This window comes from Pseudomonas sp. TUM25319 (genome assembly GCF_056388475.1).
In genome coordinates this window covers 3,665,542-3,780,884 of record NZ_CM150751.1, presented here as the reverse complement: position 1 = coordinate 3,780,884, position 115,343 = coordinate 3,665,542, and the positions used below count along the sequence as shown (strand labels likewise).

The 115,343-nt window shown below is 64.3% G+C and carries 97 protein-coding genes (1 of these 97 running past the window's edge); 36 read left to right on the top strand and 61 right to left on the bottom strand.

The window, feature by feature from the left end; all coding sequences use genetic code 11:
- The 5 genes in view from AC05QJ_RS17605 to AC05QJ_RS17585 are tightly spaced (at most 53 nt apart) and all read right to left on the bottom strand, a layout consistent with a single transcriptional unit that may run on beyond the window.
- Positions 1–700: the 5' portion of a lipid-transfer protein gene (locus AC05QJ_RS17605; RefSeq protein WP_476742573.1), read on the bottom strand. It extends 476 nt beyond the left edge of the window; only the first 700 of its 1,176 coding nucleotides appear in the window; its start codon is at positions 698–700; its stop codon lies off the left edge, out of view.
- 17 nt (positions 701–717) lie between these two features.
- Positions 718–1,137: a MaoC family dehydratase gene (locus AC05QJ_RS17600; RefSeq protein ID WP_476742572.1), complete on the bottom strand. Its 420-nt coding sequence runs from the start codon at positions 1,135–1,137 to the stop codon at positions 718–720.
- Positions 1,109–2,236 (bottom strand): acyl-CoA dehydrogenase family protein, encoded by a 1,128-nt coding sequence (locus AC05QJ_RS17595; protein ID WP_476742571.1) that lies wholly within the window; start codon positions 2,234–2,236, stop codon positions 1,109–1,111. The genes AC05QJ_RS17600 and AC05QJ_RS17595 overlap by 29 nt, the downstream gene beginning before the upstream one ends.
- Before the next feature lie 6 nt (positions 2,237–2,242).
- Positions 2,243–3,217: a bifunctional MaoC family dehydratase N-terminal/OB-fold nucleic acid binding domain-containing protein gene (locus AC05QJ_RS17590; protein ID WP_476742570.1), complete on the bottom strand. Its 975-nt coding sequence runs from the start codon at positions 3,215–3,217 to the stop codon at positions 2,243–2,245.
- A 53-nt stretch (positions 3,218–3,270) separates the two neighbouring features.
- Positions 3,271–4,056, bottom strand: a complete 786-nt coding sequence (locus AC05QJ_RS17585) for an SDR family oxidoreductase (RefSeq protein ID WP_476742569.1) — start codon at positions 4,054–4,056, stop codon at positions 3,271–3,273.
- Positions 4,057–4,198: 142 nt separating this feature from the next.
- On the opposite strand from AC05QJ_RS17585, the gene AC05QJ_RS17580 reads away from it, so the two are divergent.
- Positions 4,199–4,984, top strand: a complete 786-nt coding sequence (locus AC05QJ_RS17580) for an enoyl-CoA hydratase (RefSeq protein ID WP_476742568.1) — start codon at positions 4,199–4,201, stop codon at positions 4,982–4,984.
- 160 nt (positions 4,985–5,144) lie between these two features.
- Here the strand turns inward: AC05QJ_RS17580 and AC05QJ_RS17575 are convergent, their stop codons facing one another.
- The 6 genes from AC05QJ_RS17575 to AC05QJ_RS17550 all read right to left on the bottom strand — a co-directional run bounded on the left by AC05QJ_RS17575 (position 5,145) and on the right by AC05QJ_RS17550 (position 14,197).
- Positions 5,145–5,921 carry an SDR family oxidoreductase gene (locus AC05QJ_RS17575; RefSeq protein ID WP_476742567.1) on the bottom strand — a complete coding sequence of 259 codons (777 nt, stop codon included), beginning with the start codon at positions 5,919–5,921 and terminating at the stop codon, positions 5,145–5,147.
- A complete protein-coding gene (locus AC05QJ_RS17570) occupies positions 5,918–7,600 on the bottom strand; it encodes an FAD-binding protein (RefSeq protein WP_476742566.1) in 1,683 nt (560 codons plus the stop codon). Before AC05QJ_RS17570 ends, AC05QJ_RS17575 begins: the two co-directional genes overlap by 4 nt.
- A complete protein-coding gene (locus AC05QJ_RS17565) occupies positions 7,597–9,309 on the bottom strand; it encodes an FAD-dependent oxidoreductase (RefSeq protein ID WP_476742565.1) in 1,713 nt (570 codons plus the stop codon). Before AC05QJ_RS17565 ends, AC05QJ_RS17570 begins: the two co-directional genes overlap by 4 nt.
- A 167-nt stretch (positions 9,310–9,476) precedes the next feature.
- The gene (locus AC05QJ_RS17560; RefSeq protein ID WP_476742564.1) at positions 9,477–11,015 is read right to left on the bottom strand and encodes an amidase; all 1,539 of its coding nucleotides are present in this window, start codon (positions 11,013–11,015) and stop codon (positions 9,477–9,479) included.
- 74 nt (positions 11,016–11,089) lie between these two features.
- Positions 11,090–12,742, bottom strand: a complete 1,653-nt coding sequence (locus AC05QJ_RS17555) for a methyl-accepting chemotaxis protein (RefSeq protein WP_476742563.1) — start codon at positions 12,740–12,742, stop codon at positions 11,090–11,092.
- A gap of 18 nt (positions 12,743–12,760) precedes the next feature.
- On the bottom strand, positions 12,761–14,197 hold the full coding sequence (locus tag AC05QJ_RS17550; RefSeq protein ID WP_476742562.1) for a coniferyl aldehyde dehydrogenase: 1,437 nt from the start codon (positions 14,195–14,197) through the stop codon (positions 12,761–12,763).
- A 193-nt stretch (positions 14,198–14,390) separates the two neighbouring features.
- Here AC05QJ_RS17550 and AC05QJ_RS17545 point away from each other — a divergent pair, with 193 nt between their 5' ends.
- Together AC05QJ_RS17545 and AC05QJ_RS17540 are read left to right on the top strand one after the other, a co-directional pair.
- Positions 14,391–15,374 carry a flavin reductase gene (locus tag AC05QJ_RS17545; RefSeq protein ID WP_476742561.1) on the top strand — a complete coding sequence of 328 codons (984 nt, stop codon included), beginning with the start codon at positions 14,391–14,393 and terminating at the stop codon, positions 15,372–15,374.
- A gap of 17 nt (positions 15,375–15,391) precedes the next feature.
- Positions 15,392–16,672: a spinster family MFS transporter gene (locus AC05QJ_RS17540; protein ID WP_476747957.1), complete on the top strand. Its 1,281-nt coding sequence runs from the start codon at positions 15,392–15,394 to the stop codon at positions 16,670–16,672.
- A 24-nt stretch (positions 16,673–16,696) separates the two neighbouring features.
- Here AC05QJ_RS17540 and AC05QJ_RS17535 read toward each other — a convergent pair whose 3' ends face one another.
- Positions 16,697–17,440 carry an enoyl-CoA hydratase gene (locus AC05QJ_RS17535; RefSeq protein WP_476742560.1) on the bottom strand — a complete coding sequence of 248 codons (744 nt, stop codon included), beginning with the start codon at positions 17,438–17,440 and terminating at the stop codon, positions 16,697–16,699.
- A 263-nt stretch (positions 17,441–17,703) separates the two neighbouring features.
- Here AC05QJ_RS17535 and AC05QJ_RS17530 point away from each other — a divergent pair, with 263 nt between their 5' ends.
- From AC05QJ_RS17530 to AC05QJ_RS17515, 4 genes are read left to right on the top strand one after another with little or no spacing between them, the layout of a single operon-like run.
- Positions 17,704–18,858, top strand: a complete 1,155-nt coding sequence (locus AC05QJ_RS17530) for a KamA family radical SAM protein (RefSeq protein WP_476742559.1) — start codon at positions 17,704–17,706, stop codon at positions 18,856–18,858.
- An 18-nt stretch (positions 18,859–18,876) separates the two neighbouring features.
- Entirely contained in the window at positions 18,877–20,211 is a 1,335-nt protein-coding gene (locus AC05QJ_RS17525) for an ATP-grasp domain-containing protein (RefSeq protein ID WP_476742558.1), read from the top strand.
- Between the two features lie 9 nt (positions 20,212–20,220).
- On the top strand, positions 20,221–20,943 hold the full coding sequence (locus AC05QJ_RS17520; RefSeq protein ID WP_476742557.1) for a 2OG-Fe dioxygenase family protein: 723 nt from the start codon (positions 20,221–20,223) through the stop codon (positions 20,941–20,943).
- Positions 20,940–22,184 carry an MFS transporter gene (locus AC05QJ_RS17515; protein ID WP_476742556.1) on the top strand — a complete coding sequence of 415 codons (1,245 nt, stop codon included), beginning with the start codon at positions 20,940–20,942 and terminating at the stop codon, positions 22,182–22,184. The genes AC05QJ_RS17520 and AC05QJ_RS17515 overlap by 4 nt, the downstream gene beginning before the upstream one ends.
- Before the next feature lie 36 nt (positions 22,185–22,220).
- Here AC05QJ_RS17515 and AC05QJ_RS17510 read toward each other — a convergent pair whose 3' ends face one another.
- Positions 22,221–22,430, bottom strand: a complete 210-nt coding sequence (locus AC05QJ_RS17510) for a hypothetical protein (RefSeq protein WP_476742555.1) — start codon at positions 22,428–22,430, stop codon at positions 22,221–22,223.
- Positions 22,431–22,554: 124 nt separating this feature from the next.
- Between AC05QJ_RS17510 and AC05QJ_RS17505 the strand changes: the two genes are divergently transcribed.
- Positions 22,555–23,070: a GNAT family N-acetyltransferase gene (locus AC05QJ_RS17505; protein ID WP_476742554.1), complete on the top strand. Its 516-nt coding sequence runs from the start codon at positions 22,555–22,557 to the stop codon at positions 23,068–23,070.
- A 3-nt stretch (positions 23,071–23,073) separates the two neighbouring features.
- Here AC05QJ_RS17505 and AC05QJ_RS17500 read toward each other — a convergent pair whose 3' ends face one another.
- Positions 23,074–24,063 carry a DNA-binding protein gene (locus AC05QJ_RS17500; protein WP_476742553.1) on the bottom strand — a complete coding sequence of 330 codons (990 nt, stop codon included), beginning with the start codon at positions 24,061–24,063 and terminating at the stop codon, positions 23,074–23,076.
- Positions 24,064–24,306: 243 nt separating this feature from the next.
- Here AC05QJ_RS17500 and AC05QJ_RS17495 point away from each other — a divergent pair, with 243 nt between their 5' ends.
- A complete protein-coding gene (locus AC05QJ_RS17495) occupies positions 24,307–25,017 on the top strand; it encodes an ABC transporter ATP-binding protein (RefSeq protein WP_476742552.1) in 711 nt (236 codons plus the stop codon).
- Positions 25,014–25,808, top strand: coding sequence for an ABC transporter permease (locus AC05QJ_RS17490; protein ID WP_476742551.1), 795 nt, complete (start codon positions 25,014–25,016; stop codon positions 25,806–25,808). Before AC05QJ_RS17495 ends, AC05QJ_RS17490 begins: the two co-directional genes overlap by 4 nt.
- Positions 25,809–25,816: 8 nt before the next feature.
- Here the strand turns inward: AC05QJ_RS17490 and AC05QJ_RS17485 are convergent, their stop codons facing one another.
- A complete protein-coding gene (locus tag AC05QJ_RS17485; protein ID WP_476742550.1) occupies positions 25,817–26,908 on the bottom strand; it encodes an MBL fold metallo-hydrolase in 1,092 nt (363 codons plus the stop codon).
- 231 nt (positions 26,909–27,139) lie between these two features.
- On the opposite strand from AC05QJ_RS17485, the gene AC05QJ_RS17480 reads away from it, so the two are divergent.
- From AC05QJ_RS17480 to AC05QJ_RS17465, 4 genes are all read left to right on the top strand, one after another.
- A complete protein-coding gene (locus AC05QJ_RS17480) occupies positions 27,140–28,279 on the top strand; it encodes a tyramine oxidase subunit B (protein WP_476742549.1) in 1,140 nt (379 codons plus the stop codon).
- A 34-nt stretch (positions 28,280–28,313) separates the two neighbouring features.
- Positions 28,314–28,736: a RidA family protein gene (locus AC05QJ_RS17475; RefSeq protein WP_476742548.1), complete on the top strand. Its 423-nt coding sequence runs from the start codon at positions 28,314–28,316 to the stop codon at positions 28,734–28,736.
- A 30-nt stretch (positions 28,737–28,766) separates the two neighbouring features.
- Positions 28,767–30,062, top strand: a complete 1,296-nt coding sequence (locus AC05QJ_RS17470; RefSeq protein ID WP_476742547.1) for an NAD(P)/FAD-dependent oxidoreductase — start codon at positions 28,767–28,769, stop codon at positions 30,060–30,062.
- A gap of 202 nt (positions 30,063–30,264) precedes the next feature.
- Complete coding sequence (locus AC05QJ_RS17465; RefSeq protein WP_476742546.1) at positions 30,265–31,890, top strand: methyl-accepting chemotaxis protein; 1,626 nt, start codon at positions 30,265–30,267, stop codon at positions 31,888–31,890.
- Positions 31,891–31,893: 3 nt separating this feature from the next.
- On the opposite strand, the gene AC05QJ_RS17460 is transcribed toward AC05QJ_RS17465, so the two are convergent.
- A complete protein-coding gene (locus AC05QJ_RS17460) occupies positions 31,894–32,343 on the bottom strand; it encodes a methyltransferase family protein (protein ID WP_476742545.1) in 450 nt (149 codons plus the stop codon).
- A 183-nt stretch (positions 32,344–32,526) separates the two neighbouring features.
- Between AC05QJ_RS17460 and AC05QJ_RS17455 the strand changes: the two genes are divergently transcribed.
- The 4 genes from AC05QJ_RS17455 to dmpG all read left to right on the top strand — a co-directional run bounded on the left by AC05QJ_RS17455 (position 32,527) and on the right by dmpG (position 36,146).
- Entirely contained in the window at positions 32,527–33,300 is a 774-nt protein-coding gene (locus tag AC05QJ_RS17455) for a glucose 1-dehydrogenase (RefSeq protein ID WP_476742544.1), read from the top strand.
- A 76-nt stretch (positions 33,301–33,376) separates the two neighbouring features.
- Positions 33,377–34,168 (top strand): fumarylacetoacetate hydrolase family protein, encoded by a 792-nt coding sequence (locus tag AC05QJ_RS17450; RefSeq protein WP_476742543.1) that lies wholly within the window; start codon positions 33,377–33,379, stop codon positions 34,166–34,168.
- A 21-nt stretch (positions 34,169–34,189) separates the two neighbouring features.
- Entirely contained in the window at positions 34,190–35,113 is a 924-nt protein-coding gene (locus AC05QJ_RS17445; RefSeq protein ID WP_476742542.1) for an acetaldehyde dehydrogenase (acetylating), read from the top strand.
- 10 nt (positions 35,114–35,123) lie between these two features.
- Positions 35,124–36,146, top strand: coding sequence for a 4-hydroxy-2-oxovalerate aldolase (gene dmpG / locus AC05QJ_RS17440; RefSeq protein ID WP_476742541.1), 1,023 nt, complete (start codon positions 35,124–35,126; stop codon positions 36,144–36,146).
- A gap of 101 nt (positions 36,147–36,247) precedes the next feature.
- Here dmpG and AC05QJ_RS17435 read toward each other — a convergent pair whose 3' ends face one another.
- The 11 genes from AC05QJ_RS17435 to AC05QJ_RS17385 form a co-directional block, all read right to left on the bottom strand.
- Positions 36,248–43,345 carry an RHS repeat-associated core domain-containing protein gene (locus tag AC05QJ_RS17435; protein ID WP_476742540.1) on the bottom strand — a complete coding sequence of 2,366 codons (7,098 nt, stop codon included), beginning with the start codon at positions 43,343–43,345 and terminating at the stop codon, positions 36,248–36,250.
- Between the two features lie 181 nt (positions 43,346–43,526).
- A complete protein-coding gene (locus AC05QJ_RS17430; protein WP_476742539.1) occupies positions 43,527–44,360 on the bottom strand; it encodes an SDR family NAD(P)-dependent oxidoreductase in 834 nt (277 codons plus the stop codon).
- Between the two features lie 10 nt (positions 44,361–44,370).
- A complete protein-coding gene (locus tag AC05QJ_RS17425; RefSeq protein ID WP_476742538.1) occupies positions 44,371–45,138 on the bottom strand; it encodes an SDR family oxidoreductase in 768 nt (255 codons plus the stop codon).
- Between the two features lie 341 nt (positions 45,139–45,479).
- Positions 45,480–46,709, bottom strand: a complete 1,230-nt coding sequence (locus AC05QJ_RS17420; protein ID WP_476742537.1) for a helix-turn-helix transcriptional regulator — start codon at positions 46,707–46,709, stop codon at positions 45,480–45,482.
- Positions 46,710–46,903: 194 nt separating this feature from the next.
- Positions 46,904–49,327 (bottom strand): efflux RND transporter permease subunit, encoded by a 2,424-nt coding sequence (locus AC05QJ_RS17415; protein WP_476742536.1) that lies wholly within the window; start codon positions 49,325–49,327, stop codon positions 46,904–46,906.
- A 150-nt stretch (positions 49,328–49,477) separates the two neighbouring features.
- Complete coding sequence (locus AC05QJ_RS17410; protein WP_476742535.1) at positions 49,478–50,425, bottom strand: bifunctional OB-fold nucleic acid binding domain-containing protein/MaoC family dehydratase; 948 nt, start codon at positions 50,423–50,425, stop codon at positions 49,478–49,480.
- 4 nt (positions 50,426–50,429) lie between these two features.
- Positions 50,430–51,641: a thiolase family protein gene (locus AC05QJ_RS17405; protein WP_476742534.1), complete on the bottom strand. Its 1,212-nt coding sequence runs from the start codon at positions 51,639–51,641 to the stop codon at positions 50,430–50,432.
- 79 nt (positions 51,642–51,720) lie between these two features.
- Positions 51,721–53,388, bottom strand: a complete 1,668-nt coding sequence (locus AC05QJ_RS17400; protein WP_476742533.1) for a DUF1302 domain-containing protein — start codon at positions 53,386–53,388, stop codon at positions 51,721–51,723.
- A 49-nt stretch (positions 53,389–53,437) separates the two neighbouring features.
- Positions 53,438–54,523 carry an MBL fold metallo-hydrolase gene (locus tag AC05QJ_RS17395; RefSeq protein WP_476742532.1) on the bottom strand — a complete coding sequence of 362 codons (1,086 nt, stop codon included), beginning with the start codon at positions 54,521–54,523 and terminating at the stop codon, positions 53,438–53,440.
- Positions 54,516–56,366 (bottom strand): long-chain-acyl-CoA synthetase, encoded by a 1,851-nt coding sequence (locus AC05QJ_RS17390; protein WP_476742531.1) that lies wholly within the window; start codon positions 56,364–56,366, stop codon positions 54,516–54,518. Before AC05QJ_RS17390 ends, AC05QJ_RS17395 begins: the two co-directional genes overlap by 8 nt.
- On the bottom strand, positions 56,363–57,445 hold the full coding sequence (locus tag AC05QJ_RS17385; RefSeq protein WP_476742530.1) for an alkene reductase: 1,083 nt from the start codon (positions 57,443–57,445) through the stop codon (positions 56,363–56,365). Before AC05QJ_RS17385 ends, AC05QJ_RS17390 begins: the two co-directional genes overlap by 4 nt.
- Before the next feature lie 238 nt (positions 57,446–57,683).
- Here AC05QJ_RS17385 and AC05QJ_RS17380 point away from each other — a divergent pair, with 238 nt between their 5' ends.
- Complete coding sequence (locus AC05QJ_RS17380) at positions 57,684–59,015, top strand: spinster family MFS transporter (RefSeq protein WP_476742529.1); 1,332 nt, start codon at positions 57,684–57,686, stop codon at positions 59,013–59,015.
- Between the two features lie 78 nt (positions 59,016–59,093).
- Here the strand turns inward: AC05QJ_RS17380 and AC05QJ_RS17375 are convergent, their stop codons facing one another.
- The 12 genes from AC05QJ_RS17375 to AC05QJ_RS17320 form a co-directional block, all read right to left on the bottom strand.
- Positions 59,094–60,038, bottom strand: coding sequence for a peptidylprolyl isomerase (locus AC05QJ_RS17375; protein ID WP_476742528.1), 945 nt, complete (start codon positions 60,036–60,038; stop codon positions 59,094–59,096).
- Complete coding sequence (locus AC05QJ_RS17370; RefSeq protein WP_476742527.1) at positions 60,035–60,493, bottom strand: YbjN domain-containing protein; 459 nt, start codon at positions 60,491–60,493, stop codon at positions 60,035–60,037. Before AC05QJ_RS17370 ends, AC05QJ_RS17375 begins: the two co-directional genes overlap by 4 nt.
- A 97-nt stretch (positions 60,494–60,590) precedes the next feature.
- Positions 60,591–61,799: an EAL domain-containing response regulator gene (locus AC05QJ_RS17365; protein ID WP_476742526.1), complete on the bottom strand. Its 1,209-nt coding sequence runs from the start codon at positions 61,797–61,799 to the stop codon at positions 60,591–60,593.
- A 103-nt stretch (positions 61,800–61,902) separates the two neighbouring features.
- A complete protein-coding gene (locus tag AC05QJ_RS17360) occupies positions 61,903–65,538 on the bottom strand; it encodes a transporter substrate-binding domain-containing protein (protein ID WP_476742525.1) in 3,636 nt (1,211 codons plus the stop codon).
- An 8-nt stretch (positions 65,539–65,546) separates the two neighbouring features.
- Positions 65,547–66,173, bottom strand: coding sequence for a response regulator (locus AC05QJ_RS17355; RefSeq protein ID WP_476742524.1), 627 nt, complete (start codon positions 66,171–66,173; stop codon positions 65,547–65,549).
- Positions 66,174–66,354: 181 nt separating this feature from the next.
- Entirely contained in the window at positions 66,355–67,083 is a 729-nt protein-coding gene (locus AC05QJ_RS17350; protein ID WP_476742523.1) for a fimbrial biogenesis chaperone, read from the bottom strand.
- A gap of 37 nt (positions 67,084–67,120) precedes the next feature.
- Positions 67,121–68,269, bottom strand: coding sequence for a hypothetical protein (locus AC05QJ_RS17345; RefSeq protein ID WP_476742522.1), 1,149 nt, complete (start codon positions 68,267–68,269; stop codon positions 67,121–67,123).
- Entirely contained in the window at positions 68,266–70,764 is a 2,499-nt protein-coding gene (locus tag AC05QJ_RS17340) for a TcfC E-set like domain-containing protein (RefSeq protein WP_476742521.1), read from the bottom strand. Before AC05QJ_RS17340 ends, AC05QJ_RS17345 begins: the two co-directional genes overlap by 4 nt.
- A 103-nt stretch (positions 70,765–70,867) precedes the next feature.
- A complete protein-coding gene (locus AC05QJ_RS17335) occupies positions 70,868–71,353 on the bottom strand; it encodes a CS1 type fimbrial major subunit (RefSeq protein ID WP_476742520.1) in 486 nt (161 codons plus the stop codon).
- A 52-nt stretch (positions 71,354–71,405) separates the two neighbouring features.
- Positions 71,406–71,882, bottom strand: coding sequence for an adhesin (locus AC05QJ_RS17330; protein ID WP_476742519.1), 477 nt, complete (start codon positions 71,880–71,882; stop codon positions 71,406–71,408).
- Between the two features lie 275 nt (positions 71,883–72,157).
- Positions 72,158–73,456 carry an ATP-binding protein gene (locus tag AC05QJ_RS17325; protein WP_476742518.1) on the bottom strand — a complete coding sequence of 433 codons (1,299 nt, stop codon included), beginning with the start codon at positions 73,454–73,456 and terminating at the stop codon, positions 72,158–72,160.
- A gap of 9 nt (positions 73,457–73,465) precedes the next feature.
- Positions 73,466–74,167, bottom strand: coding sequence for a response regulator (locus tag AC05QJ_RS17320; protein ID WP_476742517.1), 702 nt, complete (start codon positions 74,165–74,167; stop codon positions 73,466–73,468).
- A 157-nt stretch (positions 74,168–74,324) separates the two neighbouring features.
- Between AC05QJ_RS17320 and AC05QJ_RS17315 the strand changes: the two genes are divergently transcribed.
- From AC05QJ_RS17315 to mobA, 3 genes are all read left to right on the top strand, one after another.
- The gene (locus AC05QJ_RS17315; RefSeq protein WP_476742516.1) at positions 74,325–75,503 is read left to right on the top strand and encodes an efflux RND transporter periplasmic adaptor subunit; all 1,179 of its coding nucleotides are present in this window, start codon (positions 74,325–74,327) and stop codon (positions 75,501–75,503) included.
- 11 nt (positions 75,504–75,514) lie between these two features.
- Positions 75,515–78,643, top strand: coding sequence for a multidrug efflux RND transporter permease subunit (locus AC05QJ_RS17310; protein WP_476742515.1), 3,129 nt, complete (start codon positions 75,515–75,517; stop codon positions 78,641–78,643).
- A gap of 61 nt (positions 78,644–78,704) precedes the next feature.
- Entirely contained in the window at positions 78,705–79,301 is a 597-nt protein-coding gene (mobA, locus tag AC05QJ_RS17305; RefSeq protein ID WP_476742514.1) for a molybdenum cofactor guanylyltransferase MobA, read from the top strand.
- Here mobA and AC05QJ_RS17300 read toward each other — a convergent pair.
- From AC05QJ_RS17300 to gnd, 4 genes are all read right to left on the bottom strand, one after another.
- The gene (locus AC05QJ_RS17300) at positions 79,287–79,715 is read right to left on the bottom strand and encodes a MarR family winged helix-turn-helix transcriptional regulator (RefSeq protein WP_476742513.1); all 429 of its coding nucleotides are present in this window, start codon (positions 79,713–79,715) and stop codon (positions 79,287–79,289) included. The two genes, mobA and AC05QJ_RS17300, sit on opposite strands and share 15 nt — an antisense overlap.
- Positions 79,716–79,735: 20 nt before the next feature.
- Positions 79,736–81,310 (bottom strand): class I adenylate-forming enzyme family protein, encoded by a 1,575-nt coding sequence (locus AC05QJ_RS17295; RefSeq protein ID WP_476742512.1) that lies wholly within the window; start codon positions 81,308–81,310, stop codon positions 79,736–79,738.
- Between the two features lie 534 nt (positions 81,311–81,844).
- Entirely contained in the window at positions 81,845–83,347 is a 1,503-nt protein-coding gene (zwf, locus tag AC05QJ_RS17290) for a glucose-6-phosphate dehydrogenase (protein WP_476742511.1), read from the bottom strand.
- Entirely contained in the window at positions 83,344–84,354 is a 1,011-nt protein-coding gene (gnd, locus tag AC05QJ_RS17285; protein ID WP_476747956.1) for a phosphogluconate dehydrogenase (NAD(+)-dependent, decarboxylating), read from the bottom strand. The genes zwf and gnd overlap by 4 nt, the downstream gene beginning before the upstream one ends.
- A 171-nt stretch (positions 84,355–84,525) precedes the next feature.
- Here gnd and AC05QJ_RS17280 point away from each other — a divergent pair, with 171 nt between their 5' ends.
- Positions 84,526–84,690 (top strand): DUF6026 family protein, encoded by a 165-nt coding sequence (locus AC05QJ_RS17280; protein WP_476742510.1) that lies wholly within the window; start codon positions 84,526–84,528, stop codon positions 84,688–84,690.
- Positions 84,691–84,731: 41 nt separating this feature from the next.
- Here the strand turns inward: AC05QJ_RS17280 and AC05QJ_RS17275 are convergent, their stop codons facing one another.
- On the bottom strand, positions 84,732–85,340 hold the full coding sequence (locus AC05QJ_RS17275; RefSeq protein ID WP_476742509.1) for a LysE family translocator: 609 nt from the start codon (positions 85,338–85,340) through the stop codon (positions 84,732–84,734).
- A 111-nt stretch (positions 85,341–85,451) separates the two neighbouring features.
- Between AC05QJ_RS17275 and AC05QJ_RS17270 the strand changes: the two genes are divergently transcribed.
- From AC05QJ_RS17270 to AC05QJ_RS17260, 3 genes are all read left to right on the top strand, one after another.
- Positions 85,452–86,363, top strand: a complete 912-nt coding sequence (locus tag AC05QJ_RS17270; RefSeq protein ID WP_476742508.1) for a LysR substrate-binding domain-containing protein — start codon at positions 85,452–85,454, stop codon at positions 86,361–86,363.
- 67 nt (positions 86,364–86,430) lie between these two features.
- On the top strand, positions 86,431–87,084 hold the full coding sequence (gene alkB, locus AC05QJ_RS17265) for a DNA oxidative demethylase AlkB (RefSeq protein ID WP_476742507.1): 654 nt from the start codon (positions 86,431–86,433) through the stop codon (positions 87,082–87,084).
- Positions 87,085–87,198: 114 nt separating this feature from the next.
- Entirely contained in the window at positions 87,199–87,486 is a 288-nt protein-coding gene (locus tag AC05QJ_RS17260; RefSeq protein WP_476742506.1) for a hypothetical protein, read from the top strand.
- A gap of 7 nt (positions 87,487–87,493) precedes the next feature.
- Here the strand turns inward: AC05QJ_RS17260 and AC05QJ_RS17255 are convergent, their stop codons facing one another.
- The 4 genes from AC05QJ_RS17255 to AC05QJ_RS17240 all read right to left on the bottom strand — a co-directional run bounded on the left by AC05QJ_RS17255 (position 87,494) and on the right by AC05QJ_RS17240 (position 90,520).
- The gene (locus tag AC05QJ_RS17255; RefSeq protein WP_476742505.1) at positions 87,494–87,775 is read right to left on the bottom strand and encodes a DUF1652 domain-containing protein; all 282 of its coding nucleotides are present in this window, start codon (positions 87,773–87,775) and stop codon (positions 87,494–87,496) included.
- 237 nt (positions 87,776–88,012) lie between these two features.
- A complete protein-coding gene (locus AC05QJ_RS17250) occupies positions 88,013–88,879 on the bottom strand; it encodes a pirin family protein (protein ID WP_476742504.1) in 867 nt (288 codons plus the stop codon).
- A gap of 96 nt (positions 88,880–88,975) precedes the next feature.
- Positions 88,976–89,878 carry an alpha/beta fold hydrolase gene (locus tag AC05QJ_RS17245; RefSeq protein WP_476742503.1) on the bottom strand — a complete coding sequence of 301 codons (903 nt, stop codon included), beginning with the start codon at positions 89,876–89,878 and terminating at the stop codon, positions 88,976–88,978.
- An 18-nt stretch (positions 89,879–89,896) separates the two neighbouring features.
- Positions 89,897–90,520: a LysE family translocator gene (locus AC05QJ_RS17240; protein WP_476742502.1), complete on the bottom strand. Its 624-nt coding sequence runs from the start codon at positions 90,518–90,520 to the stop codon at positions 89,897–89,899.
- 200 nt (positions 90,521–90,720) lie between these two features.
- Between AC05QJ_RS17240 and AC05QJ_RS17235 the strand changes: the two genes are divergently transcribed.
- The 4 genes from AC05QJ_RS17235 to AC05QJ_RS17220 are packed head-to-tail and all read left to right on the top strand — an operon-like array spanning position 90,721 to position 94,624.
- Positions 90,721–91,200 (top strand): N-acetyltransferase family protein, encoded by a 480-nt coding sequence (locus AC05QJ_RS17235; RefSeq protein ID WP_476742501.1) that lies wholly within the window; start codon positions 90,721–90,723, stop codon positions 91,198–91,200.
- 47 nt (positions 91,201–91,247) lie between these two features.
- Entirely contained in the window at positions 91,248–92,981 is a 1,734-nt protein-coding gene (locus AC05QJ_RS17230; protein WP_476742500.1) for a gluzincin family metallopeptidase, read from the top strand.
- A complete protein-coding gene (locus AC05QJ_RS17225) occupies positions 92,978–94,255 on the top strand; it encodes a ComEC/Rec2 family competence protein (protein ID WP_476742499.1) in 1,278 nt (425 codons plus the stop codon). The genes AC05QJ_RS17230 and AC05QJ_RS17225 overlap by 4 nt, the downstream gene beginning before the upstream one ends.
- Positions 94,256–94,264: 9 nt before the next feature.
- Positions 94,265–94,624 carry a DUF2784 domain-containing protein gene (locus AC05QJ_RS17220; RefSeq protein WP_476742498.1) on the top strand — a complete coding sequence of 120 codons (360 nt, stop codon included), beginning with the start codon at positions 94,265–94,267 and terminating at the stop codon, positions 94,622–94,624.
- Between the two features lie 108 nt (positions 94,625–94,732).
- Here AC05QJ_RS17220 and AC05QJ_RS17215 read toward each other — a convergent pair whose 3' ends face one another.
- Positions 94,733–95,914, bottom strand: a complete 1,182-nt coding sequence (locus AC05QJ_RS17215) for a porin (RefSeq protein WP_476742497.1) — start codon at positions 95,912–95,914, stop codon at positions 94,733–94,735.
- Positions 95,915–96,254: 340 nt separating this feature from the next.
- On the opposite strand from AC05QJ_RS17215, the gene AC05QJ_RS17210 reads away from it, so the two are divergent.
- The gene (locus AC05QJ_RS17210) at positions 96,255–97,340 is read left to right on the top strand and encodes an enoyl-CoA hydratase/isomerase family protein (protein WP_476742496.1); all 1,086 of its coding nucleotides are present in this window, start codon (positions 96,255–96,257) and stop codon (positions 97,338–97,340) included.
- A 16-nt stretch (positions 97,341–97,356) separates the two neighbouring features.
- The gene (locus AC05QJ_RS17205; protein WP_476742495.1) at positions 97,357–98,508 is read left to right on the top strand and encodes an acyl-CoA dehydrogenase family protein; all 1,152 of its coding nucleotides are present in this window, start codon (positions 97,357–97,359) and stop codon (positions 98,506–98,508) included.
- 162 nt (positions 98,509–98,670) lie between these two features.
- On the opposite strand, the gene AC05QJ_RS17200 is transcribed toward AC05QJ_RS17205, so the two are convergent.
- From AC05QJ_RS17200 to AC05QJ_RS17155, 10 genes are read right to left on the bottom strand one after another with little or no spacing between them, the layout of a single operon-like run.
- Positions 98,671–99,549, bottom strand: a complete 879-nt coding sequence (locus tag AC05QJ_RS17200; RefSeq protein ID WP_476742494.1) for an SDR family oxidoreductase — start codon at positions 99,547–99,549, stop codon at positions 98,671–98,673.
- A gap of 15 nt (positions 99,550–99,564) precedes the next feature.
- Entirely contained in the window at positions 99,565–100,716 is a 1,152-nt protein-coding gene (locus AC05QJ_RS17195; protein WP_476742493.1) for an acetyl-CoA C-acetyltransferase, read from the bottom strand.
- Between the two features lie 3 nt (positions 100,717–100,719).
- Positions 100,720–101,778, bottom strand: a complete 1,059-nt coding sequence (locus AC05QJ_RS17190) for an acyl-CoA dehydrogenase family protein (protein WP_476742492.1) — start codon at positions 101,776–101,778, stop codon at positions 100,720–100,722.
- Between the two features lie 9 nt (positions 101,779–101,787).
- Positions 101,788–102,951, bottom strand: coding sequence for an acyl-CoA dehydrogenase family protein (locus AC05QJ_RS17185; RefSeq protein WP_476742491.1), 1,164 nt, complete (start codon positions 102,949–102,951; stop codon positions 101,788–101,790).
- Between the two features lie 9 nt (positions 102,952–102,960).
- Complete coding sequence (locus tag AC05QJ_RS17180; protein ID WP_476742490.1) at positions 102,961–103,713, bottom strand: enoyl-CoA hydratase family protein; 753 nt, start codon at positions 103,711–103,713, stop codon at positions 102,961–102,963.
- Entirely contained in the window at positions 103,710–104,825 is a 1,116-nt protein-coding gene (locus tag AC05QJ_RS17175; RefSeq protein WP_476742489.1) for an NAD(P)H-dependent flavin oxidoreductase, read from the bottom strand. The genes AC05QJ_RS17180 and AC05QJ_RS17175 overlap by 4 nt, the downstream gene beginning before the upstream one ends.
- On the bottom strand, positions 104,822–105,739 hold the full coding sequence (locus AC05QJ_RS17170) for an enoyl-CoA hydratase (protein WP_476742488.1): 918 nt from the start codon (positions 105,737–105,739) through the stop codon (positions 104,822–104,824). The genes AC05QJ_RS17175 and AC05QJ_RS17170 overlap by 4 nt, the downstream gene beginning before the upstream one ends.
- A 15-nt stretch (positions 105,740–105,754) precedes the next feature.
- A complete protein-coding gene (locus tag AC05QJ_RS17165; protein WP_476742487.1) occupies positions 105,755–106,552 on the bottom strand; it encodes a CoA-transferase subunit beta in 798 nt (265 codons plus the stop codon).
- A 12-nt stretch (positions 106,553–106,564) separates the two neighbouring features.
- Entirely contained in the window at positions 106,565–107,440 is an 876-nt protein-coding gene (locus AC05QJ_RS17160) for a CoA transferase subunit A (protein WP_476742486.1), read from the bottom strand.
- A 1-nt stretch (position 107,441) separates the two neighbouring features.
- On the bottom strand, positions 107,442–108,338 hold the full coding sequence (locus tag AC05QJ_RS17155) for a VOC family protein (protein WP_476742485.1): 897 nt from the start codon (positions 108,336–108,338) through the stop codon (positions 107,442–107,444).
- Positions 108,339–108,610: 272 nt separating this feature from the next.
- Here AC05QJ_RS17155 and AC05QJ_RS17150 point away from each other — a divergent pair, with 272 nt between their 5' ends.
- From AC05QJ_RS17150 to tnpC, 4 genes are all read left to right on the top strand, one after another.
- Positions 108,611–109,147 (top strand): transposase, encoded by a 537-nt coding sequence (locus AC05QJ_RS17150; RefSeq protein ID WP_476742484.1) that lies wholly within the window; start codon positions 108,611–108,613, stop codon positions 109,145–109,147.
- A gap of 23 nt (positions 109,148–109,170) precedes the next feature.
- Entirely contained in the window at positions 109,171–109,545 is a 375-nt protein-coding gene (locus AC05QJ_RS17145; RefSeq protein ID WP_476742483.1) for an IS3 family transposase, read from the top strand.
- A 116-nt stretch (positions 109,546–109,661) separates the two neighbouring features.
- A complete protein-coding gene (locus AC05QJ_RS17140) occupies positions 109,662–112,679 on the top strand; it encodes a Tn3-like element ISPa42 family transposase (protein WP_033725452.1) in 3,018 nt (1,005 codons plus the stop codon).
- Complete coding sequence (gene tnpC, locus AC05QJ_RS17135; RefSeq protein WP_004374622.1) at positions 112,679–113,041, top strand: Tn3 family transposase post-transcriptional regulator TnpC; 363 nt, start codon at positions 112,679–112,681, stop codon at positions 113,039–113,041. The genes AC05QJ_RS17140 and tnpC overlap by 1 nt, the downstream gene beginning before the upstream one ends.
- Before the next feature lie 29 nt (positions 113,042–113,070).
- Here the strand turns inward: tnpC and AC05QJ_RS17130 are convergent, their stop codons facing one another.
- Positions 113,071–113,925, bottom strand: coding sequence for a sterol desaturase family protein (locus AC05QJ_RS17130; RefSeq protein ID WP_004374624.1), 855 nt, complete (start codon positions 113,923–113,925; stop codon positions 113,071–113,073).
- 73 nt (positions 113,926–113,998) lie between these two features.
- Positions 113,999–114,733, bottom strand: coding sequence for a helix-turn-helix domain-containing protein (locus AC05QJ_RS17125; protein ID WP_003117280.1), 735 nt, complete (start codon positions 114,731–114,733; stop codon positions 113,999–114,001).
- Positions 114,734–115,343: the final 610 nt, after the last annotated feature.

Sequence of the window (115,343 nt, the reverse complement as noted above, 5' to 3'; positions counted from 1 at the left end):
GGGCGCGCTCGGCGGAGGTGATGACCATCGCCACCGCGCCGTCGGACTCCTGGCAGCAGTCCAGCAGGTGCAGCGGCTCGCAGATCCAGCGCGAGGCCTGGTGTTCTTCCAGGGTGATGGGCTTGCCATGGAAGAAGGCGTTGGGGTTGGTGGCGGCAAAATCCCTCACCGCCACGGCGACCCGGCCGAAGTCTTCGGAAGTGGCCCCGTAGGTGTGCATGTAGCGCTGGGCGAACATGCCGACCCAGGCGGCCGGGGTATGGAAGCCGTGGGGCATGTACCAGCCGTAGTTGACGTTCTCGAAGATCGGCGTCGAGGCAAAGCCGTAGCTGCCGCTGCCGAAGCGGTACCAGGAGCGCTCGTTCATCGCCCGGTAGACCACCACCACCTTGGCCACGCCCGTGGCCACAGCCATCGCCGCGTGCATGATCGGCGCACAGGCAGCGCCGCCGCCGTGGGGCACCTGGGAGAAGAACTTGACGTCCTTGCAGCCCAGCAACCGGGCGATCTCGTACTCCGGCACCTTGTCCACCGAGTAGGAACTGAAACCCTCCACTTCCGACGGGTCGATGCCGGCGTCTTGCAGTGCGGCCAGGGTGGCTTCCATGGCCAGGCGCAGTTCGGTGCGCCCGGAATTCTTGGAAAACTCGGTCGCGCCCAGACCAACGATGGCGGCGCGCCCGGATAGCGATTGCGTCATGACAGGGTCTCCGGCTGTCAGGGCAGGACCAGCACGACCGTGCCGGTCACGTGGTTGCCCATTGAGTTCTTGCCGCCAAGGGTCACTTCGACCGTGCGGGTTTCGGGATCGAGGCGGGTCACACTGCCGCTGAAGGTCATGCAGTCACCGGGGTAGTTGGGCACCCCGAGCTTGATCTTCAGCGAGGCGAACTGCGCCAGCGGGCCGGCCCAGCCCTCGACGAAGCGTTGCACCAGGCCATTGGTGGTGAGGATGTTCATGAACACGTGGGGCGAGCCCAGTTCGCGGGCGGCGTCCTTGTCGTGATGGCCGGGGAAGTAGTCGCGGGTGGCGATGGCGCCACCGGCGATCAGCGGCACCGTGATCGGCACCGCCAGTTCCGGCAGTGGCTCGCCGGGACGCACGTCTTCAAAGCGCTTGGTGTTCTTCAAGGTCATATTTCCATCCCAGCGTGTCGTTATCGCTCAGCCATTCGCCGAGCCGTTCCAGGCAAGCTGCCGAGCCACCGAGGGCGATCCCCAGGGCGCGGCTCCAGTAGAGAAAACGGTGGATCGGGTACGTCAGGTCGACACCGATGCCGCCGTGCACATGCTGCGCGGTGTGGCCGATGCGATGCCCGGCCTCGCAGGCCAGCCAGGCCGTGGCCTGAGCCTCGGACGGGGCGGCAAGGCCGGCATCGAGGCGGTAGCAGAGCTGCCAGAGGCTGCTGCGCAGGGCTTCGAGGGCGATGTAGGTGTCGGCCATGCTCATCTGCACGGCCTGGAAGCTGCCGATACGCCGTTCGAACTGTTGGCGTTCGCTGACGTAGGCGACGGTGCGGCGAATCTGCTCTTCACTGACCCCCAGTTGCAGCGCCCCCAGGGCGGCGATGGCGCGAGGCTCCAGCCAGTCGAGCGCGTTGACTGGCAGCAGGTGGCTGACACCCAGGCCTTCCACTTGCACATCGGCAACCGCTTCGCCGTGGGTCATCACCGCCGGAACGAGCCGTACGCAAGGCGATTGCAGGTCCAGCAGCATCAGGCGTGGCTGGCCGTGCAACAGCACCGGCACCACAGCGGCAGCGGACTGGGCCGCCAGCGGCACGGCGGCGATCCGCCCGCTCACCCGCCATTGCGCGCCATCGGGGGTGGCGTCCAGTTCGATACCGCAGGCGGCGTTGACGCCCTCCAGCGACAGGCTCAGCAGGCTTTCGCCACTGGCCGCCCGCTCGATCCAATGGGCGTATTCTTCAGCGCCGAACGTCGCCAGGGTCGCAGCCGCCAACTGGTGACGCCACAACGGCACCTGGCCAAGGCCGCGGCCCTGGGCCTGCAGCACCAGCATCAGTTCGGTCATGCCCAGGCCGCTGCCGCCGGCACTTTCGGGAATCGCCAGGGCGTGCAGGCCGGTTTCCCGGCACAGGTTCCACAGCGCCGCCATCAACGGTTCGCCGCTGCCATCCCACTTGCGCAGGGTGTCATCGTCACAGCTGTCGACGAACAGGCTGTCGGCCATCTGGGCGATGGCGCGCTGGTCTTCGCTCAATTCGAAATCCATGGGCGCTTACTCCGGCTCGGCGACGGGACGGAACAGCGGCAGGGTCTGCTGTTCGTCGAAGGTCTGGAATTCCACCTGCAGACGCTGGCCGATGCTGATGTCGTCGCGCTGCACGCCGGTCAGGCCGGCGATCAGGCGCACGCCCTCCTCCAGCTCGATCAGGCCGATGGGGTTGGGGTGATCGAACGGCGGGACTTCCGGGTAATGCATGACCACGAAGGAATACAGGCTGCCGCGGCCGCTGGCCTGCACGGTATCCCAATCGAAGCTGTGGCACTGGATGCACACCGGCGCCGGCGGATGTCGCAGGGTCGAACAGGCGCTGCAGCGCTGGATCAGCAACTTGCCTTCGGCGCAGCCCTCCCAGAAGAACCGCGTGTCGTCGCTCATGCCCGGCAGTGGCCGCTTGGGTTTGGCCGGCACTTCGGCCGGCTTGCCGGCGGGCTGCGGGTTGGCCGGGCGGAACTTGAACACCCGGAACAGCAGCTCGCCCACCGGCTCGTCACCCTCGGGCTTCTCGACGAAGTGGCTCATCACCAGGGTGACGAAGAAACCGGTGCCCAGGGCGGTGGTCTTTTCGTCGCCCACCGCATCCAGGCGGGTGGTGTAGTACAGGCGCTCGCCCAGGTGCACCGGACGCTGGAAGGTCAGCTCCGAGTTCACCGCCACCACCGAGGCGTAGCCGTGTTCCTCGAACAGCCTGAGGACCTCGTAGGGGTTCTCGTCGGTGGAGCCCGGCGGGTAGTTGTTGGCGTGCAGCCCTTCCATGGTCCAGACCTGAAGCATGGCCGGCGGCGCGACGATACCGTCGTGGGGGCCTTGCAACGCGGCGGTCGGGTCGGTGTAGAGCGGGTTGTCCAGGCCCATGATCTCGCACCACTGGCGGATCATCGGCGCGTTGACCTCGTCCCAGGCATACACCCGGCCGTATTGGCGCCCCACCAGGGCGCGCACGTTGGACAGCAATTGTGGATCAGCCACAGTCGTCTCCTGCGAAGTGAGGGCGGCCACCGATGGCGCCGCCATAGGGTCGATCAGGTGGGCGTTGTCTGCGCCGCGCCAAGGAAGGCCGGGCGCTCGCCGCCGCCGTGCAGCAGCAGGTTGCAGCCGCTGGCGTAGCTGGCCAGCGGCGAGGCGATGTACAGGCAGGCGTTGGCGATATCCTCGGCCGCAGCCATGCGTCCGGCGGGGATGCCCGCGCCGACCGCAGCGATACCGGCCTCGTCGCCGTAATGCAGGTGGGCCTGGTCGGTCAGCACCAAGCCGGGGCTGACGGTGACCACCCGGACTTTCGGTGCCCACTCCACCGCCAGCGAAGTGACCAGTGCCACCACCCCGGCCTTGGCCGCGCCGTAGGCGGCGGTGCCGGGGGACGGACGCTGGGCGGCGACACTGCCGATAAAGACGATGCAGCCGCCCTCCTCCTGCGCCTGCATCAGCCGGTTGGCCTGCTGGGCGACGTTGAGCGGGGCGATCAGGTTGAGGCGGATGATGCTCTCGTGAAAACGCGGCGAGGCGGTGGCGGCCTCTGCGGCGGGCGCGCCACCGGCGTTGTTGACCAGCACATCGAGGCGGCCGAAGTCGCGCTGGATGCTGTCGAACAGCCCTTGCAGCGACTCGCCGTCGCGCACGTCCACCGGGAAGAACAGCGCCTCGCGACCGGCGCTGGCCGGCAGCTGTTCCGGAGCGTTGCGGGCGCAGACGATGACCTGCGCACCGGCCTCCAGAAAGCCTTGGGCGATACCCGCGCCGATGCCCTTGGTGCCGCCGGTGACCAGTACCACCTTGCCGCTGTAGTCGAGACCGCGTTGCTGGCCCATTTCAGGCTCCTTGTTCTACTGACAAGGTCCACTCTAGGGACAAAGGGCTGGGCAAACTTCGTCTGAACGGACGATGAATCGCTAGGGTCCGGGCCCGACACTGCCGGGCAATTCCCATTCCCTGACGCGCGCGAGAAGGCTTATGTCCGCTACCGATCAACCCTGCGTATTGCTCGAATTCCCGGCACCCGGCGTCGCCCTGCTGCGCCTGAACCGGCCCCAGGCGACCAATGCCCTGAGCCTGGAATTGCAGGCGCTGCTGTCCCGCCACTTCACCGAGCTGGCGACCGATCCCGAGGTGCGTTGCATCGTCCTGACCGGAGGCGACAAGGTGTTCGCCGCCGGCGGCGACATCACCAGCATGGCCGGGGTCGGGCCGATCGACATCGTGCAGCGCCATACCGAGCGGGTCTGGGCGCCGATCCAGCACTGCCCCAAGCCGGTGATCGCGGCGGTGTGCGGCTATGCCTATGGCGGCGGTTGCGAACTGGCAATGCATGCCGACCTGATCGTCGCCGGGCGCGGGGCGAAGTTCTGCCAGCCGGAGATCCGCATCGGCATCATGCCCGGCATCGGCGGCACCCAGCGCCTGGTACGGGCGGTGGGCAAGGCCAAGGCCATGCGCATGGCCCTGACCGGGCAACCCGTCACGGCCGAGGAAGCCTGGGTGGCGGGCCTGGTCAGCGACCTGGTGGACGATGACCAGGTACAGGCCAAGGCGCTGGAACTGGCGCAGGTCATCGCCGCGATGCCGGCGTTGGCGGCGGAGCAGATCAAGGAAGTGATCCTGGCGGGGATGGATGCGCCGCTGGAAACGGGGCTGGCGCTGGAGCGCAAGGCCAATGCGCTGTTGTTCGCGTCGCGGGATCAGAAGGAAGGGATGGAGGCGTTTATCGAGAAACGCCCGGCGCGGTTTTTGGGGTGTTGAGGTGAGCGAGTGCTAGCCGAGGGCGCATCGCTGGCAAGGCCAGCTCCCACAGGTTGGTGCTGCACACAACCCCTGTGGGAGCCGGCGTGGCCGGCGATGCGCCGCAAAGGCGGCGCTCGATATCAAGGACGCTGCAGACCTGTCGACCTGCCCTGAAGCCTCAGATACTCATCACCATCTGCCCACTGTCCACCCGCAGCTCCACCCCATTCACCGCCCTGGCTTCGTCACTGGCAAGGAACAGCACACTCGCCGCGACATCCTCCGGCCGACACATGCGGTTCATCGGATCACTGTCGATGGTCAGACGCTCAGGATCGAGGCCCGGCGGGAAGCCGCCGCTGGTCATGTCGGTAAGCACACCGTCCGGGTGCAGGCTGTTGCAGCGGATCCGGTACTTGCGCCGCCGGCAGAAGACGGCCACCGAGCGGGTCAGCGCTGCCACCGCACCTTTCGAGGCGCTGTAGGCCAGGTAGTCATCACGCCCGGCCAGGGCGGCGATGGACGACAGGTTGATGATCGAACCGCCACTCGCCTTCATCAGGCCGATGGCTTCGCGGCAACCGAGGAACACGCTGTCGGCATTGATGCGCATCAGCGTGTGCCAGTCGTCCAGCGAGGTTTCTTCGACGGTGCCGGGAATCAGGATGCCGGCATTGTTGACCAGCACATCCAGCCGTCCGAAGCGCTCACCGATCAGCCCCATGAGTACCTGCCAGCCGATTTCACTGGCGGCATCATGGCGTACGAACAGCGCCCCGGACCCGATTTCTGCCGCCAGGGCTTCGCCCGCTTCGACGTCGATATCGGCGATCACCACCGTGGCGCCTTCCCGTGCCAGCAGGCGCGCGCTGGCCCGACCGATGCCCTTGGCGCCGCCGGTGACCAGGGCGATCTTGTCTTGCACCCGGCCGGGTGCGCGTTGCAGTTCAGTCATGAGGTGGCCTCCGTGGCCGGGCAAGGTTGAGTGAGCGCTTCAAGGGCCGCAGCCTTACCGGCTCGACGACCTGAGAAGACGCAGTCGGCCAGCGACAGACCACTGATGTAGAGGTGCGAGGGAATGCCCACGGCGGCGCGTCCGGCGGCGTACAGGCCGGGAATCGCCTGTGCCGTTTCGTTCAGCACCGCGCCGTTGTCCTCATCGACCCGCAGGCCGCCAAGGGTCAGCGCGCCAAGGGGGAAGATCGGGTTGCCGACGGAAATATCGCAGGCCTGGAACGGCCCCTGCTCCAGTACCTGGCGCCCGCCCCGGGACTTGCCGAAGGGGTCGCCCGCCTCGCCACGGGCCGCGGCGTTGTTGGCCTCGATTGACTCGCGCAGTGCCGTCGCCTTCATTCCGGTCACGTTCGCCAGCTCGTCGAGGGTCTTGCCCTTGCGTACCTTGAGCAGCATCAGCGCCAAGGCCGGCACGCTCTGGAACCACCAGTAACCGCCGAACAGCGCCTCGCGGATCGCCTTGCGCCGCAACGGCGCGTCCAGCACCAGCCAGGCACGACCGCCCTGCTCCTCCATCAACGGCTGGCCAAGGGTGGCGCCATAGACTTCCTCGTTGCAGAAGCGCCGGCCTTCGGCGTTGACCACGATGCCCTTGTGCCAACTGTAAGGCGGATTGATGAAGCGCCAGGCCGACACCCGTTCCAGCCGGTCGCTGGCAGCCCCCACGCTCTGGCCGAGACGCAGGCCGCTGCCGTCGCAGCCGGTGGCACCGACCTTGAAGTTGCGGCGGAATTTCGGCGCATGCTGCTTGATCAGCTCGCGGTTGAAGATGAAGCCTCCGGTGCTGAGGATCACCGCTTTGCTGGCATGGACCAGCACCGGACGGGCAAAGTCCCGCTCCAATTGGCTGGCACGCCGACGCAGCGTGTCGCAGTAGCCCGGCGCGAAGTTCTGCAGGTGCTCGGCGCGGGTGATCCATTTCGCATGCAGCGCGGCCTGCTGGCTGCCTGGAGGCAGGCGCCAGAGTTCGGCGCCGATCACCCGGCCGCTGGCATCCTGAACCAGGCGTTTGGCCGCCGCCTGCAGCAGCGGCCGCACGCCGGCCTTGAGGCAGGCTGCTTGCAGGTGGGCATAGAGCACCGCACCACACTGGCCCTTGCCCGCGGTGCGGTGGCCACGGGGCGCCGGTGGATGGGCGCCGCCGTAGAGCGGCACCAGTTCATTGCCGGAGTAATAGAGGTAGTAGCCGTCCTGCGGGTACGAGGTCTTGCCGCCCGGCGGCACTTCGTGGGAATAAGGCGCGCCATGGCTTTCCAGCCATTCCAGGTTGGCCACGCTGTCGTCGCAGAAGCGGCGCAGGGTGCGGTCGCTGATCACGCCCTGGGTTTCATGCCGCAGGTAATCGAACATGGCGTCCGGGCTGTCGGCGAAGCCGGCGGCGCGCTGCTGACGGGTGCCACCCCCGGCGTAGACCACGCCACCGCTCTTGGCACTGGCGCCACCGCCGGTAAACCGGTCAGCCACCAGCACATCAGCCCCTTCGGCGCGGGCCTGCAAGGCCGCACAGGCGCCGGCGGCGCCCCAGCCGAGCACCAGCACTTCGCATTGGGCATCCCAGTTCAGCGTGCGCGGATCGTCCACCTGCAGCGGCGGCAGGATCGGGGTCACGTTGTCGTTCATGACACCTCCCGGGCCAGGTGATTGGCGGCGACGTAGCCGAAGGTCATGGCCGGGCCGAGGGTGCCGCCGGCGCCGGGGTAGCTGGTGCCCATCACCGAGGCGGAGCAGTTGCCGATGGCGTACAGGCCCGGGATCGGCGTGCCGTCCTCGCGCACCACCTGGGCGTACTCGTTGGTCAGCAGGCCGCCCTTGGTGCCGATGTCGCCGGCATCCAGGCGCATGGCGTAGAACGGCCCCTTGCGCAGCGGCGCGAGGCACGGGTTGGGCTTGATGTTGGAGTCGCCGTAGTAGCGGTCGAAAACGTTGCCGCCCCGGCCGAAATCGGGGTCCACGCCGGTGCGGGCATAGTCGTTGATCCTGGCCACGGTATTCTCCAGGCCGGCGGCGTCGACGCCGATCTGCTGCGCCAGGCTTGCCAGTGTGTCGGCTTTCCAGTACAGGCTGTTGAGCCATTCCTTGCGCAGGCGGCTGTCGGGCATGACCTGGGCCGGCATCAGCGGGCCCATGGCGTAGTGGAAGCGGAAATGCGCGTCGAAAACCACCCAGGCCGGTACGCTGCGGCCGCCGCTGTGGGCGTTGTCACGGTGCATGGCGTCGACGAACTCCAGGTACGGCGCCGCTTCGTTGACGAAGCGCCGGCCCTGGCCGTTGACCACGATGGCGCCGGGAAAGGCGCGCTCGGCGAAGATGCCCCGGGGTTTTTCCTCGCCCGGCACGGCGATGGTCGGGGCCCACCAGGCCCAGTCCATCAGGTCGGTGGCGGCGCCCTCCTTCATCCCGGCGAGCAAGGCGGCGCCGGTGTTGTTGCCTGGCGGCGTGGCGCTCCAGGTCATCTGCGTCGGCTTGGGCAGGTACTGCTCGCGCAGCGCCTGGTTCTGTTCGAAACCGCCGGAGCCGAAGATCACCCCGTGCCGGGCTTCGATGCATTGCTCCTGGCCGTTGCGCTCGACGACGATGCCGGCGACCTTGCCGTCCTTCATCAGCAGCTCACGGAAATCGGTGTTGAGCCACAGCGGCACGTTGCGATCCATCAGCGAACGGCGCAGCGCAGCCACCAGCGAGCTGCCGAGGGCGGCGCGGCGGTCGTACTTGCTCTTCCTGCGCCATTTGAAATCGAGTTTGTAGCGCAGCATCAGGCCCATGATCAGCAACCGCCAGCCGAAGCTGCGGGCCATGGCCTTGTGGGCATGGCGGGCGGTCCAGGCGATGCGGCCCATGAGCAGGGTCGAGGGTGATGGCTTGCGCAGGTTGTCCAGTTCCTCCTCCAGCAGGCTGGTGTCGAACAGCTCGGGGTCGAGGGTACGTCCGCCGGGCAGCGACCCGGGCAGATGCGGGTAGTAATCCGGGTATTTGGCCGCCACTGCGTAGCGCACACGGCTCTTGCGGGTCAGCGCCTCGATCATCTTCGGCGCGTTGTCGAGGTAAGCCTCCAGCCGCGCCGGCTCGACATGCTCGCCCGCAGCGGCCTGCAGGTAGGTGCGCGCCAGCTCGCGGCTGTCGTTACCGCCCTGGCGGGCGAAATAGTGGTTGTTGGGGATCCAGATCCCGCCGCCGGAGATCGCCGAGGTGCCGCCGTACTTGTCGCTTTTCTCCACGATCAACACCCGCAGGCCGTGGTCGGCGAGAAACACCGCCGAAGTCATCGCACCCGCGCCCGAGCCCACGACGATCACGTCGTAGGCGGATTGAGACTGAACTTGAGCCGTCATTGTTGTTATGCCATTCGCTGAGGTCAGGAAAATGCCGGCGGCGTTGACGCCGACGGCAGGTTCCATCTTCAGCGGGTGGCAGGCGGAGGATCATCGTCAAAGCGGACTAGGTGGTGACCTTGGGGCGCAGCTCATATTTGCTGTGGGAGCCGCATCGCGGCCGGGTACTAAACCCGAGGCCGGCGACCGGCCCAGGGCATGGCCTGCTCCAGTTGGCTGGCAATGCGCAGCAGCCCGTCTTCTCCACCCAGCCTCGCCGTGAACATCATCCCCACCGGCAAGCCGCTGTCGCTCATGCCCAGCGGCAGGGAAATCGCTGGTTGCCCGCTGACGTTGGCCAATACGGTGAAGCCGGCGCTGCCCATCGCCTTGTGGGCGTAGCTGTCCCAGCCCTGGTCGAGGCTGAGCACGCCCAGTTCAGGCGTGAGGCTGGCAGTGACTGGCGAAAGGATCAGGTCGAAGCGCTCGAAGTGCTTTTCCATCGCCGCACCGATGCTTTCGAACGACTGCCGCGCCCGGTACATGGCTTCGCCATTGGTGCCCTTGGCCCGCTCCAGCACCACCTGGGTGATCTGTTCCAGATCCTCGGCAGTGGCGGCCCGCCCCAGGGCCTGCTCGCGATCATGGACCAGACTGAGCAAACCGGTGCCGACCACCGTGCCGTGGGCGCCGAACAGTTGCCGCGGGTCGATGCCGAGGGTCAGTTCTTCCAGTTCATGGCCGAGGCCCAGCAGTTGCTTGAGGGTGTGCTCAAGGGTGGCGGCGATGGCCGGATCCAGCGGTGCACCGGTCAGCGACTGACGCACCACGGCGATCCGCAGCTTGCCCGGATCGCGGCGCAACTCTTCGATATACGGGCGCTCCACCGGCGCCGCCCAATAGGCGCTGCCCGGCTCATGGCCATGGCCGGCATCGAGGAACAGCGCCGTGTCGCGCACGCTGCGGGACACCACATTGGCCACGCTGGCGCCGAACCAGCCCTCGAAATGTGCCGGGCCGCTGGGGGTGCGGTAGCGGCCGGGCTTGAGCCCGACCAGGCCGCAGTAGGACGCCGGAATACGAATCGAGCCGCCGCCGTCGGTGGCGTGGGCCACCGGCACGATGCCCGCCGCCACCGCCGAGGCCGCGCCACCGGACGATCCGCCAGCGCTGTGGCCGAGGTTCCAGGGGTTGCGGGTCTGGCCCCAGGCCAGGGATTCGGTGGTGGTGGTCAGCCCGAATTCCGGGCAGGTGGTCTTGCCGAAGGGCACGGCGCCGGCGCGCTCGTAGCGGGCAATCAGCGTGCTGGTGAGCGTGGCAGGTGGTGCATCTTTGAACAGGCGGCTGCCGTTGCTGGTGGCGGTGCCTTGCAGGTAGGTATTGAGGTCCTTGAGCAGCAGCGGCACTCCGGCCAGTGCGCCCTGGGCCGCGTGCCCGGCGGCACGACGCTGGGCCAGCAAGGTGCGGGCGTATTCCTGGTGCAACATGTTGACCGCCTGCACCTTGGGATTGACCAGGGCATGGCGGGCCAGGGCGGCGTCGAGCAAGGCCTCGGGGGTCAGTTCACCCTTGCGCACCGCCTCGGCCATGGCCCAGGCGTCGAGTGATTGATAGTCGCTGGCGGACAGCTCGCCGGCCTGGACACTGGCAAAACGGCCCAGCAGGCTGGCGCCGGCGGCGACAGCGGTGGCTTTGAGCACGGTACGGCGGGGATAGGTGGCAGTCATGGAGTGGATGGGCCTTCTGATTATTGTCATTGGAATTAAGGATGAAGCGGCCGGCTGGCCGGCGATGAAACCGCTCAGGCGACGGTGAAGCGCGCCGACAACTGGTCCAGCGCCCGCGCCAGTTGTTCCAGGTCCGCCGCCGCCACCGCGCTGCGCCCGGCGCTGGCCGACAGCGCGCCGGTGCCGGCAGAAACGTTCTCGACCCGTGCCACCATCTCGCGGGTAACGCGCACCTGCTCGTCGATCACCGTGGCGATGGTGTCGACGCTGCGGATGACATCATCGGTGCCGCTGCGGATCTGCGCCACCGAGTCGCCGGCTTCATGGGCCAGGCTGACACCTTCACGCACCCGCAGCACCACGCGGCCCATGCCATCGACCACGGCACGGGTACCTTCCTGGATGCGTTGCACGGTAAGGTCGATCTCGCCGATGGAGCGGCCGGTACGCTGGGCCAGCAACCGTACTTCATCGGCGACCACGGCGAAACCGCGGCCCTGCTCCCCTGCCCTGGCCGCTTCGATGGCGGCGTTCAGGGCCAGCAGGTTGGTCTGCTCGGCGATGGTGCGGATCACCCCGAGCACGCTGCTGATCTCGTCGGAGAACACTTCCAGTTCGTGGATGTGCACGGCGGTATCGCTGATCACATCGCTGATGCGGTTCATTTCCTGGGCCATGTCGCGGATGAAGCCCTCGCTCTTGCCGGAACGTCCTGCCGAATGCTGGGTGATGTCCCGGGACACACCGACATGGTTCTCGACTTCGCCGATGGAGCCGGACAGATGCTCCACTGCGCTGGAAATACCCTTTACCGCCTCCGCCTGCTGCTGGGTAGCGCGGGACGCAAGCTCCGCCGACTCGGCCAGGCGCGCCGCCTCGCGGCTGACCCGCTGGACCAGCTCGCGCATCTGCGAAATCAATCCGTGCAGGCTGTCACGCATGGCGGCGATGTCCCGCAGCATCAGGGCGAACTCGTCGCTGCCATGAACATCAATGGCTTGCGACAGGTCGCCACCGGCAATGGCCTGCATGCTTGCCGCCGCCTGACTGAAGGCCCGGCGCAAGCGACTCAGGGTGGTCAACGCCGTGGCGCTGCCCACCAGCACGCCGACGACGCCCAGCAGCAGATAGGCCAGCACGGTGCGCTGGTAGCGCGCCTGCGCCGCCTCGTATTCCCGCTCCGCTGCGGCCTGCTGCAACGCCTGCAACTTGCCCAACTCGACCCCGGCGGCACTGCCGGCCGGTTCGGCCACCCGCAGGAAGGAAATGATGCCCGGCAAGCGGAAGTCGCCGGCACGCAGGGACTCCAGCAGCACGCCCAGCTCTTCGACCCAGATGCCGTAATGCTGCTCGAACGCCTCGGCGCCCTGCTGTTCCTCGGGGCTCAGGCTGCGCTGGCGATAGTCGTTCCAACGCTGCGCCAGCGCCTGGTTGTTGGCCTCGATGGTGCCCAGGGTGACTTCCACCGAGCGGTCGAACGCCGCCATCAGCGGTCCGTCCGGGTCGTGCTGCACGGCCAGCAGTGCCAGCCGGCGGCTCTCGTCCAGACGATGCTGGATTTCGCCGAAGACCAGCAGGGTCGCGAGATTGTCTTCGTTGATGGTCCGCAGGCTGTCGCGGGCCTGCTGCAGCCCATAGACGCCGAAGCCCACCGCGACGACGAACAGAACGGTCGCCAGCAGCGCCCACAACCACAGGCGCTGGGCAATGGTGATTGCCTTGAACACGGTGTGTCCTCGCCCGGGTCAGTCGGAAGTGATCATGGCCGTCATGGCCGCCACGAAGTGCTCGCCGTAGGGCGGCAGCAAACCCCACTCGCCCCGCGGATCATGGGCCGGCGCCTTGAACACGGTGCGCAGGTGACTGAACTCGAGGAAGCCTTCGCGACCGTGGTAGTGCCCCATGCCGGAGGCGCCGACACCGCCGAAGGGGGCGTCGTGCATGGCCGCGTGCATCATCACGTCGCCCAGGGTGACGCCGCCGGAAATCGTCTGTTCCAGCACCCGCCGCTGCTCGCTCGTATCCTGGCCGAAGTAGTAGAGCGCCAGTGGACGTGGCCGGGCATTGATCTCGGCGATCACCTGGCCAAGGTCGTCGTAGCCCAGCAGCACCATGGCCGGGCCGAAGATTTCCTCGTGCATGATCCGGGCTTCCTGTGGCGGGTCGATCACCAGACGCAGCGGGCGGCGGCGATCGTTGTCGTCAGGCGCCAGCTCGTGCGGCAAGGACTCGACGCGGGCACCGCGCTGGCGGGCGTCGTCGATATAGCCCTCGACCCGTGCCAGATGACGCGGGTTGACTACGGCCACCACGTCCGGATTGCCCTGGATGGCGGGATGCAGGCTGGCGTAGGCGGTGCGCAGCGCTTCGACGAACGCGTCCAGCAGTTTGCGCGGCACATAGACCAGATCCGGGTTGATGCACACCTGCCCGCCATTGGTGGTCTTGGACACGGCGATATTGAAGGCGGCCTTGTCCAGGTCGGCGCTGGTCGAGACGATCACCGGCGACTTGCCACCCAGTTCCAGAGTCACCGGCACCAGGTTTTTCGCCGCGTTGGTCATTACTGCCCGGCCAATGGCGGTGCTGCCGGTGAATACCAGGTGGTCGAACGGCTGGGCGGTGAAGGCTTCGGCCAGCTCGGCATCGCCATTGACTACCGCGACCTCCAGCGGATCGAGGTACTCGGCACACAGCCGGGCCACCAGTTCTGCTGTGCGCGGGGTGACTTCCGAGGGCTTGAGGATCGCCCGGTTGCCTGCCGCCAGCACCGAGGCCAGCGGGCTGAACAGGGTGTACAGCGGTGCGTTCCAGGTGCCGATGATGCCTACCGTGCCCTTGGGCTGGTACATGATCCAGGCCTTGGCGCCGAGCTGGTCATAGGGCGGGAACGGCGCGCGCTGCTCGTCCTGCATCCAGCCTTCCAGATGGTCGCGGGCGTGCTTGAGGGATGCCAGCGCACCCAGCACATCGTTCATCAGCGAGAAACCGACGGGCCGGCCACCGAAGTCGGCGTCCATGGCCTCGGCCAGCGCGCCGTGGTGGGCCACCAGCAGGTCGATCACCTTCTGGATGCGCTGGCGCCGGGTGGCGGCGTCGACGGCGCCGGCGGCATTGAACGCGCTTTTCTGGCGGGCAAGCAGCCCCGAGAGCGTCTGGACGGAAGGTGCGGCTGAACTCATGGCGGTCCCCTGTTGTTGTTATCGGCCTTTGCAGCGCCCGATGCGCCTAGGGCCACGTTGCCCCGAGAAGCCCCGCCGCGCCTCGTCCGATCGGACGAGAATCGAGCAAAAGCGTTAGTCCGTTGAGACGATGCTCCATGCCCCGCTGCGCTCGATACTGGCCCCACGAAAACACCACTCCATGAGGCCAGCCATGGCAACACCACACCTCAGTTTCGACCCCCAGGCCTTCCGTGCGGCGCTCGGTACCTTCACCACCGGCGTGACCATCATCACCACCCAGGGTGAGGACGGCGCGCCGGTGGGCATTACCGCCAACAGCTTCAACTCGGTCTCGCTCAACCCGCCACTGGTGCTCTGGAGCCTGTCCAAGCAGGCCCGCAGCCTGCCGGTGTTCAGCAGTGGCAAGCACTGGAACGTGCACGTCCTGTCCACCGAGCAGGAGCGCCTGTCCGGGCGCTTCGCCACCCAGGGCGAGGACAAGTTCGCCGAGGTGGAACTGGACCGCGGCATCAGCGAGGCGCCACTGCTGCAGGACTGCACGGCGCGCTTCCAGTGCCGCACCGCGTTCCAGTACGAGGGCGGCGACCATGTGATCTTCGTCGGCGAAGTGCTCGCCTTCGACCACAGCGACCGCGCGCCGCTGGCCTTCCAGAGCGGTCAGTACGCCCTGACCACGCGCAAGCCGCGCAACGAACTGCGCCTGGCCACCACCCCGCCGCCGCCGGAGTGCAGCTACACCGAAGACCTGCTCGGTTACCTGCTGGGGCGCGGCCATTACCAGGTACTCAACCTGCTGCGGCAGATGCTCAGCCACCAGCAACTGGACGAGCAGGCGTTCTTCATCCTCGCCGTGCTGTGCATCCGCGATAACCTCGACCTCGATGAGATCAACACCTTCGTCAGCTACACCGGGCATACGGTGACGCTGGCCGGCATGCGCTTCCTCGAACGCCAGCAACTGGTGGCCATCGAGGGCGAGGACGACGACCTGCGCTTCGTGCTGACCGCCAAGGGCCGCGAAACCTCGCTGCAGCAAGTGGCGCTGGCCAAGGTGGTGGAGCAGGAGCTCACCAGCAAACTCGGCATTGCCGATGCCCAGGCGTTGAAGGTGCTGCTCAAGCGCCTGATCGTGGTCAGCGATCCCGGCCTCCCCGACCTCTGGGCGCCGCGATGAGCGTGGCCGTGCCGGCTCTGTCCGCCGCACCGGTGGGCTGGCGGGCCCACGGGCTGCTGGCGCTGCTGGCCGTGGTGTTCGCCGACAATTTCGTCGGCCGGCAGATCCTGGCGGTGATGATCGAGCCGGTGAAAGCCGAGTTCGGCGTCGGCGACACCGCCATGGGCCTGATTTCCGGGCTGGCCTTCGCGACGGTCTACGCACTGCTGGGACTGCCGGCCGGACGCCTGGTGGACCGCATGCCGCGCACGCGCCTGTTGGCGGCCTCGTGTCTGTTGTGGGCCCTGGCGACCATGGCCTGTGGACTGGCCGGCAGCTTCCTGCTGCTGGCCATCGCACGGATGCTGGTGGCCGTGAGCGAATCGCCGACCACTTCGGCCTCGCTGTCGCTGATCTCCGATCTGTACCCGCCGCAGAAACGCTCCTTCGCCATCAGTTGCTTCACCTCGGCACCGACCTTTTCCTCGATCATCGGCCTGAGCATCGGGGCCTGGGTGGTGGACCAGTACGGCTGGCGTTTCGCTTTTGTCGCTCTGGGGCTGCCGGCGCTGGCGTTCGCCGCAGTCCTCGGTTTCATGGTGCGCGACCCGCAGCGAGGCCGCTGGGACCTGACGCCCCATGCGCCAGCGCCCTCAGCCGGCCTGACCCGCGAAGCCCGTGACCTGTGGGCGTTGCCGGCGTACCGCTGGATGATTCTCGCCGGCGGCCTCACCACCCTCGGCTCCTATGCCGTCGCCATGTGGAACACCAGTTTCCTGGTGCGCTCCCACGATCTCCCGTTGCAACACGCCGGGCTGCTGGCCGGCGTGGTTTGTGGGACAGCGGCGGGATTTGGCGGGCTGTTCAGCGGCTGGCTGAGCGATCGCCTGAGCCGCCAGGACGGGCAATGGCAGTTGCGCATCCCGATCATCGGCCACCTCACCGCCCTCGCGGCCCTCGCCGCCTACCTGCTATGGCCGAATCCGGTGCTGTTTCACCTGGGCAGCCTGCCGGTGCCGGTGGCGATGCTGTGGTGCGCGCTCTACAGCTTCTTTGCCGTGTGGTGGGTGGCGCCGTCCTACAACCTGGTGACGCAACTGGTGCCGGCCAACCGTCGCGGCACCGCCATGGCGCTGCAGACCATCGTCAGCACCTTGCTGGGTATCGGCAGCGGCCCGCTGCTGGCCGGCGTACTGAGCGACCTGCTGCTGCCGCTGGCCGGGCAGGACTCGCTGCGCTATGCCCTGCTGCTGGTCAACCTGCCGACACTGGCATCACTGGCGCTGTTGCTGCGCACCTCGCGCTGGCTGGGCCGATAGCCGTCTGGCTACCGACCCGATGGTTCAGCGGCGCTGGCCGAAGGCGGCGATAGCCTCACGGGCCGCGTCGCTATCCAGCAGGCTTGCGAACAGCCGCGCCTCTTCGTCTATTCGTTCCTGCACTGCCAGCGCCGTGGTGCTCTTCAACAGGCGCTTGGTTTCCAGTACCGCCGCCAGCGGTTTGCTGGCCAGCTTGCGCGCCTGGGCCAGTGCGCTGTCGAGCACCTGATCCGGCGCCCCGACCCGATTGACCAACCCTGCCTGCAGTGCCGCCTGGGCATCGAACGGCTCGCCCAGCAGCAGCGCCTTGGCGGCGCGCGGGTAGCCGAACAGACGCGGCAACAGCAGGCTGGAGCCGGCTTCCGGACACAACCCCAGATTGACGAACGGCAGGCTGAAGCGTGCGTTGTCCCCGGCGTGCACCAGGTCACAGTGCAGCAGCAGCGTGGTGCCGATACCCACCGCTGCGCCACAGACCGCCGCAACCAGTGGTTTGGGGAAACGACTCACGGTGTGCAGAAAGGTCCACACCGGCGCGTCCGGAGCGGTGGGCGGGTCGGTGATGAAGTCGGCCAGATCGTTGCCCGCGCTGAAAACCTGCGGACTGCCGTGAAACAGCACCACAGCGATGGCGGGGTCGTGCTCGGCTTGGCGCAGCAGCTCGGTGAGACGCTGGTACATGGACAGGCTCAGGGCGTTTTTCTTGGCTTCGCGGTTGAAGCCGATAAGGAGGACACCGGAGTCCTCGCGGGTCAGGATATCGGTCATGACGCTCTCGCTGATGAATGAGGCGCTAGCAATAGCGTCCTGGCCGGATGGGCGAAACGTCCGGATTGAGTAGGTCATTCATCACGACGCTCGTCGTCATCTCAGAAATTCCAGCTTTCTCGCAGGATTTTTCCGCGACTCTCGCAGGAAATCGCCTGGTTACTCGCTTGGCTGACTCTGCAAGTCTTGGTTCCGAAGCTCGATGAGCGTTTGAGTCACACCGTTCAAGCCAGGATCAAGCAGCTTAAGTAAAAGGAGTCGGTATGAAAGAACTGGTAGGAAAGCGGATTACCGTTGCCCAGGACCATTGGGCCGATTGGCGCTGGCAGCAGAAGCATGCATTCAGAGATGAAATCTCACTGAGCGAAGCACTTGCGCAGCAATCTGAAGATTTGAATTTCGAGATCAAGAAAGGACTTTCCAACCGCAAGCTACAAGTCACCCCGTATTACCTGGACCTGATAAAGCGACATCCGTCTTCCCTAAGCATTGTGGACAATCCATTGTGGCGCCAAGTGGTGCCTTTCTGGGGTGAAGAAGCAAGTGGTGGCTATGATGGGCAATCGGAAAACTGGGAGCTACAGCATGAAATGAAAACTCCGATTTGCCAGCACAAATATGAAAATCGCGTCATTTTGCGAATAACCAACACATGCCACTGCTACTGTCAATTTTGCTTCGAGGCACTGCGAACTCTGCAAAGGGACTCAAATAAAGGGAGTACGGGAAAAGGCACATTCGAGGAGACATTGAGCTACCTGCGAAGCACCCCCTCGATTGAGGAGGTGATTTTCAGTGGTGGCGACCCATTGATGCTATCAGACGGCAAGCTGGATCAGTACCTTGGCGCCGTCAGATCGATAGACAAAAAGATATTGATCAGGCTGCATTCCAGGGCACTTACATTCAACCCATTTAGAGTAACCGATCAGCTGGCGAGCATCTTGGCCAAGCAAAAAATCAACTCATTCGGCGTCCACGTCTGCCACCCTTGGGAGCTGAGTGATGAATTCATTGAGGCAATTAGAAAACTACAAAAATCCGTACCCCTGATATTTGCGAACATCCCGTTCATCAAGAGCGTAAACGACCAAAAAGATACCCTCCGAGAGCTCTTCATTGAGTTGTATCGCCTCGGCGTGAAGCCCTATTATCTTTACCATTTCATGCCATATTCTCCTGGTGCAGAAGTCTACAAGGCCGGTATCGAAGAAGCAAAGAGCATCATGAGGTACCTGAAACGACGGGTTTCCAATATCGCGCTACCTGAATATGTGCTCCCCCATGAAACAGGAAAGTTTACCGTGCCTTTGGATGGCATAGGTGATCAGGCACCAGAGTACATTGAGCGCAATGGCAGACGTATCTATCGTTTTATCAATTGGCAGGGAAAGTCATGTGAGTGGGTGGACAACTAAGAGCAAGGAGAACCTCTGATGAAGCCAAGTGCTATTATTTTTGTGGATGTTGATGACTCCGAGTACACCTGCTATCGCTATCGAGAGCCGCACTTTTTGGCAGCTCGCAAGCGTGGCCTTGCTTGCCTGATCGTGGCGAAAAAGAGCCGCCGTCACCTGAAACGGCTCTACACCGACAGTGACGACTTATTCCTGGTAGAGCGTCTTGACGAAGAATCACTTTTGAGTGTTGTAGAAAAAGCGAGCAAGGAATACCGGTTAGCAGCCGTTTTTTCTTATGCAGGCCAAGCGACACCCGACGGCCAGATCGGAATGACCGTCGCAAATGTGTGCCGGTCCTTGGGACTGCATCATTCGTCACCGGAGGGAATCAACGCATGCAATGATAAATTTGTGATGCGTCGTAGATTGGAAGACCACGCTATACCGTCAGTTTCCTACGTTTTGTGCCAAAACGAAGCCGAACTGATCGCCGGTGGACTCGAGATAGGCTATCCCCTCATCGCCAAACCTCGTTTTGGCGCACGCTCGGCTTTCATTAAAAAGTGCGAAACAGAGGCGGAGCTTCTGGAGCACTATAGGGTGTACCAACTAGAATTTGACCGCTCGCTCTCGGCAAGCAGCTTTGGTCACTGCAGTATTCGAAGCAAAAGAAACATACCTGGCTCGACCATTCTGCTTGAAGAATGGATCGATGGCGTCGAAGGCACTGTCGAGTGCGTAGTGACCGAAAGCGCCGTATATCCATTGATAATAAATGAAAAACTGATCATGACTGATCGCAGTCATACAATTCTGGAGAACCTACTGATCACACCACCTGAGTCATTTTCATCAGCTCAGGAAAAAATCATTCGCGACTATGCGTGTCAATGCATCAAAGCGCTAGGGTTGAATCGTGCGATCGCTCATGTCGAATTCAAAATGACCCCAAAGGGTCCACGTTTAATCGAAGTCAATCCGCGGTTAGGCGGGTTGTATGTAAATCTTGCTTTCGCTGACATCGCCGGGCTGTGTCCTTGGGAAACTCATCTAGATCTTCTATTAAACGAAACTTGCCTTTCCACCCGTTTGAGACTGGCTGAGGAACGTGTGCGCAATGCATCGAAGCATTATTCGATGATGGCGTTTTATCCAAATTCGTCCGGCGTGTTCAAGGGGTTCGCAGGGCTGAGCGCTGTCGAGTCAAGTGCGAAGATCTTGGAGTTCGATCACTTCCCTTTTGGCTCAACGGTCTGCTCAGAGACTGAAGAGTACTATTTATTGAAATGCTGGGCTGAGGTGAAAAATGGCACGGAAGCGAAGGCGCTCTACCAGATGCTGTCTATGAACATCAATCCGATTATCGAGTAAGTCAAGGTTATGAATTTAAAAATAATCACTGATGCTTTGAGTGAGCACGGGTTTGCTCATGTTGCTGATATTTCTGAATGGATATCGCCTGCTTATATAAGCGAGAAGCGATTTGGTGCTTGGTGGGGAAACCTGGTTTACGATGAAAACTTTCGCCTCTACACTCATCGAGAACGCAGAATCCTGAGATATTTTGCATCGGGTAGCGGCCACTCAATCCAGTTAAATCCGAACACTGATTTTGTCTCCGGTGCCACTTATGCCGTATCGTACCAGCGCGGCACCAATGCTTTGACTTACGCGGAAGAAGGATTCATTACTGATCACCTGCTTCAGCAAATCCTCCATTTCGATCTGGCTGTGTCGCGCGCCACCTCTCCGCTGTCTGAGTCGATGAATATAGACATTCATCAATTCAGGATCAAAGCGACTTCAGGGCAAACCATGCCGACCACCTCCGGCATTCACCAAGATGGCTACGATCTGGTCTTCATGCATTTCATCAATAAGCACAACGCCTTCCCTGTGATCTCGGAGGTTTTCGACCGTGCCGAAGAAGCGGGTCTGCAGTTTCGCAAAGAGCTGGGCCGATTCATGGAAACACTCATTGTCGACGACCGCCGTTGCTGGCACCGCGCTTCGGCCTTAAGACAGAAAGACTTGGGAAAACCAGCCTATCGGGATGTATTGGTAGTGAGCTTTCGGTATCAGGGAAAAGGAAGCCTTTCATGATCAGTGCCGCCCATCCAGATACTAATAATGAGGGTCAAAATAAAAATATCCGTTTGATTATTGCAGCACGTTTTTTCTCCGATTTCGGCGCGTTTCTGAACATGATCGCGCTCACCACCTATGTTTATGTGCTCACCCAGGATGTCGTTCAGATCAGCATTTTCCTGGCGTGTCGCGTGCTGGGCGGAATCGTTGCGAGCATCGTGGGGGTACCGTTTTTCCGACGCATAAAAGGCCACTGGTCGCTCATTGCCTTCGACCTCACCCGCGCGTTGCTGTTGGCGATGTTGCTGGCCCTGCCTTCGACGGCATTGTCGTATGTTCTTCCCCTCATAGCCTTGGGCCTGGGCTTCGGGAACTCAATGTTTGCTATCGGGTTAAACAGTCAACTTCCCTGGTGGGTGCACAAGTCGCAGTGGGTAACCACCAATGCATGGTTGACGTCAGTGTCGGCAGTGGGGGCCGTTGCCGGAAGCCTGATATCTGGCATGTTGCTGGTCTACAGTGGATTCGAGTCGGTATTTATCATCAACATTGTCATTTACCTGCTGGCAGGAGCATGCGTAGTGCCTTTGCGTTTTTTGCAGTCGCCACAGGACGCTCCTCAAGGAAGCCCACTAAGGGAATGGCGAAATCTGCGCGCAGGCCTTGGCTGCGCACCTGTGCTTGCCGGGATGCTGGTGGTGACGATTGCCGATACGTTGGGGAGCGCGGCTCACAACGTCGGTTTTCCGGTGTTCTCTGAATTGCTTGATTCGAAATCCGCAGGGCACATCATGGGGCTCCTGCTGGCGGTCTGGGCTGCCGGCAAATTTGCGGGAGCACGTATGACTGAGATGTTGTTGCGCAAAGCGCTGGGACCAGGTATCGAAAATCTTTTCCTGGTGGGCGTGGTGCTGATGTCGCTTGGCTTTATCGCAACTTTCCAGCAAACGTCTCTCTCTGTCGCACTGGTGTGTGTCGCCGTCGCCGGGCTTGGCGACGGGATCTCCGATGTCAGTCTGGTATCCCGTATCCAGCAGGAGCCAGAAGCCTTGCGCTTACCCGTGTTCAGCCTCATGACATTCCTGCAGATGACCGGATTTGGCATAGGGATGCTGGTTGTAGCTCCGTTCTACATCTGGTTCCAGCCATCTGTGGTGATCGTGATCTTTCACGGCCTTCCTCTGCTGGCGGCAACGATTGCTTGGGGACTGGCCAGCCGCAGGAACCTGATGACCTCTGACAATCCGTCTGAGTGACCACCGTCATGCTCCAGGCCAGCCCTGAATAAGCGTTTAACGTCGCTCATCCGACAGCGGCGTCGGCTGTTCTGGCTCGGGCACGATTCGGCCCTGCTCCGGCTCGAAGGGCGCACGTTCTATATCGCTGGGTTCCTCGGGGCGCTCGGGGTCGCCGTTGACGTTGGGATCGGTCACCGGGTCCGGCTCGCGGCGCGGGTCGTTCAGCGGGTCTTTCCAGAGCGGATCGTCTTTGGGGTCGTGCATGTCGGCATCCTCAGGCAGTGGGGTCTCACTGCATTCGAACGGACAGGATCGTCAGGAGTGCCGGTTAACCGATCAACGGGGCAATGGGTTAAGGTGCCGTCTTCCCTTATGTTGCGAGCGCCTCATGAACATCCGCCCTGCCCGTCCCGCTGACGCCCCCTTGCTGCCAGCCATCGAACAATCGGCGGCGCAGTCTTTCCTGCAGATCGAGGGACTTGAGTGGCTGGCCGGTCACGACGTGCTGAGCGTGGAGGAACATCTCGGCTTCATCGATAGCGGCCTGAGCTGGGTGGCGGTGGACGAGGCGGATGACGCGGTGGGATTTGTCTGCGCCAGCGTTCAGGACGATGCGCTGCACATCGAGGAACTGTCCGTGCGTCACGACCGGCAAGGGTGCGGCCTTGGACGGCGGCTGGTCGCCGCTGTCGAAGCTCGGGCCTGCAGTGACAGCTTCGCCGGCCTGACGCTGACTACCTTCAGCGAGGTGCCGTGGAATGCGCCCTTCTATGGCCGTCTCGGCTTCGAGCGTCTGGACGATGCCCGGCAGAGTGAATGCCTGCGCCGGCAACTGGCCCATGAACAGGCGCTGGGTTTGCCGGGGCGGTGTGCGATGAGCAAAACCTTGCGTGCCCCGGCCTGATCCTTACTTTTCTGCTTCGACCTTCTCGGCTTCGCTCGCCGCCTGTTGCGCGGCGCGCAGCGCGTCGATCGTCTGCTCCAGCAGTTCCACCTGCTTGACCAACTGACGCCGCTCGCCGCCTGCCAACTCCAGTTGCTGACCCTGCACCTGGAACTGACGCTGCAATTCTTCCCGCGCCCCCTGGGATTGCGCCAGGTTGGCGCTGAGGGTACGGGCCTCCAGGGCGTGCTGCTCCTGCTGGTCCTTCAGGTGCTGGCATTCGCGCTGGACATGCCGCGCTTCTACCAGCAGGCGTTCGTTGTCGCGGTTCAGGCGCGTGGTTTCGTCCTGCTTGACGATCAGCGTCTGCTGCAACTGACGCAGTTCCACCTGGAGCTGCTGTACCTGTGCTTCGTGGCGACGCTGATCCTGCTCGCGCTGCTCGCGGGCAGCGGTGCGGTAGTGCTCCAGTGCATCGCGGGCATGCTGGTGCTTGTCTTCCAGCGAAGCGATCTGTTCGTCCTTGTCGGCCAGGCGCACGTTCAGTTCGCCCACCGCCTGGGTCAGGGTGGCGTTGCGGGTGTGCTCGCTCTGCAGGCTGCTGCGGGTGGTCGCCAGCTCCGCGGATTCCGCGGCCAGCGCCGCGCCCTGGATCTGCAACTGCTGTTGCGCATTCGCCAGCGCCTGCTGGTTCTCCTGCAACTGCGCCTTGAGCCCGTTGACTTCGATATCGAAGGACTTCTGCGCCTCTGCGACGCGAGTCTCGCTTTCTTCCTTCAGTTGTTCGGCCAGTTGCCTGACCAGGCTCATCAGCGACTCGCTCAGGTCCGGCACGCTGGTGGTGGCCGGTGGCTTCTGGATTTCCAGTTCCTTGAGATAGCGATGAATGGTGGTTTTCGAACCGGTATTACCGAGTTCAATACGCACCGCATCGATGCTGGGGTGCTCGCCACGGGCCAGGATCGCCTGACGGGCCTTGTGCACGACTGCTTTGTTGATACCACCGCGGGCCATGTCTGGTTTTCCCTGCTATTTCATAATGTGGTACGTATGGTGTATTTACATACCAAAAATAGCAAATGAATTATGCTGAATTCATGAAAAATAACATTGAATAATCACGACTTATCGAATGAGAGGGGATTAAACCCTCGGGAAAAGTGGCAGTAGCTGTACAACCGTTTCATGCCGCTCCCCTGCAGGTCGCGGGACGGCTATCCTGCAGAGCAGCCAATCCCGCCGCAGCAGAGACCCCTCGTGCCGTCACACTCGCCAACCTCCCAGTGCCAACCGGCGCTTATCGAAGCCCGAGGCCTGAGCCGCACCAACCCGCTGAACCACGAGCCCCTGCTACAGCCCACCAACCTGCGTCTTCACGCCGGCGAACGGGTGGTACTCAGCGGCAGTTCGGGATCGGGAAAAAGCCTGTTGCTCAGGTCGCTGGCGCTGCTCGACAGCCCTGACACCGGCACACTCGAAGCCTTTGGCCTGCCGATACCGGTGCACGGCATCCCCGCCTACCGGACACAGGTGGGTTATGTGGCCCAGCGGGCTGCACTGCTGGAAGGAAGCGTCGAAGACAATCTGCGCGTGCCCTTCTCCCTCAAGGCGCTACGCGGCCGCAGCTTCGACAGCCGCCAGGCCACCGAACTGCTGAAAAAGGCAGGAAAGCTCCCGGAATTTCTCGGCAAGCCGGCCGCCGAACTGTCCGGCGGCGAAGCGCAGGTGGTGGCGCTGGTGCGGGTGTTACTGCTGGCACCACGGGTCCTGTTGCTCGATGAACCCACTTCGGCACTGGACCCGCAATCGGTCGCCGCCGTCGAAGCGCTGGTAACGGACTGGTTTACGCAGGCCCCCGAAGCCCGCGCCTACATCTGGGTGACCCACGATCCGGAGCAGGCCCGGCGCATGGGCAATCGCTACCTGACAATGGCCCAGGGCGCGCTGCTGGAGGGGAACACACCATGAATTATCAATCGCTGTCCTATGTGGACCTGGGCATCGCTTCAGCGCTCATTCTCATCAATGGCGCCCTGTCGCTGCTGCTGAAACTGCGACTGGAACGGCAACTGCTGGTGGCCGGGCTGCGCACGGTGGTCCAGCTTCTGGCGATCGGCTATGTGCTCGGCTGGGTGTTCCAGTTCGCCCACTGGTACGTGGTGTTGCCATTGATGGTCAGCATGACGCTGATCGCCGGGGTTTCCGCGGCTGGCTGGGGCAAAGAGCGTCACGCCGGGCTGCTGACCGACAGCGTTGTGTCGGTATGGCTGAGTTCCTGGCTGGTGACGGCGATCGGCCTGTTCGTAGTGCTGCGCATTCGTCCCTGGTACGAGCCGCAATACGCCATTCCGATTCTCGGCATGATTCTCGGCAACACCCTGACCGCAGTGTCCCTCGGGATCGAGCGGATGACCCGCGAACTGAGCGCCCGTCGCGGTGTTGTGGAAATGATCCTGGCGCTGGGCGGAACCCGCTGGGAAGCGGCCCGGGATGCGGCCGCGCAGGCCGTGAAGGCGGGGATGATGCCAACCCTGAACCAGATGTCGGTAGTTGGCATCGTCAGTCTGCCGGGAATGATGACCGGCCAGATCCTGGCCGGACAAAGCCCCGCCGAGGCGGTGCGTTACCAGATCGTCATCATGTTCCTGATCGCCGCCGCGTCGGCGTTGGGCACCGTCGGCGCGGTGCTGATGACTTTCAACCGGCTGTTTTCGCCGGCGCACCAGTTCATGGCGCACAAGCTGTCAGCGCGTCGGTAGCACCGCGTTCACTGTGCCCCGCGCAAACGCCAGCGGCACGGCCGGCCCTTGCCTGCTTCGCTGCGCTCCTGCGCCATCAGTTCGCGCCACCAGCGCTCACCGGCTTGCGGTGCACGCAGGTCCAGGCGTTCGCCCATGCGCGGTGTCGTCACGCTGACGCCCTGCCCGGCCGCGCACTCCAGCACGCTTTCGAAGGGGTCGTACCAGGCATGCATCGACAGATCGAAGGTGCCGTTGTGGATCGGCAGCATCCAGCGACCGCCCAGATCGACGTGCGCCTGCACGCTCTGGCGCGGGTGCATGTGCACATAAGGCCAGTGCTCGTTGTAGGCGCCGGTTTCCACCAGGGTCAGGTCGAAGGGGCCGAAGCGCCGGCCGATCTCGGCGAAGCCGTCGAAGTAGCCGCTGTCGCCACTGAAAAACACCCGCAGCTCCGGCGCCTCGATCACCCAGGAACACCACAGCGTGCGGTTGCCATCACGCAGGCCCCGGCCGGAAAAATGCTGGGCCGGTGTTGCGGTGAGGCGCAAGCCACCGGCGTCGATGCCTTGCCACCAGTCGAACTGGCGCACTTTTTCCGCCGGCACGCCCCAGGCCAACAAGCGGTCGCCCACGCCCAGCGGCATGACGAACAGCTCCACCTTCGACGCCAGGGCCTTGATGGTGGCGCGATCAAGGTGGTCGTAGTGATCGTGGGACAGAATCACGCCGCGGATCGGCGGCAACTCATCGAGGCTCAGCGGCGGCTGGTGAAAGCGCTTCGGCCCGGCGAACGGCAGTGGCGAAGCGCGTTTGCCGAACACCGGATCAGTCAGCCACCAGCCGCCCTGCAGCTTGAACAGCACCGTGGAATGACCGAGGCGGTACAGGCTGGCGTCGGGCGCGGCGTCCAGTTCGGCCCGCGTCAGGCGGTGCACCGGCACCGGCGCTTTCGGCACGGTATTGGCGGGTTTGTTGAACAGGAAGTTCCACAACACTTTGGCGTCCGGCTCGGGCACGTTGGCCGGACGCGGAGTCAGGTTGTGAAAGCGCCCGTCCCGGGACTGGGGCGACTGGCTGTGGTCGGCGATCGGGGCACGCAGTAGCGGATGGCGTTTCAAGCAGTAAATCCTCAGATCCCTGTAGGAACATGCCGAAGTATAGGGCTGACAGGTCCGGGCAGGTTGCCTGATCCTGCGAGGTTGATGCCTGATCCGGAGGGCCCCGCCTCCCCCAATGTCACGCACAGTCAAACCCACTGGCGCTCAGGCTCAAGACAGCCTACCGCTCGTTAGCAAAACTTGTCCGACTGCTTTTTTGCACAAACCCACCTGAAGCGCCTCGAGACAACAATGACCACCGACACCAGAATCGACTTCATCTACCTCTCCGAACAAGACATGATCCGCGCCGGCGTCACCGATATGCCGGCCTGCGTCGACACCATGGAAGAAATGTTCGAGCTGCTGTATCAGGGCGACTACCGCATGGCCGGGCCGAACAACGACTCCCACGGCGCCATGATCACCTTCCCGGAGAGCTCGCCGTTCCCGGACATGCCCAAGCCCACCGCCGACCGCCGCATGATGGCCATGCCTGCGTACCTGGGCGGCAACTTCCGCACCGCCGGCGCCAAGTGGTACGGCTCCAACATCGCCAACCGCGAGAAAGGCCTGCCGCGCTCGATCCTGATGTTCACCCTCAACGATGCCGACACCGGCGCGCCGCTGGCGCACATGTCGGCCAACCTGCTGTCGGCCTACCGCACCGGTGCCATCCCGGGCGTCGGCGCTCGTCATCTGGCGCGCAAGGACTCGAAAGTCATCGGCCTGCTCGGTCCTGGGGTGATGGGCAAGACCACCGTCGCCGCGTTCATGGCCGTCTGCCCGCTGGTGGACACCATCAAGATCAAGGGCCGCGGCCAGCGCAGCCTCGACAGCTTCATCAGCTGGGTCAAGGAAACCTTCCCGCAGATCACCAATATCCAGGTCGTGGACACCCTGGAAGACGTGGTCCGTGACTCCGACCTGGTCACCTACTGCAGCACCGGCGAAGTCGGCGATCCGAGCACCTACCCGCTGGTGCGCCGCGAGTGGGTCAAGCCTGGCGCCTTCCTGGCGATGCCGGCGCCGTGCAGCATCGACGCCGGCATGGAGCAGGACGACATCCGCAAGGTGCTGGACAACACCGGCATGTACAACGCCTGGTTCGAGGAGCTGCCCAAGCCCGCGCACAACTGCGTACCGCTGGTGGGCGTGCGCTTCATGGACATGATCGCCGAAGGCAGCCTGCAGCCCGAGCAACTGGAAGACATCGGCAAGATCATCGCCGGCGACGCGCCGGGCCGTCTGAACGATGAAGAAATCATCCTGATGTCGGTCGGCGGCATGCCGGTGGAAGACCTCGCCTGGGGCACCAAGGTGTACCGCAACGCGGTGGAACTGGGCATCGGCGTGAAACTGAACCTCTGGGACACCCCGGTCCTAAGCTGAACCCAATCATTCGAACCCCAACGAGGAATTCCCCATGACGCAGATCGTCAAGGTCAAGAGCGGCTCCATCTTCGAAGAAAAGGCCAGCTACTCGCGCCTGGTGGCCGTGGACAACTGGATCTATGTGTCCAACACCGCCGGCCGCAATCCCGACACCAAGCTGATCCCGGAGGACGTGATCGAGCAGGCCGAACAGGTGTTCGTCAACATCGAGCGCGCCCTGGCCGCCGTCGATGCCAGCCTGGCAGACGTGGTCTGCTCCCGAGTGTTCATCCAGGATCCGGCCGACGTGCCGAAGGTGATGGACTTCGTCGGCACCAAGTTCCGCGGCATCGACCCGGCCTGCACCGCCACCTGCCCGCCACTGGGCTCCACGGTCTACAAGGTGGAACTGGAAGTCACCGCCTACCGCGGCGCGTCGAAAGCCGACGTGGTCAAGATCAACCTCGGCCAGTAACCCGCTGAACCTTCATTCATAGAGCACGCCATGTCGCCCAGCATCGATCCCGTACAGACCAGCAACGCCCTGCCGCCCGCCACCACCGTGGTGATCATCGGCGGCGGCATCATCGGCCTGACCGCCGCCCTCACCCTCGCCGAGCGCGGGATTCCGGTGGTGGTGATCGAGAAAGGCCGGATCGCCGGCGAACAGTCGTCACGCAACCTCGGCTGGGTCCGCAAGACCAGCCGCCATGCCGACGACATTCCCCTGGCCCTGGCCGCGGATCGACTGTGGGCGCAGATGCCGGAACGGGTCGGGGCCGATGTCGGCTACCGCCAGGCCGGCATCATGTTCATCGCCCGCAACGAAGCGCAGATGAACATGCACCAGAACTGGCTCAAGAGCGTCGAGCACCTGTCGCTGGATTCGCGGCTGCTGAGCAACCGGGAAATCGCCGACAAGGTGCCCGGCGGCCAGGGCAACTGGGCGGGCGGCATCTTCACCCCGTCCGACGCCCGCGCCGAACCGACTCTCGCCTCCAGCGCCATCGCCCGTGCGGCCATGGCCAAGGGCGCGATCATCGTCGAGCACTGCGCGGTGCGCAACCTGGTGACCAGCGCCGGGCGGGTCAGCGGCGTGATGACCGAGCGTGGCGAAGTGCGCTGCGAACAGGTACTGCTGGCCGGCGGCCTGTGGTCGCGGCGCTTCCTCGGCAACCTCGGCGTGAACCTGCCGACCTTGCCGCTGACCTGCTCGGTTCTGCGCACCAAACCCATGGAAGGCCCTACCGACATCGCCGTCGGTGCGCCGGACTTCTCGTTCCGCAAGCACCAGGATGGTGGCTTCATCATCACCCAGCGCGGCAAGCTGGATGCCTTCCTGACCCTCGATCACCTGCTGCTGGGCACGCGGTTCCTGCCGCAGCTCAAAGCCCAGCGCGATTTCCTGAAGATTTCCCTCGGCAAGTACTTCCTCAACGACCTGGCCCTGGCCCGGCGCTGGAAAGCCGACAGCGTCACCCCGTTCGAAAAGGTCCGCGTGCAGGACCCGCCCGCCAACCACGGGCTCAACGACGACGCCCTGCGCAACCTGCGCGCCGCCTGGCCGGTGTTCCAGCAGGCCGAGATTGCCGCGGCCTGGGCCGGCACCATCGACGTCACCCCGGATTCCAACCCGGTGATCGGCCCGGTGGCATCCATTCCGGGGCTGACCCTGGCCACCGGCTTTTCCGGTCACGGCTTTGGCACTTCGCCGGCGGCGGGGCATCTGGCGGCGGATCTGGTCTCGGGCCAGACCCCGATCATCGACCCGGCGCCGTACCGTTTCGAGCGGCTGGCCTGAGCCATCCAGGGCTTTCCTAGGGGAGCCCGCTAAGGCTCTGGAGTAAGGGGCTGAAACGCATCACCTGATTGACACAACTATTCACGAATACCGGGTACTCTGCGGGGAACGATGTCTAACTGACATCATCGAAACAAGGCGCTTATCCATCGGGCCGTCATTTCGAGGGCCGACACCGCCTGTTTTTCCCCAAGGAGTACCCATGCAGTTCCGGCACATGAAAATCGGCAAGCGAGCCGCCAGTCTGTTCACCCTGCTCGGCCTTCTGGTCCTGGCACTGGGCCTGATATCCCTCTACGAAACCCGCCAGATGGACCGCGCATCATCCGAGATCCGGGTGACCTGGCTGCCCTCCGTCATCTCCATGGGCGAGATCGGCACCGACCTCAACCGCGCGCGGGCCATGACCATGCGCAGCCTGATCGAAGAACAGCCCGAGACCCGTGCCGATACCCTGCGTCGGGCTGCCGAAGTCAACCAGGGCTCGCAGAAAGCCATCGACCTCTACGAAGGCACCATCTTCGAACCCGAAGACCGTGCCCTGTTCACCACCTTCACCAGCGCCCGCGAGCGTTACCTGGGAATCCAGGCCAGTGTTGCCGATGCCGTACTCAACAACCGCCTCGACAACGCCCGGCAACTGATCAACGGCCCGCTGGGCGACGCCACCGACGCCGTGCAGGCCGCGCTGCGTGCCCTGGTGAAATACAACGCCGACGGTGCCGAGAAAGCTGCGCAGCGCAGTGCCGATGCCTCCGAAGAATCGTTCCTGCTGATCATCACCGCTCTGGTGGTGATCATGACCGCCCTGGTTGCCATCGCCACCCTGCTCACCCGCAGCATCGTCGTGCCGTTGGCCGATGCCGTGGCGGTGGCCGAGCGCGTCGCCACCGGCGACCTGACCCGTGACATCCACGTCGAAGGGCAGGACGAGCCGGCGCTGCTGCTCGGCGCCTTGAGCCGCATGCAGGCCAGCTTGCGTTCGACCCTGGCACGCATCAGCGCCTCGTCCGACCAACTGGCGTCAGCTTCGGAAGAACTGCACTCGGTGACCGAAGACACCAGCCGCGGCCTGCAACAGCAGAGTGCGGAGATCGAACAGGCCGCCACGGCGGTCAACCAGATGACCGCCGCGGTCGAGGAAGTGGCCAACAATGCAGTGAGCACCGCCGATGCCTCCAAGGGCGCCGACCAGACCACCCGCGATGGCCGCGATCAGGTCAACCAGGCCCTGCAGTCGATCCAGCTGCTGGTCAGCGAGGTCACCAGCACTGCTGGCGACATCGAGCAACTGGCAGCCAGCGCCAACGAGATCAGCCGGGTGCTGGACGTGATCGGCTCCATCGCCGGCCAGACCAACCTGCTGGCCCTCAACGCGGCCATCGAGGCTGCCCGGGCCGGAGAGGCAGGCCGTGGCTTCGCGGTGGTGGCAGACGAAGTGCGCGCCCTGGCCCACCGCACCCAGCAGTCCACCGGCGAAATCGAACAGATGATCGGCCAGATCCAGAGCGGCACCGAGCGTGCGGTCAGCGCCATGCACAGCAGTCAGGGCCGCGCCAGCGGCACGCTGGATGTCGCCGAAGCGGCCGGCCAGGCGCTTGAACTGATCGCCGAAGCCATCGCCTCGATCAACCAGCGCAACCTGGTGATCGCCAGCGCCTCCGAGCAGCAGGCGTCGGTCGCCCGCGAAGTGGACCGCAACCTGGTAAATATCCGCGACCTGTCGATGCAGACGTCGGCGGGCGCACACCAGACCAGCGCCGCCGCGCAGGACCTGTCGCGCCTGGCGGTGGAACTGAATGCCATGGTGGCGCAGTTCAAGGTGTAGCGTTCACAGCCAGCGCCGGACTCGCCCGCAGTAGCGGGCGAAGTCGGCCGCGAACAGCTGGGTCAGCGCCTGCTCTTCGGGCGCGATCTGGAAACGATTCATGAAGACGACGAAGCCGGCCACCCCCAGCAGTGCAGTAGGCGAGCCCAGCAGCGAGGCCCAGGCCAGCAGGATCACGGCGAAGCCCAGGTACATGGGGTTGCGGGTGTAGCGGTAGATGCCCGTGTCCACCAGCGCCGAAGCGCGTTCGGGATGCAACGGATTGACGGTGGTTCGTGCGCGATGGAAGGACCAGACACCGGCAAGGCAAACCGTCAGCCCGACCAGCGCAATGGCAATGGCCAGCAACGGCGTCAGCTCATAGCGTGGCGTGACACCGGATAGCCCCCACATCAGCAGGCCGAAGGCAATGGCCACCAACGGTGGCGGAACACGATTTTGCAGCATGGGCATCAACTCCGTTTGAGGTGCCGAAGAGCATGAAGCCTGAAGTGGCTACAGGGTCAAGCCGGGATTGAGTTGTCGCGCTGCAGCGGCTCCGGCCCCCGGTCGCTAGTCCATTGAGACGATGCCCGCCCATACCCTGCGCGGCGATAGTGCTGTCCATCACTCAAGCCCCACGGAGCCGGACAGCCCATGACCATCCTCAAGCGATTCCAACTCGACGGCAGTGTCGCCATCGTCACCGGCGGCGGTCGCGGGATCGGCCGGGCGATTGCCCTGGCCTATGCCGAGGCCGGCGCCGATGTGGTCTGCGCCGCCCGGTCACAGGCAGACGTCGAGGCGGTCGCCAGTGAAGTCCGCGCCCTCGGTCGTCGTGCCCTGGCCATCGCCTGCGATGTCACCGACCACGAGCAACGCCAGGCGCTGGTGCGCCGTAGCCACGAGGAAATGGGCCGGATCACGCACCTGGTCAACAACGCCGGCGGCGGCGGGCCCAACGATCCACTGCAATTGAGCCCGGAGCAGTTCGACGAGATCCTGCGCTTCAACGTCTCCAGCACCTACGCCTTCTGCCAGCTCTGCGTGCCGCTGATGCGCGAGGCCGGTGGCGGCAATATCGTCAACATCAGTTCGGTGGCGGCGCGCTATTCCCAGCGTCATTTCAGCGCCTACGGCAGCGCCAAGGCAGCCCTCAGCCACCTGACCCGCCTGCTGGCCCAGGATTTCGCCCCGCAGGTGCGGGTCAACGCCGTGGCACCGGGCCCGACCCTGACCGACGCCCTCGCCGGGGTCATGCCGCCCGCCATGCGCCAGAGCATGGAAGCCAATACACCGCTCAAGTGCCTGGGCACCCCCGAGGACATGGCCGCCTCGGCGCTGTTCCTGGCCAGCCCGGCGTCGGCCTGGATCACCGGCAAGATCATCGATGTCGATGGCGGCGCGGACGCCAGCGTCTGGGTCGGCTGAACCCCTTCCCCTTTCGGCCGGCACCTTGAACCCGTTGGGGCCGGCCTTTTTTCTTCAGCAGAGTACGAGCCCCACCATGGACGCCCATTTGATCGATGCCCTCGGCGCCGAGCTGTTCCACGCCCTGCGCAGCCGCAAGACGCTCGCGCCGCTCAGCCAGCGTTTCCCCGAAGTCACCCTGGACGACGCCTACCGTATTTCCCTGCGCTTCCTGCAACGCCGCGAAGCCCTCGGCGAGCAGGTGGTCGGCAAGAAGATCGGCGTGACCAGCCGCGCCGTGCAGGAGATGCTCGACGTGCACCAGCCGGACTTCGGCTTCCTCACCAATGCCATGCAGGTAGCCGACGGCAGCGACGTCAGCCTGGCCCGCTACAACCTGATCCAGCCGCGGGCCGAAGGCGAGATCGCCTTCATCCTCGCCGACGACCTGCAAGGTCCTGGTGTGACGGCGGGTGACGTGCTGGCCGCCACCGAAGCCGTGATGCCCTGCTTCGAGATCGTCGACTCGCGGATCGACGACTGGAAGATCCGCATCCAGGACACCGTCGCCGACAACGCCTCCTGTGGCGTGTTCGCCCTCGGCAACCAGCGCATCGACCCGCGTGAGGTGGACCTGGCGCGGGTCGAGATGCACCTGCTGAAGAACGGTCAGCCCGCCGGCAGCGGCCTCGGCTCGGCCGTCCAGGGCCATCCGTGCGAGGCCGTGGCCTGGCTGGCCAACACCCTGGGCGAGCTGGGCATTCCCTTCCGTCGAGGCGAAGTCATCCTCTCCGGCGCCCTCGCCCCGCTGGTGCCGGTGGGCGCCGGCGACCGCATCAGCCTTTCCATGAGCGGGCTCGGCCAGTCCAGCCTGCGTTTCATTCCCTGAGTCCTTGTGGAGCCACCGACAATGAGCAAGAAGATCCGCTGCGCACTGATCGGGCCGGGCAATATCGGCACCGACCTGCTGTACAAACTCAAACGCAGCGAGGTGCTGGAGCCGGTCTGGATGGTCGGCATCGACGCCACCTCCGAGGGCCTGGCCCGGGCCCGCGAACTGGGCCTGAAAACCACCGCAGGCGGCGTCGACGGCCTGCTGCCCCATGTGCACGAAGACAATATCCAGATCGCCTTCGACGCCACCTCCGCCTACGTCCACGCCGAGAACAGCCGCAAGCTCAACGAGCTGGGTGTGCTGATGATCGACCTGACCCCGGCGGCCATCGGCCCGTATTGCGTGCCACCGGTGAACCTCAAGGCCAACCTCGGTCTGGGGCTGATGAACGTCAACATGGTCACCTGCGGCGGCCAGGCCACCATTCCACTGGTGGCAGCGGTGTCCTCGGTGCAACCGGTGGACTACGCCGAGATCATCGCCACCGCGGCCTCGAAATCCGTAGGGCCGGGCACGCGCAAGAACATCGACGAATTTACCCGCACCACCGCCAGTGCCATCGAGAAGGTCGGCGGCGCGAAACAGGGCAAGGCGATCATCATCATCAACCCGGCCGAGCCGCCGCTGATCATGCGCGACACCGTGCATTGCCTGACCGCCACCGAGCCCGACCAGGATGCGATCCGCGCCGCCCTCGAGGCGATGATCGCCCAGGTACAGCGCTACGTGCCGGGCTACAAGCTGGTCAACGGCCCGGTGTTCGACGGCAACCGGGTGTCGGTGTTCATGGAAGTCGAGGGCCTGGGCGACTACCTGCCCAAGTACGCCGGCAACCTCGACATCATGACCGCCGCCGCCGCCCGCACCGCCGAGATGTACGCCGAAGCCATGCTCAATGGCGAGCTCGAACTGCGCCCCGTCCAACCCGCCCACGCCTGAGGAATCGATCATGGATCTTCGCGGCAAACGCATCACCGTACACGACATGTGCCTGCGCGACGGCATGCACCCCAAGCGCCACCAGATCAGCCTGCAGCAGATGAAAGACATCGCCTGCGGCCTCGACGCCGCCGGCATTCCGCTGATCGAAGTCACCCACGGCGACGGCCTCGGCGGCAGCTCGGTGAACTACGGCTTCCCGGCCCATACCGACGAGCAGTACCTGTCGGCAGTGATTCCGCTGATGAAACAGGCGAAAGTCTCGGCCCTGCTGCTGCCGGGCATCGGCACCGTCGATCACCTGAAAATGGCCCACGAGCTGGGGGTTTCCACGATTCGCGTGGCGACCCACTGCACAGAGGCCGATGTCAGCGAGCAGCACATCCGTTACGCCCGCATGCTCGGACTGGATACGGTCGGCTTCCTGATGATGGCCCACATGAACAGCCCCGAAGGCCTGGCCGTACAGGGCAAGCTGATGGAAAGCTACGGCGCCAACTGCATCTACCTCACCGACTCCGCCGGCTACCTGCTGCCGGAGGATGTCGCCGCCCGCGTCGCCACCCTGCGCGCGGCACTGAAGCCGGAAACCGAGATCGGCTTCCATGGCCACCACAACCTGTCGATGGGCGTGGCCAACTCCATCGCCGCCATTGGCGCCGGCGCCACCCGCATCGATGCTGCCTGCGCCGGGCTTGGTGCCGGTGCCGGCAACACGCCGATGGAAGTGCTGGTGGCCGTGTGCGAGCGCATGGGCATCGACACCGGGGTCAATCTGTTCCAGATCCAGGACGTGGCCGAAGACCTGGTGGTGCCGATCATGGACTTCCCCATCCGCAGCGACCGCGACGCCCTGACCATGGGCTTTGCCGGGGTGTATGGCTCGTTCCTGCTGTTCGCCAAGCGGGCGGAGAAGAAGTACGGCGTATCGGCGCGGGAAATCCTGGTGGAAATGGGCCGGCGCGGGATGGTCGGCGGGCAGGAGGACATGATCGAAGACACTGCCATGACCCTGGCGCGGCAGCGCTGCTGAACGAGCCGGATGACTGGGCGCCTGAAAGCACGGGCAGAGGGTTTCCACTCTCTGCCCGGCCGTGTCAGAAACTCAGGAAAAACCAGGCGCCTGTCTACAACTCACGGCTTGAAGTGCACAGGTTTATAGCGGAACGCAACGAAGTCGATAGGATTGTCTATGAATTTGAAAGGGTTCTTCTTGTGGATCACACACTCCTCTGCGAACGGCAACACGAACGAGGTCGTGGCTTTGATACCGCGTCTGCTGGTGTACTGTGCCATCGCACCTCCAGCGTTGAAGTCGGCGAACACCCCTCCCTGGAATCCCTTCACCGGAATCCCGGACAGCGTCGCCAGTTGTTGCCCGTAGGAAGCAGCGCCGCCGGTGGCTGAATCACACACGATCAAGCGGATGTTGGCGTATTTTTCGAGATTTACATTCCTGCGCCTCAACAACCCCAGAAGTTCTTCAGGTGACATCATTTTATTGCCGATCACAGGAAAGCCGGTATTCCCGTACATCTTCCCATGAGCGTCGATATTCAACCTGAACGCGTTCTTGTAGCGATCCTCGAACATATAACCGCCACCTTCTCTCAGTTTCTGCACATTCCTCATGTTCCCTCCCCTGGCAACAATGGGATTGCTGACAGCACGCCTCGTTCCGGCAGCCGCATTAGCCCGTCGCGCCCCGCGCGCACCACCCGACACTCTGGACATCGCCTTTCCGCCTCCCGTCGGCACCAGGGAAGCAGCAAATGAAATCCAGTCGAAAAGGATCGCTAGGTCGGGGTCGTGCTCGCGTACCACGATCGCTCCGACACTGAACCCGGTCGAAGCCGCTGCAAACCCTACGCCGGCCGAGATGGACAAGGAGCTGCCACCTGTGAGCACAGCAACAACAGCAATGACAGCACCGGTAAAGATGGTATTGACGATAGGGTCATCGAGCAGCGGCGCATGCGTCATTCTCGTGGTCTGTGACACCATGACGGCGTGCCCTGTCGGATCGACCAGATTGCGCGGGTCGCCATTACAGTAGCTGTACCCATTGATGCCACCTTGGCCGAAGGGACTGAAACTGGTGTCATCCGGGGCATGGAAAACCTTCAGCATCGGGTTGTAGGTGCGATAGCCGTTGCCCAGGTGATAGACACCGCCGGATTGACGATCAATGGGCTGGCCAGCGAAGCCCAGCCAGTGCAGGTCATCCACCTTGCTGGGCCGGTAGCCGAAAGGTTCGTAAGACAGCACGCTGAAACCTTCTTTACCGATACGCCACGAGGCAACGACACTGCCCTGCAGATCCTTGAGTTCGAATGTGTTGATCTCTGTGTCATCGCCGCCGCTCAGCGTCTGTTGCTGGGCCAGACAACCGCCACTTTGATTCAACAGCAGCGTTCTGCGCTTATCACACTGTTTTTTGTCGCCCATCAGCACGTAGCCCTCCCGCGCATAAGGGAGATCACCGTCGTAATAAAACCATTCACCGTAGTAATCGCCTTCATTACGTACTCTTCGACCCTCGTTGTCGTAGTAGGCCAGGTGACTCTTTCCCGATCCCACCTGCCGGTCGTCGTGGTCGTAATGCAGCGCCAGCTTGTTCAGCGGATTGTTCTTCAGCCGTCCCTCAGCGTCGTAGTCCAACTCAACGGCGGCGCACCTGGTGTGGGAGTGAGTGATCTTTTTCAGCTGGACCCGATCGGTCTCATCGTAGGTATACGTGGCGGTGTTGATTTTCTTGGTGCCGACAGTCTCACTGACACAGGTCCGGATATTGCCCAGCAGGTCATAAGTAAACGACTGCCTTATCAGTGGCTCATCCAGCCAATAGTCGACCGGGCGCTCACTGCCCTCACAGGTCCAGGTCTGCAACCTCCCCTGCGCATCGTAGACGTACTCCTCCTTGCGCAGGCGGGAGGTGTCCTTGAGCAGTTCGGCAGTCTTGATCCGGCCTTTGTCGTAGGTGTACTTCAGATGCAGCTTGTGCTTGTCATCAATGACGAAGCTGCGTCCGGTTTCCTGACCGAGCGTGTTGCAGGTGTAGCTGATACTGGCGGTCGATCTGGCGACAACCTGCCAAACCGTTTCGCCGACCAATGTACCGAAACCGTCGTAGGTGAAGGTGGTATGGGCTTCATTGGATACCGCCTTGACCCGGCGGCCGGCGCAGTCGTAGTGATAGACGGTTTTCTGGCCGAACGCGTTTGTGAATGACAGCGGGCAGCCGCGTAGCGAAAAAACTTCGGTAACCGAGGATTTCGCCCCTGCGACGGTATGTTCCTCCTCGACACTTCCGCTGCGGGGGTTCCTCTTCACGCTGTGCTCGACGCTGTGTTTGGCGAATGCCTCATCGAGGACTGGAAATAGCGTAGTGCGCTTGCCTAACGGGCTCACACCCTCGTAGGCGTAGTCAACCTGACGGCCACCCACGCTGGTTTTCGTCACACAAGACACTGCGCTTATCGTCCGGCTACCCAGTTCGACGCGACCCTCTGCCTTGCCGGCCTCTGCTACCTCGAGTTTGTCCGCAACCGAAGAGTGGACAGGGTAATCCACGTGGATAACGACACCGCCTTTGGTCGTGCTTCTCACACGGCTTCGATTGTCGTAGGTGTAGGCGACTTCTACGCCATGGTTGTCCTTGCTGGAGATCAGCCTGTCACCGGCATCGAACGAACAATCGGTCCAGGCTTGCAGCTCACCGCTACCATTCTGCACCTCGAGGCGCGTCTGATTACCACGCCTGTCGAACGTGCTCACAACCTTCTTGTTGGTTTTGCCATCGACCTTGGTGTACTCGGTCTTCTTCACGGCATCCGGGTTCTTCAGGTCGTATTCGCAATAGGTCCGCCCACCGTCGGGCAGCTCTGTTTCCCTCAGTTCTCCCCAGCCATCGTAATGCAACCGCCATTGTTGCTTGCTGAACAAGGTACCGTCAGGCAGGTAATCCAGTTCGGTCCTGACCACCGGGAGGCCCGCGACGTTGTAATCGACGCAGGACAACAAGCGCCAACCAATGAACCCGGCACCGCGCGCCCACCTCTTGGTTTCGTTGCCATTCAGATCGTACTCGACACGCGACTGCTCATTCTCCGGCGACACCGTGGTTATGCTGTAGCCCTTGAGAAAACTGTGGTGCTCGTATCGGGTCGTCAGCCGGTCGGCGGCCTTGCTGGCGTTGGCGTTCTCGATCTGGGTTACGAGGCGTCCATGCGCGTCGTATGACCATTTCGTCTGGCTTTCAAGCCAGTCGGTGGCGTGGGCCTTGAGGCCGGATGCAATGTCGCTGGCAATCCTGGTCACACTTTTATAAAGGTCCCCCGCGCCCGACTGCTCGGCAACCGTAGTGGTCAGAACACCGTCCTTGACGACATACGCGTAACGAACATGATGTCTGGAGGAAGTGAGCTTGTTTCCATATTTATCAATGCGGTGATTTTCCTGCTCCAATAGCCGACCGAAATTCCTGTCATTGACGTCGGTTACATACGCATTTTCCTCCAGACTCATCGACCCGCTGAGGAGTTTGTCCAGCTTTTTACCGTTCGTGCTACTTGGATACAATACAGTCAATTTGGCGAGGGGCTTTATTGCATTATCACAACCATTTCGCTCTGGCAGCAACGTGTAACTATAGAACACCCAGCTCAAGTCGGTGCGGACACCGTCCTTTTCGATGTACACTTTTTCAGACTCGATATAGGTCTTGAAATAGTGGCTGTCGCCAGGACACTCCAGCACCATCGGTAGATTGAAAACATCCTTCTCATGCTTCGTATCGTAGCGTGACTCCCACTGGGTCGTGACTTCCGCAGTTCCCCAGGTCAGTCCTCGAGGCGAAAAAATATTCAGGCACCAACCTATCGGATTGACATAGTCGACCAGAAGCCCGATACCGTGGGCGAGGCTGTTCACACGCTGAACCCTGCGTGTTTCCACGGTGGTTGTTATTTTTGGGGCGCCGCGATAATAAGTCCATTCCTTGGTTATACCGTTCTCCACAGACTTGATCAGGTTGCCATCAGCATCGACGACCGCAGTCGACACCTCAACGTGTTGCCCTCTTGTCACTGTGGTCTTCAGCGTTTGCGTACCCTGCTTGGTGTCTTCGCTCCTCTCGTAGTCGACAACCTTCAGGCATTTATCCTGCAACTCTTCCTCTTTGATGAGCATGCCCTTATCGGAGAAATGCAAAGTGGTCGTGCTTGCCTGGTCTGCGCATCGAGTGGAGACGATCGTTTTCTGTTTCTCGTAAACATAGGAGCGAACAGTCTCTTGCATGTTCTGCTCGAGACGCTTGTAGGATACGACCGGTATGGCTCCGAACTGATTCCCAAAGCTCACAGACCCTGCCAGAATCGTGCCGTCGACAGAGATAGCGGGAAACTCGACGTCATCATATTTTTCCGAATACAGGAACTCCTCTACCACACCCCCGGAGCGCACTTGGGTAATCGCACTGACGGGGAAGAAACCTCCATTTGCATAGCCTTTGAATTGGCTATAGTCAATTTTCGCAAAAGCCACTCCAGCCTGACTGGTTCGCTTTACGCTCAAAACATTCCCGAAAGGGAAAGTTCCGGAAGACCTGCTCATAATGGACCAGAAATCATTACTGTCCAACGCGCTGATCGATTCGTTGCGCGGTGCCTCCAGTGAAACCTCGAAAACGGTTTTCAATGCCTCGTTATCAGGATGCAAGATGCAGAATAACGTTTTCCCTTCTATCCTGCTTTCAAACAACTTTACTTCCGCAACTCCGTTAGCGTTTCCAGGCGCCTGGCAAACGATAGCTTCCAACATGACAAATAGAGGCTTCGTCATGTCATCGTCTTCAAGATCCTTCCATTTCAGGTCCAGCTGATAGCCTGTCACATTCTTGATGGTTGTAGGCAAATACCCCTTCACCCCGTGCCACTTCTGGGTCAGCCTCTTAACTTTACCAAGGCACTCTGTTATCCCGTTCTTATGGACGATCTCCCATGGCGCACCATTGACGAACTTATTTTTCTTGAGTTTAAAGCTTTGAAACACCAATGTATCGTTGTTAATCATCTGCGTGGACCTGAAGCAATCATTATTACCGTCAGGCGAAACTATCATCACGGTTTCATTAGCAGGCGTGGCCCCACCAGAGAACATAAAGCTGAAGCCATAGATGTCCCATCCGGTATCCCTCGTCCAGCACAATCCCATATCAAGCGAAGGTCCCTGGCCCTCATTTGCCATCACACTGCCAAATGGAATTTTTACGTGGGCTTTGCCGGTCTGCGGGTCGACCCCGGCCTGCACCTCAATCGGCGCCGCGTACCGCGTCTTGTCGCCAATGTTCAGCACCTCCACCGCCAGTCCCGAGCCCACCGGCACCCAGATCGCATTGCGGTCATGATCGGCCACCGGTTCGATGCGCCGGGTCTTTTCGTTCTTGCAGCCGGCCTTGAGGTAGACACATTCCTTGTTCAGCTTTTCGCACAGCGCCCTGGTCCAGTCCGCCGCCGTAGCCTTGTTGTTCTTCAGCACCGGGCTGAACGTCAGGGTCTGGTACAGGTAGCCGGTGAGTTCGCTGCGCACATGCACGACCATGCGGTCGCCCGCCTTCAGGTCTCGCTCGAAGGAGAACGGCCGGGCCATCACCAAGTTGTCCAGATCCAGCGACGTGCTGAAAGCGCGAATGCGCTGGTCCGGTGTCCAGATCCTGTTCTTGTAGCCACTGGCGAAGGTGGTGAACACCCCGTTCTCGTCCTTGTCGCCCACCTGGACATAGCGCGAGCTTCTGTTCACCTCGCTGGCGAAACGCCGCGGCCACAGGTACTGGCCCAGCGAATCCTTGACCGCCTTGTAGGTCGGGCGCTCGAGGATTTCCCCCGTCGCCTCGTCCATCACGAACAGGCTGATGCTCTCGCCTTCCACGGCGTCGCGGTCCGAGGTCACCGCTCCGCGGGATTGCGGGACGACGCGATCCCATTTCACCTCCAGCTCCGAATGCTTCGGCACCCAGATATGGCTGCGGTAGACATCGGCAATGGTTTCGATTACCTGGGTGTCCGGGTTGGGCTGCCCGGCGCGCACAAACAGGCTTTGCTGGTTGATCAGCGTCGACAGGTCCCGCACCCACAGCGCCGGCTTCAGCCGATCCGCTTTCGGCGTGAAGAGCAGGGTCTCCCACACCGCGCCATTGGCCTTGTTGCAGACCCTGACAATTACCCGCTCATCTACGGTCATGACTCGGTCAGTAAGCAACGATGGGCCCTGAACCCAGTTGTTCAGGTGCGGCGCGGTGGTAAAGGCACGCAGCCCCTTGCGCCAGGTCCAGATGAAGTTTCGTTCGAAACTGTGCGCAACGTTGAGCACGCCCTTGTCATCGTAGCAACCCGCGCGCATGTTCTTCGCGCGCTTGTTGATCTCCTTGCAGAAATCCTCCACCCAGTCGCGCAGGGCGCGCCGATCGGCGGCCGGCTTGAACACCAGGTCTTCGGACTGAAGTCGTTCGCCGCTCAGATCATCGACCAGATAGGCGCAGATGCGCTCGCCCTCCAGCGCGTCGCGGCCGGACAGTACCTGAGCGGCCTGTTTTTTCTCGGAGATTTCCCAGCTCACCGTCAGCCTGGAGTTGTGCGGCACCCAGATGTAGTTGCCCGCCTTGTCCGCGGTTTCCTTGATCCGTTGGCCGCTGGCGTCGGGGCAGCCGGCCCTGATCATGTCGAAGGTCTTGTTGATCCAGGCGGCCAGGTCCTGGGCCCATTGCGCGGGCTGCAGGCGGTCCTTGAGCGGCCGGAAGCGCTCGGCCCGGTAGCGGCGGCCGGAGATTTCGCTGCGAACCATGACCTCCACCACATCACCGGCCTTGAGGCTGACAGTGGGATGAATCGGCTCGGCCCGGATCCAGTTGTCGGCACCGGGGCAGTTGGTGAAGGCGCGGATATTCTGCGCGGTCCGCCAGAGCCGGTTGGAGAAGCTGCTGCCCTCCACCACCCACTTGCCGTCTTTCCAGCTGCCGGCCTGGATCACATCGGAGGTGCGGTTGATGTACAGACAGAAATCGATCGGCCAGCTCCACTGCCCCAAGCGGTCCGGGGCCGGGGTGAACCTTTGCAGCCGGTCGGTTTCCCAGAGCCGCTCCGTCTGCTCGTCGATCAGGAACACCGAAACACTTTCGCCTTTATCCAGAGCACGTCCGGACAGCACCTTTCCGCATTCAGTCCAGTCGACCAGCATGATCGTCACCTCGCCATCGGGAGTGGGCCTTGCACAACAGCTTCCACGCACGACGCTAGGCCAGCCTGAAACACGGCACAACTGACAGAAATATCAGGTGCAGACTTTCGACAGGCCAACTAAAAGGCGTAAAAAAGGCCCGCAACACGGTCATGGGCGGGCCTTGTCCACCACTGAATCATCATCGCCAGTCGGGCACCACCGACTGGTCCAGCGCGAAAGGCTGCGCGGCAATGGTCTGGCGCTGATAGGCCGGGGCACGCGGATCGGTGGCCAACCACAGCATCACCGCCGCCGGCACCTCGGGTGGTGCGCTGCCGGCACGCAGGGCGATCAGGCCCTTGTCGCCGATGGTGGCTTTGAGCGCGTCGGTGGTGACTACGCCGGGGTTAAGGGTGTAGGCACACACACCGGCGTCGCCCAGTTCCACCGCGACAATCCCCGACAACCGCGACACCGCCGCCTTGCCCGCGCCGTAGGCGTAGCCCCAACCACCCTTGCCCGCTGCCACCGGCGGATCGCTCTCGCCGGCACCGGAGGTGACGTTGATCACCACGCCGCCGCCCCGCTCGGCCATTACCTGGGCCACCGCACGGGTCAGCAGGAACGGGGTGAGGATGTAGCCCTTGAACATGCGCTCAAGGGTGTCAGCCTGCAGTTCCATGAACCCGGCATTGAGATCACTGCCCTGATAGATGGCGTTGTTGATCAGCACGTCGATACGCCCGAATTCGGCCAGCACGGTCCTGCAGGCCGCCAGGGCCGAATCGCTGTCGAGCAGGTCCATGGGCACCACCAGCGCTTTGCGCCCCAGGGCGCGGATGGCGTCGGCGGTGCCGTTGAGGCTGCCTGGCAGCGGCGCGCCGCTGGCATCGCGCAGGGCATGGGGATGCTGCTCGCCTTCGTCGAGGGTACGGGCGCTGATGGCGACATCGAAACCCGCCCCGGCGAAGGCCAGCGCTGCCGCGCGGCCAATGCCGCGGCTGGCGCCGGTGATGAATGCGACCTTGCTCATGCTGCGCTCCTCAGACCCGTTGCGGGCGGACCATGGCGTCCATGCCGCCGTCGATGTACATCACCCCGCCATGGATGAACCCGGCGCGCTCCGATTGCAGGAAGGCGATCAGTTCGGCGATTTCCTCGGGATGGCCGTTGCGCCCCAGCGGCGCGACGAAGTCGCGCACGGCCTGGCCAAACCGCGGGTCGTTGCGCGAGGCATCGTGCAACGGTGTTTCCACCGCACCGGGGGCGACCACGTTGAGGCGGATGCCCTGGCGCCCCCAGGCCGAGGCCAGGCGTCGGGAATGATGGGTGATGGCGTACTTGGAACAGGCGTAGGCCACCTGTGGCTCGCCCAGTTCGTTGGCGATGGCCACGGCCCGGGCTTCGTCGCCGTCGAGCATGGCCTGGGTCATGGGCTCCTGTTCACTGCCGGGGCGGATCGCCGCTACCGAGCCGATCACCAGGGCGGCAGGGTTATTGCCCTTGGCCAGGGCGGGCTCGAGCCCGGCGAGCAACTGGCTGACGCCGAAGTGGTTGATGGCGACGATCAGGCCGCAATTGGGCGCGGTGACACCGACGCCGGCGCAGCAGACCAGGCCGTCGAGCACGCCGTCGCTGAGTTCCAGGGTGCGGGCGATGGCAGCGGCGCGGCCGTCGGCGGTGGACAGGTCGGCAGTGACGTCGGCGTTCTGCCGGTCGATGCCGATGACGGTGTGGCCAGCGGCACGCAGCGCACGGGCGACGGCGGCGCCGATGCCGGAGGCTGAACCGGTGATGGCGGTGGTGGGCATGATGAGTATTCCTGCGATTTTTTGGGGAAGTTATCGCTGGCAAGGGCATCCATGGATCTCGCAGACAAGCACAGAACCCTGGTGGGAGCGGCTTCAGCCGCGATTGGCCGCACAGCGGCCATAAAGCCTGTAATCCCGGTATTCCAGCAGAATCGCGGATTCAGGTTCTACGACGGCTGCGCCGCCGATCGCGGCTGAAGCCGCTCCCACAAGGGTTGCAAGTGCTCTATCCCTTTGCACCTGGTTGCGAAATGCGTAGATACCCATGCAGTGATGGGCTGCACAGCCATTCCACTATCAACGCTCGGAACGACCGGAGCATCGTCCGAGCAGACTAAGATCTAGGCCCGCCGCGCCACCGCCAGTTGCGGCGGCGGCACTTTCAGCTTGCCGACGCTCTTGAGCGGCATCTTCGGCTTGCCCAGCGCCACCACGCTGTTGAGCAGGATGCGCACCAGTTCGGTCTGCCGGCGCACGCCGGTCTTGGAGAAGATCGAGCGCAGGTGCGCCCGCGCCGTGTTGCGGCGGATGTTCAGCTCTTCCGCCGCCTCTTCCAGCGACAGGCCGTTGGCCAGTTCCATCGCCAGTGCGGTCTCGGCCTTGGTCAGGTTGAACAATTGCTTGGTCACCAGCTCGCTGGCCAGCGACTTGCTCGCCGCGTCGCGGATGTACACCAGCGCCGCCGGCTTGCCCTTCTCTTCCGCCCAGTCCAGCGACGGGATGGGTTCGACCACCAAACCGAGGTTGACCTGCCCGGACGGCCGGGTCACCGACATGGCCTCGGCGCTCTTCGGCGCATCCGGCGAGAATGCCGCGCGAATCAGGCGCTGCAGCTCGCGGTTGTCGCTCGGGTAGGTGGCTTCCAGACGACCGCCCACCAGCTTCAGGCCGTCGGCCTGGGACAGCAGGTCCTGGGCCACCGGGTTGACCCGCAGCACGCTGCCGCTCTCGTCCAGTACCAGGGTCGCCACCGACAGGCGGCTGATGGCCTGGGAATACAGCTCGCTGAGGGATTCGCTGCGGTCCAGCAGGTTGTGCACCTGCATGGCCCGGCGCAGGTGCGGCAGCAAGGTAGCGCACAGGGCACGGTCATCGCGGGAGAAGGCCGGCGCCCGCTTGGGCCGGGTCACGCGGAAACGCAGCTTGCCGCCGTCGGGGGTGGAGATGTCCACGCCCATGACATGGAATACGTCCTGGGGGCCGCAGAACATCTTGAAGTAGGCGCTGCGCTCCCACTCGGTGGCGCTGAGCACATCGTCGACGGTGAACACGTAGTCGGCAGGCAGGTTGGTGAACGGGGTCTGGGTTTGTGGGTAGGCCATGTAGCTGACTTCGCCGGCGCCTTCGATGTCGCCGACGATAATCATCACGCCCATGTCGGGCTGGTCTGGCACCCGCAGGATCAGGGTCACGTAGTTGGCGGCGTAGAGGTCGCGCAGGCTGGTCAGGGCGCGGGCCATGAGCTTGGGGTCCATGGCGCCGTCGTAGACTTCGCCGACAAGCCGGTCATAGCCGGCCAGGTCGAGTCCGAAGCTGCTCAGGGCATCGAGGGTCAATACCGGATTTTCCACAGTCGTTTCCTCGCTCGGGTAAGGCGGTGCCTTCCCTTGTTATTTTTATAATTTCGGCTCGGGGCAATGGGGCCGCCCCGTTGACAGTGCACATCGCAAGGTGGCGTCGTTTTTCTCTGCAGGAAAAATCGGCGCCGCCACAGTCTCGCTATCTCCCGCAGCGCCCACAATAGGGCGCTCGCTTATATTTTTGGTTACCGGATGTGTGGTGCTGCCGGCTGTTTCTTCAGGCGGAATTCGCCGCGCAGCACTTCCACCGACTGCGCCTCGCGCTGCACCAGCGGCCGCCCGCGGTTGAACCAGGCCGCCAGCGCCGGCAGCAGGAAGATCGCCCCCAGCACATTGACCAGGAACATGAACGACAGCAGCACGCCCATGTCGGCCTGGAACTTCAGCGGCGCGAAGGCCCAGGTGCAGACACCGATGGACATGGTCAGCGCGGTGAACACCGCCGCCGTACCGCGCTGGCACATGGCCTGGTAGAAGGCCTCGCGCAGGTCGGCACCGGCGGACATCTCGTGCTGGATGCGTTCGTACAGGTAGATGCCGTAGTCCACGCCGACACCGACCCCCAGGGCCATCACCGGCAAGGTCGCGACTTTCAGGCCGATACCGAGCATGGCCATCAGCGCGTTGCACAGGATCGCCACGATCGCCAGCGGCACCAGGATGCACAGCACTGCCCGCATCGAGAGGAAGGTCAGCCAGCAGAACAGCGCCACCGAGCCGAACAGCGCCGCCAGCATGATCACCTCGGCGCGCTTGACCGCCTCGTTGGAGGCCGCCATCACCCCGACGTTGCCGCCGGCCAGGAGGAATTCCACCCGTGGCGTGGCCACCTCGGAGATGATCCGTTTTGCCTCGTTGACCGCGTGGCTGATGGTGGCGCCTTCGTGGTCGGCAAGGAACACCAGGATCTGCATCTGCTGACAGCCATCGGTGACCAGGCCGTCGTCCGGCATGTAGGCGCGGGCGCCCTGGCTCAGACCACGGGACGAGCCGGGAATCGCCGCCCAGCGCGGGTTGCCTTCGTTATTGCCGGCGATCACCCGCTTACCCATGCCCGCCACGCTCTGCACCGACTGCACGCCCTTGACCGCGCGCATGCGGAAGTCGAAACCTTCCACCGCACGCATCACCTCGGGGTTGAGGCAGCCTTCTTCGACATCGTGGGCCTGGACGAACACCGACAGCACGTCGAGGCCGATGGAGTAGCTGCCGATGATCCGGGCGTTGTCCTGGTTGTAGCGCGAATCGGCGCGCAGCTCGGGCGCACCGGCGCCGATATCGCCCACCGCCAGCTCCCGGGCCTTCCAGACCCCGGCGGCGAGCAACAGCAGGCTCAGGCCGAATACCGCCAGCGCCGGGCCTGGTTCGGCCAGCGCCGACAGCCGCCACCACAGGCGATGGCGGGCCTGGCTGCTGGCTTGCTCCTTGCGCAGCAGGCCACGCTCCAGCGGTAGCCAGGAAATGATGATCGGCAGCATCAGCTTGTTGGTGACGATCATCAGCATCACACCGATGCAGGCGGTCACTCCCAGCTCGTGGACGATGGGAATGTCGATCAGCATGATTACGGCGAAACCCAGGGCGTTCATCAGCAGCGCCAGGGAACCGGGAATGAAGATCTTGCAGAACGCCGTGCGCGCCGCCTGCAGGGAGGTGGCACCGGCCACCACGTCCTGTTTCCAGGCGTTGGTCATCTGCACGGCGTGGGACACGCCGATGGAGAAAATCAGGAATGGCACCAGGATCGACATCGGGTCGATGCCCAGCCCCAGCAGCGGCAACAGGCCCAGCAGCCAGACCACCGGCAACAGCGCCACCGCCAGCGCCACCAGGGTCAGGCGCAGGGAGCGGGAGTACAGCCACAGCAGCAGGCCGGTGATGACGAAGGCGATGGCGAAGAAGCCGATCACCGTAGTCAGCCCTTCCACCACGTCGCCCACCAGCTTGGCGAAGCCGACGATGTTGATCTCGATCTTGTCGCTGGAATACTTCTGGCGGATCTCTTCCAGCCCCTGGGCGATCTGGTTGTAGTCCACCGGCTTGCCGGTGCGCGGATCGAGGTCCTGCAGGTCGGCGCGGACCATGGCCGAGCGCAGGTCGTTGGCGACCAGCCGGCCGATCTGCCCGGAGGCGGCGGCGTTGCTGCGGACCTGGGCCAGGTCCTCCGGGGTGCCGGCGAAGCGCGGCGGCACCACCACGTCACCGTAGAAGCCTTCCTCGGTGATCTCGATGTAGCGCACGTTGGCGGTGAACAGCGAGGTCACGCTGGGCCGGCTGACACCGCTGATGAAGAACACATCGTCGGTGACCTTGCGCAGGGTATCGAGGAACTCGGGGTTGTAGATGTCACCCTCGCCCTTCCAGCGCACGCTGACCAGCAGACGGTTGGCGCCGGTGAAGTACTGGCTGAACTTGAGGAAGTTGACCATGAAGGCGTGGCGCACCGGGATCTGCTTGTTGAAGCCCGGGTCCAGTTGCGTGTTGAGGGCGCTGTAGCCCAGCCCGAGGCTGAGCAGCACGAACAGTGCCAGCAGCCCTTTGCGCCAGGCCATCAGCCAGTCGGCGATGACCTCGACGCAGTGCGTCACCCATTGCTTGACCTGATTCATCGCTGCACGCTGCTCCCTGATCCGGTGTTCTTGTTTCAGGGGATAGTCAGGGGTGGCAGGGTTCGGGGCATCGTCCAAATGGCTTATGAAATCAGCGCGGTGTTGCCGGCGCCCATAACCGTGGGAGCCGGCTTGCCGGCGATGAGGCCATCAGCCGCGATACAGAATCACCAGGTCATTGATCACCGACGGCCGCTCCTGACCCAGCACATGGGTGTTGATCTCCAGGGTCAACTGCGTCCCGCGCCCCAGCAGTTCCACGCTCTTGACCCGCGCCCGCGCATGGATCCGCGAGCCCGCCGGCACCGGCGCCGGGAAGCGCAGGCGGTCGGAGCCGTAGTTGATCTGGGTGGAGAAGCCAGTGATCTCGAAGCCCAGTGCCAGCTTCATTCGCGACTGCAGCACCTGGACCAGCGCACCGTGGGCGATGGTGCCGCCGAACGGGCTCTGCAGGCGCGCCCGCTCCGGATCGGTGTGAATCCAGTAATCGTCGCCCGATAGCTGGGCGAAGGCATCGATCAGCGCCTGGTCGACCGTGACGACATTGCTCCAGTCGCTGAACTGGTCGCTGACCAGCCCCTGCAACGCCGCAGCGTCGTTGAAGTCGATCGTGCGTACCGGCACTGCGTCTTCGACCGGCTGCGGCTCAGGCTCAAGCCCCGGCAGCGGTTCCAGCGTGGCGACGTCCTGCTCCAGCCCGGTAAAGCGCAGCAGCCGATTGCCCTTGGCGTCCGCCTCGGCAAACACCGGTTTCAGGCGCATGCCAATACGGATGTCGTCCTCGTTCAGGCCTACCAGTGTGGTGTTGATGCGAACACCTTCGGCCAGTTCCACCACCGCCAGCTTCTGCGGCATCTCGTCGGCGAAGTCCGACAGGGTCGGAATCCGCGCCACGGTGTAGGTGTACAGCGTCGCCGTGCCGTCCACCTCACGCCAGCTCAGGGCCTGCCCCAGGCACGCCGGGCAGTGCCGGCGCGGGTAGAACAGCCACTGCGAACAGGCGTCACACTGCTGGATCAGCAGCCGGCGGGCCTTGAGCCCTTCCCAGAATGGCGCGGAGATCTCCGTGGCAACGGGCATCGGTTTGTTGTTGGACATGCTCTTATGCTCCCTGAAGAATCAATGCGCCCTGCTCGCTCATCACGCCGCCGGTGCCGGAGACGTAGACGGTGTCGCAGCCCTTGAGCTGACGTTCCCCGGCGCTGCCGGCAAGCTGCGTCACCGCCTCGATCACCTGGGACATGCCGCCCGCTGCGCCTGCCTGGCCGAAGCTGAGCTGACCGCCGTGGGTGTTCATCGGAAAGTCGCCGCGGTAGGTCAGGTCGTGCTCGCGGACGAAGGCCATGCCCTCGCCCTTGGCGCAGAAACCGGCGTCTTCCAGGGTGAGCAGCGCGGTGATGGTGTAGCAGTCATAGATCTGCGCGGCGTCGACGTCGGCCGGCTTGAGCCCGGCCATGGCGAAGGCCCGCTGCGAAGCCGGGCCGATCGGCGTGTGGATCATGTCCTGGGCGTAGGATGGCGACTTGAAGGCCAGATGCTCGCCAAAACCGGTGACGAAGGCCGGCCGCTTGCGCGCCCGCGCTGCCACTTCCTTCGAGGCGATGATCATCGCCGCGCCGCCGGCCACCGGCATGACGATTTCCAGCACATGCAGCGGGTCGGCCACCATGCGGCTGCCCAGCACCTGCTCGACGCTCAGCGGCTGGCCGAAGAACATCGCCTCCGGGTTGGCCAGGGCGTTGGTGCGCTGATCCACGGCGATCTTGGCCAGCGCCACCGGATCGTAGCCATACTGCGCGGCGTAACGCTGGGCGATCATCGCGTAGCCGGTGTTCTGGCCCATGTGGCCGTAAGGCAGGTCGAACTCCGCTTCCGGTGCACCGAACGCGGTGCTATGGCCACCGAAGCGCATGGCCCGGGCCATCCAGCTTGGGTCTTCATCCGGGCCGAAGGGCGCCATACGTGCCGGCAGCACGCACAGCACCGCCTGGCACAGGCCCAGTTCGATGGCGGCGGCCGCACGCCAGACCATGCCCACCGAGGTGCAGCCGCCCAGGTCCACCACTTCGGCGAAATTCAGACGCAGGCCCAGGTACTCGGCGGCCATGGCCGGGACGAACACCGAGGCTTCGTGGAAGTGCGGGCCGTTGATCACCAGCCCATCGAGGTCCTCGGCCTTGAGTCCGGCGTCACGCAGGGCGCGGGCGGCAAGATCGGCGACCTGCTCCAGGTGGAACATCTTCGGCGCCGTGGCGTACTTTTCCGGTTTGTATTGCGCGGTGCCAACAATGGCCGCATGCCCTTTCAGGCCCATGATTTCTCCCCGTCCGGGCCTGTGGCCCGGTTGTCATAGCGATGGAAGCCCCGGACCTGCGGCCCGGGGCAGGTGCAGGTTAGAAGCTGTATTTCATCGAGAAGGTGGCGTAGTCGCGGTCGGCGAAGGGCCGCTTGACCGGGTCCGCCGAGCCCAGGTAGCCGGTGTAGTTGAGGCCGACTTCGAGGTTGCCCAGGTATTTCCAGGTGGTGCCCACGCTCAGGCGTCGGTCGCCCTGCACCCCGGAGATGCTGCCGGCCATGGGTGTCGAGCCGCTGAACACGTTGGAGAAGCGCACTGGCACCTCCAGATCCCAGCCCTGGAAAACCCCCGGATAACTGAACGATGCGCCCAGGGTGTAGGCGCTGGCGTCGCGGCTGCGCCAGGCCGAGGCGGTCTTGTAGGTGTAGTCATCGGATTCTCCGACCATGCCGCTCAGGGACGGCAGCAGGTTCACGCCTTGCAGGTTGGGCGCCGCGGAGGTGCCCTCGACGCTGTCGGCGCGCACATGGATGATTTCGCCGGTCAGGGTGGTCTGGCTGGCCCATGGCCGGTCGCCCAGCACGCGCATGGCCGAGAGCTGCATCTGCTGGCCCTTGCCCCGCGCCGGTACCGGACCGAGGCCGGTATTGACCATGATCGGCGCGCCATCGCGGTACGACCACTCGGCACCGACCTGCACTTCGCCCAGCTTGGTCGAGGCGCTGATGCCGGTGAGCTTGATGTCTTCGAAGTACTTGACCTTGTAGCCGTTGGCGGCGAAGGCATACAGGCCGCCGCCCACCGGAACCGGGTTGTAGCCCACCAGCGCGGTGGCCGGGTTCTTGTCGTGGTAGTTGACGTGGAACAGCGACATCTCGATCGCCGGCACCGGACGGAAGCGCACCTGCACGCCCCACTGGCCGCTGTCGCGAGGTTCGTCGGTGCCGCGGTAGGCGATCTTGTTGGCGCCGCTGTAGATGAACTCGCGGCCCGGGCCGATCACGTCGCTGCTGGACAGGTAGCTGCCCACCGGCGGCAGTTCGGTGCCCTTCCACTCGTACTGGACGTAGGCACCGAAAGTGATCTGCGGGTTGAGGCGGAACGAGGCCGAAACCTGGCCCACCGGCAGCAGCACTTCCTTGACCTCGACACCCGGCTGCGCCGCCTTGACCGCGTCGGACGGGTTCTGCACGCCGTTGACGCCGGGGTAGTACAGGCTCTCGCCCCAGGACTCGATATGCCGCCCGGCCTTGACGTCGAGCATGGTGTCGTTGTCGAAGCGCCAGCCGCCGAACACATAGGCGTCCAGCAAACGGGTGCGGCCGCCGCTGTAGTAGCGGGTGTCGCTGGTGAATTCGTCGTGGTCGCCGCCCTTGTTTACCGTGGCCGGCGAATCGTTGTCGTTGCCCTTGTGGTAGACATCGTCGTAGAAGGTGCTGGCACGCACCACGGCGCCGTAGTTGTCTTTGCGCAGGATCATCTCGCCCAGCGCGCCGATGCGGTTGGTGGTGAGGCTGCCGCGGTCGAAGTTGCGGTTGGCGTCGTCGGCATTGACCCCCATCAGCCGGTCGCTCTGCTTGCCCAGGCGTACGCCGACGCCATAGCTGGTGGTCACCGACCAGTCGATGGTAGCGCCGTTGTCGAACTCGATGGTTTCGCCGGCCAGCGCCGGGGTCGAGGCCAGGGCCATGGCCGCCGCCAGTCCGGACAGCCGCAGCCCGTGCGAGCCAAGGCCATGCGCTTTCTTGTTGTTGTTATCGATCACACTGACTCTCCTGTTGGGCAGCCATGGGGCTGCCGGGATTGACCACCGCTCAGGGCATTTCGAGCGGGTCGGCCGCAGGGCTTTGCGCGACCAGGCGCTGGTAGCGGTACAGACCGCCCTGCTCCTGCCGCGACAGCGACCCTTCGGCCATGAGGTAGTTGGCATGGGCCAACGTTTCGCCCAGCGCCATCAGTTCGTCGAAACGACCGGACAGCTTCGGGAACAATTCGGCCATCAGCTCGAGCGCGCTGCGCGGCGCGTCACAGCAGGCCAGTAGCCGCGCCAGGTGCGCCCGGTGATGGGCGGCCAACTGGTCGAGGCGCGTGTGCAGGTTGAAGAACGGTCGCTCGTGGGCCGGCAGCACCAGCACGTTGTCGGGCAGGTGGCGCAGGTGCTCGATGGACGCCAGCCAGTCCCGCAGCGGGTCGCCGTCCGGCTCGCTGGCATGTACGCCGACGGTGGAGGTGATGCGCGGCAGCACCTGGTCGCCGGAGATCAGCAGCGCGTCCGCCTCGGCGTAGAAGCAAGCGTGTTCCGGCGAATGGCCACGGCCCACCACGACCTGCCAGTCCCGGTTGCCGATGCGCAGGCGATCACCGTCGCGCAATCGCCGGTAGCTGTTGAAATGCAGCGGGCGGAAATGGCCGTTCTGGATGGTCCGGTACATCTCGCCGGCCTGTTCCGGGCTGAAGCCGGCCTTGAGGTAGTAGTCGATGAAGTCCCAGCCCGGCGCGTCGCCCTCCGGCACCTTGACGTAGAGCGATTGGTATTCGCGCTCGGTCATGTACACCGGGCAACGGAAGCGCTCGGCCAGCCAGCCGGCGACCCCGGCATGGTCGGAGTGGAAGTGGGTGCAAAGCACGGCCCGCAGCGGCTGGCCGGCGAACACCCCGGTGAACACCTGCTCCCAGACCTCGAAGGTCTGCTCGGTGTTCATGCCGGTGTCCACCGCCACCCAGGCGTCGCCATCGCGCAGCAGGTAGAGGTTGATGTGGTCGAGGCGAAACGGCAGCGGCATGCGCAACCAGAACACCCCGTCCGCCACTTCGCGCACGTCGCCGCCCGCCGGCGCCTGCGGCCAGGGGTAGCGCAGGCCATCGCGCTGTTCGTGGCCGTTGCGGTCGAGGTCAGTCATGGCCAGCGACCACGAAGGGGGCCAGTTCCAGGCGCTGCAGCAGCTCTGCCGAGTAAGGTCGGTAGGTGCCGGCCTGTTCATCGCGCAGGTACAGCGGGTCCTGGCAGGCCTGCGGGCAGTAGCCCTGGCGCTGCAGATCGACCTTGCGCAGCTTGAAGGTGGTGGTCAGGTCGGCGGCGGCGCTCACCCGTACGAACAGCGGCGCGGCATAGCGCGGCAGGCGCTCCTGGGTCAGGGCGTACAGCGCGTCGGCATCGAACGCCTGGCCCGGCTGCATCAGCACCGCAGCCATGCCGGCGCGGCCTTCGTGGCCGGGCACCTGCACGCCATAGATATTGATCAGTTCCAGGCCTGGCAGATCGCCGAGGGCATCGGCCACTTCCTGGGTCGAGACGTTCTCGCTCTTCCAGCGGAAGGTATCGCCGATCCGGTCGACGAAGTAGCAGTAGCCATCGGCGTCCTGGCGCAGCAGGTCGCCCGAGCTCCACCAGGCGTCGCCGGCGCTGAGCACGTTGCGGCGGATCTTGCTCTCGGTGGCCGCCGCGGTGGTGTAGCCCTCGAAACGACCGCCGCCGATTTCCGGATGGTCGACGATAAAGGCCATGGCTTCGCCCACCTCGCCCACGTCGCAGACCTGGTAGAAACCGTTCTCGTCCCGTGGATGGCAGTCGTTTTCCACGTCGTAGCGGATCAGCCGCAGGTTGGTACGGCTCCAGTCGGGAATGCGTCCGCAGGAACCGACGAAGTTGTCGACGTTGATCAGCGCGGTGTTGGCCTCTGTGGCGCCCCAGCCTTCGAACACCCGCACCTGGCCAAAGCGCTCGATCCAGCGCTGCCACGACTCTGGCGTAAGGCCGGCGCCAAGCATGCAGCGCAGGTTATGGTCGCGTTCGCCGGGCTGCTCGGGACGGTTGAGCAGGTAGCGGCAGATTTCGCCGATGTACTGGAACACGGTGATGCGGTGGCGATTCACATCGCGCCAGAACTCGCTGACGCTGAACTTGCGCCGCACCACGATGCTGGCACCGGCGCGCAGCGCGGTGGAGGTCACCGAAGTGGCGGCGGCGCCGTGATAGAGCGGCAGACAGCAATAGAAGACGTCTTCGCAGGTGACGTCGAGGGTGATTTCCATCACGTCCCCCGAAGACATCCAGCGCATGTGGCTGTAGCGCGCCGCCTTGGGCAGACCCGTGGTGCCGGAGGTGAAGATCAGCAGGGTCGCGGCCTCGGCTTTCACCTCGGCGCGGATATACCGCGGGAAGGCCGTGCGCGGCGCGCTGTCCAGGCGGGTGGCGAACTGGCGGTCGATGAAACCGGGGATATCACCGGCCCAAGGCACCTCGTCATCGCCCACCAGCCAGTAGGCCAATGGCGGCAGACCATCGGTGGCGAGCACGTTGCCCAGGCATTCCTCGCCGATCACCAGCGCCTTCGCCGCAGTGGTCTGCAGGGCGTGCAGCAGCGGTTTGCCGTTGACCTGGGTGTTGATGAAGGCCACCACCACGCCCAGTTTGACCAGGCCGAACCAGGTGCAGAAGAACGCCGGACGGTTCTCCATGACCATGGCGCACACATCGCCGGCGCGCAGCCCCTTGGCATAGAAGGTGTGGGCCATCTGGTTGGCGCGGGCGTCCACTTCGGCGTAGCTGAGGGACTGCTCGCCGTAGATCAGGAACGGCCGTTCGGCGAAGCGTCGGGCCTGTTGCTCCAGGCGGTCGGCCAGGGTGTAGCGGTCGGCCGGCTTGATCTGCCCGGCGGCGACAGCGCGGCGGTCGAGGATGGCCTGGGTCTGCTCGCGGGGCACCACGGTAGCGGTCCGCTGGGCGGTCGGTGCGAGGGTCATTGCGCCACCTCCGCCGGCTGGCGGCAAGACGGGTAATCGGTATAGCCACGGGGGCCGGCGGTGTAGAGGGTCTTGCGGTCGAAGCCGGCCAGCGGCTGGCCATGGCGCAGGCGCTGGACCAGGTCCGGATTGCCAATGAAATGCCGGCCGAAAGACACGGCCACGCCCTCTCCTGCTTCAAGCGCGGCACGGGCCGAGTCGCCATCGAAGCCGTCGTTGAGCACCAGTTTGTGTCCGCCGTGCTCGCGGGCCAGGGCGAAGGCGTCGAGGTCACCCAGCGGCGAACGCATGACGTGCAGGTAGGCCAGGCCCTGGTTCGCCACGGCCTGGCACAGGGCGATGGCGGTCTGCGCCGGGTCGTCGTCGTGGATGTCGTTATAGGGGTTGCCGGGGCAGAACCGCAGGCCCACGCGTCCGGCACCGATGGCCTCGGCCATGGCCTGTACCGTCTCGGCCACGAACCGGGCGCGGTTCTGTGCGCTGCCGCCGTAGGCGTCGTCACGCTGGTTGCTGCCCGACGCGAGGAACTGCATCGGCAGGTAGCCGCTGGTGCAGTGCAGCTCGACGCCGTCGAAACCGGCTTCACGGGCATTGAGCGCGGCCTGGCGATAGTCGCCGATGACCGCGGCGATGCCGTCCAGGCTCAGGGCCTCGGGCTGCTCGGTGTCGGCCATGCCCACCGCGTCGGTGAACACCTGGGTGCGGGCGCGGATTGCCGAGGGCGCCACGGTGGCGGCGCCGGCCGGTTTGTTGTGGCGACTGGCAGCGCGGCCGACATGCATCAGTTGCAGGACGATGCGCCCGCCTTCGCCATGTACGGCGTCGGTCACCTGGCGCCAGGCGGCGATCTGCCCGGCCTCGTAGATCGCCGGCGTGCGGCAATAGCCCAGGCCGCTGGCCGAGGGCGCGGTGCCTTCGGCAACGATCAGCCCGGCACTGGCGCGCTGCCGGTAATAATCGACCATCTCGCGGGTGGGGACGCCCCGCGAATCGGCGCGGCTGCGGGTCATCGGGGCCATGACGATACGGTTGGCCAGTTGCAGGTCGCCCAGGCGCACCGGCTCGAACAAGATGCTCATGTCAGCTCCTTACCTTCTTGTTGTGCCCGGGCTGACAGGCAGTGCCGCAACCCCGGATATGGGCTGCATGATTGACTTGCGACGGGGCTGAAACATCGTCCGACAAGACTAGTTTTGCGCCTTGGGGTATCGTCGCCAGCGCCTTGGAACAGGCGATAAAAATGGTCTGAACGGACGATGAAAGCGCTGCCCGATGCGCCGACGATCGAGCCCATACAACAAGAACCGGAGCGACCCCGTGAACCCTTCCAGCCCCGTCACCTGGCGCACGCACTACGCGCTTCTGGTGCTCGCCTGCATCTATGTCTTCAACTACATCGACCGCCAGTTGATGGCGATCCTGATCGAGCCGGTGAAACTCGAATTCGGCATCTCCGACACCGGCATCGGCCTGCTCTCGGGAGTGACCTTCGCGGTGTTCTACACGGTGTTCGGCCTGCCGCTGGGGCGGCTGTCGGACCGCATCGGGCGCAAACCGGTGATTGCCTTCAGTTGCATGGCCTGGAGCCTGATGACCATGCTCTGCGGCCTGGCCGGCAACTTCCTGACCCTGGTGCTGGCGCGGATCGGCGTGGCGGTGGGCGAAGCCGGCGGCACGGCGCCGTCGGTGGCGATGGTGTCCGACCTGTACCCGGCCAACCGGCGCTCGACGGCGTTATCGGTGCTGATGCTGGGATCCAGCCTGGGCGCCATCGTCGGCCTCGGTCTCGGCGGCTGGATCGCCCAGCACTATGGCTGGCGCCATGCATTCCTGCTGATTGGCGCGCCGGGGATTCTGCTCGGGCTGGTCCTGCTGCTCACCGTTCGCGCGCCCAGGCCGCAGGTGGCGCCCCGGGAGACCGGCGCCGCCGCCAGGGAAGGCTGGCTGGAAACCCTGGTGGAGCTGCTGCGCATGCCCTCCTTCATCTGGCTGGTACTGACCGGCGGCTCGGCGGCCATCGCCGGCTATGCCATCGGCACCTGGAGCCCCAGCTTCCTGATCCGTTCCCATGGCCTGAACCTGCAGGAAGCGGGTTTCCTGGTGGGCGTGGTGGGCGGCACCGGCTCGACCATTGGCACGCTGGTATGCGGCATCCTCACCGACCGCCTGGCGCGGCGCGACGTGGGCTGGCAGATTGGCGTTCCGCTGCTCGGCACCCTGCTGAGCATTCCCTTCGCCCTCGCCTATTTCCTCTGGCCCCAAGGCATCGCCTTCCATATCGGCAGCATTCCGGTGCCCCAGGCGTTCCTGTTCTACAGCGCGTTCGGCTTCTTCGGGGTGTGGTGGGCAACGCCGTGCCTGGGCGCCATCACTCACCTGTTCCCGGCCACGCGACTGGCCCAGGCCACGGCAATCTTCGTCATGTCCATGACCCTGCTCGGGGTCGGGCTGGGGCCGCTGGTGATCGGGGTGTTGAGCGATGTGTTCGTCGGCACGCTCGGCGGTGAATCGTTGCGCTACGCGCTGGCGGCGTCGGTGAGCCTGCTGGTGCTGGCGGCGGCGTTTCTGCTGATGGCGCTGCCGAAGTATCGGCGGCAGATGCGGGCCAAAGACGCGGAGGTGGTGACAGGTGCGGTGGTGGGTGCCTGAGAGACCTGTGGGAGCGAGCTCCCACAGGTCCAGCCAGATCAAATAGTCATGTTTGTTCCATGAGCGCTGGCAGGCAGGTTACTTCTCGGCTTCGATCACCTTGTTCAACACCGCCCCGTCGATACTCAGGGTGGCGCTGTTGAACATGCCTTCGACGTAGGTCTTGGCCGCCTGCTCCTGGCGTTGCGCACGCAGCGCATCGCGCAGTTGCCCGCGAACCTCGTCGAAGGTGGCGACGCGGGCCGGCTGGGCCTCGGTCAGTTTGACGATGTGCAGGCCCAGCGGGCTCTGCAGCGGCTCGCTGACCGCACCGACCTTGAGCTTCGACACGGCGCTGCGCACTTCCGGCAGCAACTGCGCCAGTGGTTGCAGGCCGATGTCGCCGCCACGGCTGGCGCTGCCGGCGTCCTGGGAGTAGGTCTTCGCCAGTTCCGCGAAGTTGCCCCCGGACGCCTGGGCGCGCTTGGCGATGCTCTCGGCCTGCTTGCGCACCGATTCCAGCGCCTGCTCGTCCGGAACGGCCAGGAAGATCTGGCTGACCCGGTACAGCGCCGGCACCTGCAGCGACGCCTTGCCGTTCTCGTAAGCCTGTTTCAGCTCCTGTTCGCCCGGATAATCGTCCGGCACCTGGGTGACGCTGTTCAGGTAGCTGCGCAGAACGATCTGCTCCACCGCTGCACGGGTCTGGGCTTCCACGTCGGGACGCTTCGACCAGCCCTTGGCCTCGGCCTGCTGGTACAGGGCCTTTTCCGCCAGGCGCGCGCGGATCCAGGTTTCCAGGGCCGGACGGTCGTTGCGCAGTTGCTGGCGCGCAGTGGCCGGCAACTGGGCAAACAAGGCCTTGAGTTCTTCAGCGCCGACCTGCTGGTCGCCAAGGCGAGCCAGCGCGGTGCCGCTGTCGGTGGTTTCAGGAACGGTACGGCTGGCCGCTTCCAGATCATCGCCCGGACGCAGTGCCAGGATGACTGCCACGGTCAGCGCAGCCAGCGCTCCGGCGCCGGCCCAGAGGCGGCCACGGCTCACGAAGCGCTTTCCACTGGCTGCTGGGCAGCGGCGGCGTTGCGGCTGTAGTCACGCAGGTAGACCACGAATTCCTGCAGCAGGCGATCCCACAGGACCAGCGAGCCCAGCAGGTGACGTGCGCTGACGCCATCGGCGACCACGACATCCTGTTCCAGAACGAGGAACTCACCTTGCTCCGACAGGCGGGCGAAACGGCGCGAGGCGTTCCAGCGGTTGGCCAGGCCCTCAGGCAGTTCGCCCTGGACGCGCAACGCGCAGCTGTAAGTGAAATCCAGATACTCGCCCTGTTCCTGGGCGGCGTTGCCAAAGCGTACGTTGTAACCGATACCCTGGCTGGCGGTGGCCAGTTGCACAACCTGGTTCTGCTCGATGCGGTTGACGCGGCAGCCGGCGTCTTGCAGCAGCGTGGTCAGGGAGTCGGCGTTTACGGTTTCGATCAGCGCGCTTGCAGTCATGTGTCACCTTCCTTGCGTGGTTGAACCTGAATATGAGGCTCGAATTTGTAGCACATTGCTAGCAGCCGGTACAGTTTCCCCATGATTTGTCAGTGTTTTATCTTTCCGCTCGCCGATTCTGCAGACCGCGCTCGAAACGCTGCAGCAGTTCTTCGCGCTTGAGCAACGGCGCGAAGTAATCGCCTTGGCCGATGCCACAGCCGAGGTCCATCAGAATCAGGTGTTGCCCGGGACTCTCCACGCCCGTGACGGTCGCACTCAGCCCCAGCGTGTCGGCCAGGCTCAGGCAGGCGCGTATCACCGCCCGGTGCCGCGGCTGATGCTCGAGCTCCGCCATGAACTGCCGGGATATCTTGATCTCGCTGAACGGTAGCTGGCACAGGCGCTGGAACGAGCCGCCATCGTCACCGAACTCGCCAAGACACAGGCCGCATCCCTGCATGCGCAGGCGGATCAGGTTTTCCAGGTGCAAGGCCGAGCATGGCTGGCCACCGTTGAAGTTCACTTCGAACCCGATGCCCTGTCCGGCCGAGCGATGAAACTGCATCAGCAACCTGATGCGCCGGCTGAGGCCCCTCGCCCCCAGTTGCGACACCTGCAGGGGAAACGACATGCGCAGCAGCCTTCCGCTCGCAAGCAGCTTGCGTTGCAGCGACAGCCCCTGCTCCAGCAACGCGGCCAGCACGTCATCCAGCAGACCGGTGCGCTGCGCCAGCGGCATGAACAGGTTCGGCGCCAGCACGCCTTTTTCCGGATGGTTCCACTGAGCGATGACATCCACGCCCAGGATCTCGCCGTTGCCCAGGTCGCAGCGTGGCAGATAGCAGGCCTCCAGCTCCTTGTACGACAGTCCCCGGCGGATCTGCGCCTCGTCGATGTCCGAAACCTGCGGCGCAGGACACGCCAGCAGCGGAACCCTGGAGCGCAGGCGACCCAGGGCATCGCGCATGGTTTCCAGGCGCAGGGGTTTGCCGACATCGCCCAGGAAGGCCACGCCGAGCCGGTCGAACAGACGCGTCAGGCAGCGGCGCATCTCCGAGTGCAGGCCGCTGCTGAGCACGACGCCGGCGATGAGCCGGGCCTGCGCGGCGCGGTGGATGAACTCCAGACCGTCCATGCCTTCCATGCGCACGTCGCAGACCACCACGTCCACCGGCCCCACGTGCGCCAGCAGGGCGAGGGCCTCGTTGCCGCCGGAAGCCACCCACACGTCGCGGCACCCCAGATGACCGAGGATTTTCAGGGCGATGGCTCGTTGAAACGACTGGTTTTCCAGGATCAGAACACGCAAAGACTTGGCAGGCACAACCGCTTCCCTCAAAAGGTCCAACCGCCATATTCCACCGGTTGGCGGGCAGAAGAATCAGGAGGCTTCCTAGCCGAAGGCGGAAATCTCCGAAGGTAGGCAACTAGTGTTCGCAGAAATGCTCGAGACGCTGGGTCAGCGCCACCATCGCCTGCTTGAGCGCCTCCACCAGCGGATCGAGGCGCTGCAGGGGACAGCCATCGCGAAACAGTTGTTCGAGCCGCTCGCAGGCGTGCAGCAAGTGCCGCGCCTTGATGATCCGTGCCCCGCCCTTGACCCGGTGCACGAGGTCGGCGAGGCCGCCGAGATCATTGTCACGGTGCAGACGCTCAAGGCGTGCGAGGTCTTCGCGGTTGCTGGTCAGCAGGTCACTGAGCAGGTGCCTGATCGACTCGCGATCGCCACCGGTCAACTGGCGCAGGCTCGACAGGTCCAGCCCCTCGCCCAGTTCTTCGAGCGCTCCGGCATCGCCGCTCGGGCGCGACATCTCGCACGTCGAGAGCCTGTCGGCCAGCTCGGTCAGGTTCAAGGGTTTGAACAGGCAATCGTCCATGCCCGCCGCCAGGCAGGTGTCCCGTTCCTGCGGCACGGCATTGGCCGTGCAGCCAAGGACCAGCATCGGCGACTTGCCCTTGCGCCGCTCGTCTTCGCGCACCGCGCGCGCCAGGGCGTAGCCATTGATGCCGGGCATGTTGCAGTCAGTGATCAGCACATCGAAGCGTTGGCGCAGCCAGGTGCGCAGGCCCTCGTGGCCGTTCACCGCCGTGGCCACGCGGTGGCCGAGAAAACTCAGTTGCTGTTGCAACAGCAGGCGGTTGGCCGGGTAGTCGTCGACCACCAGGATATCCAGCGGCGTGGCGCTGCCAGCCTGAGGTTGCGCAAGGCTGGCGAGCACTTCCTCCGACGGGTTCGAACGCGGCAGATCGAGGAAGATGCGCGCCCGGGTGCCGACGCCGAGCGTACTGTCCAGTTGCATCTGACCACCCATGAGGTTGCACAGGGTCTGGCTGATGCTCAAGCCCAGGCCAGAACCGCTGCGGGCGCCTTGGCGGTTGTTGCTGGCCTGGCGAAACGGACTGCCCAGCAGCGCCAGGTCGTGATCGGGAATGCCTACCCCGGTGTCTTCGACCGACAACTGCAGGCCGATCCGATCGCGCTCCGCCTCCAGTTCCAGCGTTACGCACACTTCGCCTTCGTGGGTGAACTTGATGGCGTTGCTGATCAGGTTGGACAACACCTGCTTGAAACGCACCGGATCGAGCATTACCTGCACCGATCCGTGATGATCGGTATCCATGTCCAGGGTCAGGCGCAGGTGTTTTTGTCGCGCCTGCGCTTCGAACATGCGTACCGTGGTTTCCACCTCGCGGCACAGGTCGACCTGCTGCGGGCTCAGTTCCAGGTGCCCGGATTCGATGCGGGTGATGTCGAGGATGTCGCCCACCAGTTCCAGCAGGCCACGGGCAGCGCCTGAGGCGACCTCGATGGCCAGGCGGTCGAGCACGCCCGATTCGGCCTTGCGCAAGGCCAGTTCGAGCATGCCCTGCAGCGCGTTCATCGGTGTGCGGATCTCATGGCTCATGGTCGCCAGGTAAGTGGTCTTGGCCCGGTTGGCCGCCTCGGCATCGTCCTTGGCCATCTGCAGGGCATCGTAGAGTTGCTGGCGTTCGGAAATGTCCACCCAGCCACCGATCAGCCCGGCCACCGCGCCGTCGCTGCCGCGGTACGGCAGCATCCAGTGGCAGATGGTCAGGCGCTTGCCGAACAGCACCAGCTCGCGGTCCTGGACCACCGAGTTGCCCTGGGTCATGACCTGCCGATAGGCCTCGCGGCACTGGCGGGCCTGGTCTGCACCGATCAGCCATTCCGGCACCGGCTGATTGATCACCGCGTCGCGCTCGACGTTCAAGGCTTGCAGGTAGCTGGCATTGCAGGTGCGCAGCGCGCCCTTGCGGTCACGAACGTAGATCGGGTTCGGCGTACCGTCGATCATTACCCGCATGAACTCCAGCTGGTCGCTCAGCGCCTGCTCGACGCTGCGGCGCCGCCGCACCTGGCGCCGCAGCCCGCGGATCCAGTACATCGCCAGCAGCAACAGGACCACGGCCATGACAAAGCCCTGGATGATCATGCCGCGGTACTTGCGCCAGTAGCTGTCGGCGACAATCACCTCGCTGCGCCAGCGGTTGGTCAGTTCGTCCATTTCCTGGGGCGCGATGCTCAACAGCGCCTTGTCGAGGATCGACAACAGCTCCGGCGCATCGGCCTGGGTGGCGAAGGCAAAATGCACCGCTGGCACCGGCAAGGCGGCGCGGATGGTCAACTGGTCGCGATGATGACGGGCAATGGTGTAGCGCGCGCCCATCAGGCTGACCACCGCGCCCTGGGCTTCGCCACTGGCCACCCGCTCCAGCGCCTGGTACGGGCCTTCGCTCCACAGCACCTTGATGTCGGGATGGCGTTCGCGGATCCAGTCCTCCAGCACACTGCCCTGCACCATGGCCAGGCGCTTGCCGGCGAGGTTCTCCAGGCTGTCTGGCTGGCTGTCGCCGTCGCGGGTGACCAGGACCAGGCTGTTGCTGAGATAGGCACGGCTGAAGCCGACACGCTCCTCGCGGCGCCGGCTGAACGGTAATGCCGCGACCAGGTCGATGCTGCCGCGTTCCAGGCGATCGACCATCTCGTCCAGGCGTCCACCGTCGACGATGTCGAAGACCAGGCCGGTCCGCTGGCTGATGCGCTCCAGCACGTCGGCGCTGATGCCGCGGAACACCCCCTGCTCGTCGCGGTAGCTGACCGGCAGGAACTGTTCGTCGATGGCCACCCGCAACCGCGGGTGCTGGCGCAGCCATTCCCGTTCGATGTCGCTCAGGTCCAGTTGCCAGCGCCCCGGATAACCGAAGGCCCCACCACTCCAGCGATGCAGGATGGACTGGCGGGTGCGCTCGGGAATCGCCTCCAGCGCCTGGTTGACCAGCCCCCGCAGTTGCAGGTTGTGAAAGGAGACGGCAAAGCCGTAGTGACTTTCCTCGAACAGGTCGGTGACGGTCAGTTGCAGGTGGCTGAGGTAGTTCTTCTGCAACAGGTACTGGGCGCCGAGGGCGTCGCCAAGAAACACGTCGGCCTGGCCGAACGCCACGGCGCCCATGGCATTGAGCAGCGACGGATAGACCTGCAGCCGGCTGCCGGGGAAACGCTGGCGCACGTAATCCCTCGGCAGGTAGCCTTCGCGCATCGCCAGGCGGACACCGGGACGGGCCGTATCAGCCGGACCGTCTTCGATGCGCGTGGCCAGCACCGGCAGGTTTTCTACATAGGGACGCGACAGCAACAGGCCGGCGCGAGCGGCCTCATCGGCGCTGAGCGTACCGAGCAGGTCGATCTGGCCAGCATGCAGCGCCGCGATCGCTTCGCCGCGATCGGCGAAGCATTTCACCCGTATCTCGATGTTCAGCAACTTGCCCAGCAGTCCGGCGTAGTCGGCGGTGAGTCCTTCGTAGTCGCGCCCGGTGGCCGTCATGTCGAACGGCGCCCGGTCGGGTCGCGCGACCCCCAGCCACAGGACTTTTCGCCCCCGCAGCCAGCGGCGATCGGCCTCGCTGAGGTCCAGGCGCAGGTCTTCGACACTGGCACGCGCCAGCAACGTCGGCTCGCCGGCGTCTGCGCCAGGCAGCGCCAGCGCCAGGCAGAAGGCAAGCGCGCACAGCCATGCACGCTGTTTCGGTGTGGTTATCGACACGGGGCAGGTCAGATCAGTGTGTGGCGTCTGGCTAGGTCGGCCAGATCCACCTGTGAAGGCACCCGCAATTTTTCCAGCAGGCGGGTCTTGTAGGTGCTGATGGTCTTGTTGCTGAGCAGCATGGCTTCACCGATCGCCTTGTTGCTCAGCCCGCGGGCCAGGTGCTGCAGGATCAGCAGTTCGCGATCGGTCAGGCGCTCCAGGCGCTGCGCTTCGCTGGTGGTGCAGTCGAAGCGGTTGACCGAACTCAGGGACACCTCCGGGAAATAGGTGTAGCCGGACATGATCGCCATCACGGCCTTGCGCAACTCGGTCAGGTCGTCATGCTTGGACACGAACCCGGAGGCCCCCAGGCGCATGCAGCGCAGCGAGAAATACGCGGCGATCTGCGAGGTCAGCACCAGCATTTTCATGCTCAGGTTGGCCGCCTTGACCCGGGCGATGATTTCCAGCCCGTCCATGCGCGGGATGGAAATGTCGAGGATGGCGATATCCGGTTCGTGCTCGCGGATCAGACGCATGGCGTCCACGCCGTTGTCAGCCTCGGCGACCACTTCGATCTGCTCCTGGCGAAGCAGCATCCTGACGCTGGCGCGAATGAACGGATGGTCGTCCACGATCATGGCTCTGTACATGAAACACTCCCTGTTCTGGGTGACGCGTGCGGCAGGGAGGGGGTCGCTGCCGCGCGGGGGGAAGCAGTGACCACCTAACATCAAAAAGCCACTACCCGTGAGGAGGAGTATCGGTCCCCGGCCAGGGGAAAAGGCACCAGACAATTCCCTAAGAAGGGAGGGAAATTTCCCAAGACTATCTTCAACCCTTGATCTCGATGCGCCTGCGCTCGTCACCCTCGATCAATTCGAAGCGGTAAACCCGCCCTGGAGCCTGGGTAAACGGCAGCCCGACGCCCGGCCGCACATGGTGCTTGGTGGGCGTCGCGCACTGCTTGCCAGCGCTGTCACAGTCGTTGAAATGGTCCAGCACCACCGTGCCGCTGCCGTGGTTGTGCACGGTGAATCCGCTCGCATCGCGGGCCACCTCGGTGCGGTACTGCACACCTTCGGGGTGAACGAACAGCAACGAGCCAAAGCCGGTGAGGATTTCGACGCGCCCCTTGAGGGCTTCATAGTCCCTGGCGTCTTCCTCGCTGAGGGCGAAACCATCGCCGCGCTCGGGCACCACCGGGATGAAGCGCACGCGGAAATAGCGCTCCTGCGCACGCTCGCCACGGTACAGCAGACGCAAGGTCTGCATGCCGGACGCTGGCACGATCAGCCGCGCCGGGCTGGCGATCACCGGCCGCTGCTCCAGCGGCAGGTCATCCAGGGCCACTTCGCTGATACCGCCCTGGCGGTCGTACACCAGTTCGAACACGCTGACCTTGACGAAGGCGGTGGTGTCTCCGCCATTGCGCACCCGCTTGAGCAGCGTGCTGCGATCGCCGTTCAGGTAGTCGTACAAATTGCCCACGTTGATCTGCGGCGCGGCCTGCACCGTCGCGGCGCTCAACAGCATCAGTACACTGCAGAGAAGTCTGTTCATCATCACTCACCTCACACTATTGCCTTGGTTCGGCGGGCTACATGCCCGCATCGAAAATCACCGTTACATCACCCGCGTATTCCATACCCGGGTACCGCGCCATCTCGTCGACCTGCGCCTTGTCCACTTCGAAATGCAGCACTCCGCCCTGGTTGAGCATCGGCTGCGTGCTTTCCAGTTCCAGCGCTTGCCCCTGGTCCACCGGCAAGAGCACGCGATTGACGCTCTGGCCGGAATGCAGGAATCCGCTGGGCAGGGTCAGCTTCACCGCCAGGGGCACCTGGTGCGCATTGCCCTGGTTACGCAAGCCGCACCGCCCGTCCTGCGGATACTGGCAACGCAGGTGGACGCTGAACGGACCGGACGACCAGATGCGCAAGGCGACATCGCGGTACAGCCGCTGCGGCAAGCGCTGACTCCATTGCTCCCAGCCGCCGGGCGGCTCCAGCACCACCTGGTCGCTGCCCTGGGCGAATTCGATGCGAAAATCGTGCTCCACCCGTAGCTCGAAGCGCAGCGTGAGGCTGTCGGCGGCGAGCCCGCCCACATCGCTGCCCAGGTCAAGATCGGCACCGGCACCGACACTCAGGGTCAGTTGCCCGTGGTAGCTACCGGTGCTCATTTTCAACGGCGACGGCGTGAGCAACCGGTAGGCCAGCCCCACCTCACTGATCGTCACGCCGCCCGCCTCGCTCGTTTGCGCCACGTTCGACACGCAGGGCACGGGTTGCGCCGGCTGGTTGATGCGCCACAGGTTATGCAGACGCGCCCCGCTGCGCTGCATCCCCGCGACCGCGCAGCCGCCCTGCACGGCCTCCAGCGCGGGCGACGCACCTTGCGCCTCGAGGCCAAGCCCCACGGCGAGCACCTCGAATGACAGGGTATGGGCCTCACCGCTGCGTTCGTGGACCACGGTCACCTGCCGCCGCGAAGGCGCTTTCACCGACAGTGCCGAGCCCGGCTGCAGTTCGTAGCGGATGGGCAGATCCAGCGCCGGGCCGGCACTGCACTGTCCAGGCCAGCGCGCACAGAACGTCGGCGCCGTACTGACCGGCCGGAATTCCATGCCACCGCGTGACTCGGCGCTGACTGTCAGCGACGCCGACTGCGCGGTCGTGGCGCCCAGGATCGACAGTGCCACCAGGCACAGGCCGAGCAGCGGGCGGCGAACATTCAAGGTTCTCATGCGCCACCTCCCGACGGCTCGTTGTCGCTACGGGCCAGGCTGCGGGCTTCGCAGCGCTGTTCACCCGCCATCAGAATGCCGTCTTCCCGCGGTCCGTCCGGACGCATGCGCAGCAGGCACATGGGCCGGCCCTGGTGCGACACTTCCAGCGTGGGTACTGCTTCGCTGATCTCGACGATGAAGAAGCCATCGGCTTCACTGACGCCGCGGCTGGCGTGGTTGACCAGCATGGCGCCGCGCAACGGCTGCCCGCGTTCGTCCAGCAGCCGTCCCATGACCGTGACCGTGCGCATCACCCGCAACGTACGGTGCTCGACACCGCCGCGGTTGAGGTGATAGCCAAGGGTCGGCGGCTGGATCACGGCGCCAGACTCCTCGCCGGAGAGGAAGTCCAGCTGCACATGACCGGACTTGTAGGCCGACACCGGCACCACATTGCGTCCTGGCCGCAGCAGGCTGCTGCCGCCGGCCGAGTCGTGGGCACGCAACTGCAGGTCGGGCACATCCGTTTCCACATCGACGATCAGCCCGGCTTCGTACGGCAGGTACTGGCCGCTGAAGCCCAGGCGGTCGCCGCCCACAGCGAGGGTGCTGTCGAGGTTCAGGCCGGCGCTCACCTGCTGGTTGAACGACGAGCGCTGGACGAAGGCATCGCCATGCATCACCCGGTTCTCGAACTGGGTATCGGCGGCAAGGCCGCTGCCGTAGCGGTCGAAACTGACGGTACCGGCAAGGCTGCGCAGGCTGCCCTGCTCCGGCAGGTACTGATAGGTCAGCGCCGCGTTACGGTCCTGGCCACCGTCGCGGGACGTACGCGTACCGAGGCTGGCGGACAGGCGCCGGCCAGGTCCGCCCAGGCTGGTGCTGAGGGTGAAGTTGATGCCGCGGCTGCGACGATCGCCACTGCTGTCGGTACCGGGCCGGTCGAACAGCGACACCCGCCAGTTGGCGCTGCTGCCCCAGAGCTTGCCGAAGTACGACAGGCCCAGGTCCATCGCCGTGCCGCCGTTGCGCCCTTCGTCATGGCTGACACGCAGGCTGGCGGTGTACTCGCGGTCGAGCCGGTGATTGACCGACAGCGACGTCTGTCCGCTCTGCTGCGGGCCTGTGGCGCCGGTGCGATAACGACGGGTGTCGTACGTGGTGCTGCTGCGGCTGAAGATCAGGCTGCCGTTGTCGTACTGGAAGATGCCTCGCAGGTCGTAGCCGGTGCCCAGGCCATCGGTCCTGAACAGGTTGCCCAGCAGTTGCAGGCGGTCCAGGGCATGCCAGTCCAGCGAGCTGCCGTACTGCTGGTAATCGTCCACCCGTTGCGCCGACAGCCCCACCACCACCCGTGGGTGGAGCAGATAGTTGGTCAGGATGCCCGCACTCAGGCCCTTGTCGTCGGGCTCGTCCGGGTTGCTCAGCAGCGTCTGGCGCTGGCCTGCATAGAGGTTGTAGCGCCAGGGCGACTCGACGTTGCTCCAGTTGTTGGGCTTGTAGACGAATTCATTGCTGGTCGAGCTGACCTGGCCATCCTCGATCAGGCGCACCTCCACCTCGTAGATGCCGCCTGGCAGGTTGCGGGTGTCGAGCACCTGCAACCCGGGCGCCACCGCCTGGGTGCTGAGCAACTGGCCGTTGCGGTAGATCTCCACCAGGCCCTGGCGATTGGGCGTGACATAAATGGGCGTGACACTGGCACTGCCATCGTTCAGCGCCAGGCTGTCGCTGCTGCCGAACATCACCCCCAGCGTGGTTTGCGGGGTGTTGCCGAGCATGTGGGGCTGACGGCTCAGCCCCTGGGCATCGGGCGTGAACCAGCCAAGGCGGAAGAAGCGGTCATCCTCCAGGCGCTCGGCGAAGAGCTGGTCGATGTTCTGGCGTGTCTGTACGTAGCGCCCGCCGCTGCGATCGAAACGCGCCTCGGCCAGGGTCGTCCAGTGGCCGACGCTGCCCTGCCCCTGCACCGCGTAACGGCCAGCGGTTTGTTCGCCGTCGCGGCTGAGGTTGAGCTGGTTGCGCAGGATCAGCCCGTGGCTGCCCTGTTCCGGCAAGCGGTGGTAAGCCTGCTGGCCGGTGCTTTCGGCGCCCTGGGTGAGAATCGACAGGCGCGATTCGAGCAGGTCGTAGTGCAGGGCCAGCAAGCCACGCGGGCAGCCGCTGCGACAGCTGCCCAGGGCCTGGCCGCTGCCCAGTGCATCGGCCCAGGCCTGACGGGAAACCTCGGACTCCAGGCTATCGCGGCTGTCGGTGAAGTTCAGCAGTTGCACGCGCTCGTCACGGCTGAGCACGATCAACGCCTCGCCCAGCAGGCGGCCGTCCAGATCGACCCGCACCGCCAGCGGCACGTCGAAAAAGTGTTCATCGAAACCGGCGGGCAGACCTTCGGCCTGCCGGAGTATTCCTGATCGACCGCCTTGCTCCGTCGACCCGTATGCGCTGGCAGCCGCCAGCCAGACCGTGGCCACGCAGCAGCCCACGGCCAGTCGAATGGATATTGCCAAAGACATGTCACTGCTCGTCAGTGAAGAGGAAGAAACAGCGGTCGCCGCGATCCTGCGCGCACGCAGGACCGGAGCGATCCGGAATGGACATTGGGTGTCTGATGGGTGATCAGAGCGGCGGAGCGGTCTCGAACATCATGTTGTAGGTGCCGCTGTAGTCACCCGGCGGATAGGGGCCTTGCAGCACTTCGTAGTCGATATAGGTTTCGAAGTTCACCAGTTTGCCGGGAGCGGCCTGGGAGGCGATGAGAACGTTCTGCGGGAAGTCCTTCAGGTGCCGGCCATTCACCGATACCACCATGGGCAGCTCGTTGTCACCGCTGCGCAGGCGCGCCGGCTCGACCAGATACCCGGTGATGGTGCCCACGGTGCTTTTCAGCATCATGGTCTCGTTGAAGCGGGTGAACCCTGTGCCGACCTGATTCATATAGAGGGTCTGGGTCCGGCTCATCCAGTTGCCGGTATCGATGATACTGAAGCTCTCGGTGGGGACCGTGCCCGTGACCGAGAATTGCCCTTCGATCGGCTCGACGGCGGTGGCAAGCCCCGAGACCACCAGCAGAGCCAGCGGAAGCGAGCGAACGCTGTATTTCATGTTCCAGTTCCTTGTGCGAATACGAATGGGAAACGTCTGAACGGACGGTCCGTTACAGCGGCGCGCTGGTTTCGAACATCAGGCCGAAAGTGCCCGAATAGTTGCCCGGCTTGGGATAGGCGGACGGTATTGCAGACAGCTCGAAATCGATCGGGAACAGCTTGAGCGCTTCCTCGGCATTGACGATTTCCTGCGGCAGTTCGGTGAGGGTCTTGCCGCGCACCTTCAACTGCATTTCGATCACGTCGTTGTCCGCGTTGGTGATCTGCGCGGGCAAGCTCAGGTGTGCGGTCACCGCGCCCACCGTGCTCTTCATCGACAGGCGCTGCTTGAAGGTCTGGAAGCCTTGGCCGTCCACCCAGTTCAGCTCGTGGTTCTTGCCCCACCATGCGCCCATATCGATCACCGAAAAGAATTCGGCCGGGATGGTCCCGACGAAAGTCGCTTGTTTGTTGATCGGCTCCGCCGCCGAAACCGCACCCGCCGTGAGCATCAAGGCCAGGGGCAGCGCAAGTACGCCGTATTTCATGGTTATTTCCCTTGTTGAGTAACGAAAATTCCGAAGCCCACCAAAGACGCCGCCGAGGATGGGGTAGCTGGCGTCGGTAGGTGAGGTGGATTATTCGCGAGCGGGAAAAGGGCTTACATCAGACGTATCCCAGCGAGACTGGGAAATTTCCTAGAGAGAGGATTGACAGCTGCGGGCCGGCTTTCGGGAAAAAGGCGCCCGCCCCTCGCTTTCAAGGTGACGGGCGGGACAGAAAGGTGGCGCGCTCGTTACCGGCGCCCGTGGGAAAAGCCGGCTCAGCGCCGTGGAAGGCTGATCCGGAAGCACGCCCCGCCGAGGGCCGAAGGCTGCACGGTAAGCCGTCCGCCCTGGCCTTCGATCACCCGGCGACTGATCGCCAGCCCCAGGCCGAACCCGCCGGTGGCGCGGTCGCGGCTGCGGTCGAGACGATAGAACGGCTGGAAGATCTGCTCGCGCTCATGCTCGGGAATGCCGATGCCGTCGTCCTCGACACTGAGCAGGCAGTTGCCTTCGGCATCGTGGCGCAGGTCAAGCAGCAGGCGCTTGTCGCAGTAGCGCATGGCATTGCGGATCAGGTTCTGCACCGCCCGGGCGGTGAGCCTGGGGTCGAGCACGAAGCGTTGCAGGTCGCCGGCCGCGTGCACTTCGAGGTTGATCGCGCGACTGTCCAGCTCATCGGCGAAGCTGCCGAGGATACTGTCGACGAACTCCAGCAACGACACCTCGACCCGCTCCACCACCTGCCCTGGTGTCTGCAACCGGCTGTAGGACAGCAGTTCCAGGACCAGCTCGTCCAACTCGCGCACGTGGCCCACCAGTTGCATGAGGCGCTTGCGGCTGCTGGCCGGGAGTTCGTCGTAGAGCAGCACCAGGCCGAAGTCCAGGCGGGTCAGGGGCGTGCGCAATTCATGGGAGACGGCGTTGAGCAGTTCCCGCTGCTGGGTCAGCAACTGCTCCAGGTCGTGGGCCATGGTGTCGAACACCTGGGCCAGTTCACCGATGTTGGAGCGCGAGGAAATCAGCGTGCGTTCCGACAACTGGCCCTGCCCCAGCAACTGCGCGGTGGCCTTGAGCCGTTGCAGGTCGCGCCAGTGCGGCCACAGCCAGAGCAGCAGGCAGCCCAGCAGTGCGGCGCCGATCAGTACGGTGATGCCCCAGGACAGCAGGTTGATGTCGAACGGGTCCGGCGGGTTGCGCAGGGCCACCAGCCAGTGCTCGCCCAACGGCGCGAAGGCCGTTTCGTAGTAGCCCCAGTCGCCCAGGCGGACCACGTTCTGCCCGGCGTCCAGGCGCGCCCGTTCGGCTTCGCTGAGGTCAGGGTCGGTACGCGGCAGCAGCTCGATGGCCAGCGGCGCGAAATCCGTCGCCAGTGCCTGCGCCACCTGTGGCCACTGGCTTTCCGGCGCCTGCTGGAACTGGCGCACGATCAGCGCTTGCACGCCTCTGGCCTGCTCCAGGTTATAGGCCACATAACGCTCGTTGAACGCCTTGAGGATGAACTCGGGGACCAGGAAGATCGCCCCGGCGTAGGTAATGATGGTCAGCAGGTACAGGCGAACGAGGATCTTCAGCATGGCCCGGCCTCAGACCTCCCATTCCACGCGGCTGAACAGATAGCCCTTGCCCCACACGGTCTTGATCTTGCGCGCCTCGCCGGCGTTGTCGTCGAACTTGCGCCGCAGCTTGGAGATGGCCACGTCCACCGAGCGGTCAGTGCCATTGAACTCGATACCGCGCAGGTGCTGGAGGATATGGTCGCGGCTCAGTACGGTGCAAGCGTTGCGCGCCAGCACCACCAGCAGGTTGAACTCGCCACTGGACAGCTCCACCGGCAGCCCGCGCCAACTGGCAGTGCGCTCGGCGAGGTCGATACGCAAGGCGCCGATGACGATGCGGTCACTTTCCAGATGGGGCTCGGCGATGCTGCTGCGGCGCAGCAAGGTGCGCACCCGTGCCAGCAATACCCGCGGCTCGCAGGGCTTGGCGACATAATCGTCGGCGCCCATCTCCAGGCCGAGCACCTGGTCATGGCTGTCATCGCGGGCGGTGAGCATGAGGATCGGCAGGCTCTGCGACTCGGCGCGCAGCAACTGGCAGACCTGCAGGCCATCGAGGCCGGGGAGCATCAGGTCGAGGATCACCAGGTCCGGTTTGTCCCGCCTCACCTGCTCCAGTACCCGGTCGCCACGGGCGATCACACTCACGGTGAACCCGTTGCGTTGCAGGTAGCTGCCGATCAGCTCGGACAGGGCGCAGTCGTCTTCGACCAGGAGGATATTGGGCATGGCTTGACTTGCAGGACAGGGAAAGGAACGGAGGATATAGAACCGGAAAAGGTAAGGAGTTATTTCTTCACACTTTTTCACAGACGCTCTACAGAGCTTCACAGCCCTGCCCGACGCGGGTGCCTTACCATTCGGCGGTCATTTATGGAAGATCCGTATGTTTCCTTCAAGCCCCGCCCGTCTGCGCCTTCTGTTTCCTCTCACTGCCCTTACCGTGCTGCTGAGCGCCTGCGACAGCAAGGCCCCGGAAGAACAACCGCCGCCCGCGCCCAACGTGTCGGTGGAAACCGTGCGCGTGCAGCCGCTGGCCATCAGCACCGAACTGTCCGGCCGTGTCCAGGCGCCGCGGGTTGCCGAAGTGCGTGCGCGGGTGGCCGGCGTGGTGCTCAAGCGCGAGTACCGCGAAGGCAGCGATGTGAAACAGGGCGACGTGCTGTTCCGCATCGACCCGGCACCGTTCAAGGCCGACTACGACAGCGCCCGCGCCACCCTGGCCAAGGCCGAGGCCACGCTGTACCAGGCCCGCCTGCAGGACAAGCGCTACGCCGAGCTGATCGAGATCGACGCCATCAGCCGCCAGGACCGCGACAATGCCCGGGCCGCGGCCATGCAAGGCGAAGCCGACGTGGCCGCGGCCAAGGCCGCCGTCGAGCGGGCGCGGCTGAACCTGGGCTACGCCACGGTGACCGCGCCGATTTCCGGGCGGGTCGGCCGCGCCCTGGTCACCGAAGGCGCTCTGGTGGGTCAGAACGAAAGCACGCCGCTGGCGATCATCCAGCAACTGGACCCGATCCACGCCGACCTCACCCAGTCCACCCGCGAGATCAATGCACTGCGCCGCGCCTTGCGCGCTGGCGAGTTGCAGCAGGTCGGCCAGGACCAGGCCAGAGTCACCCTGATCCAGGACGACGGCACGCCCTACCCGCTGCCCGGCAAGCTGCTGTTCTCCGACATCAGCGTCGACCAGAGTACCGGCCAGATCACCTTGCGCAGCGAATTCCCCAACCCCGACCTCGACCTGCTGCCGGGCAGTTTCATCCGCGTGCGTCTGGAACAGGCGGTGCAACCCCAGGGCATCAGCATCCCGCAGCAGGCGGTGCTGCGTGACAGTGCCGGCCAGCCGCGAGTGCTGCTGGTGGACGGCGAACAACGCATCGCCGAGCGTCCGGTGGTGCTGGGCAATGCCCAGGACAATCGCTGGATCGTCAGCGAAGGCCTGGCACCGGGCGACCGGGTCGTGACCGAGGGCCTGCAACACGTCAAGGCCGGCGACCCGGTGCAGATCACGCCGAGCGCCACGGGCAACCAGCCCATCGTCCAGACCACCGGCCAGTGAGGGCCTGATTCATGCCGCAGTTTTTCATTGACCGCCCGATCTTTGCCTGGGTGGTCGCGCTGTTCATCCTGCTGGCCGGCGCCCTGGCCCTGCCCAAACTGCCGGTGGCCCAGTACCCCAACGTGGCGCCGCCGCAGGTGGAGATCTACGCCGTCTACCCCGGCGCCTCGGCGCAGACCATGGACGAAAGCGTGGTCAGCCTGATCGAGCAGGAGCTCAACGGTGCCGACCACCTGCTGTATTTCCAGTCCCAGAGCAGCCTGGGCAGCGCCACCATCACCGCCACCTTCGAGCCGGGCACCAACCCGGAACTGGCCCAGGTGGATGTGCAGAACCGCCTGAAGATCGTCGAGTCGCGCCTGCCGCGGGCGGTGACCCAGCAGGGTCTGCAGGTAGAGAAAGTCTCTACCGGTTTCCTGCTGCTGGTGACCCTGACCGCCGAGGACGACACCCTCGACGAAGTGGCCCTGAGCGACTTCCTCGCGCGCAACGTGATGAACGAGATCCGCCGCCTCGAAGGCGTCGGCAAAGCGCAGTTGTACGGTTCCGAGCGGGCCATGCGGATCTGGATCGACCCGCAGAAGCTGATCGGCTTCAACCTCACTCCTGAGGACGTCAACAGCGCCATCGCTGCGCAGAACGCCCAGGTAGCGCCGGGCAGCATCGGCGACCTGCCGGGACGTTCCGGTCAGCAAATTACCGCCAACGTGCTGGTCAAGGGCCAACTGTCGAGCCCCGAGGAATTCGCCGCCATCGTCCTGCGCGCCAACGCCGACGGTTCGACGGTGACCATCGGCGATGTCGCCCGGGTCGAGATCGGCAGCCAGGAATACCAGTTCGGCACCCGCCTCAACGGCAAGCCGGCCACCGCCTTCAGCGTGCAGCTGTCGCCGGGGGCCAATGCCATGCAGACCGCAGATCTGGTGCGGGCGAAGATGGACGAGTTGTCGCGCTACTTCCCGCCGGGGGCGAAGTACGACATCCCCTACGACACCTCACCCTTCGTCAAGGTCTCCATCACCCAGGTGATCAATACCCTGGGCGAGGCCATGGTGCTGGTGTTCCTGGTGATGCTGCTGTTCCTGCAGAACATCCGCTACACCCTGATCCCCACGCTGGTGGTGCCGGTGGCCTTGATGGGCACCTTCGCCGCCATGCTGGCGCTGGGCTTCTCGATCAACGTGCTGACGCTGTTCGGCATGGTGCTGGCCATCGGTATCCTGGTGGACGACGCCATCGTCGTTGTGGAGAACGTCGAGCGGATCATGATGGAAGAAGGCCTGCCGCCCCGCGAGGCGACGCGCAAGGCCATGGGCCAGATCAGCGGCGCGATCGTCGGCATCACCGTGGTGCTGGTGGCGGTGTTCCTGCCGATGGCCTTCATGAACGGCTCGGTGGGGGTGATCTACCAGCAGTTCTCCATGTCCATGGCGGTGTCGATCCTGTTCTCGGCCTTCCTGGCCCTGAGCCTGACCCCGGCCCTGTGCGCCACCCTGCTCAAGCCGGTGGCCAAGGGCGAGCATCATGAGCGGCGCGGGCTGTACGGCTGGTTCAACCGCCGCTTCGAGGCGATGAGCAACGGCTATCAGCGCTGGGTGGTTCACGCCATTGCCCGCAGCGGCCGCTACCTGCTGATCTACGCGGTGTTGCTGGGGGCGCTGGTGATGAGCTTCAGCCAGTTGCCGTCGTCGTTCCTGCCCACCGAGGACCAGGGCTACACCATCACCGACGTGCAGTTGCCGCCCGGAGCCAGCCGCCAGCGCACCGAGCAGGTGGCGGCGCAGATCGAGGCGCACAACGCCGGCGAACCCGGCGTGGGCAATACCACGGTGATCCTCGGTTTCAGTTTCTCGGGCAACGGCCAGAACGCGGCACTGGTGTTCACCACCCTCAAGGACTGGTCCGAGCGCGCCGCCGAGGACGCCGCAGCCGCCATCGCCGAACGCGCCACACTTGCCTTCAGCCAGTTCAAGAACGCCATTGCCTACTCGGTGCTGCCACCACCGGTGGATGGCCTGGGGACGTCCACCGGCTTCGAGTTCCGCCTGCAGGATCGCGGCGGCCTGGGGTATGCCCGGCTCATGGCTGCCCGCGACCAATTGCTGGCGGCGGCGGAAAAGAGCCCGGTGCTGGTCAACGTCCGCGAAAGCGCCCTGGCGGAAAGCCCGCAGGTGCAACTGGAGATCGACCGCAAGCAGGCCAACGCCCTGGGCGTGTCCTTCGCCGATATCGGCACGGTGCTCAACACGGCGGTGGGCTCCAGCTACGTCAACGACTTCCCCAACCAGGGCCGCATGCAGCGGGTGGTGGTGCAGGCCGAGGGCGACCGCCGCAGCCAGGTGGAAGACCTGCTGAAGATCCATGTGCGCAACAGCAGCGGCAAGATGGTCCCGCTGGCGGCCTTCGCCCGCGCCCAGTGGGTTTCCGGGCCGGTACAACTGACCCGCTACAACGGCTACCCGGCCATTTCGGTGAGCGGCGAGCCCGCTCCCGGCCACAGCTCCGGCGAAGCCATGGCCGAGGTGGAGCGACTGGTGGCGGAACTGCCGCTGGGCTTCGGCCTGGAATGGACCGGGCTGTCGCTGCAGGAGCGCCTGTCCGGCAGCCAGGCACCTCTGTTGATGGCCTTGTCGCTGCTGGTGGTGTTCCTGTGCCTGGCGGCGCTGTACGAAAGCTGGTCGATCCCCACCTCGGTGCTGCTGGTGGTGCCGCTGGGGATTCTCGGCGCGGTGCTCGCCGTCACCCTGCGTGGCTTGCCCAACGACGTGTTCTTCAAGGTCGGCCTGATCACCCTGATCGGTCTGTCGGCGAAGAATGCCATTCTCATCATCGAGTTCGCCAAGAGCCTGGTGGACCAGGGCCATGACCTGGTAGACGCCACGGTGCAGGCCGCGCGCCTGCGCCTGCGGCCGATCGTCATGACCTCGCTGGCGTTCATCCTCGGCGTGGTGCCGCTGGCCATCGCCACCGGTGCCAGCTCCGCCAGCCAGCAGGCAATCGGCACCGGCGTGGTCGGCGGCATGCTCAGCGCCACCCTGGCGGTGGTGTTCGTGCCGGTGTTCTTCGTGGTGGTGATGCGCCTGACCGGCTACCGCCGCAAGCAGGCGGTAACGGCGACAGGCGTGGCAGGTGAAAGCTGATGGACAGCCCGGCGGCGCTCGTGGGAAGGTGGCAATCCCTGTCTTGTGGAAACACCGTGCAATGAGAGCCGCCTCTCTTCCACCCTGCTCCGTCCTCATCCTGGCCGGCGGTCGCGGCCAGCGCATGGGCGGTCAGGACAAGGGCCTGCTGCCCTGGCGCACGAAGCCGCTGATCGCTCACCTGCATGAGGTAGTGCGCCCCCTCAGTGACGACCTGATCATCTCCTGCAACCGCAACAGCGACCGCTATCGGGAGTGGGCCGACACCCTGGTGCACGATCATCAGCCCGACTTTCCCGGACCGCTGGCCGGCGTGCTGGCGGGCCTGGCGGTAGCGCAGCATGACTGGGTGCTGGTGCTGGCCTGTGACGCGCCGCGAGTGGATCGGCGATTACTGGAGTCGTTGCTGGCCTTGGCCGACCCGGCCGGAACACCAGTTATGGTGCGCCAGGGTGGTCATTGGCAACCAATGTTCAGCCTGATACCGCGCTCCCTGCGCAGTACACTGGCCGATGCCTGGGAGGCTGGCGAACGCAGCCTGTTGCGGGTTTTGCGCAGCGGGCCGCTGGTGGCCCTGGACTGTGCCGAGGACGATCCACGGCTGGCTAATTTCAATACGCCGGGGTACCTCGACGACGAGGACTCAGCGCAAGCGTGAACGGATGTGCCGGCAGTGCTCGAGCATCTGCCCGACGCTGGTGGCTTCGAGACCGATCTTGTCTTCCATCGCCGCGAACAATTGTGCCGCGTCGCCCTTGAGGGCGCGGCCCTTGTCGGTCAGCAGTACCTTGCGCCGACGGCGGTCGCCGGGGTCCAGGTACACGGTGATGAAACCCGCATCGCTGAGCCGGCGAATGATCGGCGTCAGGGTACCGAGGTCGAACAGTGTCACCGCGCTGAGGGCGCTGATGGACATATCGTCCTCGCCCCACAGCCCGATCAGTACCAGCAATTGCGGGTAGGTCACGCCATGCCGCCGCAGCGGCTCGCCATAGTCGCGGACCATGGCATTGGCGGTTGAATACAGGGCGAAGCACAGCATCCTGTCGAAATCGAATACAGGCTCTTCCATTGTTTTTTCCGCGGCTATCATTATCCGGTTTCCCGTGTCTGCTCGTTATGCGCCCATTGCTGCAGCCAGGCGAAATCCACCCGGCCGCTGCCGGTACTGGGCAGCAACGTCATGAAGGCGACCCTCACGGGCACCTGCCAGGACGCCAGCCCTTTCCGGCATTGTTCCACTACCTGTTCGGCGCTCAGGTCCGAACCACTGTCCGGCACCACGAACGCCCACAAACGTTCCACCCTGCGGGAATCGCAGATCCCCATCACGGCAGCGTCCCGCACGCCCTCCAGCGCGTGCAGGAAGTTCTCGACTTCCAACGGATTGACCCTGACACCGTCACAGGTCACCAGGCGCGCGATGGCGCCGTGAAAATACAGATAGCCATCCTCGTCGCGACTGCACAGCTCGCCGGTGTGCAGGACGCTCTCGCCGGGTTCTATCCCCGGTTTGAGTTTCTGCGCCGTGGCGACCGGGTCGCGCCAGTAACCGGGCATCACCGTGGCGCTGCGAATCACCAGTTGGCCCATGCGCAGCGGCTGGGCAACGTCCTGCCCGTCCTCGTCGATCAGCCACACCTCGGTGTCAGGCACCGGAATGCCGATGCTGCCCGGTTTGCTGTGCAGATCTTCCGGCGGCAGGTACGCGCAACACTTGCACTCCGCCAGCCCGTAGAGGGTGCAGACCTGCGCCCGGGGAAACAGCGCGGCGATCCGCTCGCTCTGGCGTCGGCGCAGGCCCACGCCACCATTGGTCACCATGCGTACCGCCGGGAAGCACAGGCCGCGCCGCGCCGCATGCTCGTGCAACAGCATCAGGGCGTTGGAGACGAAGGGCACCACACTGACCTGGTGACGCAGGATGCTCTCGGCCAGTTGTCCGGGCGAGCCTGAGGACTTTTCCAGAATCAGCGTGGCGCCGGCATCCAGCGCCATGAGCATCTGGTACAGGCCGTAGTCGGTAGACAATGGCAGCGCACCCAGTACGTTGTCACTGGCTTGATAGGCCAGGTTGCTGCGTAACGAAGCCAGCGCTGCCAGCATGTTGCGGTGAGTGACCATGATGCCCGTGGGCAATTCCGGCCCTTCGCAGGGATAGAAAATGGTCGCCAGGTCGTCGTCCAGCGGTGGCATTGCCGAGGCGAACCAGGCTTCCTGGCTCAGCAGGCTTTCGAAGGTACGGGTGGCACGGGCATCCGGATCACCATCGAGCAGCACGGTGCCGCGCAGATGCGGCAGCCCGGCAATGCTCGACGGCAGGCCAGCCAGCACGGCACTGGTGGTAATCAGCACCGTGGCCTCGCAGTCGCGCAGGATGTGGTCGAGGTGCGCGGCGCTTATCCGGGGGTCGACATTGACCACCACGCCGCCGGCCTTGAGCGCGCCCCAGAACCCGCAGACCGTCTCGATGCGATTGCCCAGGCACAGCAGCACCCGGTCCTGCAGCCGCAGCCCCAGTGCCAGCAGACCACCGGCCAGGCGACAGCTCGCCTCTTCAAGCTGGCCGTAGGTGTAGGGCTCGCCTGAGTAGATGATCGCCGTCTTGCCCGGATACAACCCATTGCTGTCGTCCAGGACCTGCTGCAACCCGCCGGGGCGGGTCATACCCTGACTCCTGCCAAGATGCCGTCCATGAGAATCCCTTCAACGATGCGTGGAAAATGAGCACCTCGCAGGGACTGGAAACAGCGCCAGCGAGGCTCGATTTCGCCAAGAGTGCCGCATCCGAAACAATATAGCCAGTTGCCATTGGCGGCGATTTAATGGCGCCAAGAAACGGCTGCAGCCCGCGTGTTACGGGCTATGCGGGAAAATGTTGCCAGCGGGGTCAGGCATCCGTTTGGATGGGATTTGAGGGGGCCTGCCTGTGGATCTTCAGCGCTCTTGAGATCGAGCGCGGCGGTCCGGCGTCCCGGTGAATCCACTCCTATGTTGCAACGTACCTATGTCTGTCAGGCCATGGTTGACCGCTCTGTATGCCGCGATACATCGCCAAGCACCAAAGGCTGACAACTCAAATCCCTCAGGCCATGGTGCGTTGCAAACAATGTGGGAGCCGGCGTTGCCGGCGATGCGCCGCGCGGGCGGCGCTCGATCTCGAGAACACTGAACCCTCCCGCGCCGGACACCCGACAACCATCACCCCAACCGGTGCCAGCTCCGCCGCTCCCGCCCCAGCAACTCATCCCCTGCCGCCGGTCCGTCTTCCCCTGCGGCGTATTCATGAACTTCACCGCCCTCCTTCCAGGCCTCGAGGAACGGCTGCACCGCACGCCAGCCGTTCTCGATGTTGTCGGCACGCTGGAACAGGGTCTGGTCGCCGATCAGGCAGTCATAGATCAGGGTCTCGTAGCCGGTGGCCGGGCGCATGTTGAAGAAGTCCTTGTAGGCGAACCCCAGTTCGACGTTCTCCATGGCCAGCGCCGGCCCCGGACGCTTGGCCTGCAGGTCGAACCACATGCCTTCGTTGGGCTGGATCTGGATTTTCAGGTAATTGGGCTTGGGCCGCTCGGCATCGCTGTCGCGAAACTGCGCGTAGGGCGCCGGCTTGAAGCAGATGGCGATCTCGGTGTCGCGCACGCTCATGCGCTTGCCGGTGCGCAGGTAGAACGGCACGCCGACCCAGCGCCAGTTGTCGATCATCACCTTCAGCGCCACATAGGTTTCGGTCTGGCTGTCGGCCGCGACCCGCGATTCCTCGCGATAGCCCTTGAGTTTCTTGCGTCCCACCTTGCCGGCGACGTACTGCCCGCGTACCGAATTCTTCAGGGCCATGGCCTTGGACCACGGCCGGATCGCGCCGATGACCTTGGCCTTTTCGCTGCGTACGGCGTCGGCGCCAAAGGCCGCCGGCGGTTCCATGGCGACCATCGCGAGCAGCTGGAACAGGTGGTTGGGCACCATGTCGCGCAGGGCCCCGGTGCCATCGTAGAAACCGCCACGTTCTTCCACGCCGACGGTTTCCGCGGCGGTTATCTGCACATGGTCGATGTAGTGGTTGTTCCAGAACGCCTCGAACAGGCCGTTGGAAAAACGGCTGACCAGAATGTTCTGCACCGTCTCCTTGCCCAGGTAATGGTCGATCCGGTAGATCTGCCGCTCGCTCATCACCCGTAGCAGGCAGGCGTTGAGCAGTTCGGCGCTGGCCAGGTCGGAGCCGAACGGCTTCTCGATCACCACCCGCCGAAAACCTTCGCTTTCGTGCAGCAGGCCGGCGTCGCCCAGGCGTTGCACCACCTCGGCGAAAAACCGCGGCGAGGTGGCCAGGTAGAAGATCGCGTTGCCGTTGCGTGCCTTGCCGATCCGCTTGCCGATGGCCTGGTAGGTCTCCGGGTCGAGGAAGTCGCCAGTGAGGTAGTCGATGCGTTTGGCCAGCTTCGCCCAGCGTTTCGGATCCAGGCACTGAGCGCCCTCGCCGGCCGCCTTGTCGCGCTCGTGCATGAAGGCTTCCAGGCGCTCGGCGAACTGCGCGCCGGTGGCCTGGTTGTGGTCGACACCGACGATGCGCAGGTTGTTGTCCAGCAGACCGTCGCGACTGAGGTTGTACAGGGCCGGCATCAGCAGGCGCTTGACCAGATCGCCATTGGCGCCGAACAGGAACAGGGTGCAGGGTGGAGCGGTTTCGACGTTGTATTGATTCATTCGGAACGCTCGACATGCCCGCCAAAACCGAAGCGCATCGCCGACAACAGCCGGTCTCCATAGGTGCCTTGCTGCTGCCTGGAACGGAAACGGGCGTACAGCGCGCTGGACAGCACCGGCACTGGCACGGCCTGCTCCACTGCCGCCTCGATGGTCCAGCGGCCCTCGCCGCTGTCGGCTACCGAGCCGCTGTAGCCGCTCAGTTGTGCGTCATGGGCCAGGGCGTCGGCGGTCAGGTCCAGCAGCCAGGAGGTGACCACGCTGCCACGGCGCCAGACTTCGGCGATTTCCGCCAGATCCAGTGAATAGCGCTGCTCCGGCGGCAGTTCCTCGCCGGCTTTGCCACGCAGGATGTCGAAACCCTCGGCGTAGGCTTGCATCAGGCCGTACTCGATGCCGTTGTGGACCATCTTGACGAAATGCCCCGAGCCGGCCGGCCCGGCGTGGATGTAGCCTTGCTCGGCACGGCCGAAATTGCCCTCGCGCCCACGGGTTCTGGGGATGCTGCCAACCCCCGGCGCCAGGCTGGCGAACAGCGGATCGAGGTGTTCGACCACCGCCTGCTCGCCGCCGATCATCATGCAGTAACCCCGCTCCAGCCCCCACACACCGCCGGAGGTACCGACATCGACGTAGTGCAGCCCACGCGTGCCCAGTTCGGCGGCGCGGCGGATATCGTCCTTGTAGAAGGTATTACCGCCATCAATGACGGCATCGCCCGCCTCCAGCAGGCCGGCCAGTTGCGCGATCGTCTGCTCGGTGGCTTCGCCCGCCGGCAGCATCACCCACACCGCCCGCGGCTTGCCCAGTTGCCCCACCAGGGCGGCGAGGTCCGATGCCCCCTTGGCGCCCTCGTTCACCAGGGTGTCGATGGCCGCCTGGTTGCGGTCGCTCACCACCACTTGATGGCCGTTGCGCATCAGGCGCCTTGCGATGTTACCGCCCATGCGGCCCAGCCCCACGATTCCCAGTTGCATGTGCCGATGCTCCGTTCGAAAGGAAGAAATGCCTCGTCAGGCCCACAAGGTTAGTCCAGTGGCAACGAACGATGGTTTCACGACGAACGGCACGACAGCGGCAAACAAAAAAGTTCCAACGAACGGAAAAAGAATTCAGAATCGCGCCCCGTCGAGCGTCTACGCTTCAGTTCTGTGACAAGCCAACCAGTGAGGTGCGCAATGCAAACCCTGATGCCAGCCAGCCCGCCCCGGACGCTCTACGTTCAGGTTCGCCGCGACGAACTCGACCGTCTGAAACAGGAACGCGACCAGCTCAAGGAACAGGTCGCCCGCCTCAACCTGATGCTGCAACAGGCCCGCGCCGACCTGCCGGCCACCGCCTGATCCTCCCCTTTCGGGCGCAGTCATTCCCGGTTGCGCCCCCGTCAGCCCAGCAGCACCTTCAGCCAGTAAGCCACCCCCAGCGCCGCGACCAGCAGCAGCAAAGCCGCCGAGATCCGCGATACCGATGCCCGGTAGCGCTGCGCCAGGCTGTGCCGCATCACGCCGATATACAAAGCGAGAATCCCCAGGTCGATGATCAGCCACAGCAGCGCCAGCAGGCCGATGCTGGCACCGAACGAGTCGGTCACCGGAATGAACTGCGGGAACAGGGCAACGAAGAACAGGATGTCCTTGGGGTTGGAGATACCGATCACGAAGCCCTGCCACCAGCCGCTGCCGCGACGTGCCCGGTGCTCCTCGGCGACGCCTGACGCCCTCAAACCGCTCAAGCCCAGCCAGCCGATGAACAGGCAACCCAGCAAGCCGCCCCACTGCAACAGCTGCGGGCTGATGGCCAGGCTGCCAGCCAGCACGGCGGCGGCCGCCGCGACCAGCACCAATGAGGCGGCATTGGCGCCCAGCGCAGTCTTCACCGCCGGCAGTGTGCCGGCGCGGCTACTGGTATCCAGCACCAGCAACACCACAGGTCCGGGCGTTGCGATCAACAGGATGACAGTGCCCAGGTAGGCAAGCAGCAGCGGAGTATTCATTTTTGGCTTCGTGACGTTGATGGCGTGCATTGTGGCGGCGCCACCCGGCCTTGAAAAACGCAAAAAGCGCTGGCCTACTATGATCCAGACTCATGATGAGCAACACCCTCCATGGCCGATCGTTTGCCCCCGCTCTATGCCCTGCGTGCCTTCGAGGTCGCCGCGCGCTCCTGCTCCTTCACCCGCGCCGCCGAGGAACTGGCCCTGACCCAGAGCGCCATCAGCCGGCATATCCGCAGCCTGGAGAGCCAACTGGGCTGCCGCCTGTTCGAGCGCAACGGTCCGCGCCTGCGCCTGACCGACACCGGCCAGCGCCTGGCGCGCCAGCTCAATGCCGGTTTCAGCCTGATCGAGCAGGCCTGCCAGCCGTTTCGCGGCAGTCGCCGGCAATTGCGGCTCAAGGCGCCGTCCACGCTGACCATGCACTGGCTGCTGGCCTGTCTCGAGCGCTTTGGCCGCCTGCACGACGCGTTTGCCGTGCAGCTGGCCAGCGTCTGGATGGATCAGGATGCCGTGGACTTCGCCAGCGAGCCTTACGATTGTGCCGTCCTGCTGGGCGACGGCCATTTCGGCGAGCAGGTACACAGTTGCAAGCTGTTCGAGGAATGGCTGATTCCGATCTGCGCGCCATCGATGCTCGGCGCCGCGCCGTGGGACGGGCGACGGCTGGCCGAAGCGGCGCTGGTCCACCCGTCCGGCGACCGCCGTGACTGGCGACGCTGGCTGCGCGGCAGCGGCCTGACGGATGCCATCGACCTGCAGCGGGGGGTCTGCTTCGACACCCTCGACCAGGGCATGGCTGCCGCCATGGCCGGCCACGGCGTTTCCATCGGTGATCTGGCGCTGGTCAGCGCCCACCTGCGCGATGGTCGCCTGGCGCTGCCGTTCCCGCAGGCGGTGGCGACCGGCGATGCCTATTACCTGGTGTGGCCGCGGGGCAGCGCCTGGCAGCACAGCATCGACACCCTGCGCGACTTTCTGCTCGAGCAGCGTCCAGGCGGCGACCCGACAGCGGTCGCCTGAATCCACAACCTTGCGCACGCCGGTGCATACTGGCCGGTGCCCTGTTCCCCCAAGAGCCGTCCGACCGATGCAGACAGAACTCGACCTGTTCGAAGCGCCGCAGCGCCAGGAACCTCAATGGGTCGGCCAGCAGACCGTCGTGCTGCCCGGCTTCGCCCTGCCCTGGGTCGAACGCTTGCTGCCGGCGTTGCGCCGGGTCGTGCTGGCCGCGCCGTTTCGCAACATGACCACGCCGGGCGGACGGACCATCTCGGTACGGGTCACCAATTGCGGCAGCCTGGGCTGGGTCAGCGACCGCGGCGGCTACCGCTACAGCCCGCTCGATCCGCTCAGCGACACCCCCTGGCCCGCCTTGCCGCCGGCGTTCATCGAGCTGGCGCAGCACGCAGCGCGCGCCGCCGGCTTCGACGATTTCGTACCGGACGCCTGCCTGGTCAACAGTTACCTGCCAGGCAACCGGCTGACCCTGCACCAGGACCGCAACGAGCGGGATTTCAGTCAGCCGATCGTGTCAGTCTCGCTGGGGCTGCCGGCGACCTTCCTGTTCGGCGGGCACGAGCGCGCCGAGCGCACCCGGCGGATCGTCCTGCAGCATGGGGATGTGATGGTATGGGGCGGTGTCGACCGCTTGCGCTATCACGGCATCATGCCGTTGAGGGATGGCGTACACCCACTGCTGGGGGCACGGCGAATCAACTTTACCTTGCGCAAGGCCGGATAGAGCCTGCCGACGGAACGTGAGGCTGCTCGTCGAGATAAATTGAGAAACAACGTGTTTCAATGGTCTAACCTCCATCAGCCGGCATGACGCCAGCCCAACGGAGGTGACCACTCAATGCCTGCGGCTATTGCCCCTCGTCCTCAGTCGCTCACACTCGCCTACACCCGCGACACCCTCTTTGGCGTCTCGACCCAGAGCGCCGAATGCCAGGTGCAGCTTGAAGCGTTGAACCTCAATGGCCAGCCTGGGGTGCAGTTGCAGATCACCCCGCCCTTGCCGCCGAAGCTGGCACAGGCTCATACACTGGTGTTCGACTGGCGCGGGCACGCCTGCCGGGGCATCGTCCAATCGTCCCGACAGTGTGGGGATGGCAGCTTGCAATTGCGTCTGGAATTGCAGTAACGCGGAATCAGCGCCCGGCAAGCCGGTGCAGTGTTTCCACGCGATTGGGCTGTTGCGCTTCGCGCTGCTGGCGAACCCGCATGACCAGATCGGCCAGTGCCCGGCAATCGGGCAAGGCACCGAGGTGAATATCGCTCACGGTCATCTCCCGGCGATGGGCATCGGCAGGAAAATGCAGCGTCAGCGACAGGCCGTCGCCACAGCTGACCTGGCAGTGGTCAGGCAGAAAAGCGCCCTCTATCAATTGCCGCAGTTCCAGATCGCACACTCCATTCATTGGCATTGTCATACCCTCTCTCTAAGTCCACCCACGGTAGGCCCGCCGGGCCGTCGGCTTCTAATTGAAAAAGCCATCGGACAGCGCAAGCCTCATTGAGCTTGCGCATGAGTGCGGCGGCAGGACCCCGCAGGCTCTGAGATAAGGAGGATCAGGCCCGGCATCGGGTTCGAACGCAGTGAGCGAATATCGGACGAAAGGCTCGCGCAAAAAAAACGGCAGCTCGATGGCTGCCGTCACGGGAGGGAATCAGGCCCCCATCTGGCCGAAGCGGCCGGCATGGAAATCATCGAAGGCCTGGACGATCTCTTCCTGACTGTTCATCACGAACGGTCCGTAACCCACGACAGGTTCGTCCAGCGGCTCGCCGCTGAGCCAGAGCACCATGGCTTCACCGTCGGCCTCCAGCAGGACATCGTCGCCACCGCGCTCGAACAGCACCAGTTGTGCGGCGCCCACGGTTTTCTCGCCGTTGATCCGGAGCGATCCGCGCAGCACCACCAGCGCCGCGTTGTGGTCATCCGCAGTCGCCAGGCGAACCGACTTGCCGGCGTTCAGGTGCAGGTCCCAGACGTCCATCGGCGTGAAGGTCCGCGCCGGGCCGCGGTGGCCTTGATAGTCGCCAGCGATGACGCGCAGGCTGCCCGCGCCATCCGCCAGTTCGACCTGGGGAATGTCGGCCGCCAGCAGCGTCTGGTAGCCAGCCGGCGCGGACTTGTCCCGGGCCGGCTGGTTGACCCACAGCTGCACCATTTCCATCATCCCGCCGGTTCTGGCGAACGACGGCGCATGGAACTCCTCATGGATGATGCCGCCCGCTGCGGTCATCCATTGCACATCGCCCGGCCCGATCAGGCCACCGGCGCCGGTGGAGTCGCGGTGTTCCAGTTCGCCCTGATAGACGATGGTGACCGTCTCGAAGCCCCGGTGCGGATGCTGACCGACGCCACGACGGGCGCTGGTGGGCTGGAAATGATGGGGCGCGGCGTAATCCAGCAGCAGAAACGGGCTGATGTGCCGGGCCAGGTTGTCGTAGCTGAACAGGCTGCGCACCGGAAAACCGTCGCCGACCCAATGGGCCGCCGGGCTCTGGTAGACACCTTGAATCTTCTTCATCAGAAACCTCCTCGTTGCATGGGAACCACAATACCCATGCAGCGAAAAAGACGGTAGCCGGCAAAAAACAGCTTCAGTGTTCCACCAATGGAACGGTCAGGCGCGCCTGGCCGCTTCGAGTGTGAACGCCGCGAGAATCCATGCCTCGATCGCCTCCACGGCCGCCTTGGGATCCTCCTGCATGAAGCAGTGCCCCCCGGGCACCTGGCGCGGCTCGACACAAGGATTGAGCCTGGCCCAGCGCGCCAGCGAACGGGGCACGAACGGGTAGGTCTGTGCGCCATGCAGCACCAGCGTCGGTGTCTGCACCTGTCCCAGGGATGCCCACAGGCGTTGAGGGAAGGAGCTGAAGATCTCCACCTCGCGGCTCGGCCGGCACTTGAGCACCACGCCTTCGCCGCAATCGCCGATGGCATGATCCACATAAGCCTGCAGCGCAGCGCCATTCCAGCCTTTGAAGATCCCTCGTCCTTGCAGCGAATCGTGGGCCGTCTGGCGATCCGGCCAGAAGCTGCGCCGGCTCGCGGCCTTGCGCGCCAGGCCGTGACGACGGTGCATGCCGAACAGGCTGGCGACGCCCATCACACCGATCATCGAGCGGCTGAACACCACAGGGTCCAGCAGCACGGCACGGCGGAACAGCTGCGGTTCACGGGCCAGCATCAACGCCGTGAGCACACCGCCAAAGCTGTGGCCGATGGCAAAGCACGGCACCTCGCCGTACTCGCCACGGCCGGCGTGGAAAGCTTCCAGCGCCAGTTCGGCACTGCGGTTCCAGCCGACGAAGGGGCCGCCGTGATCGCTGTCGCCATGGCCCTGGACGTCGCTAAGCCACAGATCGAAATGCGTGGCCAGCAATTCCAGCGTCGGCTGGTACGCCAGGCTGCAGAAGCCGTTACCGTGGACGAAGTGCAGCAGGGGCTTGCCGCTGGCGGGGGACCGCCAGCCGCGCAAGGTGAAGGATTCGGCGCACTCATGCGTCCAGGGGATCAGTTCCATCGGGGCTCGCAGCGGACTTCAGAAAAAACCCGATTCTACAAACAGCAGCGGATACAGAGATAGCACCAGCAGGGCCGCCATCAGCAGGTTAAAGCGCCGAAGCCAGCGGGGATCCTGCAAGAAGCGGCGCAGGGCGCTGCCGAACATCACCCAGACGCAGACCGATGGCAGGTTGACCAGGCAGAACACCGCGGAAATCACGATGACGTTGAACAGGTAGCCCTGGGCCGGCGTATAGGTGGTAATGGCGCCGACCGCCATGACCCAGGCCTTGGGGTTGACCCACTGGAACGCTGCTGCTCCCCAGAAGCCCAGCGGCTTGCGGCTTTGCGGGTCGGAGGCGGACATCGGCCCGGAATTGGCGATCTTCCAGGCCAGGTACAGCAGGTACGCCGCACCCGCATAGCGCAACACCGTGTACGCCAGCGGGTAGACCTTGAACACCTCGCCAAGCCCCAGCCCAACGCCGAGCACCATGACCATGAAGCCGATGCTCACCCCGAGCGCATGGGGAATGGTGCGACGCACGCCGAAGTTGACGCCCGAGGCCAGCAGCATGGTGTTGTTCGGCCCGGGCGTGATCGAGGAAACGAAGGCGAACAGAACGAAGGCCGAGAGCAGATTCAGCGAGGTGAGCAGCATGATGGCGTTCCTGGTTTACGGGGCATCCGCCCCTTTGGATTTGTAGGAAAAACCCTACCGGGAATCCTCGCCAACGCAGCAGTACAGTTCCCAACTATTGCGCAGATACACTTTACTGTTCAGCTCTGCTGAATCAACTTACGGCCACTGAGAAACTGGACTACGATGTCCGCCACCTTTCTCACCGGAATACCCTGTCCATGTCGTTGCAGATCCGCCCCGCCCGTCCCGAAGACGCCGAACAGATCCTCACCTTCATCACCGAACTGGCCGAGTACGAGCGCGCTCGCCATGAAGTGGTGGCCAGCGTCGAGGCGATCCGTCACAGCCTGTTCAGCGAAGGCAGCACCGCCCACGGGCTGATCTGCGAGCGGTACGGCCAGGCCATCGGTTTTGCCGTGTATTTCTTCAGTTATTCCACCTGGCTGGGCGCCAACGGCATCTACCTGGAAGACCTCTACGTGACGCCGCAGGCCCGTGGCACCGGCGCGGGCAAGGCACTGCTGCGCCACCTGGCCCGGCTGGCCTGCGAGAAAAACTGCGGTCGCCTGGAATGGAGCGTGCTGGACTGGAACCAGCCGGCCATCGACTTCTACCTGTCCATCGGCGCGCAACCCCAGGACGAATGGGTACGCTACCGCATGGACGGCGAGACGCTGCGGGCCTTCGCCCACGGCTGAGCATCACCACCCTCCACTTCGACGGATTGATAGCGGGGCACTGATCCATGGCCGTGAAAGCCAACACCCAGACCTTCACCATTCTCGCTCAGGACCCGGCGGTGAGTGCCCCGGACGGTACGCCGCTGTTCGCCCGGGTCAGCGTACCGCTGGAGTCGCTGGCGGACGGGCCCACCGGTTACCGGGTCAAGGTGGTCGATTTCGACGCCTCGGCCAATCGCCTGTACCGCCCGCACCGCTACCAGCAGGCGCCAGGCGACAAGGCCGTCGATCCGTTCGACCCACCCCACAAGGGGTTGCTGGGGGCGCCGCAGTTTCATTGCCAGCAGGTCTACAGCGTGGTCATGCGCACCCTCTCGCGCTTCGAGCTGGCGCTAGGACGACGCGTCGGCTGGGGCTTCGACGGGCATCAGTTGCACATCGTGCCACACGCCTTCGTCGAGGCGAACGCCTTCTACTCCCGGGACGACCGCGCGCTGATGTTCGGTTACTTCCAGGACGGCGCCGACTGGGTGTTCACCTGCCTGTCCCACGACATCGTCGCCCATGAGGCGACCCATGCCGTGCTCGACGGCCTGCGTGGCGGCTTCATGAATGCTTCGGGCCCGGACCAGGCGGCGTTTCATGAAGGCTTCGCCGATGTGGTGGCGCTGCTCTCGGTGTTTTCCCTGCGCGAAGTGATCGAATTCGCCCTCACCCGTTACCGCGGCCTGGAGATCCAGCAGCAGGACGGCGTACGCCTGATCGACGGCGACGCCCTGCGGCCCGACGCACTGGCCGACACTTTGCTGTTCGGCCTCGGCGAGCAGTTCGGCCAGGCCATGACCGGCCTGCGGGCCAACCCGTTGCGCCGCTCGGTGCAGTTACGCCCGTCCACCGACTACCTGGACAGCGCCGACTACGCCGAACCCCACAGCCGCGGCGAAGTCTTCGCCGCGGCCATGCTGCGCAGCCTGCTGGAACTCTGGTGTGCGCGGTGCCAGTCACTCGGCACCTTTGGCCACGATCGCTACAACCTCGATGCGGTAATCGACGAAGGCGCCAAGGCGGCCGACCAGTTGCTCACCATCGCCATCCGCGCCCTCGATTACTCGCCGCCGCTGGACCTGGAATTCGGCGATTACCTGGCCGCGCTGCTCACCGTCGATGCCGAAGTGGCGCCGGACGACTCGCGCTACAGCTACCGGCAGATCATCCGCGACACCTTCGCCGCCTACGGCATCCGCGTGCCCGCCGGCCGGACCGACGCCGAGGGCTGCTGGCTGACCTTCGCCGGCAACGAGCAGATCCAGTACCGCAACAGCCATTTCGATTCGATGCTCAAGGACACCGAGGAGGTCTTTCGTTTCCTCTGGGAAAACCGCAAGGCGCTGCAGATCGACGATCGCGCCTACACCGAAGTGATCTCGGTGCGGCCGAGTCTGCGTTTCGGGCCTGACGGCTTCATCCTGCGCGAGACGGTGTGCGAGTACACCTGTCGCGCCAATCTGTACGGTGCCGAGTTCCGCTCGGTGTTCAGGGAACCGCGTCCGGCCTGGCTCAAGACCACCGACGAGGTCACGGTGTACGGTGCCGGCACGCTGATTTTCGACCAGTACGGGCGCATCAAGTACCACATCCAGCGCCCGCTGGATGATGCCCGCTGGCAGGTGCGGCGTCTGGAGTGGCTGTATGGGCCGCGCACCGACGGCTTGCCAGCCGGGGCGCTGGCGGACCTGACCCGCATCCACCGCGCCCGCGCCATGCAGTCGCCCGCAGCCAGCGGCGAGGTGCAGCCATGAGTCCGGTCCGCTTGCACCTGTTCGCCTACCAGGTCGGGTTCGGCGACTGCTTCCTGTTGCGCTTCGTCTACCCCGACGACAGCCGGCGCCATGTGCTGATCGACTTCGGCACCGTGGGCATGCCCAAGGGCGTGGAAAAGGCGACGCAAATGCTGCGCATCGCCAACGACATCAAGCAGCGCTGCGGCGGCAAGCTGGACGCGCTGGTGGCCACCCACCGCCATGCCGACCACATCAGCGGTTTCGATCCGGGCAGCAAGGACACCGGCCCCGGTCGCATCATCCGCGAGCTGGCACCGGACGTGATCCTGCAGCCCTGGACCGAACAGCCCGACCTGCCGGAAGACGCCACCGCACCGCTGGCCAGCGCTCATGTACGCGCCCTGGCCGGGATGAACCTGACGGCGAAGGGTCTCGACGACTACCTCAAGGGCAAGCCCAGGGGGCTGGCGCCGGAGCTGGCCAGGCGCCTGGGTTTTCTCGGCGAGAACAATGTCAAGAACGAGGCGGCGGTGAGGAACCTGATTGCCATGGGCGAGCGCGACGGTGCCCGCGCGATCTATGCCCATTACGGCAGCGACGATCCGCTGGCCACGGTGCTGCCCGGTGTCAGTACCCGCGTGCTGGGCCCGCCCACCGTGCAGCAGAGCGACTCGGTCCGTCGCCAGCGCGCCACCGATCCCGAATACTGGCTGCGCCAGCCAGAGCTGCTGTTCGGCCCGCGCAACAGCCGCGGCGCCAGTGCCTCGCCCTTCCCCGACGCTGACTACGAAAGCGGCGGCAAGCTACCCCAGAGCACCCGCTGGATTGCCCAGCGGGTTCGCCAGAGCCGCGGCGAACAATGGCTGTCCATCGTCACCATGCTGGACAAGGCCATGAATAACACCAGTCTGATCCTGCTGTTCGAAGCCGGCGGCAAGAAGCTGCTGTTCCCCGGCGACGCCCAGATCGAAAACTGGCGCTACGCCCTTGCCCAGGAGGGCGTCGCCGACCTGCTCGGCTCGGTCGATCTGTACAAGGTTGGCCACCACGGCAGCCTCAATGCCACGCCCAGAACCCTGTGGAACGGCTTTCGCAAGAAAGGCGACGCCGCCCGGCCGGAACGCCTGACCAGCGTGCTCTCCACCCTGCCCGGCAAGCACGGCACCGAAGCCAGCAACACCGAAGTACCGCGCCGGCCGCTGGTGGACGAACTGGACAAGGACAGTCACCTGCACGACACCGACCGCCTGGCACCCGATCAGCTCTTCGACGAAGTCATCCTCGACCTGTAGGGAGGCGCAATGCTGTACCGCATCACTGCTGACGGCCTGGTGCTGCTGCACCTGCTGTTCATCCTGTTCGCGGTAGGCGGCGCGCTGCTGCTGTTCAAATGGCCGCGACTGTGCTGGCTGCACCTGCCTGCAGCGCTCTGGGGCTTTCTGGTGGAAGTGATGCACTGGCCCTGCCCGCTGACCCGCTGGGAAAACCACTTCCGCCGGGCGGCGGGTGAACAGGGTTATGCCGCGGGTTTCATCGAGCATTACCTGCTGCCGGTGATCTATCCGGCCGGGCTGACGCCCGCCTTGCAGGTAGGGCTGGGATTGCTGGTGCTGGGGGTGAATGGCGTGATCTACGCAAGATTGCTGTATCGGCGCCGCTGAACGGTGTGACAACGAGGGGCTGGCACTCAGGCCACCGCGAGACAGGTCCTTTCCTCCGGCAGGATGCGCCTTGCCGGAAAGATCAGCCCTGCCCCGCAGTGGTGGGGTTTACCAGGTCAGCACGGCACCCACGGCGAAGGTGTCGGTGTCTTCGTTCTGTGCGTCGCCTTCATGGCCGCGGATTTCGAACTGGTTGTACTCGGCCACCAGCTTGAGGTTGTCGTTGATGGTGTGGAACAGCGCGATGCCGCGGGTCTCGTAGTCGGCGCCGGTGTTCACCGCACCGTTGCCGTCGTCCTTGGTCTTGCCGTACGACAGCGCCACACGGTTCTTGCCGATGGTGTAGGAGCCCTGCACCAGGTAGCCCTTGCTGTCCACTTCACGCAGGGTGGCTTCGCCGGCGTTGTTGGTGAAGAACGGATTGATGCCTTTGGCGGTGAAGCCCGAGCCAGTCAGGGAGAAGTCGCCCATCTTCGCCTGTACGCCATAGCCCAGGCCTTTGGAGGTGACGCTGTCGACGTTGCTGTCGGTGTTGTCCGAGGTCTGGTAGCTGCCGTTGAGCCAGCTGTAGATCTTCGCCCCGCCCAGGTCGAACTGGTAGGTGATCTCGCTCTCGGTGCGCGGGTTCTTCTGGTAGGCCTTGCCCACGGCGCTGTCGTCGTTGGTGTCCACCGGATCCATGATACCCACGGCCACCCGCAGCCCTTCCATCACCGGGGTGCGGTAGGTGATCTGCGAGGTCGGGAACGGGTACGGGTAGCCGCTGCCGATGTTGCCGAAGGACACGCCGCCGCCGTCCACCAGGCCGAGGGTATCGCTGACCTGGCCGTAGCCAGCCAGCAGCTCGTCGAGCAGGATGTTGGAGCGGGCGAACAGGCCGAAGTCCTTACCGATCAGCACTTCACCCCATTCCGGGTTGGCCACGGTGCCGTAGAACTGACGCACATCGATGGCGGTGTCGGTGCCGTTCTGTTCGCTGTCGTTGATGGTTACCCAGAACGAAGCGCGACCGCCCAGCTTGAGGTCGCCCATCTGCTTGGTCATGTTGAAGCCCAGGTAGTTGGGCAAGAAGCCCATCTTCACCCGCGACTGACGGCGGTCGTACTGCTCGCCGGCGCGGTCGACGTCACTGTTGACGTAGAAGGCGTTGATATAGCCGTCGGTGGAGAAGGTCGTCTCATCCTTGTCGTACAGCATGATCTCGGCGCTGGCCAGCGGGGTCAGGCCGAAAGTGGCGAGGCCGGCCAGAAGGGGCAGGAAACGGGCATTGGCATTCTTATTGTTGTGCATGACGCTCTCCGCGAACGTTGGGGACGGTTGTCGGGAGGAATTATCGAAAGCCGACCGCCGGTGCCCTACGCTGCCTTGGACGCAAGCCGGCGCTGCTTTGGCCGGTGGCGGTGGCGCGCCGTTCGGGGGAACTAATCCCCTGTGCTAGCGGGTCACAAGGCTAAAGTGTCGACACCGGTGCCGAAGGTCGGTGTCGCCCATGCAAAAATGCAGGTTGGTCTTGCAGTTTTGCCGATTGAACTGGGCAAAATTGCACTGCTACGATCCGGGCGATCCTTGACCACTCGTCCACACCGTGCCGATTCATGTGGAAAATCAATAACAAAGCAGGGAGACAGCGATGACCGCGCATGCTCAACCACCAGCGACTTCCGAAGCGGACAACGCTCAGGTACTGGCCAGGGTCCGTAACCATATTGGCCATTTGACCCTCAATCGCCCCTCCGGCCTCAATGCCCTCACCCTGCAGATGGTTCGCGACCTGCGCCTGCAACTGGAACAGTGGGCCATCGACCCGCAGATCCATGCCGTAGTCCTGCGCGGCGCTGGTCCCAAGGGTTTCTGCGCCGGCGGCGATATCCGTTCGCTGTACGACAGCTACAAGAACGGTGCACGCCTGCACCGCGACTTCTTCGTCGAGGAATACGAACTCGACCTCCTCATCCACCATTACCGCAAGCCTATCGTCGCGCTGATGGACGGTTTCACCCTCGGCGGCGGCATGGGCCTGGCCCAGGGCGCGGAGCTGCGGGTGGTCACCGAACGCAGCCGCCTGGCGATGCCGGAAGTGGGCATCGGCTATTTCCCGGATGTCGGCGGCAGCTACTTCCTGTCGCGGATTCCCGGCGAGCTGGGCACCTACCTGGGTGTCACCGGCGTGCAGATCCAGGCCGCCGACGCGCTGTACTGCGGCCTGGCCGACTGGTACCTGGATGCCGACAAGCTGGACACCCTCGATGAACGCCTCGACGAACTGACCTGGAGCGACAACCCGCTCAAGGACCTGCAAGGCGTGCTCGCCCGCCTCGGCACCCAGACACTCGTGGCCCCGCCCCTTGCCGAACTGCGCCCGGCCATCGACCACTTCTTCGCCCTCCCCGACATCGCCAGCGTGATCGAGCAACTGCGCAGCGTCACCGTGGCCGACAGCCACGAATGGGCCCTGAAGACCGCCGACCTGATGGAGACCCGCTCGCCGCTAGGCATGGCGGTGACCCTGGAGCTGCTTCGTCGGGGCCGGCACCTGAGCCTGGAAGACTGCTTCAGGATGGAGTTGCACCTGGACCAGCAATGGTTCGATCACGGCGACCTGATCGAAGGCGTGCGCGCCCTGCTCATCGACAAGGACAAGCAACCGCGCTGGAACCCCGCCACCGTCGCCGGACTGGACCGTCAGCGGGTCGAACAATTCTTCGAAGGCCTGTGAGAGCCGGAGTACGCACATGCAAGACCTTGAACTGAGCGAAGAACAGATCATGATCCGCGACATGGCCCGCGACTTTGCCCGCGGCGAGATCGCGCCCCATGCCCAGGCCTGGGAAAAGGCCGGCTGGATCGACAACGCCGTGGTGGCGAAGATGGGCGAGCTCGGCCTGCTGGGCATGGTGGTGCCGGAAGACTGGGGCGGCAGCTACACCGACTATGTCGCCTACGCCCTGGCGGTGGAAGAGATCGCCGCTGGCGATGGTGCCACCGGCGCGCTGATGAGCATCCACAACTCGGTGGGCTGCGGGCCGTCGCTGGCCTACGGCAGTGATGAACAGCAGAAGACCTGGCTGCCGCGCCTGGCCAGCGGCGAAGTGATCGGCTGCTTCTGCCTGACCGAGCCCCAGGCCGGCTCCGAAGCCCACAACCTGCGCACCCGCGCCGAGCTCAAGGATGGCCACTGGGTCATCAACGGTGCCAAGCAGTTCGTCAGCAACGCGCGCCGTGCGGGCCTGGCGATCGTCTTTGCCGTGACCGACCCGGATGCCGGCAAGAAAGGCATCTCGGCCTTCCTGGTGCCCACCGACAACGAGGGGTTCGTGGTCGATCGCAGCGAGCACAAGATGGGCATCCGTGCCTCCGATACCTGCGCCGTGACCTTGAACAACTGCCGTATTCCCGAGGCGAACCTCCTCGGCCAGCGCGGCAAGGGCCTGGCCATTGCCTTGTCCAACCTCGAAGGCGGACGCATCGGCATCGCCGCCCAGGCCCTGGGCATCGCCCGGGCGGCATTCGAAGCGGCGCTGGTGTATTCCCGCGAACGCATCCAGTTCGGCAAGCCGATCAACGAGCACCAGAGCATCGCCAACCTGCTGGCCGACATGCAGGTGCAGATCAACGCCACCCGCTTGCTGATCCTGCATGCCGCGCGCCTGCGCAGTGCCGGCAAACCGTGTCTGAGCGAAGCTTCCCAGGCCAAGCTGTTCGCCTCGGAAATGGCCGAACGGGTCTGCTCCATGGCGATCCAGGTGCATGGCGGTTATGGCTATCTGGAGGATTACCCGGTGGAGCGGTATTACCGGGATGCGCGGATCACCCAGATCTACGAGGGCTCGAGCGAGATCCAGCGGATGCTGATTGCCCGAGAGTTGAAAAACTACCCATTGTGATTGGCTGCTGGCCTCACCGCTGACCACGTGGGAGCGGCTTCAGCCGCGATCGGCGGCGCAGCCGTCGTAGAACCTGAATCCGCGATTTATCTGGAATACCGGGAATACAGGTTTTATGGCCGCTGCGCGCCCAATCGCGGCTGAAGCCGCTCCCACCAGGCCTCAGCTACCCCACACCCGCTGTGCCTTCGGCGCTTCGGCAAGCAGGGCATCCACCGCCTCACCCACCTCGTCCACCTGCCACAGCGCGCCCTTGTCCCGGGTCACGCCAGTGCGCCAGCCATCCCCCAGCGAGATCCGCCCGCCCTGGCTTTCGAACACCTGCCCGCTGACGTGCCCAGACCGCTCACTGCCCAGCCACACCACCAGGGGCGCGACGTTTTCCGGCGCCCAAGCGTCGAAGCTGCCGTCTTCGGGCTTTTTCACCACATCGGGCATGGCGCTTTCGGTCATCGAGGTGCGCGCTGCCGGGGCCAGGGCATTGGCGGTGATACCGTAGCGCGCCAGCTCCGCGGCCTGTACCAGCGTCAGCGCGGCGATCCCGCCCTTGGCCGCCGAGTAGTTGGACTGGCCAATGGAGCCCTGCAGGCCGGCGCCGGAGCTGGTGTTGATGATCCGCGCCGCCACCGGCGTACCGGCCTTGGCCAGGTCGCGCCAGCGCCGCCCCAGGAGGTTGGCCAGGCAGTAATGCCCTTTCAGGTGCACGCGCATCACCAGGTCCCAGTCGTCTTCCGACAGGCTGAGGAACATGCGGTCGCGCAGCACGCCCGCGTTGTTGACCAGCACATGCACTTCGCCGAACGCCGCCAGGGCGGCATCGACGATGCGCTGGGCGCTGTCGAGGGTGGTGATGTCGTCGCTGTTGGCGATGGCCTGCCCGCCACTGGCGCGGATCTCCCCGGCCACGTCCGCCGCCGCGTCGGCACGGATATCGTTGATCACCACGTTGGCGCCCTCGGCCGCGAAGGCCAGGGCGTAGGCGCGGCCGAGACCACCGCCGGCGCCGGTGATGATCACCGTCCGGCCATTACAGATAGGCATGTCTGACTCCTTGATTCAAAGACGCTCGATAATCGTGACGTTGGCCTGGCCACCGCCCTCGCACATGGTTTGCAGGCCATACCGGCCGCCGCTGCACTCCAGTTCGTTAAGCAGCGTGGTCATCAGCCTCGCGCCGGTGGCGCCCAGCGGGTGGCCCAGGGCGATGGCACCGCCGTTGACGTTGGTGCGCGCCGGGTCGTAGTCCAGTTCCTTGGCCCAGGCCATCACCACCGAGGCGAAGGCTTCGTTGATCTCCACCCGGTCGATGTCGTTCATGCGCAGGCCGGTCCGCTCCAGGGCGCGGCGAGTCGCGGCGATCGGCGCCGTGAGGTGCCAGATCGGGTCGTCCCCCAGCACGGTCAGGTGATGGATGCGCGCCCGTGGCGTCAGGTCGTAGCGCTTGAGCGCCGCTTCCGAGACCACCAGCAGCGCCGCCGAGGCGTCACAGGTCTGGCTCGACACCGCAGCGGTGATCGACGGGAAACGCGGGTCCACCGGTTGCAGCTCGGCCATCTTCGCCAGGCTGGTCTGCCGCGGCGTTTCGTCTTCGCGCAGGTCGTCGAAGGCGACGATTTCCCGTGCGAAGCGTCCGCTGTCACGCGCCACCAAGGCCCGTCGGTGGCTTTCCAGGGCGAACGCCTCCATCTGCTCCCGGCTCAGTTGCCAGTGATCGGCAATCCGCTGTGCCGCATAGAACTGGTCCACCGGTTGCCCGCCGAAGCGCGCCCGCCAGCCTTCACTGCCGGAAAACGGATCGGGGAAGCCCAGTGGCTGCCCGGCCAGCATCGCCGAGGAAATCGGGATGCGGGTCATGGTCTGCACGCCGCCCACGGCCACCACGTCCTGGGTGCCGCTCATCACCGCCTGGGCGGCGAAGTGCACGGCCTGCTGGGACGAGCCGCACTGGCGGTCCACCGTGGTGCCCGGCACCGTGAGCGGCAGGCCGGCGGCCAGCCAGCTGGTCCGGGCGATGTCGCCGGCCTGGGCGCCGATGGTGTCGACGCAGCCGAAGATCACGTCGTCGTAATCCTCCGCCGGAATGGCATTGCGCTGCACCAGCGCCTTCAGCACATGGGCACCGAGGTCGATGGCATGCACTTCGGACAGCGCGCCCTTGCGCTTGCCCGTGGGGCTGCGCAGGGCATCGACGATATAAGCCTCTGGCATGGTTCAGTCCTCGAAGGTGTGGCCCGGGCCAAGCCGGGCGCTGTCGGCAAACAGGTACGCGCCGACACGGGATTTGTGGAAACCGCGATCGCCCCAGGACGCATCCAGGGCCCAGGCGCGCTTCATGAACATCTGCAGGTCGACTTCCCAGGTGTAACCCATGGCGCCATGCACCTGGATGCCCTTGCGCGCCGCCACCCAACTGGCTTCGCAGCAGGCCAGCCGCGCCTGGGACACCCACAGCGACGCCGAGGCATCGCCCCGGGCCAGGCCATGGGCGGCGCGGTACAGCACCGGCTTGGCCTGTTCGATCTGCCGCGCCACGTCGGCCAGGTGGTGCTTGACCGCCTGGAAACTGCCGATGGGCTTGCCGAACTGCTTGCGCTGGGCCACGTAGTCCACCGACAGGTCGAGCATGCGCTGGGCCAGGCCCAGCAGTTGCCCGGCCACCGACAGCGCGCCCCGGTCCAGCAATTTGGCCTGCAGCGCCCGGCCTTGCTCGCCGGCCGCCAGCAAGGTGGCGGCGGCGGGATTCCAGGTGACCCGGCCCAGGCGGCGCGAGGCGTCGATGCTGGCATTGGCCTCGACATCCACCTGCGCCCGCGGCACCAGATGCACCTCGTCGCCGTGAGGCAGGATCAGCACCTCGGCCAGTTGCGCGTCGCTCACCAGCGGGTTGATGCCGTGGCCGATGGCCAGGCGCACGCTGCCTTCGGCGATGCGCGGCAGCAGACTGGCCCGCGCCGGGTGCCCCGGATCGAGCGCCGCCAGCAGGCCGACGGCAACGTAGGCGGTGTCGGCCAGCGAGTCGGGAATGGCGTAGTAACCCAGTTCCTGGGTCATCAGCGCCCAGGCCACGTCGTCCATGCCCAGGCCGCCGTCATCCTCGGGAATCGACAGCGCGGTAAGGCCCTGGGCGGCGATCTTGTTGCGCAGGTCGGGCGAGCGGCCGGCGTCGGTTTCCCAGATCTCGCGCAGCATCTCCGGCGCGGCCTCGGTCATCAGGAAGCGGCTGATGGCCTCGCGGAAGGCGAGCTGGTCATCGTTGAAAGTGAAGTCCATGGCCGCTCCTTACTTCGGCAGGCCGAGCATGCGCTCGGCGATGATGTTGCGCTGGATCTCGTTGGTGCCGGCGTAGATCGGCCCGGCCTGGGCGAACAGGAAGCCCTCCAGCCAGTGCGCGGCATCGCCGGCCAGCGGTGCGCTGGCGCGCAGTTCGCCACGGGCGCCGAGCAGGCGCATGGCAGTCTCGTGCATCTTCAGGTCGAGCTCCGACCAGATGATCTTGTTGATGCTCGACTCGGCGCCGATCTGCTCGCCGCGTCCCAGCCGGCCCACGGTGTGGTAGGCCGACAGCGCATAGGCTTCGGCGCCCATCCAGCACTCCAGCACGGCGTCACGCAGGGCCGGATCACGCTCGGCGGCCTGCGGCTCGGCTTTGAACAGTTCCACCAGCTTGCGCGCGGTGTACTGGAACCGCGCCGGCGAGCGCAGCAGCAGACCGCGTTCGAAGCCGGCGGTGGCCATCGCCACGTGCCAGCCCTGCCCTTCGGCGCCGATCAGGTTGCCCACCGGCACCCGCACATCGTCGAAGAACACTTCGGCAAAGGCATCCTTGCCGTTCAGCGCCTTGATCGAGCGGATGCTCACGCCCGGTGCGTCCAGCGGCACCATCAGGAACGACAGGCCGTGATGACGGCTGGAGCCCGGTTCGCTGCGGAACAGACCGAACAGCCAGTCGGCGTAGGTGGCCCGGCTCGACCAGGTCTTCTGGCCGTTGATCACATAGTGGTCGCCGTCGCGTACCGCCTTGCTGGTGATGGCCGCCATGTCCGAGCCGGCATTGGGTTCGGACCAGCCTTGGGCCCACATATCGGTGCTGGCGGCCATGCGCGGCAGAAAGTGCTTTTTCTGCGCCTCGGTGCCGAACTCCATCAGGGTCGGGCCGAGCAGCAACTGGCCGTTCTGGTTGATGCGCATTGGCGCGCCGGCGCCGTAATACTCTTCCTCGAAGATCAGCCACTCGATCAGGTCGCAGCCGCGCCCCCCGAGTTCGGCCGGCCACATGACCATGGACCAGCGGCTGTCGAACAGTTTCGCTTCCCAGGCGCGGTGCTGTTCGAAGCCCTCGCGGGTGTCGTAGCTGGCCAGCGGCTCGCGGGGCGCATGTTCGGCCAGCCAGGCCCGGACCTCAGCGCGAAAGGCATTCTGTTGGGGGGTGTAGGTCAGTTCCATGGCGCCTCCTCAGAACCGGGCTTCGCGTTTTTCAACGAAGGCGCGGCGGGTTTCCGCCGAGTCCGGGCTGGTGTACGCCTGCAGGGTGAAGCCCTGCTCCCAGCGGTACTTGTCTTCCAGGTTGCCGTCCTCGATACCGTTAAGGGCCTCCTTGGCGATGCGGATCATGCCCGGGCTTTTCGCGGCGATGCGCGCGGCGATCTGCAGGGCGGTCTCACGCAGTTGCTCCTTGTCCACGATGCGCTCGATGAAGCCGTACTGCTGGGCTTCGCGGGCGCCGATGCTGTCGCCGGTGAAGAACAGGTAGCGCACCTTCTGCACCGGGAACAGCCGCTGCAGGTGAGCGCCGCCACCCATGGCGCCGCGGTCCACCTCAGGCAAGGCGAAAGTGGCGCATTCCGAGGCCACGACGATGTCCGCCGCGCCGGTGATGCCGATGCCGCCGCCCAGCACGAAGCCGTGCACGGCGACGATCACCGGCACCGGACAGCGGTGCACGGCCTTGAAGGTGGCGTAGTTGCCGGCGTTGACCTCGATGATGCGTTCGGGATGGGCGTCCAGCTCCTTGATGTCGACGCCGGCACAGAAGCCGCGGCCTTCGGCACGGATGACGATGACCCGCACCTCGGGGTTGGCACCGAGGCTGTCGATTTCACGGGCCAGGGCGTTCCACTCGCGGCTGTCGAGGGCGTTGACCGGGGGCTTGGCGATCACCAGTTCGGCGATCCCCTGCTCTAGTTGCGTGCTGAATGCCTGGTTCACAGGGTTTCTCCAAGACGGATGGGCGGGTTTTCCGGGCGCGGGATAGCGCGCCGGGCCTGCAAGGCATCGAGGCACTGCTCGGCCTCGCGGGCGATGTGTTCGATCACTTCCTGGCAACTGAGCAACTCGCCGATGGCGGCGGCCACCTGGCCACTGGGCAGAATGCCGTCGTCGGGCCGGCCATCGACCATCGAGCGCTGCAGCAGCACCGGCTGGTTGGCGGCCATGACCACCTGGGACAGCGCCGCCGGGTCTTCCCGCAGCGAGCGCAGGAACACCGAGGCCATGTGGCCCAGGCTCATGCCGGTGTGCTGCTTCCACTGCCAGGCGCTGCCCAGGGCGATACGCAGCCGGCCGAACGGGCCGGCCTGCTCCAGGCGGTTGATGAAGGGGTTTTCGATCATGCGGTGGCGCATGCCGTCCACCGCAGTGGTCACGCGCACCCGCTGTGGGTCGCTGACCTTGAGATAGTGTGCAAGCGTCGCCGCCGGCGTCGGCGATTCCCGGGTCATCAGGAAGCGCGTGCCCATGGCGATCCCCGCCGCGCCGGCGGCCAGGGCCGAGGCCAGGCCGCGTCCGGTGGAATAACCACCGGCAGCGATCACCGGCACCGTCACTGCATCCAGCACCTGAGGCAGCAGGATCGAACTGGGCACGCCACCGGTGTGGCCGCCGCCCTCGCCGCCCTGGATGGTGATCAAATCGGCACCCAGTTCAACGGCCTTGACCGCGTGCTTGAGGGCGCCGACGGTGGGAATGCACAGCACGTTGGCGGCCTTGAATCGGGCAATGGTCTGTTTGTCCGGGCCGCGGCCGTAGCTCACCGCCCGCAGGCGGTAGGCGATGGCGAGGTCCACGCACTGGGCGGCGTTATCCTGGAACATATGAAAGTTGAGGCCGAAGTTGCTGCCGCCGGTGGCGTCGATCACCTTGCGGATCTCGCCCTCCAGTTCATCGGCGGCAATCGTCGCACCCGCGAGAAAACCGAAGCCGCCGGCACGGGTGGTGGCGATCACCAGGTTGGCGTCGGCCACCCAGCCCATGGCGGTCTGCACAATGGGATAGCGACAACCCAGGGCCTCGGTCAGTGGAGTCTGCAAGCCGCCGTTCATGCCCCGTCGCTCCCGGCGGCGGCCGCCTGTTTGTTGGCCTGGGCCATGCCCTTGGCGTCGAAGCCGCCGAGCTTGTCACCCGACAGCAGTTCGTTGTGGGCATGGGCGAAATGGTGCCAGGCGAACGCCGCGTCCATGGCGGTGCGCTTGCCCTGCAGGTCTTCGACATGGTTGATGGCCTGCTTGGTCAGGGCCAGCCCCATGCGCGGCTGGCGGGCGACGGTGGCGGCCATGGCGTAGGTGGCGTTTTCCAGGTCGTCGCGGGACACCACGCGGTTGACCATGCCCATCTGCCAGGCGCGTTCGGCGCTCATGCGCTCGCCACAGAACAGGAACTCCTTGGCGATGCGCGGATTCAGTTCGTAGGGATGGGCGAAGTACTCCACCCCCGGAATGCCCATGCGCACGACAGGGTCCTGGAAGAAGGCGTCGTCGCTGGCGACGATCAGGTCGCAGACCCAGGCCAGCATCAGTCCACCGGCGACACAGGCGCCATGAACCATGGCGATGGTCGGCTTGGGCAGCTCGCGCCAGCGCCGGCACATGCCCAGGTACACCTCCTGCTCGCGGGCATAGAGTTGCTCGCCGCCGGGCTTGTTGGTGTGGTCCCACCACAGGTGAGCGCGTTCGAACGGCTTGTCGATGTCGCGCCCCGGTGTGCCGATATCGTGGCCGGCGGAAAAGTGCCGGCCGGCGCCGCGCAGCACGATCACCTTGACCCCGTCGTCGTCCACCGCCCGGCGCAGCGCGGCATCCAGGGCGTAGGTCATCTGCGAGTTCTGCGCATTGTTGAAATTGGGCCGGTTCAGGGTGACGGTGGCGATGCCGTCGGCCACCCCGTACAGCACCGGCTCATCGGTCTCGTAGGCCGAACGGTCGTGGCGCACGACGAATTGGCTGTCGCTGCTGTGCATGTTCGCGCTCCTGTCTCAGGCGGTACGGATGCCGGGCGGATTGCCCTTGAGCGCGCTGGCGCGCAGGTCATGGGGGTCGAGGCGGCGGATCAGTGCCAGTTGCTCGGCGCTCGGGTGTGCGGTTTCCCGCAGGTGCGGCGACCTGAGCAGCGGAAAGCCGGTGTTGTCCTGGACCTGCTCGAAGCTCACGCCAGGGTGCAGGCTGCGCACCTGCACGGCGCGGTCAGGACCGTCGAAGTCCATGACGCAGAGGTCGCTGACCACCAGGCGAATGTCCATCAGGTCACGGCGGGCGCCTTCGGGCCAGCGCTCGGCCTTGAAGCCGACACCGGAGACCATGTCCACTTCGCCGCTGACGAACACCCGGCTGTTGTGGCTGGGCACGAAGAACGAGTTGATATGGTTGATGCTGTTGCCCGGCAGGCCGCGCACGCCAAGGATCGCGGTTTTCGGCTTGTGGTAGTCGCCGACGCAGGACAGGTTGGTCTGGCCCCAGCGGTCGACCTGGGTCGGGCCGATCATGGCGTGGCGGCGACCGCCCCAGACGCATTCGAAGACCCGTTCGAAAGACAGGTAGCCCGAGTAGCGCGGTTGCTGGTCGCCGCGCGGCCCCAGCGGCACCGGCTCTTCCACCAGGAAGGCCTCGCTGTCGGTCATCAGCAGTTCCGGACTATGGCTGAGCTTGGCCAGGCTGGCGCCCAGGCGCGGGATCACGCCCAGGCCCGAGGCGATCAGCTCGCCGTTGCCGCGCCAGGCTTCGGAGGCGGCGACGATCAGCAGTTCGGCGAGGGTGAAATCACAGTTGGCAGACATTCTTCGCTCTCCTCAGAACACGGGAAGGGGCAACGCGGCCATGCGCGCAGCGCCGCCGTTTTGCGCTTGATAGGCCTGCTCGCCGGCGCTCACGTAGGTCTCGACATAGCGCTCCCAGCCGCCCTCCTCGCCGGCGCTGGCGACGTACTGCTTGAGGTGCGTCAGGTCCCAGCCGTAGTCCGACGGGCAGGACGTCGGGTGCGCGCCCAGCGGCGCGTGGACCACGCCGGTCACCAGGTAGCGTTCGAAGGTGTTGAAGCGGGCGCTGTCGGCGCTCAGTTCCAGGCGGTCCTGGATCTGTTCGCACGAAACGAAGCACTGCTGCGCGGCACGGGCAAACAGGTGATCGAAATACGGGTCCGGGCCGGTCACCAGGCAGTTGCCCAGGCGGTCGGCGACGTTGACGTGCAGGAAGGCCATGTCCAGGTTCAACGCCGGCATGGCCAGCAGTACCTCACCGTCGGCATAGGGCGAGCGGATTTCCTTGATGTCCGGATTGAGCCGCGCCACATCGGTGGCCAGGCCGCAGCGGGTCGGCAGGAACGGCAGGCGCATGCCGGCGGCGCGCAGGCCCCACTGGAACATGCCTTCGTCCAGTTCCATCAGCTCCAGTTCGCCGGCCTCGCGGGCCTTGCGGTAGTAAGGCTCCAGCGGAATCGCATCGAGGGTGGCGAAGCCGAACACCAGCTTGCGCACCTTGCCGGCGGCGCAGAGCATGCCGACTTCCGGGCCGCCGTAGGCGACCACGGTGAGGTCCTTGACCTCTGAGCGGAGGATCTCGCGGACGATTGCCATCGGCTTGCGCCGCGGGCCCCAGCCACCGAAGCCAATGGTCATGCCATCGCGCAGTTGGGCGACCGCATCGGCCGCCGTCAGTTGTTTGTTCATGTCAGGCTCCTTGCTGGCCGACCGAGAAGTCGTGGCCCCAGATGCTCACGCGGGTGAACTCGAACGCCGAATGTTCCGCCCAGTCCACTTGCAGGCCACCGAAGCCGTACTCCAGGTCAAAGCCTGACGGGGTTTTCATGTAGAAGCTGGTCATGCGGTCGTTGAGGTGCTGGCCGAGGGTGGCCGACAGTTGCACGCCCTGGGCCTGATGGCGGTCATGGGCGCGGCCGACTTCGGTCATCGAGTCCACTTCCACCATTACGTGCACGCAGCCGGACGGTACCGGGTACTCGGCCAGCGCCAGGCTGTGGTGGCGGGCATTGCCGCAGTGCAGGAAGTGGATGCGGATCGGCGGTGCCGACGGATCGGGGCGGAAGTTGAAGATGTCCGACAGGCCGAAACCGAGCACGTCCCTGGCAAAGGCCAGGGTTGCGTCGAAGTCGGGTGCGGGCAGCACGGTGTGGCCCAGGCCCATGTCACCGGTGATGAAACGCGGCACCCCCTGGGGAGAAACGAACGGCTGGCAATCGGAGCGATGGCCCCAGCTCAACTCATGGCGGTTGCCGGACGGATCCACCACTGCCACCAGCGCCTGCACGCCGCGCTGCTCGATCTCGGCGGCGCTGCCGGCCTGCCACTCCACGCCCTGCTCGTCCAGATGGGCCAGCGCGGCAGTGAAAGCCTGCTCTGACGCCAACTCCCAGCCGGAGGCGACGTAGCGCGCCTCGCTGCCTTCGACGATCAGCATGCGAAACGGCCGCTCGTCCATCTTCACATACAGCCCGCCCGCCGGTGCCGGCCCGACCTGCATGCCGAGGACATCCTCGGCGTAGCGCTGCCAATGGCTGAGGTTTTCGACCTGTGCGACGAAATAGCTCAAACCGCGAATCTCGATCATGCCCCTGTTCCTCGATGGCTGAATCCGGTATCGAGGTCATTGTGCGCAGCGGCATGGGGGGCATCATCGTCCGTTGAGACTACGCGGGTCGGGGGCAGAGAACTGTGTGTGTCCGGAGTTTGAAGGGGGTCAACAGGCGCATGCCGTGGCTTGTATGGCGCCGTTTAGATCGAGCGCCGCCCGCGCGGCGCATCGCCGGCAAGGCCGGCTCCCACATTTGTTTGAACTGCGCCCCGGATGTTGGACACCCATCCAGCACCGGGGTGTTTTAAATGATCAAGTATTCCAAGCAGTTCAAGCTGTCCGCCATCAAGGCCTTCCTCAAGCGAGGCCGGGGGTTTCGCCACGTGGCCAGCCAGTTTCAAATAGATCCCACCCTTCTGCGGCGCTGGGTCGTGGCTTACCAGCATCACGGCGTGGCCAGCCTCAAACGCTCTCATCAGCGCCACAGCGCCCAGTTCAAACTCACCGTGCTTCATCGCATGCTGAATGAACAACTGTCTCATCGTGCTGCCGCAGCGCTGTTCAATCTGGGTAATTCGAGTCAACTGGGCAGATGGCAGCAGCAGTATTACAGTGGCGAGCTTACAGCCCAGCTTTCAGCGAAGAAGAGACCGCCTCGTACCATGTCCAAGCAGCCCTCCAAGCCCGATGAAACCTCGGTAGTACCTGACGAGGAGCTCTCGGTCGCCCAACTGCTGCGCAAGATACGCAAGCTTGAAGCGGAGAACGCCTACCTAAAAAAGCTCGAGGAATTAGACGAGGCCAAACTCAGGCAGAAGAAAGCCACCACGAAAAAGCCCGGCTGATTGCCGAACTGCACTCGAGTCATTTGCTGGCCGACCTGCTAGACGCTGCAGGCTTGGCACGTGCCACCTACTACTACCAGCTCAAGACCATCGGAGCTGAGGATAAATGTGCCTCGCTGAAAGCCTCGATCCAGGACATCCAGCACCATCACCGTGGTCGCTATGGCTATCGCCGTGTCACCGCGACTCTGCGTCAGGAAGGTCAGTTGGTGAACACCAAGAAAGTACGCCGCCTGATGAACGAACTGGACCTCAAATGTACGGTGCGACCCAAGAAATACAGGTCATACCGTGGCCTGATGGACGAGGCATCACCCAATATCTTGAAACGGGAATTTACGGCTGATCAGCCCAACCAGAAGTGGGTGAGGGGTCATGCCGAGATAAAGGAAAATTAGGACATAGTGGTTCTATCCTATTGATATAAATAGAATTTCACTTGGCCTGTTTGTCCCGCCTGCCTCATGCCCGGAAGCGTCTATGCTGATCTATTTGCATGCATAGGGGCTGAGCGATGGCGGCTTTGGAGAGAACGGCATATCCACGACTAGCAACTACCCTCAGTGCGAAGGACTTACACCGCAACTATTCGCTTTCCTCAGGAGAGCTTGACTGGATTTCCAGGACAGCTCGTAGCCCAGCCCTTTCCCTTGGGCTGGCAGTCCAGCTCAAGGTATTCCAAGAGCTCCATTACTTTCCTCCCCTAGACGAGATACCTCCAGAAATCACTGACCACATCAGGAATACACTCGGTTTTGGCCCTCGTATCACTTCCCGCTATACCAACTCGCGTACTTTTTATAGGCATCAGGCGGCCATTCGTGAGTACCTCCAGATCAAGGCTTTCTATGGTAGTGAAGCGCTCACCATAGCTCTCCACCTTGCGCACGAATCTGCCGAGGTACTCGACCAGCGGGCGGATATCATCAATGTGCTGATCGGCGAGTTGCTGCAGCGCAGCTACGAACTCCCAGCCTATTCCACCCTCAATGACGCTGCTGAGGATGCCTTAGTTGCAATGCAGGAGCGGCTATTCAATCTCGTTGTGACCAGGGCGCCAATTGAGGTGGTCTACAAACTGAAAGAACTGCTCGAAACGGATTTCGGGCGACGCCAAAGTGACTTCAACGCCCTCAAGCAGGCACCCAAGAAGCCATCCCGCAAACACTTGGAAGTGCTGATAGATCACATGGCTTGGCTCGAGAGCTTTGGGAATCTAGATGCCATTTTTGATGGAATCGTCGATACCAAAATCCGCCACTTCGCTGCCCAAGCTGCGGCGTCGGACGTCGCCGAGCTTAAGGACTGTTCGCTGCCGAAGCGTTACACGCTGATGCTTGCCTTGATCTATCGGATGCGCGTGCGGACTCGGGATCACCTAGCCGAGATGTTCATCCGGCGAATCTCTACGATTCACAAACGTGCCAAGGAAGAACTAGAGCAAATCCAAGCACGGCAACGTCAGAAGCTGGAGCAGCTGGCGGCCACCCTGGACGGTGTGGTGCAGATTTTGGTTCAGGAACCGGATGACCAAGAGGCAGGTAGCCTGATTCGGGAATACCTCTCCCCCGACGGCAACCTGGAACGGTTACGCGAAACCTGTGCCGAAGTCCAGGCTACCGGCGGTAATAACTACCTGCCGTTGATCTGGAAGCATTTCAGGTCCCATCGCTCGCTGTTGTTCCGTCTCAGCCACCTTCTCCAACTGGAGCCCACGACTCAGGATCGGTCGCTGGTTCAGGCACTTCAACTGATACAGGACAGCGAGAATTTGCACCGCGAGTGGATCGACGAGCACGTCGACTTGTCGTTTGCGTCGGAGCGCTGGGTCAAGGTCGTTCGTCGTCCTGCCAGTGAGGGGCCACCGACCAACCGGCGCTATCTGGAAGTTTGCGTATTCTCCTACCTGGCCAACGAACTGCGATCCGGTGACATGTGCGTACAAGGGTCGGAATCCTTCGCCGACTATCGCAAGCAGTTGCTACCCTGGGACGAATGTCTCCAGCGACTACCAGCCTACTGCGAAAAGATGGAACTGCCTGGCACGGCGAAGGAATTTGTTACCTCCCTCAAGACCCAGTTGGAGGAAACCGCGCAGCAACTGGATGACAAATTCCCCTCTTGCCGAGGGGACGTATCGATCAACGAAGCCGGCGAACCGGTATTGCGCCGAGTGACGGCGCGCGACATCCCGCCATCGGCCATCTCGCTACAGACGGCCCTCATGCAACGCATGCCGGCCAGGCACGTACTCGACATCATGGCCAACATCGAGCACTGGATTCAGTTCACTCGACATTTCGGGCCGATGTCCGGCAACGAGCCAAAGCTCAAAGAACCTGCCGAGCGCTACCTGATGACGATCTTCGCCATGGGTTGCAACCTCGGCCCCAGCCAGGCCGCGCGGCATCTGGCCGGTAATGTCACCCCCCACATGCTTTCCTATACCAATCGCCGTCACCTCTCGCTGGAGAAACTGGACAAGGCTAACCGCGAGCTGGTGGAGCTCTACCTGCAGCTCGATCTGCCCAAACTCTGGGGCGATGGCAAGGCGGTGGCTGCGGACGGCACCCAGTTCGACTTCTATGACGACAACCTGCTGGCCGGCTACCACTTCCGCTACCGCAAGATGGGAGCCGTTGCCTATCGGCATGTGGCCAACAACTACATCGCTGTATTCCAGCACTTCATCCCCCCGGGCATCTGGGAGGCAATTTATGTAATCGAGGGGCTGCTCAAGGCCGATCTCAGCGTCGAAGCTGATACGGTGTATTCCGATACCCAGGGCCAGTCGGCCACGGTGTTCGCCTTCACTCATCTGCTTGGTATCAACCTGATGCCACGCATCCGCAATTGGCGCGACCTGGTGATGTGCCGGCCGGATCGCGGCGCTGCGTATAAGCATATCAACCGCCTGTTCACCGACACCGCCGACTGGCACCTGATTGAAACCCATTGGCAGGATTTGATGCAGGTCGCGCTATCGATCCAGGCGGGCAAAATCTCCTCGCCTATGTTGCTGCGAAAACTCGGTTCCTACAGCCGGCGTAACAAGCTCTACCACGCGGCACAGGCACTGGGCAGCGTGATCCGTACGATCTTCCTGCTCACCTGGATCGGCAGTCGCGAGTTGCGCCAGGAGGTTACCGCGAACACCAACAAGATCGAGTCCTACAACGGATTCTCCAAGTGGTTGTCCTTCGGCGGCGACGTGATCGCCGAGAACGATCCGGACGAGCAACAGAAGCGACTGCGCTACAACGACATGGTGGCCTCGTCGGTGATCCTGCAGAACACTGTGGACATGATGCGGATCCTGCAGAAATTGGCTCGCGAGGGCTGGCAGTTCTCCGATGAGGATGTGTCCTTCCTCAGCCCCTACCTGACCAGCAACGTCAAGCGTTTCGGCGAGTTCAACCTCAAGCTCAACCGGCCGCCGGAGCCCTGGATCAAAGACTCGGTGTTCCAGCAGGCAGCCGGGTCCATCCGCACTGGCAAGCTCGGTACTGCGGAAACCGAGGAGATGACCTGATGAACATTCCTCCTGCGTCATTTCGCGTCACGCCCTACGGCGAGGTAGATGCCGAGGCGCTGGAGCGTTTGCATGACGTCTACGACACCACCCAGTTGCTGTGTCTAGTCGATGGGCTGGATCTGCTGCTTAAGGATATGAACAACATCGGCGGCCTCAGGGATGGCCTCCTGCGGGTACATGCCATGGCGAAAACGGTGCTCGATGGTGCGGCACTATCGGTGTCTGTGACGGAAGGCGGCAGTATCTGGGAGGAAGCCGAGTCGCTTGATGAGGATCTGGTGGAACTGGGCAATTGGCTGGCCAGCGTCAGAGCTCAACTGAGGCCTTTGATTGAACTCATGCCGGCCGATCCTCATTAACCAACTAGTCGCCAGCAACACCGAGCAAGCTACTGGCTTCTGAACGGCTCAACAAGTTGACCCACATAGCCTGTCGGATAGTTCCGGTCACGCAGTCCTACTTCGGCGCTGCCGGGCTTGCTTGCGCTGTCATAGAAGGTTCCAAGCAACTGATCCCACACCAGCAAGAACTCACCGAAATTGACCTGAGCATCCTCGAAGTCGCGTTTGTGATGCCAGCGGTGTGTTTCTGCAACACCGATGACGCGCCGTAGCCAGCCCAACGAGTAGTCCAGATTTGAGTGTTGAAAGGCCAAATGTACCGTCAGGATGCCGAACCAGGTGGCCACGAGTGCAGAAGGAGTGCCCATCGCAAAGAGCACGAGCAGCCCAGGCCCTGCCATGATGGCGGCATGCAACGGGTGCCGGCGCTCGCCGTTCATCCAGTAGAGCCGCTCAGCGCTATGATGTGGCTCATGCAAGCGCCACAGCCATGGAACCTGATGGCTGAAGCGGTGCATGGCGTACAAGCTAAGGTCCAGCACGGCGGCGACAATGACTAGCTGAGCCCACAGCGGTAACTCTGTTGGGAAGACACGGAACTCTGCGGGCACCCAATCGCCCAGCCGGGCCAGCACGGTCGCCGTAATCTGGATCACGGACAGGTTCACGACCATATGGATGATATCAGTAAGGGTATCCTGGTGGTCCTCCAACCAGTCGTCACGGAACGGCTGCACGCGTTCCAGCAGCGCCACCAGCAGAATCCCTAGGGCGGCAATGATCGGCGTGCTGGGCCAATACGGAATACCCGTGTAGAGCAACCAGATCATCCAAGCTGCGGCCCCGCCAAAGATTGTTGGGTAGCTGAGCCAGCGGATCATGAACCTGAGTGAATTGCCCATCGTGAAGCCCTCCCTGAGATGACTCCACTTTGTGCCAATCACCTGTGATGGCGCTTGAACAGAAAAGCTGAATTCAGCCTTTCAGACTGACATGACCCAAGGCAGATGAGGGGTCGAGGCCAAACAGGTCGCGGAAGGTGCGGGAAAAGTGGGCAGCGTCAGCGAAGCCGGCAGCGTGGGCGGCCGCAGTCAGGTTGGCGCCGCTGGCGATATGCTGGAGCGCTATGACCAGGCGATTCCATTTCCGGTAGCTGCGCAGCGGCAGACCGGTCTGTTCGACGAACCAATGTGAGAATCGGGTAGGCGACAGATGAACGCGCTTGGCCAACGCCTGCCTGCCATTAATCGGCTCTTTTAACGCAGCGAGGACCGACTGCAGTCGCGGATCGGAGGCCGGCGGAGTCGTAAGGTTGAGAACAAGGCGCACCATTTCCCGAATTTGCTGGGCTGACGGATCGGAGCTGCTCAGCAATTTTCGCAGCGATGCTGTATCGCCCATCTGAATCGGAGTGATGCCCTCCCCGATGTTATCGGGAAGTGCTCGCGCCTCATCGGACAGCGCGTCGAGGTAGATCGACAACACTTCGTCAGCTTCGATCTGATGGGCCACCCCTGCCCTGATGCAGATGGCCCTTGCCGTCACCGACGAGGATGTACACTTCACAGTCAAGCTGCCGTTCAAGCTGACGGTAATTTGATGCGCCATGTGGCTATGCCAATCTTGGCTACCCGCCTGCCCCAGAAAAATGCCCAGCCCGGGTGAAATCCAGGCTCTGCCATGCCAGCCGATACCCTGCGTTGCGTTCATTCAGCGGCACCTCAGGGTTCCACATCCCGCTGCATTTTGTGCACTAATGAGCTTTATAGCTAATTATAGAGTGATTATAGAATCCTCTTTGGCCTGAACTCTATCGCTTGCTCGATTGAAATCTCACCCGCTACAAAATCAGCTCGCCCTGTGAGACTAGACACTCTATTTGATCCAAATCAACGAAGTGCTGTTATCGTCAAAAGGAGCATTCATGGCTCGGGGGCAATCTGCTATCGTCGGCCTATTGCCCCGCCTGGTGAATTGCTGTGCGTCGGATTGGATTGATCCTGCTAATGATTGCTAGCCTCGTGCTGCCGACCTTCGGCGGTGTGGCTTTCAGCATGCCGGCACAACCTTGCCCGATGCAGAGCGCCGATCATCAGGGCCATGCAATGGTCGATGCTCCGTGCTGCGAGCAAATGGACACGTCTGATGGGGTGGCCAATAAGTCCCCCTGCAAATCCGGCCAGGAATGCAAGACCGGAGGACTTCTCCAGACCACCGTGATCAAGAGCATATCCCCTCTCCCCTCACGCCCCGAGATATTGCTGACCCAGTCGGTGATTAAGCGAGAGCCCGCAGGACTCTGGCGCCCTCCTCGTTTCGT

What these genes read in the sequence shown, in the direction of transcription:
- AC05QJ_RS17600 (WP_476742572.1), bottom strand. Translation starts at nt 1,137, where the DNA reads ATGACCTTGAAGAACACCAAGCGCTTTGAAGACGTGCGTCCCGGCGAG.
- AC05QJ_RS17595 (WP_476742571.1), bottom strand. Translation starts at nt 2,236, where the DNA reads ATGGATTTCGAATTGAGCGAAGACCAGCGCGCCATCGCCCAGATGGCC.
- AC05QJ_RS17585 (WP_476742569.1), bottom strand. Translation starts at nt 4,056, where the DNA reads ATGGGCCAGCAACGCGGTCTCGACTACAGCGGCAAGGTGGTACTGGTC.
- AC05QJ_RS17580 (WP_476742568.1), top strand. Translation starts at nt 4,199, where the DNA reads ATGTCCGCTACCGATCAACCCTGCGTATTGCTCGAATTCCCGGCACCC.
- AC05QJ_RS17575 (WP_476742567.1), bottom strand. Translation starts at nt 5,921, where the DNA reads ATGACTGAACTGCAACGCGCACCCGGCCGGGTGCAAGACAAGATCGCC.
- AC05QJ_RS17570 (WP_476742566.1), bottom strand. Translation starts at nt 7,600, where the DNA reads ATGAACGACAACGTGACCCCGATCCTGCCGCCGCTGCAGGTGGACGAT.
- AC05QJ_RS17565 (WP_476742565.1), bottom strand. Translation starts at nt 9,309, where the DNA reads ATGACGGCTCAAGTTCAGTCTCAATCCGCCTACGACGTGATCGTCGTG.
- AC05QJ_RS17560 (WP_476742564.1), bottom strand. Translation starts at nt 11,015, where the DNA reads ATGACTGCCACCTATCCCCGCCGTACCGTGCTCAAAGCCACCGCTGTC.
- AC05QJ_RS17550 (WP_476742562.1), bottom strand. Translation starts at nt 14,197, where the DNA reads ATGAGTTCAGCCGCACCTTCCGTCCAGACGCTCTCGGGGCTGCTTGCC.
- AC05QJ_RS17545 (WP_476742561.1), top strand. Translation starts at nt 14,391, where the DNA reads ATGGCAACACCACACCTCAGTTTCGACCCCCAGGCCTTCCGTGCGGCG.
- AC05QJ_RS17535 (WP_476742560.1), bottom strand. Translation starts at nt 17,440, where the DNA reads ATGACCGATATCCTGACCCGCGAGGACTCCGGTGTCCTCCTTATCGGC.
- AC05QJ_RS17530 (WP_476742559.1), top strand. Translation starts at nt 17,704, where the DNA reads ATGAAAGAACTGGTAGGAAAGCGGATTACCGTTGCCCAGGACCATTGG.
- AC05QJ_RS17525 (WP_476742558.1), top strand. Translation starts at nt 18,877, where the DNA reads ATGAAGCCAAGTGCTATTATTTTTGTGGATGTTGATGACTCCGAGTAC.
- AC05QJ_RS17520 (WP_476742557.1), top strand. Translation starts at nt 20,221, where the DNA reads ATGAATTTAAAAATAATCACTGATGCTTTGAGTGAGCACGGGTTTGCT.
- AC05QJ_RS17515 (WP_476742556.1), top strand. Translation starts at nt 20,940, where the DNA reads ATGATCAGTGCCGCCCATCCAGATACTAATAATGAGGGTCAAAATAAA.
- AC05QJ_RS17510 (WP_476742555.1), bottom strand. Translation starts at nt 22,430, where the DNA reads ATGCACGACCCCAAAGACGATCCGCTCTGGAAAGACCCGCTGAACGAC.
- AC05QJ_RS17505 (WP_476742554.1), top strand. Translation starts at nt 22,555, where the DNA reads ATGAACATCCGCCCTGCCCGTCCCGCTGACGCCCCCTTGCTGCCAGCC.
- AC05QJ_RS17500 (WP_476742553.1), bottom strand. Translation starts at nt 24,063, where the DNA reads ATGGCCCGCGGTGGTATCAACAAAGCAGTCGTGCACAAGGCCCGTCAG.
- AC05QJ_RS17490 (WP_476742551.1), top strand. Translation starts at nt 25,014, where the DNA reads ATGAATTATCAATCGCTGTCCTATGTGGACCTGGGCATCGCTTCAGCG.
- AC05QJ_RS17480 (WP_476742549.1), top strand. Translation starts at nt 27,140, where the DNA reads ATGACCACCGACACCAGAATCGACTTCATCTACCTCTCCGAACAAGAC.
- AC05QJ_RS17475 (WP_476742548.1), top strand. Translation starts at nt 28,314, where the DNA reads ATGACGCAGATCGTCAAGGTCAAGAGCGGCTCCATCTTCGAAGAAAAG.
- AC05QJ_RS17470 (WP_476742547.1), top strand. Translation starts at nt 28,767, where the DNA reads ATGTCGCCCAGCATCGATCCCGTACAGACCAGCAACGCCCTGCCGCCC.
- AC05QJ_RS17465 (WP_476742546.1), top strand. Translation starts at nt 30,265, where the DNA reads ATGCAGTTCCGGCACATGAAAATCGGCAAGCGAGCCGCCAGTCTGTTC.
- AC05QJ_RS17460 (WP_476742545.1), bottom strand. Translation starts at nt 32,343, where the DNA reads ATGCCCATGCTGCAAAATCGTGTTCCGCCACCGTTGGTGGCCATTGCC.
- AC05QJ_RS17455 (WP_476742544.1), top strand. Translation starts at nt 32,527, where the DNA reads ATGACCATCCTCAAGCGATTCCAACTCGACGGCAGTGTCGCCATCGTC.
- AC05QJ_RS17450 (WP_476742543.1), top strand. Translation starts at nt 33,377, where the DNA reads ATGGACGCCCATTTGATCGATGCCCTCGGCGCCGAGCTGTTCCACGCC.
- AC05QJ_RS17445 (WP_476742542.1), top strand. Translation starts at nt 34,190, where the DNA reads ATGAGCAAGAAGATCCGCTGCGCACTGATCGGGCCGGGCAATATCGGC.
- dmpG (WP_476742541.1), top strand. Translation starts at nt 35,124, where the DNA reads ATGGATCTTCGCGGCAAACGCATCACCGTACACGACATGTGCCTGCGC.
- AC05QJ_RS17435 (WP_476742540.1), bottom strand. Translation starts at nt 43,345, where the DNA reads ATGCTGGTCGACTGGACTGAATGCGGAAAGGTGCTGTCCGGACGTGCT.
- AC05QJ_RS17430 (WP_476742539.1), bottom strand. Translation starts at nt 44,360, where the DNA reads ATGAGCAAGGTCGCATTCATCACCGGCGCCAGCCGCGGCATTGGCCGC.
- AC05QJ_RS17425 (WP_476742538.1), bottom strand. Translation starts at nt 45,138, where the DNA reads ATGCCCACCACCGCCATCACCGGTTCAGCCTCCGGCATCGGCGCCGCC.
- AC05QJ_RS17415 (WP_476742536.1), bottom strand. Translation starts at nt 49,327, where the DNA reads ATGAATCAGGTCAAGCAATGGGTGACGCACTGCGTCGAGGTCATCGCC.
- AC05QJ_RS17410 (WP_476742535.1), bottom strand. Translation starts at nt 50,425, where the DNA reads ATGTCCAACAACAAACCGATGCCCGTTGCCACGGAGATCTCCGCGCCA.
- AC05QJ_RS17405 (WP_476742534.1), bottom strand. Translation starts at nt 51,641, where the DNA reads ATGGGCCTGAAAGGGCATGCGGCCATTGTTGGCACCGCGCAATACAAA.
- AC05QJ_RS17395 (WP_476742532.1), bottom strand. Translation starts at nt 54,523, where the DNA reads ATGACTGACCTCGACCGCAACGGCCACGAACAGCGCGATGGCCTGCGC.
- AC05QJ_RS17390 (WP_476742531.1), bottom strand. Translation starts at nt 56,366, where the DNA reads ATGACCCTCGCACCGACCGCCCAGCGGACCGCTACCGTGGTGCCCCGC.
- AC05QJ_RS17385 (WP_476742530.1), bottom strand. Translation starts at nt 57,445, where the DNA reads ATGAGCATCTTGTTCGAGCCGGTGCGCCTGGGCGACCTGCAACTGGCC.
- AC05QJ_RS17370 (WP_476742527.1), bottom strand. Translation starts at nt 60,493, where the DNA reads ATGACTGCAAGCGCGCTGATCGAAACCGTAAACGCCGACTCCCTGACC.
- AC05QJ_RS17355 (WP_476742524.1), bottom strand. Translation starts at nt 66,173, where the DNA reads ATGTACAGAGCCATGATCGTGGACGACCATCCGTTCATTCGCGCCAGC.
- AC05QJ_RS17350 (WP_476742523.1), bottom strand. Translation starts at nt 67,083, where the DNA reads ATGAACAGACTTCTCTGCAGTGTACTGATGCTGTTGAGCGCCGCGACG.
- AC05QJ_RS17345 (WP_476742522.1), bottom strand. Translation starts at nt 68,269, where the DNA reads ATGAGAACCTTGAATGTTCGCCGCCCGCTGCTCGGCCTGTGCCTGGTG.
- AC05QJ_RS17340 (WP_476742521.1), bottom strand. Translation starts at nt 70,764, where the DNA reads ATGTCTTTGGCAATATCCATTCGACTGGCCGTGGGCTGCTGCGTGGCC.
- AC05QJ_RS17335 (WP_476742520.1), bottom strand. Translation starts at nt 71,353, where the DNA reads ATGAAATACAGCGTTCGCTCGCTTCCGCTGGCTCTGCTGGTGGTCTCG.
- AC05QJ_RS17330 (WP_476742519.1), bottom strand. Translation starts at nt 71,882, where the DNA reads ATGAAATACGGCGTACTTGCGCTGCCCCTGGCCTTGATGCTCACGGCG.
- AC05QJ_RS17325 (WP_476742518.1), bottom strand. Translation starts at nt 73,456, where the DNA reads ATGCTGAAGATCCTCGTTCGCCTGTACCTGCTGACCATCATTACCTAC.
- AC05QJ_RS17320 (WP_476742517.1), bottom strand. Translation starts at nt 74,167, where the DNA reads ATGCCCAATATCCTCCTGGTCGAAGACGACTGCGCCCTGTCCGAGCTG.
- AC05QJ_RS17315 (WP_476742516.1), top strand. Translation starts at nt 74,325, where the DNA reads ATGTTTCCTTCAAGCCCCGCCCGTCTGCGCCTTCTGTTTCCTCTCACT.
- AC05QJ_RS17310 (WP_476742515.1), top strand. Translation starts at nt 75,515, where the DNA reads ATGCCGCAGTTTTTCATTGACCGCCCGATCTTTGCCTGGGTGGTCGCG.
- mobA (WP_476742514.1), top strand. Translation starts at nt 78,705, where the DNA reads ATGAGAGCCGCCTCTCTTCCACCCTGCTCCGTCCTCATCCTGGCCGGC.
- AC05QJ_RS17300 (WP_476742513.1), bottom strand. Translation starts at nt 79,715, where the DNA reads ATGGAAGAGCCTGTATTCGATTTCGACAGGATGCTGTGCTTCGCCCTG.
- AC05QJ_RS17295 (WP_476742512.1), bottom strand. Translation starts at nt 81,310, where the DNA reads ATGACCCGCCCCGGCGGGTTGCAGCAGGTCCTGGACGACAGCAATGGG.
- zwf (WP_476742511.1), bottom strand. Translation starts at nt 83,347, where the DNA reads ATGAATCAATACAACGTCGAAACCGCTCCACCCTGCACCCTGTTCCTG.
- AC05QJ_RS17280 (WP_476742510.1), top strand. Translation starts at nt 84,526, where the DNA reads ATGCAAACCCTGATGCCAGCCAGCCCGCCCCGGACGCTCTACGTTCAG.
- AC05QJ_RS17275 (WP_476742509.1), bottom strand. Translation starts at nt 85,340, where the DNA reads ATGAATACTCCGCTGCTGCTTGCCTACCTGGGCACTGTCATCCTGTTG.
- AC05QJ_RS17270 (WP_476742508.1), top strand. Translation starts at nt 85,452, where the DNA reads ATGGCCGATCGTTTGCCCCCGCTCTATGCCCTGCGTGCCTTCGAGGTC.
- alkB (WP_476742507.1), top strand. Translation starts at nt 86,431, where the DNA reads ATGCAGACAGAACTCGACCTGTTCGAAGCGCCGCAGCGCCAGGAACCT.
- AC05QJ_RS17260 (WP_476742506.1), top strand. Translation starts at nt 87,199, where the DNA reads ATGCCTGCGGCTATTGCCCCTCGTCCTCAGTCGCTCACACTCGCCTAC.
- AC05QJ_RS17255 (WP_476742505.1), bottom strand. Translation starts at nt 87,775, where the DNA reads ATGACAATGCCAATGAATGGAGTGTGCGATCTGGAACTGCGGCAATTG.
- AC05QJ_RS17250 (WP_476742504.1), bottom strand. Translation starts at nt 88,879, where the DNA reads ATGAAGAAGATTCAAGGTGTCTACCAGAGCCCGGCGGCCCATTGGGTC.
- AC05QJ_RS17245 (WP_476742503.1), bottom strand. Translation starts at nt 89,878, where the DNA reads ATGGAACTGATCCCCTGGACGCATGAGTGCGCCGAATCCTTCACCTTG.
- AC05QJ_RS17240 (WP_476742502.1), bottom strand. Translation starts at nt 90,520, where the DNA reads ATGCTGCTCACCTCGCTGAATCTGCTCTCGGCCTTCGTTCTGTTCGCC.
- AC05QJ_RS17235 (WP_476742501.1), top strand. Translation starts at nt 90,721, where the DNA reads ATGTCGTTGCAGATCCGCCCCGCCCGTCCCGAAGACGCCGAACAGATC.
- AC05QJ_RS17230 (WP_476742500.1), top strand. Translation starts at nt 91,248, where the DNA reads ATGGCCGTGAAAGCCAACACCCAGACCTTCACCATTCTCGCTCAGGAC.
- AC05QJ_RS17225 (WP_476742499.1), top strand. Translation starts at nt 92,978, where the DNA reads ATGAGTCCGGTCCGCTTGCACCTGTTCGCCTACCAGGTCGGGTTCGGC.
- AC05QJ_RS17220 (WP_476742498.1), top strand. Translation starts at nt 94,265, where the DNA reads ATGCTGTACCGCATCACTGCTGACGGCCTGGTGCTGCTGCACCTGCTG.
- AC05QJ_RS17215 (WP_476742497.1), bottom strand. Translation starts at nt 95,914, where the DNA reads ATGCACAACAATAAGAATGCCAATGCCCGTTTCCTGCCCCTTCTGGCC.
- AC05QJ_RS17210 (WP_476742496.1), top strand. Translation starts at nt 96,255, where the DNA reads ATGACCGCGCATGCTCAACCACCAGCGACTTCCGAAGCGGACAACGCT.
- AC05QJ_RS17205 (WP_476742495.1), top strand. Translation starts at nt 97,357, where the DNA reads ATGCAAGACCTTGAACTGAGCGAAGAACAGATCATGATCCGCGACATG.
- AC05QJ_RS17200 (WP_476742494.1), bottom strand. Translation starts at nt 99,549, where the DNA reads ATGCCTATCTGTAATGGCCGGACGGTGATCATCACCGGCGCCGGCGGT.
- AC05QJ_RS17195 (WP_476742493.1), bottom strand. Translation starts at nt 100,716, where the DNA reads ATGCCAGAGGCTTATATCGTCGATGCCCTGCGCAGCCCCACGGGCAAG.
- AC05QJ_RS17190 (WP_476742492.1), bottom strand. Translation starts at nt 101,778, where the DNA reads ATGGACTTCACTTTCAACGATGACCAGCTCGCCTTCCGCGAGGCCATC.
- AC05QJ_RS17185 (WP_476742491.1), bottom strand. Translation starts at nt 102,951, where the DNA reads ATGGAACTGACCTACACCCCCCAACAGAATGCCTTTCGCGCTGAGGTC.
- AC05QJ_RS17175 (WP_476742489.1), bottom strand. Translation starts at nt 104,825, where the DNA reads ATGAACGGCGGCTTGCAGACTCCACTGACCGAGGCCCTGGGTTGTCGC.
- AC05QJ_RS17170 (WP_476742488.1), bottom strand. Translation starts at nt 105,739, where the DNA reads ATGCACAGCAGCGACAGCCAATTCGTCGTGCGCCACGACCGTTCGGCC.
- AC05QJ_RS17165 (WP_476742487.1), bottom strand. Translation starts at nt 106,552, where the DNA reads ATGTCTGCCAACTGTGATTTCACCCTCGCCGAACTGCTGATCGTCGCC.
- AC05QJ_RS17160 (WP_476742486.1), bottom strand. Translation starts at nt 107,440, where the DNA reads ATGAACAAACAACTGACGGCGGCCGATGCGGTCGCCCAACTGCGCGAT.
- AC05QJ_RS17155 (WP_476742485.1), bottom strand. Translation starts at nt 108,338, where the DNA reads ATGATCGAGATTCGCGGTTTGAGCTATTTCGTCGCACAGGTCGAAAAC.
- AC05QJ_RS17150 (WP_476742484.1), top strand. Translation starts at nt 108,611, where the DNA reads ATGATCAAGTATTCCAAGCAGTTCAAGCTGTCCGCCATCAAGGCCTTC.
- AC05QJ_RS17140 (WP_033725452.1), top strand. Translation starts at nt 109,662, where the DNA reads ATGGCGGCTTTGGAGAGAACGGCATATCCACGACTAGCAACTACCCTC.
- tnpC (WP_004374622.1), top strand. Translation starts at nt 112,679, where the DNA reads ATGAACATTCCTCCTGCGTCATTTCGCGTCACGCCCTACGGCGAGGTA.
- AC05QJ_RS17130 (WP_004374624.1), bottom strand. Translation starts at nt 113,925, where the DNA reads ATGGGCAATTCACTCAGGTTCATGATCCGCTGGCTCAGCTACCCAACA.
- AC05QJ_RS17125 (WP_003117280.1), bottom strand. Translation starts at nt 114,733, where the DNA reads ATGAACGCAACGCAGGGTATCGGCTGGCATGGCAGAGCCTGGATTTCA.